Annotated in this window: 102 protein-coding genes (2 of these 102 running past the window's edge); 50 read left to right on the top strand and 52 right to left on the bottom strand. The window is 70.1% G+C overall.

All coding sequences use genetic code 11. The annotated features are described in order from the left end of the window. The 8 genes from V1457_RS30065 to V1457_RS30030 form a co-directional block, all read left to right on the top strand. Nucleotides 1-2220, top strand: partial view of an AAA family ATPase gene (locus tag V1457_RS30065; protein WP_338598635.1) — the 3' portion only. It extends 801 nt beyond the left edge of the window; the window shows 2220 of its 3021 coding nt (coding positions 802-3021); its start codon lies beyond the left edge, outside the window; it ends in the stop codon at nt 2218-2220. Nucleotides 2221-2681: 461 nt separating this feature from the next. Beyond that, nucleotides 2682-5147, top strand: coding sequence for an AAA family ATPase (locus tag V1457_RS30060; protein ID WP_338598633.1), 2466 nt, complete (start codon nt 2682-2684; stop codon nt 5145-5147). Nucleotides 5148-5151: 4 nt separating this feature from the next. Further along, a complete protein-coding gene (locus V1457_RS30055; protein WP_338598631.1) occupies nt 5152-7998 on the top strand; it encodes an AAA family ATPase in 2847 nt (948 codons plus the stop codon). A gap of 341 nt (nt 7999-8339) precedes the next feature. Continuing rightward, complete coding sequence (locus V1457_RS30050) at nt 8340-9134, top strand: PAS domain-containing protein (RefSeq protein WP_200071945.1); 795 nt, start codon at nt 8340-8342, stop codon at nt 9132-9134. Between the two features lie 510 nt (nt 9135-9644). After that, nucleotides 9645-10733, top strand: coding sequence for a PTS transporter subunit EIIC (locus V1457_RS30045; RefSeq protein ID WP_338598628.1), 1089 nt, complete (start codon nt 9645-9647; stop codon nt 10731-10733). Continuing rightward, entirely contained in the window at nt 10730-11185 is a 456-nt protein-coding gene (locus tag V1457_RS30040; protein WP_295146469.1) for a hypothetical protein, read from the top strand. The genes V1457_RS30045 and V1457_RS30040 overlap by 4 nt, the downstream gene beginning before the upstream one ends. Further along, on the top strand, nt 11182-11667 hold the full coding sequence (locus tag V1457_RS30035; RefSeq protein ID WP_338598626.1) for a PTS sugar transporter subunit IIA: 486 nt from the start codon (nt 11182-11184) through the stop codon (nt 11665-11667). The genes V1457_RS30040 and V1457_RS30035 overlap by 4 nt, the downstream gene beginning before the upstream one ends. Before the next feature lie 77 nt (nt 11668-11744). After that, nucleotides 11745-14285, top strand: coding sequence for a LuxR family transcriptional regulator (locus tag V1457_RS30030; RefSeq protein ID WP_338598624.1), 2541 nt, complete (start codon nt 11745-11747; stop codon nt 14283-14285). A 55-nt stretch (nt 14286-14340) separates the two neighbouring features. Here V1457_RS30030 and V1457_RS30025 read toward each other — a convergent pair whose 3' ends face one another. Both V1457_RS30025 and V1457_RS30020 read right to left on the bottom strand, forming a co-directional pair. After that, nucleotides 14341-15174 (bottom strand): SDR family NAD(P)-dependent oxidoreductase, encoded by an 834-nt coding sequence (locus V1457_RS30025; protein WP_338598622.1) that lies wholly within the window; start codon nt 15172-15174, stop codon nt 14341-14343. Between the two features lie 115 nt (nt 15175-15289). Further along, the gene (locus V1457_RS30020) at nt 15290-15436 is read right to left on the bottom strand and encodes a hypothetical protein (protein WP_200071950.1); all 147 of its coding nucleotides are present in this window, start codon (nt 15434-15436) and stop codon (nt 15290-15292) included. 4 nt (nt 15437-15440) lie between these two features. On the opposite strand from V1457_RS30020, the gene V1457_RS30015 reads away from it, so the two are divergent. Next, nucleotides 15441-15857, top strand: a complete 417-nt coding sequence (locus tag V1457_RS30015; protein ID WP_200071951.1) for a CBS domain-containing protein — start codon at nt 15441-15443, stop codon at nt 15855-15857. Nucleotides 15858-15980: 123 nt separating this feature from the next. Here V1457_RS30015 and V1457_RS30010 read toward each other — a convergent pair whose 3' ends face one another. Continuing rightward, nucleotides 15981-16307, bottom strand: coding sequence for a putative quinol monooxygenase (locus tag V1457_RS30010; protein WP_200071952.1), 327 nt, complete (start codon nt 16305-16307; stop codon nt 15981-15983). Nucleotides 16308-16529: 222 nt separating this feature from the next. Between V1457_RS30010 and add the strand changes: the two genes are divergently transcribed. Then, nucleotides 16530-17537, top strand: coding sequence for an adenosine deaminase (add, locus tag V1457_RS30005; protein ID WP_295139695.1), 1008 nt, complete (start codon nt 16530-16532; stop codon nt 17535-17537). A 114-nt stretch (nt 17538-17651) separates the two neighbouring features. On the opposite strand, the gene V1457_RS30000 is transcribed toward add, so the two are convergent. From V1457_RS30000 to V1457_RS29965, 8 genes are read right to left on the bottom strand one after another with little or no spacing between them, the layout of a single operon-like run. Then, on the bottom strand, nt 17652-19259 hold the full coding sequence (locus V1457_RS30000) for a class I adenylate-forming enzyme family protein (protein ID WP_338598615.1): 1608 nt from the start codon (nt 19257-19259) through the stop codon (nt 17652-17654). Further along, entirely contained in the window at nt 19256-20857 is a 1602-nt protein-coding gene (locus V1457_RS29995) for a CoA transferase (RefSeq protein WP_338598612.1), read from the bottom strand. The genes V1457_RS30000 and V1457_RS29995 overlap by 4 nt, the downstream gene beginning before the upstream one ends. After that, nucleotides 20854-21642 (bottom strand): methyltransferase, encoded by a 789-nt coding sequence (locus V1457_RS29990; protein WP_338598610.1) that lies wholly within the window; start codon nt 21640-21642, stop codon nt 20854-20856. The genes V1457_RS29995 and V1457_RS29990 overlap by 4 nt, the downstream gene beginning before the upstream one ends. A gap of 2 nt (nt 21643-21644) precedes the next feature. After that, nucleotides 21645-23237: an AMP-binding protein gene (locus tag V1457_RS29985; protein ID WP_338605168.1), complete on the bottom strand. Its 1593-nt coding sequence runs from the start codon at nt 23235-23237 to the stop codon at nt 21645-21647. Nucleotides 23238-23289: 52 nt separating this feature from the next. Beyond that, a complete protein-coding gene (locus V1457_RS29980; RefSeq protein ID WP_338598608.1) occupies nt 23290-24639 on the bottom strand; it encodes an FAD-dependent oxidoreductase in 1350 nt (449 codons plus the stop codon). Continuing rightward, complete coding sequence (locus V1457_RS29975; RefSeq protein ID WP_200071957.1) at nt 24636-25592, bottom strand: UbiA family prenyltransferase; 957 nt, start codon at nt 25590-25592, stop codon at nt 24636-24638. Before V1457_RS29975 ends, V1457_RS29980 begins: the two co-directional genes overlap by 4 nt. Further along, nucleotides 25589-26725: a DegT/DnrJ/EryC1/StrS family aminotransferase gene (locus V1457_RS29970; RefSeq protein WP_338598606.1), complete on the bottom strand. Its 1137-nt coding sequence runs from the start codon at nt 26723-26725 to the stop codon at nt 25589-25591. Before V1457_RS29970 ends, V1457_RS29975 begins: the two co-directional genes overlap by 4 nt. Beyond that, complete coding sequence (locus tag V1457_RS29965) at nt 26722-27948, bottom strand: DegT/DnrJ/EryC1/StrS family aminotransferase (protein WP_374220960.1); 1227 nt, start codon at nt 27946-27948, stop codon at nt 26722-26724. Before V1457_RS29965 ends, V1457_RS29970 begins: the two co-directional genes overlap by 4 nt. Nucleotides 27949-28418: 470 nt before the next feature. Between V1457_RS29965 and V1457_RS29960 the strand changes: the two genes are divergently transcribed. From V1457_RS29960 to V1457_RS29935, 6 genes are read left to right on the top strand one after another with little or no spacing between them, the layout of a single operon-like run. Then, on the top strand, nt 28419-29435 hold the full coding sequence (locus V1457_RS29960) for a Gfo/Idh/MocA family oxidoreductase (protein WP_200071959.1): 1017 nt from the start codon (nt 28419-28421) through the stop codon (nt 29433-29435). Then, nucleotides 29425-30303 carry a sugar phosphate isomerase/epimerase family protein gene (locus V1457_RS29955; RefSeq protein WP_338598604.1) on the top strand — a complete coding sequence of 293 codons (879 nt, stop codon included), beginning with the start codon at nt 29425-29427 and terminating at the stop codon, nt 30301-30303. Before V1457_RS29960 ends, V1457_RS29955 begins: the two co-directional genes overlap by 11 nt. After that, nucleotides 30300-31649: a M20/M25/M40 family metallo-hydrolase gene (locus V1457_RS29950; protein WP_200071961.1), complete on the top strand. Its 1350-nt coding sequence runs from the start codon at nt 30300-30302 to the stop codon at nt 31647-31649. Before V1457_RS29955 ends, V1457_RS29950 begins: the two co-directional genes overlap by 4 nt. Next, on the top strand, nt 31646-32749 hold the full coding sequence (locus V1457_RS29945) for an Ldh family oxidoreductase (RefSeq protein WP_200071962.1): 1104 nt from the start codon (nt 31646-31648) through the stop codon (nt 32747-32749). The genes V1457_RS29950 and V1457_RS29945 overlap by 4 nt, the downstream gene beginning before the upstream one ends. After that, on the top strand, nt 32743-33726 hold the full coding sequence (locus V1457_RS29940; RefSeq protein ID WP_200071963.1) for a Gfo/Idh/MocA family protein: 984 nt from the start codon (nt 32743-32745) through the stop codon (nt 33724-33726). The genes V1457_RS29945 and V1457_RS29940 overlap by 7 nt, the downstream gene beginning before the upstream one ends. Next, on the top strand, nt 33723-34172 hold the full coding sequence (locus tag V1457_RS29935) for a DUF6917 domain-containing protein (protein ID WP_338598600.1): 450 nt from the start codon (nt 33723-33725) through the stop codon (nt 34170-34172). The genes V1457_RS29940 and V1457_RS29935 overlap by 4 nt, the downstream gene beginning before the upstream one ends. A gap of 93 nt (nt 34173-34265) precedes the next feature. Here V1457_RS29935 and V1457_RS29930 read toward each other — a convergent pair whose 3' ends face one another. The 3 genes from V1457_RS29930 to V1457_RS29920 form a co-directional block, all read right to left on the bottom strand. Continuing rightward, complete coding sequence (locus V1457_RS29930) at nt 34266-34799, bottom strand: EF-hand domain-containing protein (RefSeq protein WP_338598598.1); 534 nt, start codon at nt 34797-34799, stop codon at nt 34266-34268. A gap of 119 nt (nt 34800-34918) precedes the next feature. Continuing rightward, nucleotides 34919-36217, bottom strand: coding sequence for a nucleotide sugar dehydrogenase (locus tag V1457_RS29925; RefSeq protein ID WP_200071966.1), 1299 nt, complete (start codon nt 36215-36217; stop codon nt 34919-34921). Further along, nucleotides 36214-36513, bottom strand: coding sequence for a hypothetical protein (locus tag V1457_RS29920; protein ID WP_200071967.1), 300 nt, complete (start codon nt 36511-36513; stop codon nt 36214-36216). The genes V1457_RS29925 and V1457_RS29920 overlap by 4 nt, the downstream gene beginning before the upstream one ends. Nucleotides 36514-37455: 942 nt before the next feature. Between V1457_RS29920 and V1457_RS29915 the strand changes: the two genes are divergently transcribed. Beyond that, complete coding sequence (locus V1457_RS29915; RefSeq protein ID WP_200071968.1) at nt 37456-38055, top strand: EF-hand domain-containing protein; 600 nt, start codon at nt 37456-37458, stop codon at nt 38053-38055. On the opposite strand, the gene V1457_RS29910 is transcribed toward V1457_RS29915, so the two are convergent. The 3 genes from V1457_RS29910 to paaI are packed head-to-tail and all read right to left on the bottom strand — an operon-like array spanning nt 38018 to nt 40382. After that, nucleotides 38018-38617 (bottom strand): TetR/AcrR family transcriptional regulator, encoded by a 600-nt coding sequence (locus V1457_RS29910; RefSeq protein WP_200071969.1) that lies wholly within the window; start codon nt 38615-38617, stop codon nt 38018-38020. The genes V1457_RS29915 and V1457_RS29910 overlap by 38 nt on opposite strands. Next, nucleotides 38617-39954 (bottom strand): phenylacetate--CoA ligase PaaK, encoded by a 1338-nt coding sequence (paaK, locus tag V1457_RS29905; RefSeq protein WP_200071970.1) that lies wholly within the window; start codon nt 39952-39954, stop codon nt 38617-38619. Before paaK ends, V1457_RS29910 begins: the two co-directional genes overlap by 1 nt. A gap of 47 nt (nt 39955-40001) precedes the next feature. Then, nucleotides 40002-40382 carry a hydroxyphenylacetyl-CoA thioesterase PaaI gene (paaI, locus tag V1457_RS29900; protein ID WP_200072138.1) on the bottom strand — a complete coding sequence of 127 codons (381 nt, stop codon included), beginning with the start codon at nt 40380-40382 and terminating at the stop codon, nt 40002-40004. A 293-nt stretch (nt 40383-40675) separates the two neighbouring features. Here paaI and V1457_RS29895 point away from each other — a divergent pair, with 293 nt between their 5' ends. From V1457_RS29895 to V1457_RS29850, 10 genes are all read left to right on the top strand, one after another. Further along, complete coding sequence (locus V1457_RS29895; protein ID WP_255520918.1) at nt 40676-41533, top strand: 3-hydroxyacyl-CoA dehydrogenase family protein; 858 nt, start codon at nt 40676-40678, stop codon at nt 41531-41533. A gap of 87 nt (nt 41534-41620) precedes the next feature. Beyond that, nucleotides 41621-43648, top strand: a complete 2028-nt coding sequence (gene paaZ / locus V1457_RS29890) for a phenylacetic acid degradation bifunctional protein PaaZ (protein WP_338598593.1) — start codon at nt 41621-41623, stop codon at nt 43646-43648. 128 nt (nt 43649-43776) lie between these two features. Beyond that, nucleotides 43777-44730, top strand: a complete 954-nt coding sequence (paaA, locus tag V1457_RS29885; RefSeq protein ID WP_200071972.1) for a 1,2-phenylacetyl-CoA epoxidase subunit PaaA — start codon at nt 43777-43779, stop codon at nt 44728-44730. After that, on the top strand, nt 44727-45026 hold the full coding sequence (gene paaB / locus V1457_RS29880) for a 1,2-phenylacetyl-CoA epoxidase subunit PaaB (protein WP_200071973.1): 300 nt from the start codon (nt 44727-44729) through the stop codon (nt 45024-45026). The genes paaA and paaB overlap by 4 nt, the downstream gene beginning before the upstream one ends. Before the next feature lie 8 nt (nt 45027-45034). Further along, nucleotides 45035-45943, top strand: coding sequence for a 1,2-phenylacetyl-CoA epoxidase subunit PaaC (gene paaC / locus V1457_RS29875; RefSeq protein WP_200071974.1), 909 nt, complete (start codon nt 45035-45037; stop codon nt 45941-45943). Continuing rightward, nucleotides 45937-46440: a 1,2-phenylacetyl-CoA epoxidase subunit PaaD gene (gene paaD, locus V1457_RS29870; RefSeq protein WP_200071975.1), complete on the top strand. Its 504-nt coding sequence runs from the start codon at nt 45937-45939 to the stop codon at nt 46438-46440. The genes paaC and paaD overlap by 7 nt, the downstream gene beginning before the upstream one ends. Nucleotides 46441-46463: 23 nt before the next feature. Beyond that, nucleotides 46464-47561: a 1,2-phenylacetyl-CoA epoxidase subunit PaaE gene (gene paaE, locus V1457_RS29865; RefSeq protein ID WP_307850207.1), complete on the top strand. Its 1098-nt coding sequence runs from the start codon at nt 46464-46466 to the stop codon at nt 47559-47561. A 447-nt stretch (nt 47562-48008) separates the two neighbouring features. Then, nucleotides 48009-48839: a metal-dependent hydrolase gene (locus V1457_RS29860; RefSeq protein ID WP_200071977.1), complete on the top strand. Its 831-nt coding sequence runs from the start codon at nt 48009-48011 to the stop codon at nt 48837-48839. A 205-nt stretch (nt 48840-49044) separates the two neighbouring features. After that, on the top strand, nt 49045-50352 hold the full coding sequence (locus tag V1457_RS29855; RefSeq protein WP_338598588.1) for an MFS transporter: 1308 nt from the start codon (nt 49045-49047) through the stop codon (nt 50350-50352). 171 nt (nt 50353-50523) lie between these two features. Then, complete coding sequence (locus V1457_RS29850; protein WP_338598586.1) at nt 50524-51987, top strand: amidase; 1464 nt, start codon at nt 50524-50526, stop codon at nt 51985-51987. A gap of 33 nt (nt 51988-52020) precedes the next feature. Here the strand turns inward: V1457_RS29850 and V1457_RS29845 are convergent, their stop codons facing one another. The 11 genes from V1457_RS29845 to V1457_RS29795 all read right to left on the bottom strand — a co-directional run bounded on the left by V1457_RS29845 (nt 52021) and on the right by V1457_RS29795 (nt 61991). Beyond that, complete coding sequence (locus V1457_RS29845) at nt 52021-52902, bottom strand: nuclear transport factor 2 family protein (protein WP_200071980.1); 882 nt, start codon at nt 52900-52902, stop codon at nt 52021-52023. Between the two features lie 166 nt (nt 52903-53068). Then, on the bottom strand, nt 53069-54133 hold the full coding sequence (locus V1457_RS29840; RefSeq protein ID WP_338598574.1) for a PDR/VanB family oxidoreductase: 1065 nt from the start codon (nt 54131-54133) through the stop codon (nt 53069-53071). An 8-nt stretch (nt 54134-54141) separates the two neighbouring features. Further along, the gene (locus tag V1457_RS29835) at nt 54142-55113 is read right to left on the bottom strand and encodes a metal-dependent hydrolase (RefSeq protein ID WP_338598572.1); all 972 of its coding nucleotides are present in this window, start codon (nt 55111-55113) and stop codon (nt 54142-54144) included. 184 nt (nt 55114-55297) lie between these two features. Further along, on the bottom strand, nt 55298-56302 hold the full coding sequence (locus V1457_RS29830; RefSeq protein WP_295150119.1) for a 1-aminocyclopropane-1-carboxylate deaminase: 1005 nt from the start codon (nt 56300-56302) through the stop codon (nt 55298-55300). A 147-nt stretch (nt 56303-56449) separates the two neighbouring features. Then, nucleotides 56450-57334: a sucrase ferredoxin gene (locus tag V1457_RS29825; RefSeq protein WP_338598569.1), complete on the bottom strand. Its 885-nt coding sequence runs from the start codon at nt 57332-57334 to the stop codon at nt 56450-56452. Continuing rightward, nucleotides 57331-58584, bottom strand: coding sequence for a JmjC domain-containing protein (locus V1457_RS29820; RefSeq protein ID WP_338598567.1), 1254 nt, complete (start codon nt 58582-58584; stop codon nt 57331-57333). Before V1457_RS29820 ends, V1457_RS29825 begins: the two co-directional genes overlap by 4 nt. Further along, complete coding sequence (locus tag V1457_RS29815) at nt 58574-58879, bottom strand: hypothetical protein (protein ID WP_338598565.1); 306 nt, start codon at nt 58877-58879, stop codon at nt 58574-58576. The genes V1457_RS29820 and V1457_RS29815 overlap by 11 nt, the downstream gene beginning before the upstream one ends. 132 nt (nt 58880-59011) lie before the next feature. Then, nucleotides 59012-59680: a glycosyltransferase gene (locus tag V1457_RS29810; protein ID WP_338598563.1), complete on the bottom strand. Its 669-nt coding sequence runs from the start codon at nt 59678-59680 to the stop codon at nt 59012-59014. After that, on the bottom strand, nt 59677-60279 hold the full coding sequence (locus V1457_RS29805; protein WP_338598561.1) for an SAM-dependent methyltransferase: 603 nt from the start codon (nt 60277-60279) through the stop codon (nt 59677-59679). The genes V1457_RS29810 and V1457_RS29805 overlap by 4 nt, the downstream gene beginning before the upstream one ends. Next, a complete protein-coding gene (locus V1457_RS29800; RefSeq protein WP_295149685.1) occupies nt 60276-61010 on the bottom strand; it encodes a PIG-L deacetylase family protein in 735 nt (244 codons plus the stop codon). The genes V1457_RS29805 and V1457_RS29800 overlap by 4 nt, the downstream gene beginning before the upstream one ends. 3 nt (nt 61011-61013) lie before the next feature. Next, nucleotides 61014-61991, bottom strand: coding sequence for an acyl-CoA dehydrogenase (locus V1457_RS29795; RefSeq protein WP_338598559.1), 978 nt, complete (start codon nt 61989-61991; stop codon nt 61014-61016). Nucleotides 61992-62055: 64 nt separating this feature from the next. Between V1457_RS29795 and V1457_RS29790 the strand changes: the two genes are divergently transcribed. Then, the gene (locus V1457_RS29790; protein ID WP_338598557.1) at nt 62056-63243 is read left to right on the top strand and encodes an FAD-dependent oxidoreductase; all 1188 of its coding nucleotides are present in this window, start codon (nt 62056-62058) and stop codon (nt 63241-63243) included. Between the two features lie 15 nt (nt 63244-63258). Here V1457_RS29790 and V1457_RS29785 read toward each other — a convergent pair whose 3' ends face one another. Beyond that, complete coding sequence (locus V1457_RS29785; protein ID WP_338598555.1) at nt 63259-64332, bottom strand: aldo/keto reductase; 1074 nt, start codon at nt 64330-64332, stop codon at nt 63259-63261. Between the two features lie 507 nt (nt 64333-64839). Between V1457_RS29785 and V1457_RS29780 the strand changes: the two genes are divergently transcribed. After that, nucleotides 64840-65913 (top strand): glycosyl hydrolase, encoded by a 1074-nt coding sequence (locus V1457_RS29780; RefSeq protein ID WP_338598553.1) that lies wholly within the window; start codon nt 64840-64842, stop codon nt 65911-65913. Nucleotides 65914-66031: 118 nt separating this feature from the next. On the opposite strand, the gene V1457_RS29775 is transcribed toward V1457_RS29780, so the two are convergent. Then, nucleotides 66032-66739, bottom strand: a complete 708-nt coding sequence (locus V1457_RS29775) for an SDR family NAD(P)-dependent oxidoreductase (protein WP_338598551.1) — start codon at nt 66737-66739, stop codon at nt 66032-66034. 104 nt (nt 66740-66843) lie between these two features. Here V1457_RS29775 and V1457_RS29770 point away from each other — a divergent pair, with 104 nt between their 5' ends. Next, nucleotides 66844-67683: a helix-turn-helix transcriptional regulator gene (locus V1457_RS29770; RefSeq protein ID WP_338598549.1), complete on the top strand. Its 840-nt coding sequence runs from the start codon at nt 66844-66846 to the stop codon at nt 67681-67683. Nucleotides 67684-67732: 49 nt separating this feature from the next. Here V1457_RS29770 and xylA read toward each other — a convergent pair whose 3' ends face one another. Both xylA and V1457_RS29760 read right to left on the bottom strand, forming a co-directional pair. Further along, nucleotides 67733-68887, bottom strand: a complete 1155-nt coding sequence (xylA, locus tag V1457_RS29765) for a xylose isomerase (protein WP_338598547.1) — start codon at nt 68885-68887, stop codon at nt 67733-67735. A 334-nt stretch (nt 68888-69221) separates the two neighbouring features. Next, a complete protein-coding gene (locus V1457_RS29760; protein WP_338598545.1) occupies nt 69222-71984 on the bottom strand; it encodes a glycoside hydrolase family 3 C-terminal domain-containing protein in 2763 nt (920 codons plus the stop codon). 121 nt (nt 71985-72105) lie between these two features. Here V1457_RS29760 and V1457_RS29755 point away from each other — a divergent pair, with 121 nt between their 5' ends. Next, complete coding sequence (locus V1457_RS29755) at nt 72106-73284, top strand: ROK family transcriptional regulator (RefSeq protein ID WP_338598543.1); 1179 nt, start codon at nt 72106-72108, stop codon at nt 73282-73284. Nucleotides 73285-73375: 91 nt separating this feature from the next. After that, nucleotides 73376-74635, top strand: a complete 1260-nt coding sequence (locus V1457_RS29750; protein ID WP_338598541.1) for an Ldh family oxidoreductase — start codon at nt 73376-73378, stop codon at nt 74633-74635. 32 nt (nt 74636-74667) lie between these two features. Here V1457_RS29750 and V1457_RS29745 read toward each other — a convergent pair whose 3' ends face one another. Beyond that, nucleotides 74668-75528 carry an IclR family transcriptional regulator gene (locus tag V1457_RS29745; protein WP_200072004.1) on the bottom strand — a complete coding sequence of 287 codons (861 nt, stop codon included), beginning with the start codon at nt 75526-75528 and terminating at the stop codon, nt 74668-74670. Between the two features lie 39 nt (nt 75529-75567). Here V1457_RS29745 and V1457_RS29740 point away from each other — a divergent pair, with 39 nt between their 5' ends. Genes V1457_RS29740 through V1457_RS29730 form a run of 3 tightly spaced genes read left to right on the top strand, consistent with a single transcriptional unit; the run spans nt 75568 to nt 78587 of the window. After that, complete coding sequence (locus tag V1457_RS29740; RefSeq protein ID WP_338598538.1) at nt 75568-76923, top strand: NAD(P)-binding domain-containing protein; 1356 nt, start codon at nt 75568-75570, stop codon at nt 76921-76923. Nucleotides 76924-76968: 45 nt separating this feature from the next. Beyond that, a complete protein-coding gene (locus V1457_RS29735) occupies nt 76969-78312 on the top strand; it encodes a TRAP transporter large permease subunit (RefSeq protein ID WP_295150338.1) in 1344 nt (447 codons plus the stop codon). A 26-nt stretch (nt 78313-78338) separates the two neighbouring features. Further along, nucleotides 78339-78587 carry a hypothetical protein gene (locus V1457_RS29730; RefSeq protein WP_200072007.1) on the top strand — a complete coding sequence of 83 codons (249 nt, stop codon included), beginning with the start codon at nt 78339-78341 and terminating at the stop codon, nt 78585-78587. 98 nt (nt 78588-78685) lie between these two features. On the opposite strand, the gene V1457_RS29725 is transcribed toward V1457_RS29730, so the two are convergent. The 9 genes from V1457_RS29725 to V1457_RS29685 form a co-directional block, all read right to left on the bottom strand. Then, nucleotides 78686-79465 carry a putative hydro-lyase gene (locus V1457_RS29725; protein WP_338598534.1) on the bottom strand — a complete coding sequence of 260 codons (780 nt, stop codon included), beginning with the start codon at nt 79463-79465 and terminating at the stop codon, nt 78686-78688. Continuing rightward, nucleotides 79462-80763: an MFS transporter gene (locus V1457_RS29720; protein ID WP_338598532.1), complete on the bottom strand. Its 1302-nt coding sequence runs from the start codon at nt 80761-80763 to the stop codon at nt 79462-79464. Before V1457_RS29720 ends, V1457_RS29725 begins: the two co-directional genes overlap by 4 nt. 84 nt (nt 80764-80847) lie before the next feature. Beyond that, nucleotides 80848-81753, bottom strand: coding sequence for a biotin-dependent carboxyltransferase family protein (locus V1457_RS29715; RefSeq protein ID WP_338598530.1), 906 nt, complete (start codon nt 81751-81753; stop codon nt 80848-80850). Beyond that, nucleotides 81747-82403, bottom strand: coding sequence for an allophanate hydrolase subunit 1 (locus tag V1457_RS29710; RefSeq protein ID WP_338598528.1), 657 nt, complete (start codon nt 82401-82403; stop codon nt 81747-81749). Before V1457_RS29710 ends, V1457_RS29715 begins: the two co-directional genes overlap by 7 nt. A gap of 149 nt (nt 82404-82552) precedes the next feature. Beyond that, the gene (locus V1457_RS29705) at nt 82553-83311 is read right to left on the bottom strand and encodes a 5-oxoprolinase subunit PxpA (RefSeq protein WP_338598526.1); all 759 of its coding nucleotides are present in this window, start codon (nt 83309-83311) and stop codon (nt 82553-82555) included. Beyond that, entirely contained in the window at nt 83308-83883 is a 576-nt protein-coding gene (locus tag V1457_RS29700) for a thiamine pyrophosphate-dependent enzyme (protein ID WP_295150357.1), read from the bottom strand. Before V1457_RS29700 ends, V1457_RS29705 begins: the two co-directional genes overlap by 4 nt. Beyond that, nucleotides 83880-84422 carry a thiamine pyrophosphate-binding protein gene (locus V1457_RS29695; protein ID WP_295150359.1) on the bottom strand — a complete coding sequence of 181 codons (543 nt, stop codon included), beginning with the start codon at nt 84420-84422 and terminating at the stop codon, nt 83880-83882. Before V1457_RS29695 ends, V1457_RS29700 begins: the two co-directional genes overlap by 4 nt. Nucleotides 84423-84453: 31 nt before the next feature. Then, nucleotides 84454-85638: a pyridoxal phosphate-dependent aminotransferase gene (locus V1457_RS29690; protein WP_338598522.1), complete on the bottom strand. Its 1185-nt coding sequence runs from the start codon at nt 85636-85638 to the stop codon at nt 84454-84456. Continuing rightward, the gene (locus tag V1457_RS29685; RefSeq protein ID WP_295150365.1) at nt 85635-86336 is read right to left on the bottom strand and encodes a GntR family transcriptional regulator; all 702 of its coding nucleotides are present in this window, start codon (nt 86334-86336) and stop codon (nt 85635-85637) included. The genes V1457_RS29690 and V1457_RS29685 overlap by 4 nt, the downstream gene beginning before the upstream one ends. Before the next feature lie 83 nt (nt 86337-86419). Between V1457_RS29685 and V1457_RS29680 the strand changes: the two genes are divergently transcribed. Beyond that, a complete protein-coding gene (locus V1457_RS29680) occupies nt 86420-87889 on the top strand; it encodes an NAD-dependent succinate-semialdehyde dehydrogenase (protein ID WP_338598519.1) in 1470 nt (489 codons plus the stop codon). Between the two features lie 89 nt (nt 87890-87978). Here V1457_RS29680 and V1457_RS29675 read toward each other — a convergent pair whose 3' ends face one another. Next, on the bottom strand, nt 87979-88875 hold the full coding sequence (locus tag V1457_RS29675) for a zinc-binding dehydrogenase (RefSeq protein WP_338598517.1): 897 nt from the start codon (nt 88873-88875) through the stop codon (nt 87979-87981). Between V1457_RS29675 and V1457_RS29670 the strand changes: the two genes are divergently transcribed. After that, on the top strand, nt 88835-89569 hold the full coding sequence (locus tag V1457_RS29670) for an amidohydrolase family protein (RefSeq protein WP_338598515.1): 735 nt from the start codon (nt 88835-88837) through the stop codon (nt 89567-89569). The genes V1457_RS29675 and V1457_RS29670 overlap by 41 nt on opposite strands. A 101-nt stretch (nt 89570-89670) precedes the next feature. Here V1457_RS29670 and V1457_RS29665 read toward each other — a convergent pair whose 3' ends face one another. From V1457_RS29665 to V1457_RS29655, 3 genes are all read right to left on the bottom strand, one after another. Continuing rightward, complete coding sequence (locus tag V1457_RS29665; RefSeq protein WP_338598513.1) at nt 89671-91059, bottom strand: serine hydrolase; 1389 nt, start codon at nt 91057-91059, stop codon at nt 89671-89673. Nucleotides 91060-91273: 214 nt separating this feature from the next. After that, nucleotides 91274-91402 (bottom strand): DUF397 domain-containing protein, encoded by a 129-nt coding sequence (locus V1457_RS29660; protein WP_338598511.1) that lies wholly within the window; start codon nt 91400-91402, stop codon nt 91274-91276. 181 nt (nt 91403-91583) lie between these two features. Further along, nucleotides 91584-91772 (bottom strand): DUF397 domain-containing protein, encoded by a 189-nt coding sequence (locus tag V1457_RS29655; RefSeq protein WP_338598509.1) that lies wholly within the window; start codon nt 91770-91772, stop codon nt 91584-91586. A 17-nt stretch (nt 91773-91789) separates the two neighbouring features. On the opposite strand from V1457_RS29655, the gene V1457_RS29650 reads away from it, so the two are divergent. The 5 genes from V1457_RS29650 (at nt 91790) to V1457_RS29630 (ending at nt 99492) form a co-directional block, all read left to right on the top strand. Next, on the top strand, nt 91790-92257 hold the full coding sequence (locus V1457_RS29650; protein ID WP_338598507.1) for a helix-turn-helix transcriptional regulator: 468 nt from the start codon (nt 91790-91792) through the stop codon (nt 92255-92257). Between the two features lie 73 nt (nt 92258-92330). Further along, a complete protein-coding gene (locus tag V1457_RS29645) occupies nt 92331-93446 on the top strand; it encodes an NUDIX domain-containing protein (protein ID WP_338598505.1) in 1116 nt (371 codons plus the stop codon). 215 nt (nt 93447-93661) lie between these two features. Then, nucleotides 93662-98194, top strand: a complete 4533-nt coding sequence (locus V1457_RS29640) for a DUF6531 domain-containing protein (RefSeq protein WP_338598503.1) — start codon at nt 93662-93664, stop codon at nt 98192-98194. Continuing rightward, nucleotides 98191-98787 (top strand): hypothetical protein, encoded by a 597-nt coding sequence (locus V1457_RS29635; protein ID WP_338598501.1) that lies wholly within the window; start codon nt 98191-98193, stop codon nt 98785-98787. The genes V1457_RS29640 and V1457_RS29635 overlap by 4 nt, the downstream gene beginning before the upstream one ends. Nucleotides 98788-98958: 171 nt before the next feature. Continuing rightward, nucleotides 98959-99492 carry an SMI1/KNR4 family protein gene (locus V1457_RS29630; protein ID WP_338605165.1) on the top strand — a complete coding sequence of 178 codons (534 nt, stop codon included), beginning with the start codon at nt 98959-98961 and terminating at the stop codon, nt 99490-99492. A gap of 104 nt (nt 99493-99596) precedes the next feature. Here the strand turns inward: V1457_RS29630 and V1457_RS29625 are convergent, their stop codons facing one another. The 3 genes from V1457_RS29625 to V1457_RS29615 are packed head-to-tail and all read right to left on the bottom strand — an operon-like array spanning nt 99597 to nt 102030. Further along, a complete protein-coding gene (locus V1457_RS29625) occupies nt 99597-100757 on the bottom strand; it encodes a hypothetical protein (RefSeq protein WP_338598499.1) in 1161 nt (386 codons plus the stop codon). Further along, nucleotides 100754-101629, bottom strand: a complete 876-nt coding sequence (locus V1457_RS29620; RefSeq protein ID WP_338598497.1) for a thiopeptide-type bacteriocin biosynthesis protein — start codon at nt 101627-101629, stop codon at nt 100754-100756. Before V1457_RS29620 ends, V1457_RS29625 begins: the two co-directional genes overlap by 4 nt. A 26-nt stretch (nt 101630-101655) precedes the next feature. After that, on the bottom strand, nt 101656-102030 hold the full coding sequence (locus V1457_RS29615) for a lanthionine synthetase LanC family protein (RefSeq protein ID WP_338598495.1): 375 nt from the start codon (nt 102028-102030) through the stop codon (nt 101656-101658). A gap of 113 nt (nt 102031-102143) precedes the next feature. Here V1457_RS29615 and V1457_RS29610 point away from each other — a divergent pair, with 113 nt between their 5' ends. The 8 genes from V1457_RS29610 to V1457_RS29575 all read left to right on the top strand — a co-directional run bounded on the left by V1457_RS29610 (nt 102144) and on the right by V1457_RS29575 (nt 110607). Further along, on the top strand, nt 102144-102704 hold the full coding sequence (locus V1457_RS29610; RefSeq protein WP_338598493.1) for a DUF6879 family protein: 561 nt from the start codon (nt 102144-102146) through the stop codon (nt 102702-102704). A 326-nt stretch (nt 102705-103030) separates the two neighbouring features. Continuing rightward, nucleotides 103031-103939, top strand: a complete 909-nt coding sequence (locus V1457_RS29605; protein ID WP_338598491.1) for a LysR family transcriptional regulator — start codon at nt 103031-103033, stop codon at nt 103937-103939. 79 nt (nt 103940-104018) lie between these two features. Continuing rightward, nucleotides 104019-105479: an aspartate ammonia-lyase gene (locus tag V1457_RS29600; RefSeq protein ID WP_338598489.1), complete on the top strand. Its 1461-nt coding sequence runs from the start codon at nt 104019-104021 to the stop codon at nt 105477-105479. A 64-nt stretch (nt 105480-105543) separates the two neighbouring features. Further along, a complete protein-coding gene (locus tag V1457_RS29595; protein WP_338598487.1) occupies nt 105544-106896 on the top strand; it encodes an MFS transporter in 1353 nt (450 codons plus the stop codon). Nucleotides 106897-107029: 133 nt separating this feature from the next. Next, nucleotides 107030-108301, top strand: coding sequence for an NAD(P)/FAD-dependent oxidoreductase (locus tag V1457_RS29590; protein WP_338598485.1), 1272 nt, complete (start codon nt 107030-107032; stop codon nt 108299-108301). 10 nt (nt 108302-108311) lie between these two features. Next, nucleotides 108312-108779 carry a RidA family protein gene (locus tag V1457_RS29585; protein ID WP_338598483.1) on the top strand — a complete coding sequence of 156 codons (468 nt, stop codon included), beginning with the start codon at nt 108312-108314 and terminating at the stop codon, nt 108777-108779. Then, nucleotides 108776-109444 (top strand): DUF1028 domain-containing protein, encoded by a 669-nt coding sequence (locus V1457_RS29580; protein ID WP_338598481.1) that lies wholly within the window; start codon nt 108776-108778, stop codon nt 109442-109444. The genes V1457_RS29585 and V1457_RS29580 overlap by 4 nt, the downstream gene beginning before the upstream one ends. Beyond that, nucleotides 109444-110607, top strand: coding sequence for a M20 family metallopeptidase (locus tag V1457_RS29575; RefSeq protein WP_338598479.1), 1164 nt, complete (start codon nt 109444-109446; stop codon nt 110605-110607). Before V1457_RS29580 ends, V1457_RS29575 begins: the two co-directional genes overlap by 1 nt. A gap of 174 nt (nt 110608-110781) precedes the next feature. On the opposite strand, the gene fmdA is transcribed toward V1457_RS29575, so the two are convergent. The 3 genes from fmdA to V1457_RS29560 all read right to left on the bottom strand — a co-directional run. After that, nucleotides 110782-112035: a formamidase gene (fmdA, locus tag V1457_RS29570; protein WP_338598477.1), complete on the bottom strand. Its 1254-nt coding sequence runs from the start codon at nt 112033-112035 to the stop codon at nt 110782-110784. 1163 nt (nt 112036-113198) lie between these two features. Next, complete coding sequence (locus V1457_RS29565; protein ID WP_338598475.1) at nt 113199-113324, bottom strand: hypothetical protein; 126 nt, start codon at nt 113322-113324, stop codon at nt 113199-113201. 258 nt (nt 113325-113582) lie between these two features. After that, nucleotides 113583-115343, bottom strand: partial view of an NB-ARC domain-containing protein gene (locus tag V1457_RS29560; protein ID WP_338598473.1) — the 3' portion only. Its footprint extends 66 nt past the window's final position; only the last 1761 of its 1827 coding nucleotides appear in the window; its start codon lies beyond the right edge, outside the window; its stop codon occupies nt 113583-113585.

The raw sequence follows: 115343 nt of genomic DNA, 5'->3' as shown, positions 1-115343 counted from the left end.
CTGCCCGCGCTCGGTGCGCGAGCCACGGGTGAGCTGCTCGCCGCCTCGGCGGGCAGCGCGCCGGACGAGCACTTCGCGGCCCGTTGCGCGCAGCTGACCGGCGGAAACCCGTTCCTGCTCGGCATGGTCGCGGCGCGGTTGCGCGAGCATCCCGGCGAAGGCTGGGACCCGGTGGTGCTCGAAGAGCTCGGGCGGACCGTGGTCGCGCCGTCCCTTGTGGAGGGACTGCCCGCGCGGGTCCTCGCGGTGGCGCGCGCGATCGCGGTGCTGCCGGGCGAGCAGCCCGAACTGATCGCGGCGCTGGCGCGGACCCACCAGCGCACGGTTTCCGCGGCGGTGCGCGAACTCGGCCGCCGCGACCTGGTCACCGAAGCGGCCGACGGCTGCGCGGAGTTCGTGCACGACTCGGTCCGCCAGGCGGTGCTGCGCGACAGTCCGGACGAGGTGCTGCGGCGGCTGCGGGAACGCGCGGCGACGCTGCTCAACGACGTGGGCCGCCCGGCCGAAGAGGTGGCGGTGCCGCTGTTGCTGCTGCCCGCGGCGCCGCGGCCGTGGATGACCGATGTGCTGCGGGAAGCCGCCGGTTGCGCGGAACACCGCGGCGCGCCGGGAATGGCGGCCCGCTACCTGCGGCGGGTCCTCGAGTTCGACGGCGACGACGTCGCGGTGCTGGTGCAGTGCGCGCGGATGCTCGGCCAGCTCGAACCGGAGACCGCGCTGCGCCAGCTGGAACGCGCGCTGGAACTGCTCGACGAGCCGCGCAGCCGGGTGCCGGTCGCGGCGCAGTACGCGCTGATCTCGCTGACCGCGCAGAACTCGGTGCGCGCCTACGAACTGACCTCCGGGGTGCTCGACGAGCTCGACGCGCTGGTCGGGCCGGAGCCCGCGGGCGCCGATCTGGCGTTGCGCACCGCGATCGAGGCGGTGGTGCTGCTGTCCGGGATGGACGAGAAGTCCACGGTGCGCAGCGCGGGTGAGCGGTTCCGCGGCAGGCCCGATCCCGCCGGGGTCACCGCCGAGGAGCGGCAGCTGCTGGCGTTGCTGTCCTCGCTGGGGACGCTGCGCACCTTCCGGCACGCCGAGGAACCCGCCGAGCAGGCCCGCCGGGTGCTGCGGATCAGCGACGTGGAAAGCGGCGGCTGGGCGCTGATGGGCTCGGCGCTGTCGCTGTACATGGCCGACGACAACGAGTCAGCGCTCGCCGCGCTGGGGCTGCTCATCGAGCACGCGCAGGCCACCGGGCAGGCGTGGACCTACTGCCTGGCCACCAGCACCCGCGCGATCGTGCGGCACTGGACCGGCGACCTCGCCGAAGCGCTCGCCGACGGGCAGTCCTGCTACGACGTGCTGGTCCAGGAGTCCTGGGTCGGGGCGATGACGATGCCGCAGACCTCGCTGGCGATGGCGCTGATCCGGCAGGGCGAGGCGGCGCGGGCCGACGAACTGCTGCGCGGGATCGACCGCGCCCGCTTCGGGGAGTTCACCTTCGAGTACCACCCGTACCTGATGGCCCGGGCGTGGGCGCGGGAAGCGCTCGGCGACACGGCCGGTGCGCTGGAAATCCTGCTGCACTGCGGGGAAAGCCTGAGCGAAGCGGGCATCACGAACCCGGTGTTCGCGGCGTGGTGGTACGACGCGGCGCGGATCCTCGCCGCGCTCGGGCGCCACGAAGAAGGTCAGCGGATCGCCGAGCACGGCGCGGAGTTGGCGGCGCGGTGGGGCACGGTGCGTGCGCGGGGCATGGCGTTGACCGCGCGCGGTGTCGTCACGCCCGGGGAGGAAGGGCTGCGGTTGCTGTCCTCGGCGGTGCGGACGCTGGCCGGCTCGCCCGGCAAGCTGGCGCACGCTGAAGCCGAATACCTGCTGGGGCGGCGGCTGCTGGCGGAAGGTGATGCGGAAGGAGCGCGCGGGCACCTGCGATCTTCGCTGGACATGTCGGTGCTGCGGCGGGACCGCAGGCAGGTGGCGCTGTCCTCGGCCGCGTTGCTGGCCGCGGGCGGGCGGTTGCGCCGCGGCACCGGCTCGCCCGCGGACGCGCTCAGCGGCAGCGAGCGCCGGGTCGCCGACCGGGCCGCGGAAGGGGCGACGAACCGGGAGATCGCGGAGTCGCTGTTCCTCACCGTGCGCACCGTGGAACTGCATTTGACCAGCGCTTATCGCAAGCTCGGGGTGCGCGGGCGGGCGGCATTGCCTGCGGCGCTCGTGGAGCAGGCGGGTTGAGCGGGTTTTTCGCCGGAGTCCGGAAGAATTCGCCGACCGCGGTATCAGCTTGACTGATCATTCCGGGTGGTCGTCCACGATCCAGGAATCCGTTGCCACGCCGCCGGAATCGGGCGATGGCGATGGTATGATCCGCTCGGCTGCGGCAGCCGGTGCGCTGCCCGGCCGGTGAGTTGTTGAAACGATGTGCTGCCCCGCCAATGTTCCGGCTCGTTCGGCGTTTCGGGCCATTCGGCGTTCCGGCGCATTCGGCATTGCGAGCCATGGGAGGTTTCGGTGGCCGAGCGGCTTCCGGCGAATGCGGACTCTCCCCGGCCGCTATCCGGTAATGCGGGTGAGTAAGCGCCGTTGAGCACGTTTCGTGAGGGAATGCGCGGTGCTGACTCCGCCGGGTTATTCCTGAGTGATTTTCATATTCGCTCGCTGATGATGCGGTTCTCCGGTCGGCGCAGGGGCCGCTGATGGCGAACGAGGTCCAGCGATTCTCCGGGTGCGGTCTCGCAGGGCGGGATGCGGAACTCGGCGTGCTCGCCCACTTGGTCGGCGAACTGCGCGCCGGTCGTTCCGCGCTGGTGACGGTGACCGGCCCGCCCGGCGCCGGGCGCAGCGCACTGCTGACCGCCGTCGTCGAGCAGGCGCGCGCGGCGGGGGTGCGGACCGCCGTGGCCCGCAGCTCGCCGATCGAGACCGAGTTGCCCTACAGCACCGTCGCGCAGCTCGCGGGCGTGCTGCTGCCGCCGGAGCAGCTCGCGCGGATCAGCTGGATGGGCGCGGGCGAAACCTGCGAACCCAAGATGTGCGGGCGTTTCCTGGCGCTGGCGCGGGAGGAACCGCTGCTGGTGGCGGTCGACGACGACCAGTGGACCGACCCGTGGTCGCGGCGTTGGTGGCGGGAAGTGGCCCAGCACTCCGACGGATCCGCGGTCCTGATGGTGCGCGCGGTGCGCGGTGGTTTCGCCGAGGTGCCCGACCGGTTCGACGGCGCGATTCCGGTGCCGGTGCGGGAAATCCACCTCGGACCGCTGTCCGCCGAGGAGGTCGAGGGGATGTTGCCGGAACGCGGGCCGCGCGAGTTCGCCGTGGCCGCTGCGGAAAGCACCGCGGGCAACCCGGCGGTGCTCAGCGCGGCGTTGCGCGAATACCGCGCGGAGGGGCTGAGCCCGCACCCGCGGAACCTGGCGCGGTTCCGGCAACTGGCCGCCGAGGCGGAAGGCGAGCTGGCCGAGCGGACCGTGCGCGGCCTGCCCGCCGAGCAGGCCCGGCTGTTGCAGGCGATCGCCGTGTGCGCGGGCCGGTTCGACTTCGAGCTGGTCGGCGCGATCGCCGGGATGCAGCCCGGCGCCGCGGCCGCGGCCGGCGATGCGTTGGCCGGGCACGGACTGCTCGAACCGGGCGCTGCCACGGCTTCGGCCGTGCTCGCCGAGATGGACCCGGCGCGGCGCGAGCAGCTGCACGCGCGGGCCGCCGAGATCGGCAACCGGGCCGCCGCGGTCGAACCGGACGTGCTCGCCGAACTGCTGGTGCACGCTCCGCCGCTGCACAGCCGGTGGGTGGTCGACACGCTGGTGCAGTCGGCCGCGCGGCACCGGATGGCGGGTCGCGACGAGCGGGCCGCGGTGTTGCTGCGCCGCGCGTTGCGCGAGCCGGTCGCGGACTCGTACCGGGCGCAGTTGCGGACGGTGCTCGCCGCTTCCCAGGTCGTGCACGATCCCGCGGCAGGTGACGGCGGGTTGCGGCAGGTGCTGGCGGATGCACCGGAAACCGCGGACCCGGCGGTGCTGGTGCGCGCCGCGGACCTGCTGCTGGCTCGTGGCGACGCGGAGCTCGCGTGGCGGGAACTTTCCCGGGTGTGCGGGCGGATATCCGAGCCCGCGCTGCAGGCTCTGGCGTTGCTGGCAGCGGACGGGTGCGGCCCTGAACCGGCATCGGCCGCGCCGGAAGTGCCCGCGCTGCCGGAGGAACCCGGCGACGCGGCCCAAGCCGGGGTGCTGGCCTGGCGGCTGGCCTGCGCCGGGAGACATCCGGATCTGGTGCGGACGCTGGCGCGGGCGGCGCTGGCTGACCGGAGGTCGCCGTTGACGCCGCGGATCGCGGCAGCGCGTGCGCTCGCCTGCCGCGCGGACCTGGCCGAAGCGGCCGCGGGGCTGACCGATGTGCTCTCCGACGCGCGCCGCGAAGGTTGCCTCGCGGCCGCCGCGAACGCACTGGTGCAGCGCGCGATCGTGGCCACAGCGGACGAACGCTGGACCGACGCGCAGGCCGATCTTGCCGCGGCCGCCGAGGAACTTCCGCTGCACGCCCGGCATCCGATGAGCCAGCCGCACCAGGTCGCCGCGGAGATCACCCTGGCGCTGCGGCGCGGCAACTTCGACGCGGCGGAGCGGGCCGCTGCGGTGGAGCTGCCGTTGGGCGCGGAGCGCGGCATGGCGTTCAGCTACCTGCTGCACGCTCGCGGCGAATTGCGGCTGGCAGCCGGGGACGCTGCGACCGCGTTGGGGTATTTCCAGGAGTGCGGCCGGATCATGCGCGCCAAGAGCAGGCTGAACCCGGCGGTGCTGCCGTGGCGGCGGTCGGCAGCGGCGGCCCAAGGCGTGCTCGGACGCACCGGTGCGGCCGCGGCGCTCGGCGTCGAGGAACGGGAAATCGCCGAAAACTGGACTGTGCCGGGTCTTCTGCCGCACGAGCACGCCCCGGCCGCAACGACGAGCGGGCCGAGCCGGGTTCCGGAAACCGCCACGCCGACCGCGTTGACGACGGCGGAACGCCGGACCGCCGCCCTCGCGGTGCGGGGACTGTCCAATGGCGACATCGCGGCGGAATTGGGCGTCACCGTGCGGGCGGTCGAGCTGCGGCTCACCAAGGTCTACCGCAAGCTCGGCGTGCAGCGGCGTGCCCAGCTGCCCGCCGAACTGGACGGGCGGAGCTGATCGGATGCTGGTCGAGCGCGAGGCCGAACTGGCCGCGTCGAGCCGGGCGGTGGACTCGGTCCTGGCGGGATCCGGTGCGCTGGTGCACATCGAGGGGACGCCCGGAAGCGGCCGGTCGGCGCTGCTGGAGCGGTTGCGCGGCTTGGCGGACGACAGCGGTGCGCTGGTGCTGAGCGCGAGCGGTGCCGCGAGCGAGCGGACCTTCCGGTTCGGGCTCGCGCGCCGCCTGCTGCGCGGGCTCTCGGAGGCCGCCCGCGTCGAAGCGGCAACTCGACCATCCACAATAGACACTGCTGGCGACTCCGCGACGGGCGACGCTCCGGACGTTCCGGTTGCTTCATCCACAGCGGACACCCCGCGCGACGCGCTGCCGCCCGCCGGCGAGGACGCGGACTCGCAGGCGGGCACCGTCCCGATCTCGGTGCTGCATTCGCTGCACGCACTGCTGGTGCGCACCAGCGCCGTCCGGCCGGTCGTGCTGGTGGTGGACGATCTGCACTTCGCCGACGACGCGTCGCTGCGTTGCCTCGTGCACCTGGTGGCGCGGTTGCGCGGGATGCGAGTGCTGATCGCGGCGGTGCTCGGCGCCGGACGGGAACCCGAGCGCGACCGCGCGGCGCTGATGCACGAGTTCACCGCGGCAGCCGGGCACCGGTTGCGCCCCGGTCCGCTGTCGGCGGCGGCGACCGGCGAGCTGGTGCGCGCGCGGCTCGACGTCGATGCGGAGTTCGCCGCCTGCTGCCACGAGCTCACCGGCGGCAATCCGCGCGACCTGGTGCGCCTGCTCGACCAAGCGGTGGCGCACGCGGTGCACACCGAGCCCGATCCGGTGGCGTGGCTGCACGAGCTCGCAGGCGACGATCGCAGGCGGCGGTTGGCGAAGGAGTTGACCGCACCGGCCGCGCTGGTGGCCCGCTCGGTGGTCGCGCTGGGCGAGCACGCGGATCCGGCGCTGGTCCAACAACTGTCCGAATTGGACCCGGTGCGCTACGACGACGCGCTGCGCGCGCTGGAACCGTGGTTCGAGGTGCGGGTGGACCGCATCGCCGCGATCAGTCCGGAAGTCGCCGACGACGTGCTCGCGGTCGTGGACGAGCAGGCCGATGCCGAGGACGACCTGCACCTGCGCGCCGCCGAGCTGCTGCACGGCCACGGCCGCCCACCGGAGGCGGTCGCGGACCAGCTGCTGCTGGTCAACTCCGCGCTGCCGGACCGGGGCGTGCTGCGGCTGCGGGAGGCCGCGGCCGCGGTGCGGCCGCGCGTTCCGGAGACGGCCGCTCGCTACCTGCGCCGAGCCCTGCTGGACCTGGACCCCGCTGGTGCGGATCGCGCGCGGTTGCTGGCCGAGCTCGGGTCGGTGGAGCTGGCGTTCGACGTCGGCTCCGCGGTCCGGCACATCACCCAAGCCGTTCCCAGGCTGCCCGGGGTGCGCGAACGGGCCGAAGTGGTCGCGCAGCTGCCGCTGACCGCCGCCGGGGCGCTGCCGCAGGTCGCGGAGCTGGTGCAGCGGGTCCAAGGGGAACTCGGCCCGCCCTCCGACGCCGATGGCCAGCTCGCGCTGCGCTTGGAGGCGCGGACGCGGTACGCGGCGCTGGAAGACGCCGCCACGCATCCGGCCGCCGCCGCCCGGCTCGGCGAACTCGGTGCCGGTGCGGGCAGTGCCGCGGAACGCGAATTGCGCGTGGTGCTGCTGTCCGCGGTGACGCTGTCCGGGCGGGCACGGGCGGCCGAAGTCGCAGGCATGGCGCGGGAACTGCTGGAACAGGAACCGGCGAACGCCTCGACCGCGGTGCACTCGATGCTGGCCTACCTGCCGCCGCTGCTGCTGGCGGCGGGCGCGCCGGAAGGACTGGAGTCGTGGCTGGGGCTGGCGGGCGAGAACGCGCGGCAACGCGGCGCCACCGGCACCGAGGCGGTAGTGGCGGCCGAGCGGAGCCTGCTGCTGATGAGCTCCGGGCAGCTCGCACCAGCCCGCAGCGTCGCGCTCACCGCGTTCGAGCTGGCCGATCCGGCGCGCAACGAGGCGATGGTGCTGCCGGTGTGCGCGCTGGGCACGGTCGCTCGGCGACTGCGCGACCCCGAGCTGGCCGATCGGGTGCTGCAGCTGCCCGGCGCTGCGCACGACCTGCGGTTGTTCGCGACCAGGCGGCTCCTACAGTCCGCGATGGCGCTGCAGAACGGGCAGCCGCAGTCGGCGCTGGCGCACGTGCTCGACTGCGGCAGGCGGCTGGAGCAATCCGGCTGGCACGGCACCGCGATGTACTCGTGGCGCCCGACCGCTGCGCTGCTGCACCACCGGCTCGGCGCGCGGCACGCCGCCGCGGGGCTGGCCGAGCAGGAACTCGAGCGGGCCCGGCAGTGGGGCGCGCCCGCCCAGCTCGGCCTGGCGCTGCGGGTGCTCGCGACGGTCACCGGCGGTTCTCGCGGCGTCCGGCTGCTGCGCGAATCCGTGCAGGTGCTGCGCACGGGCACCGACGAGCTGGTGCTGGCGCAGGCGCTGACCGCGCTGGGTTCCGCGCTGGCGGACCGGGCACCTGCCGAGTCCGAGGCGCTGATCGCCGAAGGCAGGCTGCTCGCCGCCCGCTGCAACGCCGCACCGGCCGAAGACGGGCCCGAGCCGCATTCCGCGCCGAACACCGCGGAATTGACCCGGGCCGAGGAAGTGGTGGCCGGATTGGCCGCGCTCGGGCACACCAATCAGGACATCGCCGACGAACTCCGGATCAGCCGCCGGGCGGTGGAGAAACGGCTCAGCGCGGTTTACCGCAAATTGGGGGTCGACGGCCGTGCCGGGCTCGCCGCGGCGGTGCGCCGGAGAATTCCCGCGGAGCGGCCCGTGCGCGGTGCGTGAACCGTACGACACAGTACGTCGCGGAGACGTTCCGGCGAATTCGGGTTGTGTTTGTTTCGATCCGGGCGTGTGGGGTTCGCGCGCCCGCTGAGCAGTCGCCGCCGAGCCCGCCCGCACGCCCTTCCCCGCGGTGAAACCGCAGTTCATCGCCCACCGAACCGTACCGGCCCGCACCGCACCGAACCCGCGGGCACGGCGACCGCAGCCTTAAGCTCCAGCCGCCTCCAGTGTTGACTTGGTTGGTTTTCGCTCCATAGCCTTCGCGACGGAAAAACTGGTGGTCCCATCGCTCGCAGCAGCGGACCGCGCAGTGATGCCGGAGAAGGAATGGATGATCCGTCATGGCAGCCGCCGCCACGATCCGAACCAGAAACGAGCCGGACGACGTGGAACACGGGTCCGCCGACGGCTACCGGAAATTGTTCCGCTCGCTGTTCGAGCAGTCCGGGATGTGCATGGCGAGCCTGGATCCGGGAATGCGCGTGCTGGAGGCGAACCGGCATTTCGCCAAGCAGTTCGGCCGCGGCACCGCCGACGTGCTCGGCCGCGAATTCCCGGACTTCCTGCACCCGGGCGTGCGCGGCCGGTTCCGCTACCAGTTCGCGCGGCTGGTCGAAGGCCGCGGACCGCGGTTCATCGAGCGCACGGTGGCCGTCGGCGGCAAGGGCGCGGAGCCGGCGGCGAACGAGACGGTGCTCGGGGCGCGGAACTCGGCGCTGCGGCCGAAGGACTCGGGTGCCCGCCCGGATCCGGACGCGGCGAGCGCCGGGTCGGACACCGTCTTCGCCGGTGAGCTGACCGGCATCGCGGTGCCCAGCAGGTCCGGCCGCGCCGAGGCCGTGCTGGTGCTGCTGCGGCCGGACGAACCGCCGCGGCAGGCGGTGACCGGCGGCGCGGACAAGATGCTCAGCGAACTCGACGCGCGAATCCTGGAGGGCGTCGCCGCGGGCGAGTCGACCGTGCAGCTGGCGACGAAGCTCTACCTCAGCCGCGGCGGCGTGGAGTACCACGTGGCGACGCTGCTGCGGAAGCTGAAGGTCGGCAACCGTCCCGCGCTCGTGTCCAAGGGGTACTCGCTGGGCATCCTCGGTCTCGGCCAATGGCCCCCGCGAGTCCTGCCGGAGTTCGTGAAGTAACGAACGAGAATCGCAGTCCGTCCGCGAAAATCCCGAGCCCGACCGCGTCGCCCGCTCGCTTGCCAACGCCGCGGCCCCCGTGCAAGATCGCTCACCCGAGACGACCCGGCCGGTCGTCGTCCACCACGGGAGGGCTGCGCACGTGCTCGCGACCGCCACCGCCGCGCCACCCCCGGCCGGGCGAGCACCGCGCGGTACCAGCGAATCGACGCTGATCAGCGGCCCCGCCACCGGCCGCGCTGCCGATGCGGCACCCGTCGGCTGCGCACCGCGCGAGCCGCGTCCCGCTCCTTGCGCGCACGTGGGCGCCGGAGCCGAAGACCCGGCCGGTTATCTTTCCCGAGGCTGCCGCGAGCCCACGACCGGCGAACTCGCCCGGCGGCGCCGCGCCGCAGCCGCACGACCCGCGCCAGGACCCGGCGCGCACCGCGTCCCACCGGGCAGCGGTCACCCGAGTCCGGCGCGGGCGGTGATCGACACAGGCGTCGGCGAGCACGGGAAGTGACAACCATGTCGGGTACGGCCACGCAAGACCCGGGCGCACCGGCCCGAAGAGCCCGCGCGGCGGTGCAGCGCTTCGGCGGGCGGCTGGCGGGCATGGTGCTGCCCAACATCGGCGCCTTCATCGCCTGGGGACTGTGCAGCGCGCTGTTCACGCCGGCCGGCTGGCTGCCGAACCCCTACCTCGCGCAGCTCAACGAGCCGATGATCAAGCTGCTGCTGCCGCTGCTGATCGGCTACACCGGCGGCAGCCAGGTGCACGGCAGGCGCGGCGCGGTGGTCGGCGCGGTGGCCACCGCGGGCATCGCCACCGGCGCGGACATCCCGATGTTCCTCGGCGCGATGATCGTCGGACCGCTGGCGGGCTGGGTGCTCAAGCAGTTCGACGAGCGGGTCGGCAAGCACGTCGCGCCCGGCTTCAAGATGCTGGTGGACAACTTCTCCGCCGGGATCATCGGTGGTGTGCTGGCGATCCTGGGGATGCTGGCGATCGGCCCGGTCATCGAAAGCGCCACGGTCACCCTCGGCCAGGGGGTGCGGCTGCTGATCGGGATGCACCTGCTGCCGCTGGTGTCGGTGTTCGTGGAGCCGGCCAAGGTGCTGTTCCTGAACAACGCCGTCAACCACGGGGTGCTCGGGCCGCTCGGCGTCTCGGAGTCGATGAGCACCGGCAAGGCCATCGAGTTCCTCGTCGAACCCAACCCGGGGCCCGGTTTGGGGCTGCTGCTGGCGGTCGCGCTGTTCGGGGCGCCAGCGATGCGTTCCAGCGCGCCGGGCGCGATGGTCATCCAGTTCCTCGGCGGCATCCACGAGATCTACTTCCCGTACGTGCTGGCAGCACCGCGGTTGCTGCTGGCCACCGTCGCCGGTTCCGCCGCCGGGGTGTTCGTGTTCAGCGTGACCGGTGCCGGCGTCGTCGCCACGCCGTCGCCGGGCAGCGTCGTGGCGGTGCTGGCGGTGACGCCGAAGGGCGGTTTCCCCGGCGTGATCGCCGGTATCGCGGCTTCCGCGGTGGTGTCGTTCGCGGTCGCCGCGCTGCTGCTCAAACTGCGCCGGGAGCCCGCGGCCGGGGTCGCGGAAGGAGGTGCGGTCTCGTGAGCCTGTGGCGGGCGATCGGATTCGCGCTGACCGGCAAGTCGCGGCCCGCCCGGATACCGGACGGGCAGGACCCGGAGTCCTCCCGCGTCGCGGAACCGGCCGGGTCCGCGCGGCGCGCTGCCGAGGAGCACTGGACGGGCACGATCGAAGGTGCCGAGGTGCGCAAGGTGATCGTCGCCTGCGACGCGGGGATGGGCAGCAGCGCCATGGTCGCCGCCCAGCTCGCGGGCAGGCTCAAGCCCTACGACGTGTCGGTGGCCGCGGCCTCGGTCACGCACATCCCGGACGACGCGGATCTGGTGCTGTGCCAGGAGACCATGCTGGAGCGGGCGCGCCGGGAGGACACCGGCTCGGCGGTGATCATGGGTTTTCGCAGCTTCCTCGGCGACCCGGTGTTCGACCGGGTGGAGCAGGCGGTGCGGGACGGCGGTCCCCTGGGCGGCTCCGGATGACGGCGCAGCACCACCCGCCGCGGCCCGCCGCGGTCCGGCTCGGGTTGTGCGCGGCCGACCACTTCGAGGCGGTGCAGCAGTGCGGCCGGTCGCTGGTGGAGGCGGGCGCGGTCGACGAACCGTACGTCGCCGCGATGCACGAGCGGGAGAAGTCGGTCTCCACGCACATCGGCGAAGGAGTGGCGATTCCGCACGGCACCGCGGGATCCGGTGAGCACGTGCACCGCACTGCGCTGGTGGTGCTGCAATTCCCCGGTGGCGTGCGCTGGAGCGACGGCGCGCTGGTGCGGTTGTGCGTGGCGATCGCGGCCGGTTCCGGGCAGTCGGACGGAGCCGCCGAGGAGCGCGGTGCCGGGTACCTGGACCTGCTGGCGGCGCTGGCGAAGGTGCTGATGGATCCGGCGCGCGCCGCGAGGCTCCGCGAGGCGCCGGACGCCGAGACGGTGGAGCGGTTGTTGCGGTCCGGGCGGGCTGATCGGTGAACCTCCCGATTCACGCCGTGAAATACGTTGCGGTGCAAGGAAAATCGTCATCGTGCGGGTTCGGGTGGTGATCGCGGTTGCGCATCGGGACGGCAGTGCTGCGCGAGCGCGACGCCGAGATCGACCTCGTGACGACGGCGCTCGCGGCGGCGCGGCGGGGTAGCGGCGGGACGCTGGTCTTCTCCGGGCCGGTAGGCATCGGCAGATCCGCGCTGTGCGGCGAGATCGCCCGGATCGCGCGGGAGCAGGGCGCACGGGTGTTGCGCGCGGTGGCCGGTTCCGTTGCCGTCCCGGCAGGGCTGTTGCATCGGCTTTTCCCGGACCTGGACGATTTCGCCGCGCTGCGGCGGGAATTGCTCGGATCCACCGGGCCGGTCGTGGTAATCGTCGACGATCTCCACCGCGCGGATGCGGATTCGTTGCGGTGGCTGGAATCGCTGGCGGAGTCAGCAGCGTCGCGGGTTCTGCTGGTCGCATCTCGAATGGACGGTGCGGACGGGCCGGCATCGCTGGGGAGTTCCACGTGCAGGCGGCTCGATCCGTTGACCGCGGACGGGATCTCGGCGGTCGTGGAAGATCTGTTCGGCGAGCGCGGCGATGACGAATTCGTGCGGGTGTGCCAGGACATTTCCGCCGGAATACCGTTGCTGCTGTACGCACTGCTGCAGGATCTTCGCGAAGCCGGCGGACGTCCGTGCGAGTCCGATGTGGAGTTGCTCCGCGCATTGCGCCCGCGGGCGGTCGGCGAGCGCGCGTTGGCGGTGTTGCGCGAGCAGCCCGAGCCGGTGCGGGCAGCCGCCCGCGACATCGCGCTGCTGGGGCCCGGTCTCGCCGCCCGGCAGCATTCGGCCGAGTGCGCGGCCGGTGCACTGGCCGAACTGGGCCTCGTGGTCGCAGCGGACGCCCCGCGTTTCGTGCACCCGGTGTTCGCCGAGGCGGTGGCATCGCAGTCCGACGCCGCGGAGGCCGCCGACGCGCACCGCGCGGCCGCGCGGTCGCTGCACGCCGACGACCAGCCGCCTGAAGTGGTGGCCGAACACCTCACCTGCGACGTCGTGCGCGACGAATGGGAAGTCGAGGTGTTGCGCGCGGCCGGGCGGTCCGCGCTGCGGCGCGGGGACGAGCCCGCCGCGATCCGCTGTCTGCGACGAGGATTGCTGGCCCGCCCCGATCGTGCGGACCTGCTGACCGATCTGGCGCGGGCGGAGCGCTCCGGCGACCCGGCCGCCGCCGTGCGGCACATCGCGCAGGCAGTGCCCGGTCTCGACTCGGCCGGGCAGCGGTCGGCGGCTCTCAACGAGATTCCGCTGGCGCTGCTGGACGCGGCGCCGCCTTCGGTGGTCGACGAATTGGGGCGGCTGCGCGGAAACGACGAGCTGCCGAGCGACGTTCGCGACGCGATGGACGCTCGGTACCGGTTCGCGCGGCTGCGCGAAGCCGGGTGGACGAGCGACACGGCCAGCCTTTTCCGCGACCTTCCGCAGGAGGACGCGGATCCGGAACGGGCGGCGGTCCTGCTGCACGCGGCCGCACTTGGCGGGACCGATGTGGACAGCGTGCAGGCTTGGGCGCGCAAGGTGCCCGCGGACGACGCGTTCGGTGCGGTTCCGCTGGCGGCGCACGCGCTGGCGATGGCCGACGAGTTCGGCGAAGCCGAGCGCAGGCTGCGTGCAGTGCGTGCGCTCGCGCCGGATTCGGCCGCCACCCTCATCATCGATGCGCAGTGGAGCTTCGTGCTGATGCGCTCCGGCCGCCCCAGCGAAGCCGCCGCGCTCGCGGAGCGGACCCTGCGCCGCTGCGACCCGGAATTGACCTCCGTGGTCGCGGACTGCCTCGTTACGCTGGTTTGGTCCATGTTGGACACCGGCGACCTGGTGCGCGCCGCACCGGTGCTCTCCCGGCATCGCAGCAGGAAATCCCCGGAGTGGGTGCGGTCGTTGTGCGCCGGTGCGCTCGCGGCGATCGGCGACGAAATCGAAACCGCGCTGGCGCACCTGCTGGAATGCGGCCGGGAACTGGATCGCGCGGGCTGGCGCAACCCTTGCCTGCTGCCGTGGCGCAGCTGGGTTTGCCTGCTGCAACACCGGCTCGGCCGCTCGGAAGCGGCCGTCGAGGTGATCGCCGAGGACCATCGCCTGGCGGTGCAGTGGGGCGTGCCGAGCGGAATCGGCCGCGCCCTGCGGGTTTGGGGCGCGGTCACCGACGGCGAAGCGAGCATCGACTTCTTCCGCCGCGCCCTCGACGTGCTGCGCGGCACGCCGTGCACGTTGGAATCGGCGAAAACGCACCTGCTGCTGGGGCAACGGCTTCGCGCGACAGCTCCCGCCGAAGCCGCCGAGGAAGCCGGTCGAGGCGAGCTGCTCGCCGCGGCCTGCGGCGTGCCCGGCCTGCGCTCCGCGGTGCACATCGCCGCCAACGGCGGGACGCACGCCGAGCCGACGCCCGCGGAACTGCGCATCGCCCGGCTCGTCGCCGCCGGGTTCGGCAACCAGCGCATCGCCACCGAGCTGGCGGTGAGCTCGCGGGCGGTGGAAAAGCACCTGACCCGGATCTACCGCAAGCTCGGGCTCGCCGGGCGCGCCGAACTCGCCCTGCTCGCGGCCTCCTGGGAATCGTGAGCACGGGACGGCGGCCAACCGGCCACCCGCGCAGAACGAGTTCGAGGACCGGCGCTCAGCTGCCGGGATGCCCGGTGAGTTCCAGGCTCCGCTCCCAAAGCGCCGCGCGAGCCCGCGGGTCGTAAGCCTGTTCGTGCGCCCGCGACTCGCTGGTCCGGTCGAAGTACCGGCCGGTGACCCCGGCGAGTTCGCCGTCCACCGCGAGCCTGCGGGTGGCCCGCACGCCGTCCTCGATGCTGTCGATCCGCTCCGCGGTCACGATCTTGGTCGGCATGTAGGTCGCCGGGTGCAGGCTGTTGACCACCACCTCGTCCGCGGGCAGCAGCTCGGCCAGGGTGAACCCGGACATGATCTGCGCGAGCTTGCTCTGGCAGTAGGCGCGGCCGCCGCGGTAGTCGTGCCGCAGCATCAGGTCGTCGAAGTCCAGCGCCTGCTGACCGGCCGAGGCGACGTTGACCACTCGCGACGGTCGCCCGCCTGCGCGGCCGGTTTCCCGCAGCAGCGGCAGCAGTTCCAGCGTCAGCAGGAACCCGGCCAGGTAGTTCACCGCGAACCGCAGCTCGTGGCCGTCGACGCTGGTGGTCCGTTCGCGCCCGCCCGGTCCGCTCGCGCCGATCCCGGCGTTGCTGATCAGCACGTCGAGCCGGTCGGTCGCGCCGCGCACCGTCTGGGCCAGTTCCCGGACCTGCGCGAGCTCGGCCATGTCGGCGACCGCGGTGTGCGGGCGCTCGCCGTGCTCGCGGTGGAGCTGCTCTGCGACGGACGCGAGTTTGTCCGGGTCGCGGCCGTGCAGCAGCAGCCGTGCGCCTTCGGCGGCGAGCCGTTGCGCCAGCGCGTGGCCGAGGCCGTCGGTGGCACCGGTCAGCAGGATCGTCGGGCGTTCGGTCATCGGCCGTCGCGCTCCTCGGTGTCTTCGGTCGATCTCGTCGCGGCACCCGCGCCGTGGTGATGGGGGACTGCGGAGATCGCTTGCCGTTCAAGGCTGGCACACCGAGCTTCCGCGGTCAGCCGGTGAACTCCGCGCCCAGCTGCGTCCGCGGCTGCGAGCCCACGGGTGTATCGGCCGCGGTGCCCGGGTAGACCCGGGATGAGGAGATCGCGGCCTCGGCCGACCGGGGCCGCACGCCGACGTGGCGACTCAGGAGGTTCACGACCATGACCACGGCACGCGAGATGATGACCGCAGGCGCGAAGTGCGTGAACACGGAACAGACGGCCGCGGACGCGGCGCGCATGATGGGCGATCTCGGGGTCGGGGGTCTGCCGATCTGCGGCAAGGACGACAAGATCAAGGGCGTGGTCACCGACCGCGACCTGGTGGTCAAGGTGCTGAGCCAGGGCCGCGACGCGGGCGCTTTCCCCGCGGGCGACCTGAACCAGGCCGAAGCCGCCACGGTGGGTGCCGACGACACCGCCGAGGACGTGCTGGCCACGATGCGGCACTACAAGGTGCGCAGGCTTCCGGTGATCGACCAGCAGCGCCTGGTCGGCATGGTCACGCTGTCCGACGTGGCCAAGGCACTGCCGCACCACGAGGTCGGGGATCTGGTGGAGACGCTGTCCACGGCGTGAGCCACCGGAAACCGCCGCTTCGGCCGGGCCGACCGGCCGTTGGAAAACCCGCCGGGTCGAGCACCCGGCGGGTTCCTCATGCGCAGGCCGTTCAGCCGACCCGGCGGTTCGCGGGGCGGATGCTCACCCGCGGGGCTCCAGCTCGCCCATCTTCGACCAGCCCTCGCCCGGCACCTCGGTGTTGATGATGTCCGGGGTCTTCGTGATCACGTCCGGGATCCAGGACATCGCGGTCTTGAAGTGCTCCGAATTGACGTGCTCCGAGCCCGCCTCCTGCGAGGCGAAACCTTCGGTGAGCACGAAGGTGTTCGGGTCGTCCACGCTGCGCGCCCAGTCGAAGAACAGGTTGCCCGGTTCGGCGCGGGTGGCCTGCGTGAACTCGTCGACCAGCGTGAGCCATTCCTCCGCGCGGTCGGGGCGGATGCTGAACTTGACGACGATGAAGATCACGCGGGCTCCTCGGTTTCGGCCGGTCACGACACCCAGATGATGGCCGCCGCGGGACAGCGGAGGGAACCGCCGTTGTCACATCCTGATAAGGCGCCGTCGCCGGAGGCAGCACGCCGCCCGGGCTGAATGATCCTCGCGCAGCCGCTGATCGGCGTAGTGGCCGCGAGTGACCGAGCCATTACCGTTCGGAGGTGACGGCGCACCCGGCAGGGAGGACCCAGCGTGCGTGAGATCGGCGAAATCGTCCGCACGATGCCGAAAGTCGAACTGCACGTGCACCTGGAAGGCACCCTGGAACCGGAGCTGAAGCTGCGGCTGGCCGAGCGCAACGGCATCCCGTTCCCGTTCGAAACCGTCGAGCAGGTGCGCGCCGGCTACCGGTTCCACGACCTGCCCTCGTTCCTGACCGGCTACTACGAGGGCATGGACGTGCTGCGCACCGAGGCGGACTTCTACGACCTGACCGCCGCGTACCTGCGGCGCGCGGCGGGCGAAGGGGTCCGGTACGCGGAGGTCTTCTTCGACCCGCAGGCGCACACCGCCCGCGGAATCCCGTTCGGCACCGTGCTGCGCGGCATCCGCCGCGCGCAGCTCGACGCCGCGCGCCGCCACGACCTGCACGCGCAGCTGGTGATGTGCTTCCTGCGCGATCACGAGCCCGGCTACGCGATGGCGACGCTGCTGGAATCGTTGCCGTACAAGGAATGGATCGTCGGCGTGGGGCTGGACTCCGACGAGCGCGGGAACCCGCCGCGCAAGTTCGCCGAGGTGTTCCGGCGGGCGCGGCAGGAGGGCTACCTGCTCACCGCGCACTGCGACATCGACCAGCAGGACTCGGTCGAGCACATCCGGCAGTGCCTGCACGAGATCGGAGTGGACCGCATCGACCACGGCAGCAACGTGCTGGAATCCCCGGAACTGGTCGCCGAGGCGCAGCGGCGCGGCACCGGGTTCACCACCTGCCCGGTGTCGAACAGCTGGGTGAACGGCGGCGGGACGAAGGCCGACGAGATCGGGCGGATGCTGGCCGCGGAGCTCGCGGTGACGGTGAACTCGGACGATCCGGCGTACTTCGGCGCCTACCTCACCGACAACCTGCTGGCGCTGCACGCCGAACTCGAACTCGCTCCCGCCGACCTGGTCCGGCTGCAGCTCAACGCCGTGCGGGCGAGCTGGGCGCCGCTGTCGATCAAGGACCGGCTCACCACCGCTCTGCGCGCCGAGTACTGACCCGCGCGAGCGTCGGAGTGAACGACTCCTCGGATATCCGTTGCGGCGAACGATCTCCGCGCGATCCCGGCTGATCGAGTGGCGTGCCCGCGGTTCCGAGGCGAGCGCGGCGAATCACGGAACCGGCACCGCCCGGTGCACCGCGATCGCGGTGACCGTGCGGCGGCAGACCTTGCCGGTGGGGGCCAGCGGCAACTCCGGGAGCACCACCAACGCTTCCGGCAGCTTCCGCCGCTCCAGCCCCCGGGCCTGCAGGAACGCGGTGAGCGCGGGCAGCTGCAGTTCGGCCGAGCCTGCGGCGAGGCTCACGCACGCGCACAACCGTTCACCCAGGTCGTCGTCCGGCACGGCGACGCAGGCGACGTCGACGATCGCCGGGTGCGCGCGGATCTCCAGCTCCACCTCGGCCGGGCTGATGTTGTGGCCGCCGCGGACCACGACCTGCTTGAGCCGGCCCAGCACGTGCAGCCTGCCCTGCCCGTCGAGGACGCCCCGGTCGCCGCTGCGCACCCACCCGTCGCGGGTGCGGTAGCGGGCGTCGAGGTCGGGTGCGGCGACGTAGCTCAGCGGGGTCATCGGCCCGCGCGCGCAGATCTCACCCGGCTCGCCCGGCGGCAGCGGGCGACCGTCCGGGGCGATGATCCGCAGCTGCGCGACCGCCGGATCGGGCAGGCCCGCGCTGCCGTCGAGGCCGGTGCGCGCGGTGTGGCAGTTGATGCCGTCCGAGGAGCCGTAGACGCTGATCACGCGGGCTCGCAGGCGTCGCGCGCACGCGTCGGCGGTGACTTCCGAAAGCGGCGCCGAGCTGGAAACGACGGTGCGCAGGCACGTGTTGTCCTCGTCCGGGCCCGGCGGGTGCTCGGCCAGGCGGCGCAGCATGGTCGGTACGCCGAACAAGTGCGTCGGACGGTGCTCGCGCACCAGCCGCAGCGCGGTCACCGGGTCGAAGCGGTCCATGAGCACCAGCGTCGAGCCGAGCGCTGCGATGCTCACGTGCGTCGCGCAGGAACCGTACGAGGAGGACAGCGGCATCATCATCAACGCGCGGACCGGGTCGGAGCCGTCGTGCAGCGCCCGGACGTAGTTGGCGCGGCCACCGGCCATCGCGTCGTGCGAGTACGCGATCATCTTCGGTTCGGCTTCGGACCCGGAGGTGACCAGGATCCGGACCGGTGCCTCGGAATCGATCGCGGGCGGTTGCCAGGCACCGGCGGGTGCGGTGTCCAGCGACCTCGGGCCGTCCTCGCCCGCGCCGAAGGTCCGCAGCACCCGCAGGTCCGGCAGGCAGGTGGTTCCGTCGGCGTCCGAAGTGGACCCGAACACGGCCGCTGCGGCGCGGGATTTCCCGAGCAGTGCCGCGGTGTCGCGGATTCCGCGGCCCGCGGGGTAGGGCAGCGCCACCGCGCCGATCGCGGCGACCGCGAGTTCGGTCACCACTGCGCGCCAGCCGTTGGGCAGCCGGATGCCGACGATGTCGCGGTCCCGCACGCCCGCGGCCGTCAGCGCCGAGGCGATGCGGCGCACTTCCCGGTCCAGCGCGGCGTAGTCGAGGGTGCGCTCGTCGTCGATGACCGCTTCGCGCCGCGGGTGTGCGTCGACCCGCGCGCGGAACAGCGTGTAGAGGTCGCGGCCGGGGCAGTGGCCATCGCGGACCCACCGGCGGCGTGCTTCGGGCGGTACGAGGTCGCGGATCTCCGTGCCGCTGCGCGATGTCCAGGTCACGAGAACTCCCAGGGGGTGCGGACGTAGGTGTGGCCGTCGTGGCCGAGCGCGTGGCGGAATCGTGGATCGGCCGCGAGTTCCGCGAGATCCGTGCACACCGGCGCCACGGGCGGACCTGCATCGGCGCAGCGGGAAACCAGTGCTTCCGTCGGCATCTCCCGCCGGTCCGCGAAGTCCGAGGTGGATCCTTCGGGGAGCACGGAGAAACCATCTCGGGTCCGATGCAGACGACGATCGGTGCGGTGCCGCGGCACGACTCCGGCCGCGGACAGCAGCGAAGTGTCCACTCTGGACCCTGAGCCGGTGCGCAGCCGCCGCAGCAGTGCGGCCAGCACTCCCTGCGCGCACACCAGGCCACCCAGCACGTCGGTCAGCGTCATCAACGACGGCGCCGCCGGTTTCGAGATCGCGGCGGCCAGGCCGCTGTGGGCTTGCACCAGGAAATCCGTGCCGAGCGGTGGATCCGTGCCCATCGCCGAGCCCCATCCGGAGGCCCACGCGTAGACGAGCCCGGGGCTGCTGCTCGCGAGGTCTTGCGCGTCGAGCCCGAGCTGCGCTGCTTTTCCGGGAGCCCAGTTGTGCAAGAACACGTCCGCCTCCGCGACGAGCTCGCGCAGCCCGCGGCATCCGCCCGGAGTCTTCAGGTCCAGTTCGACCACGCGCTTTCCGGCGTTCAACGCCAAGTACCGGGCGGATCGATCGCGCACCATCGGCGGAACCCCGCGCATCGGATCGCCGCCCGGTGGCTCGATGCGCACCACGTCCGCGCCCAGCATCCGCAGCACGTGCCCGGCGGCCGGTCCCTGCACCCGGCGGGTCGACTCGACCACCACGATCCCGTCGAGCGGCAAGGCACCGGGAGGTGGCAACCGATGAGGCTGCGATCCCGGCAGGTGGGTGAGCGTGCAGGCAGGCAGATCCATCGGGCCGGTGGGTTCGTCGCGGACCGGGAGCACGCTGATCCCCGTTTTCCCGGCAGCCGTGCGGATTTCGGCGTGCGTGGCGGCACCCACGGCATCGTGCAGTGCCGCGGGAAGGCCGCAGGTGGCGGTGGCGAAGCGTTGCTGGAACGGCCACCAGCCTCGGGCGATCGCGGAGTCCGCGGCGCCGAGTGCGCGCCAGAACCGCTGCCAGGCCTCGGCGTTGAGCGTCTCCACCTCGATTCGCACACCGTCCGCTGTCGTGAACGGAGGGCGCAGACCGGCCCGAACCTCCTCGGGCGGGTCGTCTGCCGTGGCGGCGGCCAGGTATTGCTGCACGCTCAGCAGCGCCGCTTGCGCGACGGAAGTGCGCACCGAGTTCACCCGAGCGCCGCGTGCCCGGGCGATCGCGGCGGCCAGAACTCCTTGTGCGGCAAGGACTCCGGCCACGGTCGAGGCGTAGTCGACCGCCAGCGGCACCGGGCGTCCCGCGGCACGGCCATGCACGTGCATGATCCCGCAGGCGGCTTGCACCGATGCTTCGTCGTGCAACGGCAGTTGAACCGGGCCGGACCAATCCACCACGCATTCCACGTCCGGATCGGACAGTCCGAGTGCGTCCAGCTGTCCCGCCGCCACGGCCGACGCGACGTCGGGAGCCGTCGGCGGCGCGCTCATGCGTGCACCTTCCGCCCGTGCACCGAGTACATCACGCTGGACGATGCCCGGAAGTCCGGCGCACGCACCAGATCCCGCAACTCGTCGAGCTCGTCCTCGGACATTCCTGCCGCGAGCAGCCCGTCGCGCAGCTGCCTGGTGTGGTTCGCCAGCAGCTCCAGGTCGGCGGAACCCGGTCGGCGGACCTGGACGTACGGCTGCGGGTCGATGCCGACCAAACCGGCTTCCCGCATCGCCGCCGCGATCCGCCGCCCGCACTTCGGGTCCACACCGGACGAACGCATCACGAATTCCTTGGCGGCGAGGAACTTCTCGTACAGCCGCGCGGCGGGCTCGTCCGGGGCCAGCAGCAGCGGCTCGTACGAGGTGTCGAACTCGTCGACCTGCAACCAGCCGCCCGGTTTCAACATGCGCACCAGCTTGTTCAGCACCTGCTGCCGCTTCGGCAGGTGGCGCAGCACCAAGCGGGCCACGATCAGATCGAAACCGGCCTCCGGCAACGGATCCACGGCCACGTCATGGGTCGCGACGCGCAGCCCCGGGCGCGATTCGAGCGGGCCAGGGCGGATGTCGGTGGCCAGCACCGTCCCGGTCGGAGCGACGCGCTCGGCCAGCCACAGCGCGATACTGCCGCCGCCGCAGCCCACGTCCAGGCAGTCCCAACCGTCGGTGACACCGGTCGAGGCGAGGCGGTCCGAGGTCATCGGGTCGTGCGCCCGCGCCAGCAGCCGATGCTGCTCGGTGCGGTGCTGTTCGCCGAAGACGTAGGACTCCGAGATCGTCATCGCTAGGTCCACCTGCCCGAACCGGCCGTGTCGGTGCTGCCGGTGAGCTGTTCGAGCAGTTCCAGCCTGCGCACCTTGCCGGTGCCGGTGCGCGGAACGCGGTCCCAGGTCAACGCGACCGGCTCCTGCATCGGCGGCAGGCCACGGGTCGCACGCCGCCACGCGGCGCCGGAAAGCCGTCCGTCCACGGTGACCACCACGGGAAGCGGCGGTGCGTCGGGCCTGCCGAGCACGACGCACTCCTGCGCGACCGGTAGCCGGTCCTCCAGCACGTCTTCGGTTTCCAGGCAGCTCAGCTCCGGAACCCGGTCGACCTCCCGATCCAGCAGCAGCACGGACCCGGTGCGGGTGCGCATCCCGATGTCGCCGGTGTTCCACCAGTCGCCGTGCCGCTTCGCGGCCCAGCGCCCGGATTCCCCCGCGTAGTCCTGGCAGCGGGCTGCGGTGCGCGCCAGCACGAGGCCGGGCCGCCCGCGCCGCACCGGCTCGAAGGTGTCCGGGTCGACAACACGCAGCCGCGTCTTGAACGGAACCGGCCTGCCCACGTCCCGGGTCTTGCCGCAGCCCGGGGAATCGTGCAGCGAACGGCGGGTGTGGAACCGGAACGTCAACGGTCCCGTCTCCGTCTGCCCCCACCCCTGCATCCACACCGGACCACGTCGCGCGGTCGCACCGAGGTAGGCGCGGATGGTCGGCGGGTGCACCGCGTCGTAAGTGCTGATGAACAACCGTGTCCTGCGGAACGGGTTGTCCAATCGGTCGGTCAGCGGGCGGAAGCGGACGTAGGTCGAGGGCAGCGCCTCGACGATGGTCGGCGGATGCGCGCGCAGCAGCGGGTCCGCGCGGTCCGGGTCCTGGTCGCCGAGCACCACGAGCTCGCGCGGCGCCATGCTCATCACCACCCCGGTCCAGCAGAACGTGCGCCCGTGGGCGAAGGAATTGGCGTTGAGCACCGTGTCGTCCCGGCCCACACCGATCTTCGGCAGCGGCATGGCCTCGAACCGCGCCAATTCACCGACGATCGTGCGAGTGGAATGCACCACCAGCTTCGGTACTCCGGTCGTCCCGGAGGTGTGGTTGATGACCAGCGGTGCGTCCCCGTCGCGGCGGCGCGGCGCGGGGGCGTCCTGGCCGTGCAGTTCGGACAAGCTCGCCGTTCCCGGAACCGCCGCGCCCGGATCGTCCCCGTCCAGCACGACGGTGCTGCGGGCGAACGCGACCAAGTCCGTGCCCTGCGCACCGGCGGCCCCGAGCACCGCGGAGGTGCTCACCAGCACCGCCGGTTCGAGCCGTTTGAGCAACAACTCCACCGAATCCGGCGGCAGCTGCGCGGAAAGCTGCGCGGGAACGGCACCCAGCCGGATCGCCGCGCAGGCCAGCAGGTCGTAGTCCCAGTGGTTCTCCTTGACGATCGCCACCCGATCGCCGCGGCCCGCCCCGGCGGCCGCCAGCCAGCCCGCGGCCTGCCGCACCAGGACGGCCAGGTCCGGGGCTTCGTAGCAGGTACCGCCCTGCGGTGCGATGTCGAACGGGCGGTCCAGGTGCACCCGCGGTGAGTCGCGCCGGTCCGCGCACTCGTCGAAGAGAACACCCATGTCGTGCGGTTTCAACGCCAGTTCCTTTCCGGGAGTGCGGGATGGATCGCGGTCAGGCTCGTTGCGGCGCAACGGTTTGCGGCCGGCCGCGCAGGCGGCTCAAGGTGCGGGAGGCGGCGAGCGCACCGGCGCGCACCGCCCCTTCGGACGCCGGACGTTGCATCACCCAGTCCCCGGCGTAATCGACGGAACGGAGCGGGCGTGCCATGAACCGCGGCCGCCGGTGCAGCGCCGCCGGAGCGGCCTCCGGCAGGCCGTGCCGGTACCGGTGCACGAAGTTGCGCCGGTTCGCGGCGGGCAGTTCGGGCAGGTAGCGCGCGGCCGCGTGCGTCAGCCGCGCCACGACGACGTCGTCGGGAGCGTCCACAAGGGAGTGCGTGAGGTCGGCGGCGGGCATCAGCGTCAGCAGGCCCTTGCCCGCCGGTGCCCGTCCCGGATGCTTCTGGTGGTCGAAGAGGATCGCGGACAGCACGTCCTCCTCGACCTCCGGAGTCAGCAGCGCGTACGCACGCGCGCCCGCGGGCGCCAGCGGCCGGTCCAGCAGGCAGCTCACCTTCAGCGCGGGCCGGAACGTGCAGGCCGAGAGGTAGGCAGACTCGTCCTCCGGCGGGTTCGCGTGCAGCATCGCCGCCACCGGCGCGGGTACGCACAGCAGCACCGAGCGCGCCGTCACGGTGTCCGATGTGGTCAGCAGGGTGGCCGATGCGCGCTCCGCGACGACCTCGTGCACCGCGCAGCCGGTCGCCACGTCCAGGTCGGCCGCCAGCAGGCGCGCCAAGGTGTCCATGCCGTCGCGGTACGTTCGCCAGCTCGACGCGTCGCCGACCGCGAGCAGGAGTCCGATCAGGACAGCCGCCGCGGAGCGCTCCGTGTTCCAGCCGAAGAACGTGCCCGCGACCGGTTGCAGCAGGTAGTCGTGCAGGTCCCGGTGGTAGCGGTGGGCGAACTCGGCGACGGTCGTGCCGCGCAGCGGGGAACGCTCCGGGTGGTCGGTGTCGAACCAAGCGCGGCGCCGCCGCGCCCACAGCTGGAACCGGGCCAGATCCAGCCGAGCCCGCGGCGTCAGACCGGCACCGGTGAGCATGCCGCGCGGTTCGGCGACTCCCGGCCGCGCCAGCCCATCGCGCCACACCGCAACCGGGCCGCCGAGGACCGGGACGTCGTCGAGCCGCACGCCCATCCGGTCCAGCAACCGCCACGTCGCGCGGTATCCGTGCGGCGATATCTGCTCCGCGCCGGTGTCCACCGTGTACCCATCCTGCCGGAACGAGGTGGTGCGACCGCCGACTTGCGGCTCCGATTCGAAGACCCGGACCGCGAGCCCGGCCCGGCGCAGCTCGGTGGCCGCGGCCAGCCCGGCCAATCCCGCGCCGACGACCGCGACGTCCAGATCCGTGCTCATACCGACCCAGCCAGCAGGTTCGCCAGCACCAGCAGCGCCACGCTGGTGCGGTGCACCGAGAATCCGAGCTTGCGGGCGCGCATCGTCTCGCCGCGCCGGAAACCCAGGTGGAACTGACGAGCCCGCAGCGCCGTGGCGGGCAGCATCAGCAGCACGAACCACCCCGGCGCGGCTCCGGTGGCCGAGGCGACCGCGCCGATCAGGAACTCGCCCAGCGAAAGCGCGCCGATGAACGCCACGTTGCCGCGCACCGAGGTCAGCGCGGCCACCGTCCACCGGCCCACGCCCCGGTCGCCATCGACGTCGTTGGTGTTGGAGTACACGCCGAACATCAGCACGCCCATGCCGAACAGCACGGCCTGCGCGCAGAGGAACCCGGAGAACCGGCCGGTCGCCAGCGCGTGCGGCGCCAGCACCAGCACCGCGCCCAGCGCCACCAGGAACGCCTCCTGGAAACCGCGGTAGCTGAGCTTGAGACCGTAGGAGTACTGCAGCGCGAACACCCAAGTCACCGCGATCATCGCGACCGTCCACATCGGAGTGTGCGGGGACACCGCGATCGCAGCGGTCCACAGCAGACCCCCGGCCACGGCGGTGAGCCAGCCGAACCGCAACGCCTCCGGCACCGTCAACGTGCCCGCGACCAGCGGCTTGCGCAGCTTCTTGCGCAGCGGATCGTCCGGCCCGTAGTTGACCAGGTCGCTGCCGTCGCGGAAGCCGGTCACGTCGTCGAACGCGACCAGCGCGACGACCGTGCCGACCTCGCCGAGCAGGAACAGCAGCAGCATCGGCAGCGTCCCCGGCGCCGCGGGCGCCATCAGCACGGCCGAAGCAGCCACCAGGATGCTCAGGTAGTAGTCGTAGATGTCCAGGTTGCCCAGCCGGGTGTAGCTGCGCGCCTTGCTCTCCGGCCGGGTGGCGCGCGTTCCGGCGGACACGGTGGGCAGCGTCATGATTCGGCGATCTCCTGGTGGGCGGCGAACTCGCGTACCGCGTCGGCGACGCGGGCCACGTCGGTGTCGGACAGGTGCGGGTGGATCGGCAGCGCCAGGATCCGGGCGCTGGCGCGTTCGGCGTTCGGCCAGCTCTGCTCCGCAGCGGCGTACGGAGCGAACGCGACCTGACGCGGCAGCGGCAGCGGGTAGTACACGTGCGAGCCGATGCCGCGCGCGGCCAAGTGCTCGCGCAGCCCGTCCCGGTCGTCGGCTTGCAGGCAGTACACGTAGTAGCAGCGGCCGTTGCGCCCGGGCGGCGGTGCCACGACGCCCCGGTCGGCCAGCGCGGCGAACCGCTCGGTGTAGTGCTCGGCGATCTCGGCGCGGCGGCGCAGGCGGTCGGCGAAACCGGCGTGCCGGTGCAGCTGGAACGCCGCCTGGATCTCGTCGAACCGGCTGTTGGTGCCGATCTCCGCGTAGACGAAGCGCTCCCGCTGCCCGTGGTTGCGCAGCAGCCGCACGCGCCTGCCCAGCTCGGCATCGCGGGTGACGACCGCACCGCCCTCACCCGGCATCCCGAACGATTTGACCTGCACGAACGAGAAAACTCCCGCGTCGCCCCAGAGTCCGGCGGGCACGCCGTCGAGCACCGCGCCCTGCGCCACCGCGGAATCCTCCAGCAGCCGCACGCCCCACTTGTCGGCCAGCTCGGCGAACCGGGGCATGTCCGCCATCACGGAGAACATGTGCGCGGGCATGATCGCCTTGGTGCGGTGGTTGATCAGCGGCTCCACGGCGTCCGGGTCGGCCACCATGGTCCGCGGGTCGACGTCCGCGAACACCGGCATCGCTCCCACCGAGACCACGGAGGACGCCAGCGGCGCGCAGCCGAACGCCGGCACGACCACCTCGTCGCCGGGGCCGACGTCCATCGCCCGCAGGACCAGCCCGAGCGCGGCGGTTCCGCTGCCGCAGGCGACCACATCGGACGCACCCAGCGATTCCCGCAGCAATTCCTCGAACGCGGCGGTGTGCTCGCCGAGGATGAACTTCTGCTCCGGCGCGCGCCCGATCTCGCGCAGCAGGTCGAGCAGCACCTTGCGGTCCGCTTCGAACAGATCGGGCGGGAAGAACGGCAGATCCCGGTTCATCGCGCGCTCCTCGCTGTGCAGAACTCGCTAACCGCAGCGCACACCCGGTCCAGTTCCCGGATGGACAGATCCGGGTAGAGCGGAAGGGCGAGCGCGCGTTCCGCCGCAGCTTCGGCGCGGGGAAAATCACCGGGCCGGTGGCCGAGTTCGCGGAAACAGGGCTGCAGGTGCAGCGGAACCGGGTAGTAGGTTTCGGTGCCGATTCCGCGTTCGGTCAGGTGCGCGATCAAATCGTCCCGGCCTTCCACTTCGATCAGGTAGACGTAGAAAACCGCGCCGGAACCCGGTCCGGAGTCGACGACCCGGGGCAGGGCGACGATTCCCGGCAGTCCGGAAAGCCTTTCCCGGTAAGCCGCCGCCAGCCGGGCGCGGCGCGCGATGTCGTCGTCCAGCCGGTTCAGCTTCGCCAGCAGCACCGCGGCCTGGATGTCGTCCATCTTGCTGTTGGTGCCGACCAGCGCGGTCTCGGTGGAGATGCCGGGGAAGTTGTCCACCGTGCGGCCGAACCGGCCGTGGTGGCGCAGCCCGGACACCAGCTCGGCCACCCGGGCGTCGTCGGTGAGCACCGCCCCCGCGTCGCCCAGCGCGCCCAGCGTCTTGGTGGGGAAGAACGACAGCACTCCGCCGAGCCCGTGCAGTCCGGCGTGCACGCCGACCTGGCGCATCCCGATCGCTTCGGCGCTGTCCTCCAGCACCGTGAGGCCGTGCCGCGCGGCGGCGCGGGACAGCGCGCTCATCTGCGCCATCTGGCAGAACAGGTGCGCGGGCAGCACGAATCGGGTGTGCGGACCGGCAACGCGGTCCACTTCGGACGGATCGAGCGCGTAGGTCACCGGGTCGATGTCGGCGAACACCGGGCGCCCCCCGGCCAGCACCACGGAGGTGGCGGTGGACACGAACGAATAGGCGGGCACCACGACCTCGTCACCGGGCTGGAGCCCGGCGGCGCGCAGCAGCAGCACGAGCGCGTCGGTGCCGCTGTTGACGGCGACGGCGAAGCGGGCGCCGGTGTAGTCGGCCAGCCGGCGCTCCAGCTCGGCCACCTGCCTGCCGTGCGAGAACTTGCCGTTGTCGAAGACCTCCTCGACCCGCGCGCTGATCTGCGGCCACAGCCGGTCGAAGGTACGGGCCTGGGTGAAGAAGGGAATCGGCGCGGGACCGGCCGGGGCCGGTAATTCCTCCCGCGCCCCTGCGGAATCCGCGCCGCGGGACACGATGACCACGCTCCTGTGGATTGGGCTCCTGTGGACTGGGCTGCTGCGGACTGGCGCGCTCGAACCGTGCGGTTTTCGAGCCCTTCGGTTTCGAGCTGCGCGTTTCGAGCTGGGGTTTTTCGAGCTGGGGTTTCCAGGGTTTCCGATCCCCGTCCGTTCCGGTGTCGGGTATAGGAGTCATTTGCGCCCGCGGGTCATTCCGGCGGCGGACTCAGGCGGAGATCTTCGGCCGGAGAACCTAGCCGAACGCGCCGATCGGCCGAAAGAACATCCGCCGTTTCCGAGCATCTTTCACTCTTTCCGGTGATCGTCTGCGTGAAGTGCTCCCACCCCGCCCATGGATCCGGAAACGGCAATCCGCTAGTGTCCCCCGCGGCCGCGCACCGAACGGTGCGCTCGCAGGGAAAAGCCATTCCGTGCGGCCATTCCTGCTTGCGTCCACAACGGACGAAAACGGTTCCGAAAAGGACGGAGCACCGATGCTGCACACACTCGTGGCCGGACTCGGCCGCGCGGGAGCCGGACTGCACCTGCGGGTGCTGGCCAAGGCCCGCGCGGCGGCAGGCGAGCTGTTCCAGCCCGGCCCGGTGCTGGCCTGCGACCCCATGGAGCACGCGTGCACCGAGCAGCGCGGGGTCACGGTGGTCGACTCGGTGCGCACCGCCGCCGGCCTCGCCGACCCGAGCCGGACCGCGGTGCACGTCTGCACCCCGCCGGTGCGCAGGCCGGAGCTGCTGCGCGAGCTGGCCGGACTCGGCTACCGGCGGATCATCGTCGAGAAGCCGCTGGCCGCCGACTCGGACGAGTACGCCCAGATCGCCTCGTTGCGCGAGCGGTACGGGCTGAACCTGGCCGTGGTGGCGCACTGGCTCGAGTCCGCGCTGACCACGCGGCTGGCCCGGCTGCTGGCCGGTAGCGGCCGCGGCCGGCTGCGCTCGATCCGATTCGCCCAGCACAAACCCAGGTTCCACCGGTCGCTGGTGACCTCCGGGCATCCGACCGCGTTCGACGTGGAACTGCCGCACTCGCTCGGGGTGGTGCTGCGGCTGGCCGGACCCGCCGGACTCGTTGCCGCCGAGTGCTCCGACATGCGGTGCGGGCACGTGGTCGCGCCGCGGATGGGCGCGGCGGCGATGACCCTGCGCCACGACAGCGGGGTGCTCAGCGAGCTGCGTTCGGACCTGACCGCGCCCGTGCGGGAACGCAGCATCACGCTGGAGTTCGAGCACGGCCGGGTCACCGGGCACTACCCGCTCAGCGATGACGACGACCACGCGCAGCTGGTCGTGGACGGGGCCGAGCCCGAGGTCTTCCCGGACGACGCGCTGACGGCGTTCATGCTCCGCGCCTACCGCGACTTCGCCGCCGGGCGCACCGCCGAGCACTTCGGACTGCACGGGGACGTCGTGCGGCTGATGACCGCGGCGAAGCGGTGCGGCCTGCCGACCGGAGCCGAGGGGACCGGAGCAGAGGGGAGTCGTGCACATGCCGGGTGACCACCTGCTGGCAGGCATCGGTGACGAAGCCGCGGTCGATCTTCCCGGTCAGCTGGCCGCGATCGAGCGCATCGGCTTCGGCGGCATCGAACTGCGCAATGTGGACGGTGCGGCGCTCGGAGACCTCGACGAGCAACGGTTCCGGCGGCTGCGCGCGGCGGTGCGCGATGCCGGGTTGGCGGTGCCGTGCCTGGCTTCCAGGATCGGGAACTGGGCGCGCCCGGTGACCGCGCCGTTCACCGACGACCTGCGCGAGCTGGAGGTGCTGGCGGCGCGGGCCGCCGAGCTGGGCACCCGCTACGTGCGGATCATGTCCTACCCGAACGACGGGCTGCCGGAAGCGGAGTGGCGAGAGCGCGTGCTGGACCGCGTGGCGCGCTTGGCGCAGCGGGCGGACGAGCTGAATGTGGTGCTGCTGCACGAGAATTGCGCGGGATGGGCCGGTCGCGATGCCGGTCGGATGCTGCGGATGCTGGCCGAGGCGGGTGCCTCGCTGCGGTTGTTGTTCGACACCGGCAACGGGATCGAGCACGGGTACGACGCCTGCGCACTGCTCGGGCAGGTCGTGGCGCACGTGGCGCACGTGCACGTCAAAGACGCTGTCGGCAGTGCGGGCAACGCCACCTACGTGCTGCCGGGGACCGGTTCGGCACGGGTCGCGGACTGCTTGCGCCTGCTGCGGGATTCCGGCTACAGCGGGGCGCTGTCGTTGGAACCGCATCTGTCCGCGCGCCCGCACGACGGAGTGGTCGCGGGGGAGTCCGCCGCGGATCGCTTCGTCGAGGCGGGACGGAGCCTGGAAGGTCTGCTGCGGGACTCGATGCCTTGCGCGGCAACACGAATCGCAGGAAGCAGCGGACGCGCATGACCGGCTTGATCTCGGCGCAGGACCGCGAACTGCTGCTGCGCTTGCTGCGCACGCCCACCGTCAATCCCCTGGAACGCAGCGGCGAACCCTCGGACATCGCCCGAGCCCAACGATTTTATGCCGAATCGGCACGGGAATCGGGTCTCCGGGTGGTGCACCACGCCGCTGCGCCATCGAGCGTGCTCGACGCGCCCGGAGTGCCCCGCACCGTCCGGGAAGCCGCCGCCGACGAGAACTTCCTCGCCGGGCAACCGAACCTCGTGCTGCGGCTCGGCCCGCAGCTTCCGCGGGAGTCCACGGTGATGTTCAACGTGCATCTGGACACGGTCGCCGGTCTTGAGCCGGTGTGCTTCGACGGCGAACGCTTTACCGGCCGCGGGTCCATCGACGCGAAAGGTCCCGCGGTCGCGCTGCTGGCGGGCATCCGCGAGGCAGCCCGCACCGAACCGGCGATCGGCCGCGACCTCGGCGTGCTGGTGCAGGCCGTCGCCGGTGAAGAAGGCGGCGCGATGGGAAGTTTCGGCACCAGGCCGCTGGTCGACGCCGGTTTCCTCGGGCGTCTCAACGTCTTCTGCGAACCGACCGGAATGCGCTACCTGACCCGATCCACCGCCTCGGCCACCGCGATGCTGAGCGTCGACGGTGCGGGCGCCATCGACGACCGTCCCGATGCCGGGCACAACGCGACCGTGCTGCTGGGTTTCCTGGCGCAGCACTTGGCGAAAGAGCTCGACCCGCAGGAGCGGCCCGGGAGGTTGTGCGTCGCGGGACTGCACACCGGCGAGCTGCACAACCGGGTTTACGGAAGCGGTGGGCTGCTGCTGAACCTCTCCTACGAGTCGTCGGACGAAGGCGCGGCGGCCGAACGGGACTTGGAGGACTCGCTGCACCGCGGGCTCTCCGAGTTCACCCGGACCTTCGGCGGTACCAGGGAATTCGCCCGCACCGCCGCCGAGGCCGCATCGATCACCGAGCTCCGATGGCTCAAGCGCGGCTTGCCCGCGCTCCGCGGCGGTCACTCGTGGACGGACGAACTGCTCGAACGCGCGGGCGTTCCCGGCTGGCCCGCCGAAGAGTCCGCGTTCACCTGCGACGCCATCTGGATGGCCGAGCGGCCGGGAACCGGCACCGTCGTGCTCGGACCCGGCTCGCTGGAGACCAACAACGCCCACGCCGAAGGCGAATACGCCGAGCTGGCGCAACTGCAGGACTTCGCAGCCGCCGTCGCGGCGCTGCTGAAAAGCGCCGCGGGAACCGCAGCCGAGCGTCCACTCAGGACCGAAGCACCGGCACAACGCACCGAGAGGCATCCCGCGACGGATGCCGGAAAGGGGACCGCCCGATGACAGCGCTCGCGGAGAACGCCGGGCACCAGGTCGCCGTGGACCACACCGCTCTGCTGGAGCTGGTCACCCGCCTGTTCACCGAACGCGGCGTGCCGCAGGCGCGTGCGGCCACCGCCGCTGCCGCGCTCTGCCACGGCGACCTGTGCGGCTACGAGTCGCACGGCATGTTCAACCTCACCAGGCTCTACCTGCCGCAGCTGGCGGCCGGGCGGATCGACCCGGGCGCCGAACCGCAGGTGCTGACCGACCTCGGCGCGTGCGCGGTGGTCGACTCCCGCCGCGCGCTCGGGCTGTGGGCCGCCGCGGACGCCATGGACTCGGCCGCCGACCGGGCGGACGAGCACGGGATCGGGCTGGTCTCGGTGCGCGGCGGCACGCACTTCGGCTGCGCCGGATTCCACGCGGTGCGCGCCGCCGAACGCGGCATGATCGGCATCGTGGCGAGCAACTGCGGCGAGCAGCGGATCGCGCGCCCGCCGCTGGGGGCGCTGAGCATGCTCGGCACCAACCCGCTCAGCGTCGCCGCGCCCGCACTGGAAGGCCACCCGTTCCTGCTGGACATGAGCACGACCGTGGTTCCGACGGGCAAAGTGCGGGTGGCCGCGGCCAACGCCGAGGAAGTACCGGAAGGTTGGCTGGCCGACGACTCCGGCGCAGCGGTGACCGACCCGGCCGCGTTCGACCGGCGCGAAGCGCACCTGCGCTGGCTCGGCGGCGAGCCGGAAACCGGCGCGCACAAAGGATTCGGGCTCGGACTGGTGGTGGAGCTGCTGTCCGCGGCGTTGTCCGGCGCGGGTCTCGGCCCGGCCCCGGAAGCGCTGGCGGGCGACGGTGGCGCGCACGGCCGCGACGACGACATCGGTTTCTTCGTGCTCGCCATCGCGCCGGGAGTGCTGCGCCCGCACGGGGATTTCGCAGGCGACGCCCGCGGACTGTTCAGCACGCTGGTGGAATGCCCGCCGCTGGGCGACGAACCGGTGCGGTACCCGGGCTGGCACGAAGCGGAACGGGCGCGGCAGCGCAAGATCGCGGGCGTGCCGATCCGCGCCGGGGTGTACCGCGAACTGGTCGAGCTGGGACTGGAAGCGGGGACATGTTGAGCGCGCCGCGGCGCGTCGGCGTGGTCGGACTCGGCACGATGGCGCACTACTACCTGGCCGCGGTGCAACGGTCGCCGCACTGGGAACTCGCCGGCGTCTGCGACGTGCACGCCGCCGTTCTGGGCCCGCACCTCTCGCGCGCGACCGGCTACCTCGACCACCGCGACATGTTCCACGCCGCCGACCTCGACGCCGTGATCGTGACCGCGCCCAACGACACGCACGCGCGCGTGTGCCGGGACGCGCTGCGCGCGGAGTTACCGGTGTGCGTGGAAAAACCGCTCGCGATCACCGTCGCGGAAGGCCGCGAGCTGGCCGGGCTCGCCGAGCGGACCACGCTGTTCACCGCGTTCCACCGCCGCTACAACGACAACGTGCTGCGGCTGCTGGCCGGGGCCGAAGGCCGGATCGAGTCGATGACGGTGCGCTACCTCGAACGCATCGAGGAACACCTCGGCGGCGACACCTGGTACCTGGACCCGGTCCGCTGCGGCGGTGGATGCGTCGCCGACAACGGTCCGAACGCGTTCGACCTGGTGCGGTTGTTCCTCGGTGAGGTATCGGTGCGCGACGCAGCCGTGACCCGCGACGAGCACGGCGTGGACCGGCAGGCCGTGGTGCGGCTGCGCTCGGCCACCGGCGTACCGGCCATCGTGGAACTCGACTGGTCGCACCCGGGGGAGACCAAGGACGTCGAGCTGCGGTTCGCGGACGGCAGCGTGCGGCGGGCGGACATGCTCGCCGGGCACGACGGGTTCAAAGCCTCGCTGTGGCACGAGTACGACGGGATCCTGGCCGACTTCGGCGCGGCCATCGACAACGGTCGCTGCGCAGGCGGAAGCAGCGGCGGCGGTAGCGGCCTCAGCAGGGACGGCCTCAGCAGGGACGGCGGGCTGGCCGCGCTGGAACTGGTCGCCGACACCTACCGGGTGCACGACCGGTCCGCCGGTGAGCATGGAAAGGAGTGCATTCGATGAACCTGGAAGAGGACGGCCCCAAGCGGACGCTGCACGCGACGCTGGTGAAGATCCTGCTGCACCGCCGCGAACAACGCGGCATGTCCCTGGAACCGCACGCCAGCCGGTGCGTGCGCCGCGGCGAACTGCACGAGCTGGTCAGCACCGACCACCGGGACGCCGAGCCGGGCGCCCGCATCGACCGGGTGGGGTTCCTCGGATTCGCCGAGTTCGGCTGCGCGGGCGTGCTGGACCGCGGTGACCGGTTCTGGATCGGCGGCGACCTGGTGGGCACCGTGCTCGGGTTCGACGCCTGCCACTTCCCGAACCACTACAACGTCCTCGTGCGCACGGAGCACGTGGTGACCGGGGCCGATTTGCGGTTGCAGCCGGAAACTCCGCTTTCGTTCACCCAGGGCGTGCCGGCGTGCGCCGGTGAATCACAGCTCGCGAGCCTGGTGTCGTAGCGCGCTGCGCGATAGCAGCGGCGATCCGAAGGAAAAGGCCGGTGACCCCGTGGCGAGGTAGGGGGCACCGGCCTTCTCGCGATCGTCGCCTGCTCAGCCCAACAGCTCGATCTCGGACCGTCCGAAGTGGAAGTCGCGGACCGCGGCGAGCAGCTCGTCCACCGAGAGCTCACCGTTGCCGTTCGCGTCGACCTGGGCGAACGTGCCCGATGCCTGCGACCGGTCCACGCCGACCGCGGTCAGCCAGGAGGCGAACTCCGCTCCGTTGATCTGGCCGTCGGCGTTCTTGTCGCACAGGCCCACGATGCCGCGCACCACCGGCCCGAGGACGCCGTCGAAGGCCGTCTCGCCGTCCTCGAACATCATCTTCTGCGCGACGCGCACGAAGTCGTCCTCGGTCAGCGCGCCGTCGGCGCCGACCCCGGCGTTGTCCGCGAGGTAGCCGAACATGGTGGTGAACGCCGAGCGCATGGCCTGCCCTTCCGGGCTGGTCGGCGACTTGCCGAACGCCTGGGCGATCTTCTCGCCCTCCTTCTCCAGGTCGGCGCGCTCCAAGCTGCCGCTGCCGTCGATGTCCCACTTGGCGAAGCGCTTGCGGAGCCGTTCGGTGGCCAGAGCGGTGCTCATAGCACTCTCCTCTCATTCGGGTACTGTCCACTTGCACCGGAGCCGCGGCTCCGGCCCTCACGCGGGATTTGGGGGGCAAATTCCGCGAAAGCCTCGTTCGTCCGCTGCGGCGCAGCGGTTCACAGCAACGTCACCGCGGCTCCGGCCGCCTTTCCGCGGGTGTCCAGCAGCACGCAGCCGGAAGCGGCGAGTTGCACCAGGTCGTAGCAGCGGTGGTCCTGCATCAGGATCGCCAGGTCGGCCGCCCGCAGCGCGGGATTCAGACCGTCCACTTTGGGCACTTCCGTCCCGTCCACGTGCAGCCGGGAGACGTTGGGGTCGTGGAAGGCCACCGACGTGCCGCGGGCCCGCAACCCGCGCGCGACCGGGTACGCCGGTGACTCGCGGGTGTCGGCCACATCCGGCTTGTAGGCCACGCCGAGCAGCAGCACCCGCGCCTCGGCCAATCGCTTGCCCTGGCCCGCCAGCAGCGCCGCGGCCCGGTCCACCACGTGCTCCGGCATCTGCTCGTTGACCGCCCGGGCCGAGGAGAGCGTGCTGAACGAGAAGCCCTCGTCGCGCGCTTTGCTCTCCAGGTACCTCGGGTCGACCGGGATGCAGTGCCCGCCCACCCCGGGGCCGGGCTGGAACGGCGCGAAGCCGAACGGTTTGGTGGACGCGCAGTGCAGCACGTCCCACACGTCGATGCCCACCCGGTCGCAGAACAGCGCCACCTCGTTGACCAGCGCGATGTTCACGTACCGATAGCTGTTCTCCAGCAGCTTGGCCATCTCCGCCTCGCGGGTGCCGCGGGAGACCACCAGGGAATCGACGAACCGCCCGTAGAACGCCACGCCGTGCTTGGCGCACAACGGGGTGCACCCGCTGACCACCTTGGGCGTGTTGATCATGCTGAAGCGCGCGTTGCCCGGGTCGATCCGCTCCGGCGAGTACACCAGGTGGAAGTCGTCCCCGGCGCGCAATCCGCTGCGGTGCTCCAGGATCGGGCGCACCACTTCCTCCGTGGTGCCCGGGTAGCTCGTCGACTCCAGCACCACCAGCGTCCCCGGCCGCAACCGCCCGGCCACCGTGCGCGCGGCCGCGCGCACCGCGGTCAGATCCGGTTCACCTGATGCGGACAGCCCCGTGGGCACGCACAGCACGATCGTGTCGGCGGCGGCGAGCACCGACGGAGCCGTGGTGGCCGTGAAGCCCGCCGCGACCATGTCGGCGACCACGGAATCGGGCACGTCGCCCACGTGCGAGCGTCCGGCGTTGAGACCGTCCGCCACCTCCGCGGAGACGTCCAGCCCGATGGTGCGCACACCCGCCTCGCAGGCTCGCGCGGCCAGCGGGAGTCCCACGTAGCCGAGTCCCACGACCACCAGATCGACCGGCGTCCCAGCGTCACGTCCGTCCGGAGCAGACGGAGGTGTCATGCGGAGAAGCTGCCGCTGCCGGGCGCGACGTGCGAACCGTGACCGGGTTGCACGGTCAGGCTCGGCGTCAGGCAGAACGGGTCGCCGTAGATCTGCACCGGCTCGTTCGTCTGGTTGGTCAGCACGTGCGCGGCCGGCGGCAGCTTGTGGCAGCCCGCCGGGTCGTCGTAGGTGCTCAGCTTCTGGACCTCGGTTTCGAAAACGGTGACTTGGCCGGTGGCTGCGCCGGCCGCTCCGGCGGGCAGCGCGGTCAGCGCGGCGGCGAGCAGGACCGGGGCGGATCGGGAAAGGCGCATGTGGAACTCCTCGTCTTCGGTTTCTTCGATCGAAACTGGTCGCGCGGCGTCCGGCGGCGTCAGTCGCGGAGCACCGGGGACGGCGCGCCTGCCCCGGCCGGGGGCGCAGGGACACCGGTGGCCGAGGTGGATTCGGCGACTCGCGCGGCGGGCCGGTGGCGGCAAGACCGCGCACCGGAGGACGGCGACCCGGCGGGCACCCGGTCGCCGGGCCGGGCCGCCGCCGCTGCGCGCCCCGCTGTCCGCGGGCACGCCCTCGTCCGCGCCGGGTGCAGCGGCCAAGCGCTGCGGCAGGCGCGGACGAAGCCATCGGACGGTCCGGTGATCCGCACCGCGCGGCCGTGTGAGTGCACCGGAATGTGCTTTCGCATCGCGATCCGCACGCTGATCTTCCCCCTCGACGCGCAAATTTTCGGCGAATGGCCGAAGACGTCCGTCGTGCTTTCGGCGTCCGGCGTTGCGCCGACCGTAGCAGCGGGGGAAAGTGCTCAAGAGTGGTTTTCTGGACCGTCTACTTTGGTCATTTGAGTATTCTGACCAGGCGTTCTCGGAACCGTATTACGCTTTCCGGGTAATGCGTCCGCCGAGCCGGTGCGGAACCGGCAGATGGCAAGATCACTCCATGTGGTGAATCTTGGTTCCGAGTTCGGGTGAACCCTCCTTCTCCGATCGCGGAGCGGGTACGGTCGCCGAGGGCCGGACCGGGGCTCGGCGGGCTCGGCGGGCGGCCCCTGCACGCGAAGTCGGAACGGAAATCCCCTTGATTCCCCAGCTTTCCGGCGACCGGAACGCTCGCGGCGTTCGTCGCCGGGCGCAACTTGCTGCGCGCTCGCCGGAAAGCGGCCGACGTGACCGTCCTGTCCTGGCGAAACGTTCGCAGTCGGGTGCGGCGGGGCCGCCGGTGCCGGTTCGCCCAGCGTTGAAGTGAGAAAGGCCAGTTCCATGATGAATGCCGTCATCAGCGACCGACTCAAGGCGCGCTTCGACCGGTGGGACGTCGCCGGCAAAGGGGTGTTGCGGCGCTCGGACTTCGAGCACGAGGCGGATCGGATCGTGCGCGCATTCGGCCGGGGCAGCACCTCGCCGGCCGCCCGGGATCTGCGCAACGCGTTGTGCTGGATGTTCGACGTGGTGGCCGGGGAATCGGGGGCCAGACCGGACGGATCCGTGAACGAGCAACAGTTTCGCAGGGTTTGCGAAGACCTCATCTTCGAGCAGGGCGAAGCCGCGTTCAACCGGATGCTCACGCCGGTGCTGACGGCGGTCATCGGATTGTGCGCGAAGAAGGACGAAGGCCGGATCGACCGCGCCGAATTCGCGAAGTGGTTGTCCGCGCACGGAATGAGCGTGGCCGACGGCGGCGTCGCCTTCGACAAGATCGACCACTACGGCCGCGGTGAGCTGTCGCTGAACCAGATGCTGCAAGCGGTGCGCGACTACCACTACGGCCGGCTGGACATCGAACTCATATCCGGCCGCCCGCGCAGTTTCCCGGCAGGCGGCGCTAGCCGTTCCGGAGTCCATCGAAAGCGATCTTCGTGACGGCCTCGGCGAGCTCCTCGGCGGACAGGCCGGTGCCCGGCCGGTACCACTCGATGACGGAGTTGACCATGCCGAACAGCAACCGGGTGGTCAGCGCCGGATCGAGGTCCGGGCGGATCGCGCCCTCCTGCTCGGCGGCCGCGACCAGGTCGCTGAGGAACCCGTCGATCTCGCGGCGCCGCGCCAGCGCCTGCCGCTCCACCTCGCTGTTGCCGCGCACCCGCAGCAGCACCGTCACGAACGGCTGCTCGTCCACCAGCACCCGCACGCTGCGCCGCAGCACGTGCCGCAGCCGGTCCAGCGCCGGACCGCGTTGCGCCGCGGGCTCGTCGGCCACCGCGAGCAGCGCGTCCAGCGCCCGGTCGACCGTCAGCCGCAGCAGTTCTTCCTTGCCGGAGACGTGGTGGTAGATCGCGGACTTGGTGATGCCGAGGCGGTTCGCCAGCAACTCCATGCTGGTGCCGTCGTAGCCGCGCTCGTGGAACACCGCGGCCGCGGTGCGCAGCACCGAGTCCAGGTCGTACCCGGGGCGGCCGCGGTTGCCGTTCGTGCGGGCCGGCATCACCCCTCCCGGTGATCGAGGACGCGCCGGAGCTTGCCGACCGAGCGTTCCAGCGTGTCCGGGGCGACCACGGCGATCTCGGCGCTGATGCCGACCGCGTCCTTGACCGCCTTGGTCAGCAGCTCCGGAGCCGCGGCCCGCTGCTGCGGGGTGATGTCCTCGTCGGCTTCGACGCGGATCGTCATGTGGTCCATCCGGCCCTTGCGGGTCAAGGTGATCTGGAAGTGCGGGGACAGGCCGTCCGCGCGCAGCACCAGTTCCTCGATCTGGGTGGGGAAGACGTTCACCCCGCGCAGGATGATCAGATCGTCGCTGCGGCCGGTGATCTTCTCCATCCGCCGCAGGTTCGGGCGGGCGGTGCCGGGCAGCAGCCTGGTGAGGTCGCGGGTGCGGTACCGGATGACCGGCAGCGCCTCCTTGGTCAGCGTGGTGAACAGCAGCTCACCGCGCTCGCCCGCGGGCAGCGGATCGCCGAGGACCGGGTCCACCACCTCCGGGTAGAAGTGGTCCTCCCAGATGTGCAGGCCGTCTTTGGTCTCGGCGCATTCGGCGGCGACGCCGGGCCCCATCACCTCGGACAGGCCGTAGATGTCGACCGCGTCGATGTCCACCGCCTGCTCGATCTCGCGGCGCATGTCCTCGGTCCACGGTTCGGCGCCGAAGATGCCGATCTTCAGCGAGGTCTCCCGCGGGTCGATGCCCTGGCGGTGGAATTCGTCGATCAGCGTGAGCATGTAGGAAGGGGTGACCATGATGATCTCGGGCTGGAAGTCCCGGATGATCTGGACCTGCCGGGCGGTCATGCCACCGGATGCGGGCACGACCGCGCAACCGAGCCGTTCCGCGCCGTAGTGCGCGCCGAGCCCGCCGGTGAACAACCCGTACCCGTAGGAAACGTGCACCAGGTGCCCGGGTCGTCCGCCCGCGGCCCGGATGGAGCGGGCCACCGCATCCGCCCACACGTCCAGGTCGCCGCCGGTGTAGCCGACGACGGTGGGCCGCCCGGTGGTACCGCTGGAGGCGTGCACCCGGCGCAGCTGCTCGCGCGGCACCGCGCACATGCCGAACGGGTAGTTCTCGCGCAGGTCGGCTTTGCTGGTGGTGGGGAACTTCGCGAGGTCGGCGAGGCTGCGGCAGTCGTCCGGGTGCACTCCGGCGGCGTCGAATTTGGCGCGGTAGAAGGGAACGTTGCGGTAGGCGTGCTGCAGCGTCCACTTGAGACGTTCGAGTTGCAGGGCGGCGAGCTCGTCGGCGCCGAGCCGCTCGGCGGGGTCGAGCTCACCGGGATCCGGCGCGGAGCCGAAACGTCCGGACGACACCGTTGTCGTGCGAGTCATGCCGTGTGTCCCTTCCCGCGAAGTCCCGTCATTGCTGCGGAACGCCGTCATTCCTTCAGAGTCCGGCTGTGGCCCCGGAACTCGGCGATCACCGGATCGCCGGGAGCGGGTCCGCGGCGCACCGTGATGTCGTAGATCCCGCTGCGCCCGAACCGGGTGCGCTCGGCCGCCTCGGCGTGCAGCACGTCGCCCTCGTAGGCGGCGGCGACGAAGGTGATCTCCGCGCTCGCGGCCACGGTCACCGGCCCGTGGCTGTTGCAGGCGCAGGCGAACGCGGTGTCGGCCAGCAGGAACACGTAGCCGCCGTGGGCCATGCCGTGCCCGTTGACCATGGCCGGGGTGACGGTCATGCGCACCGCGGCGTGCCCGTCGGCGGCCGTCAGCGCCTCGATGCCGAGGGTCTTGCTCGCGTTGTCGTCGTCCAGCATCGCGCGGGTCGCGCTAGCCACCTGCTCGGCCGGATCCACGTGGCCACCGCCTCCTAGTGCTCGGCCGAAGTGCTCGGCCCGAGTGCCGTTGTCCGATACCGCTGTCCGGTGCCCCTGTCCGGTACCGCTGCGCAGCACCGCTGTGCAGGGATTTCCGCGCCGCAGCCTTGCGTACTGACCGAACAGTCGGTTATTAATCTAGAGTGTTGGCCGCGCCGGTCGCGATGTCAACCCGCTGCGGCGGAGGCGTCCGGCGCCGCGCAGCGTCCGTCCGGGCAACGAAGGGGTTCGCGTTGAGCAGCACACCGGAACTGGTCGGGATCCTCGGCGGCGGGCGCATGGGCGCCGGGATAGCCCAGGTGTTCCTGATGCTCGGCACCGAGGTGCACGTGGCCGAAAACGACGACGCCGCGGCCGGGGCCGCGCGGCAGCGCGTCCGGGACGGGCTGGAAGGCGCCGTGCGGCGCGGAAAACTCGACGACGATCCGGAAGCGGTGCTGGCGCGGCTGCACGTCGTGACCGGCATCGGCGAGCTGCCCGCCGAGGCCGACCTCGTCGTGGAGGCGGTTCCGGAGCGACCGGAGCTCAAGCTCGACGTGCTGGCCGCGGCCGAACGCGCCGTTTCCGAGCGGACCGTGCTCGCCAGCAACACCAGCTCGCTGTCCATCGCGGAACTCGCCACCGCGCTGCGGAATCCGCGGCGGTTCCTCGGGATGCACTTCTTCAACCCGGTGCCTGCTTCCAAGCTCGTGGAAGTCGTGGTCGCACCGGAAACCGCCGACGACACGGTGCAGGCCGTCAGCGGGTGGGTGCGCGGGCTCGGCCGCACGGACGTGGTGGTGCGGGATTCGCCGGGTTTCGCCACCAGCAGGCTGGGCGTGGCGCTCGGGCTGGAGGCGATCCGGATGCTGCAGGAGGGCGTGGCCGACGCCGAGTCGATCGACACCGCCGTGGAGCTCGGCTACCGGCACCCGATGGGCCCGCTGCGCTCGACCGACCTGGTGGGGCTGGACGTGCGGCTGGCGGTCGCCGACTACCTGCACGGCACGCTCGGCGAGCGGTTCGCGCCGCCGCAGTTGTTGCGGGACAAGGTCGAGCGCGGCGAGCTGGGCCGCAAATCCGGCCGCGGGTTCCACGAGTGGCCGGATTGACGTTCGTGCGGCGGCGAAAGCGGCTTTAACAACACTTCCATCGGCCGATGAATGCAGTGCCGACCTCGAAGCGTGCGGAGGAAGTTCATGAGTGCGTTGCCCAGTTACGTGCAAGGCCGGTGGCAGGTCCCCGATGATGACGGGGTCGCGGTGCCGGACGCGGTGACCGGCGAGGAGGTCGCCCGCGTCTCGTCAGCAGGCATCGACATGGCCGCGGCGCTGGAGCACGCCCGCGGCACCGGGGGCCCGGCGCTGCGGGCGCTGACGTTCCACCAGCGCGCCGCGCTGCTCAAATCCTTGGCCTCGTACCTGCGCGAACACCGCGAGGAGCTCTACGAGCTGTCCGCGCGGACCGGTGCCACGCTCGGCGACGCGAAGTTCGACGTGGACGGCGGCATCGGAGTGCTGTTCACCTACTCCAGCAAGGGCCGCCGGGAGCTGCCGAACGACACCGTGCACGTCGAAGACCCGCTGGAACCGCTCGGCAAGGGCGGCACGTTCCTCGGCAGGCACGTGCACACGCCGCTGCGGGGCGTCGCGGTGCAGATCAACGCGTTCAACTTCCCGGTGTGGGGGCCGTTGGAGAAGCTGGCCCCGGCGTTCCTGGCGGGCGTGCCGAGCTTGATCAAACCGGCGAGCCAGACCGCCTACCTGACCCACCGGCTGGTCGAGCTGATCATCGAATCCGGGCTGCTGCCGGAAGGTTCGGTGTCGCTGGTGTGCGGCGGGGCCGGGGACCTGCTGGAGCACTTGGGTGATCAGGACCTGCTGTCGTTCACCGGCTCGGCCTCGACCGCGCAGCGGCTGCGCGCGCACCCGGCGGTGGTCTCCCGCGCGGTGCGGTTCAACGCGGAAGCGGACTCGCTGAACTGCTCGATCCTGGGGCCGGACGCGACCCCGGAGACCGCCGAGTTCGACCTCTACGTCAAGCAGCTGGTCACCGAGATGACGGTGAAGGCGGGCCAGAAGTGCACCGCGATCCGCCGCGCGCTGGTGCCGTCGAACCTGGTGGACGACGTGGTGGCGGCCGCGGGCGAGAAGCTGGCGAAGGTCACCGTCGGCGCCCCGGACGCCGAGGGCGTGCGGATGGGCGCGCTGGCGAGCCTGGAGCAGCGCGAGGAGGTGCGGCGCTCGCTGAAGTCCCTGCTGGCCGCTGGTCGGCTGGTCTACGGCGGCCCGGACGAGTCCCAGCCCGTCGGCGCGGACGCCGCGAACGGCGCGTTCATCTCGCCGATGCTGCTGCGCTGCGACGACCCGGAACGCCCCGAACCGCACGAGGTCGAGGCGTTCGGCCCGGTGAGCACGATCCTGCCTTACGACGGCGTCGAGCAGGCCGTTGACCTGGCGCGGCGCGGGCAGGGCAGCCTGGTGGGCTCGGTGGTCACCGCCGACGCCGAGTTCGCCCGTGAAGTGGTGCTCGGCGCGGCTTCCCGGCACGGGCGGCTGCTGGTGCTGAACCGGTACGACGCCAAGGAATCCACCGGACACGGCTCCCCGCTGCCGCAGCTCGTGCACGGCGGCCCGGGCCGCGCGGGCGGGGGCGAGGAGCTCGGGGGCATCCGCGGCGTGCTGCACCACATGCAACGCACGGCGGTGCAGGCCGATCCGGACACCATGACGGCCGTGACCGGCCAGTGGACGCCGGGCAGTGCGCGCAGCGAGACCGAGGTGCACCCGTTCCGCAAACACCTGGCGGAGCTGCGCATCGGCGACACCGTGGTGTCCGGGCCGCGCGCGGTGACGCTGCAGGACGTCGAGCACTTCGCGGAGTTCACCGGCGACACCTTCTACGCGCACACCGACGACGAAGCGGCCCGCGCGAACCCGTTCTTCGACGGGCGGGTGGCGCACGGCTACTTGGTGGTGTCGTTCGCGGCGGGGTTGTTCGTCTCGCCCGAGCCAGGGCCGGTGCTGGCCAACTACGGGCTGGAGAACCTGCGGTTCCTCACGCCGACTTACCCGGGCGACGAGATCACGGTGACGCTGACGGCCAAGCGGATCACTCCGCGCCATGGCGGCGACTACGGCGAGGTGTGCTGGGACGCGGACGTGACCAACCAGGACGGCGAGTCCGTCGCCAAGTACGACGTGCTGACCCTGGTCGCCAAGGGTTGATCCGGCGGGTGCGGCGCTCGGGGCTTGCGCCCGGGTGCCGCACCGCGGGAAACTAATTACTGACCGATTGGTCGGTTTCAGCAGCGGTCGGCCGCGCAGGCCGGTCGCACAGCGGGAGGTGAGCGCCGGTGACCAGCGGGACGGCCGAAGGCGAGCTGCAGCGGCACTTCGACGGCACGATCGAGCGCGACCAGCGCGTCGAGCCGCGGGACTGGATGCCCGACGGCTATCGCAAGACGCTGGTCCGCCAAGTCGCCCAGCACGCGCACTCGGAGATCATCGGGATGCAGCCGGAGGGTGCGTGGATCTCGCGCGCGCCCTCGCTGCGGCGCAAGGCGATCCTGCTGGCGAAGGTGCAGGACGAAGCCGGGCACGGGCTGTACCTGTACTCGGCGGCGGAGACGCTCGGCGCGGACCGGGCGGAGCTGACCGGAAAGCTGATCTCCGGGCGGCAGAAGTACTCGTCGATCTTCAACTACCCGACGCTGAACTTCGCCGACATCGGCGTGATCGGCTGGCTGGTGGACGGCGCGGCGATCTGCAACCAGGTGCCGCTGTGCCGCAGCTCGTACGGCCCGTACGCGCGGGCGATGGTGCGGATCTGCAAGGAGGAGTCGTTCCACCAGCGGCAGGGCTACGAACTGCTGCTGCAGATGATGCGCGGCACCGCGGCCCAGCGGGAGATGGTGCAGGACGCGGTCGACCGGTGGTGGTGGCCGTCGCTGATGATGTTCGGCCCGCCGGACGGCGATTCGCCGAACACGCAGCAGTCGATGGCCTGGAAGATCAAGCGGCACACCAACGACGAACTGCGGCAGAAGTTCGTGGACATGACCGTGCCGCAGGCCGACGCGCTCGGGGTGTCGCTGCCCGATCCCGAGCTGCGCTTCGACGCCGAGTCGGGCGGGTACGAGTTCGGCGAGCCGGACTGGGCCGAGCTCAAGGAAGTGATCTCCGGCGGCGGGCCGTGCAACGACGAGCGGATGTCCCGGCGCAGGAGCGCGCACGAGGACGGCGCGTGGGTGCGGGAAGCGGCCGCCGCGCACGCGGCGAAGCGGGCCGCGCGGAAGGAGCCGGCATGAGCGAGGAATCTCCCCGATCGTCCTGGCCGCTGTTCGAGGTCTTCGTGCGCGGCAAGCGCGGTCTCAACCACGTGCACGTGGGTTCGCTGCACGCGCCGGATGAGCAGATGGCGTTGCACAACGCGAGGAACCTCTACACCCGGCGCAACGAGGGCGTGAGCATCTGGGTGGTGCGCGCGGACGCGATCACCGCGTCCAGTCCGGACGAGAAGGACCCGATGTTCGCGCCGAGCGGCGACAAGGTCTACCGGCACCCGACGTTCTACGCCATTCCCGACGACGTTCCGCACATGTGAGGTCCACTGTGTCCTTCGACAACGCTTACGAGGCGCTGACCGAGCAGAACGACTCGCGGTGGGCGTTCGGGACCGGGTTCGACGATCCGCTGTCCGGTGTGGACGGTTCGGTGCCGGACGGGGTGGACGGGGCGGTGCTGGCGCACTACTGCCTGGCGCTGGGCGACGACGCGCTGATCGCCGCGCAACGGCTGAGCGAGTGGGTGACGCGGGCGCCCGAGCTGGAGGACGAGGTCGCGCTGGCGAACATCGCGCTGGACCTGCTCGGGCAGGCCAGGCTGCTGCTGGCGCGAGCCGGGCAGGCCGACGGGTCCGGCCGCGGCGAGGACTCGCTGGCGTACTTCCGCGACGCCGCCGAGTTCCGCAACGTGCGGCTCGCCGAGTTGCCGCGCGGCGACTTCGCCGAGCAGATGGCCCGGCTGCTGGTGCTGTCGAGCTGGCGGCTGGCGTTGTGCGCGCGGCTGGTCGACTCGCGTGATCCGGTGCTGGCGGCGGTCGCGGCCAAGAGCGTCAAGGAACTCACCTACCACCGCGACTACGCGGCGCAGTGGGTCGTTCGCCTCGGCGACGGGACCGCGGAGTCGCATCGGCGGATGTGCGAGGGGATCGCCGCGGTTCGGCCGCACCTCGCGGAACTGTTCCACACGCACGAAATCGAGCGGCGCGCGGTCGCCGACGGCGTAGGGGTGGATCCGGCCGAGGTGCGTGGTGAGGTGGACGAAGTGCTGGCGCGAGCGTTCGCCGCGGCGACCTTGCCGCACCCGGGAACGCCGCCCGCCGGTGACGAACTCGGGCGTGCCGGCGAATTCGGGCGTGGCGGCGAATTCGGCCGCGCGGGCGAGCACACCGAACATCTCGTGCCGCTGCTGGCGGAGATGCAGGGCTTGGCGCGGGCGCACCCGGAGGCGACGTGGTGACGATCGTGAACCGCGCGCGGGAGGTCGCCGAGACGGTGACCGACCCCGAGCTGCCGATGTTGACCCTGGCGGATCTGGGAGTGCTGCGCGGAGTCGAGGTCGGTGCGGACGGCACCGTGGTCGTGACGCTGACCCCGACGTACTCGGGATGCCCCGCCATGGCGGAGATGCGCAGCGACGTGCACCGCAAGCTCACCGGTGCCGGTTACCCGGACGTCGAGGTGCGCACGGCGCTGCATCCGCCGTGGAGCAGCGACTGGATCACCGAGCACGGGCGGCGCAAGCTCGCCGAGCACGGCATCTCGCCGCCGGGTGAGGCACCCGCGGCCGCCGGGCCCGTCCCGCTCACGCTTGCGCCGCCGCCGCGCCGCATCGCCTGCCCGCATTGCGGTTCGGCCGAGACCGAAGAGCTCTCCCGGTTCAGCGCCACCGCGTGCAAGGCGCTGCGCCGATGCACGGCCTGCGCGGAGCCGTTCGAGCACATCAAGGAGATCTGATCGTGACCGAGACACTGTCTAATGTGGATCAACGGGCCACTGCGGACGATCGGGCCGGTTCCCGCCGCGGCGCGTTCCACACCTTGCGCGTCGAGTCGGTGGACCGGCTGTGCGACGACGCGGTCGCGGTGACCTTGGACGTGCCCGCCGCGCTCGCCGACGAATTCGCGTTCCGGCCCGGCCAGTCCTTGACGCTGCGGCGTTCCGAGGCGGGTGGTGAACATCGCCGCTCGTACTCGATTTGCGCGCCACTGGGCGCGAAACCCCGCATCGGGGTGCGGCTGGTACCGGGCGGGATGTTCTCGAGCTGGCTTTGCGACGAGATCGCGGCCGGTGACGAGATCGAGGTGGCGCCGCCCTCCGGTTCCTTCACCCCGGATCTCGCGAGCGGCGGACGGCATGTGCTGGTCGCGGCGGGTTCCGGGGTCACGCCGGTGCTCTCGATCGCGGCGAGCCTGCTGCGCGAGACGGATTCGCAGGTGACCCTGGTGTACGGCAACCGGCGCAGCGACACGGTGATGTTCGCCGACGAGCTCGCGGATCTGAAGGACGCGCATCCGTCCAGATTGGACCTCGTGCACGTGCTTTCGCGGGAACCGCGGGAATCCGAGCTGATGTCCGGAAGGCTCGACGCGGACAAGCTGCGGGCGCTGGCCGGTGCGTTGATCCCGGTGGACGGCACCGAGCACTGGTGGCTTTGCGGACCGTTCGGAATGGTCACCGCAGCGCGGGAAGTGCTCGCGGAACTGGGGGTCGCACCGGGCCGGGTGCACCAGGAACTGTTCTACGTGGACGATGTGCCGCCGGATCCGGTGCGCCACGAGGAATCGGCGCCGCCCGGCGAGTGCAGCGAGGTGACGATCGTGCTGGACGGGCGCACCAGCACGCTGAGCCTGCCGAAGGACGAGCCGGTGCTGGACGCCGCCCAGCGCTCGCGCCCGGACCTGCCGTTCGCCTGCAAAGGCGGCGTGTGCGGCACCTGCCGGGCGAAGATCACCGGGGGAGAGGTCGCGATGCGCCGCAACTTCGCCCTCGAACAATCCGAAGTGGACGAAGGCTTCGCGCTGACCTGCCAATCGTTGCCGGTCTCCGACGCGGTGACAGTGGACTACGACAGCTGAGCCACCGGGACCGCTGCACAGCGTCGTACCGCTCCGGCGGCCCGGTCACTGCCGCGGACCGCTCGGCACGAGGTAGCCGCACGGGTAGCGCGCTTTCCGCTCGCGCCTGGTGACGTTGTCGGTCAGCGGGCCGGTGTAGACGCCCGGTGCAGTTAGCCGTTGGCGAGCACGTCCAGCCGATCAGTTCGCAAGCGAACTGCTCGTCATCGCCGGTGCCGCGTGCACGTCCGAACGGCCGCCCCGGGATGCGGCCCGCCGGTGACGATCAATGCACCCGTCCGGCGGTGCCGGCGCGGGACGAACCCCGACATGTTGATCAGAGCAGCGGCGGGCGCCCACAGCGGTCGACCGCGGTTCCGCCGCGTGGGCGGGGAGCCGTTTCGCGGTGCGGGACCGGGAGCGACGCCGCTTCGCACACCAGCTGGAAAACGTCCTGGGGGATCCACGATGCAAGCGGGCGGGCACGCCTGCACCGGTGCGCTCGCCGGTGCCTTCTCCGGCAACGCGGTCGCGGCCCTGACCGGCGCGCAACTCGGCGCCACGGCCACGGCGGTCGGCGCGCTGCTCGGCGCGGGCGCGGCACTCCTGCCCGACCTGGACGCGGACGGCACGACGGCGTACCGCTCCGGCGGCCCGGTCACCGCCGCGGTCGGCAAGTCCTTCCAGCGCCTGGCCCGTGCCGCGTACGCCCGCACTCGGCTGCCGCACGACCCGAAAGGCGACGGCGAGCACCGCGGATTGGTGCACACACCGGTCTTCGCGGTCGCCACCGGACTGCTCGTCGGGCTCGGCGCGCTGGTCACGCCGTGGGTGACGATGGCGACGCTGATCGTCGTGCTCGCGCCCGGCATCGCGGCGCTGTCCCGCTCCGGTCCCGGATGGGTGCGCCGCCGGTTGCGCACGCATCGGGACGGGATGGCGCTGCTGGCCGCCGCGGTGATCACGCTCGCGCTGCTCGTCGGCGGGGAAGGGGACGAACTCGGCTGGTACGCCGGGGTTTCCATCGCGGTCGGCATGATCGTGCACTCCGCGGGCGATTCCGCCACCCGCAGCGGAATCCCGTGGACGTGGCCGATGCGCCGCCGATGCTCGCAGTGCTCGGGACCGGCGGAGTGCGCGGGCAGCCGCTGGCGGCGCGGGCACGTGCTGCCGAAGAACCTGCGGTGGCGGGTGGGTTCCCGGTCCGGCCAGCGCATCGAGCAGGTCATCGAGGTGATCTGCCTGGTGCTGGTGGCGGCGCTGGTGCTCCCGGACCTGAGCACCCTGCTGACCGGTTGAGCGATCTGCTCCGCCGCGACCGGAGCGAACTCGACCGGCCCGGTGGCTGCAGCGGATCACGGCTTTGAACTGCTCGTAGCCGGTGTGCACCGAGCGCGGAAGCAGCGCCGCGCGCTCCTCGCGTCCTGAACCGGGGATTTCGTACGTTGACAAAGCAACCGGGCGGAGCAATCCTCAGTGGCCATTCCGGGCAGGGAGGCCGCACATGGACGCAACGCCGGCCATCGACGAGACACCGCGCACCCAACGCCGCCGAGCCGTCGTCGCCAGCGTCGTCGGCACGACCATCGAGTGGTATGACTTCTTCCTCTACAGCACCACCGCAGCGCTGATCTTCCCCAGCGTGTTCTTCCCGCACTCGGACGAGAGCACGGCCATCCTCGAATCGTTCGCCACGCTGTTCGTCGGCTTCGCCGCCCGGCCGGTCGGTGCGGCGGTGTTCGGGCACTTCGGCGACCGCATCGGCCGCAAGGCCACGCTGATCAGCACGCTGCTGCTGATGGGCGTGGCGACCGTGTTGATGGGTCTGATCCCGAGCCACGCGACCATCGGGTTCGCCGCTCCGATCCTGCTGGTCGTGCTCCGCATGTTGCAGGGCATCGGGGTCGGCGGCGAGTGGGGCGGTTCGGTGCTGCTGTCCATGGAATGGGGCACGCAGAACCGCCGCGGACTGATGGCGAGCTGGCCGCAGATGGGCGTGCCGATCGGGCTGCTGCTGTCCACCGGCACCGTCGCCGCGGTCAGCGCGGCCACCGGGGACGCATTCGAGGTCTGGGGCTGGCGGATTCCGTTCCTGGCCAGCGTGGTGCTCATCGCGGTCGGCCTCTACATCCGGCTGCGCGTGCTGGAGAGCCCGGACTTCCGCGAGGTCAAGCAGCAGCGCGCGGTGGTGAAGATGCCGGTGTGGCGGGCGCTGCGGGACCACCCGCTGGAGGTGCTCACGGCCGCATTCGTCCGGCTGTCCGAGCAGGCGCCGTTCTACCTGTTCATCACGTTCGTGCTGACCTACGGCACGACCGAGCTGGACATGCCGCGCAGCCAGATCCTCAACTACACGCTGATCGCGGCGGCCATCGGCCTGATCACCATCCCGCTGTTCGGGCACTTGTCCGACCGGTTCGGGCGCAGGCGCATCTACGCTCTGGGGATCGTGCTCACGGCTGCGTACGCGTTCCCGTACTTCGGGCTGCTGAACACCGGCAGCGGCGGGCTGGTGCTGATCGGCATCGTCGTGTCGCTGATCGTGCACGACATCCAGTACGGGCCGCAGGCGGCGTTGATCGCGGAAAGCTTCGGCACCAACGTGCGCTACAGCGGAGCGGGCCTGGGTTACCAGCTCTCGTCGGTCATCGCGGGCGGTCCGGCGCCGCTGATCGCCGCGGCGCTGTTGACCAGCACCGGAGGCAGCACGAGCATCAGCTGGTACATCGTCGGGTGCTGCGTGCTGTCGCTGGGCGCGCTGGCGCTGATGCCCGCGGCCGGTCGAAGCGGGACGGGCCGAGCGGACGGCTGAGCGCCGCCCGGCGCGCTGACCGCCCGCGAGCGGCTGCGGGGCCGGTGATCGGCAGGGCAGGTGGGTCCATCCGTTGCCCTGGCAGGGTTTCCGCGCCGATTCGTGAGCCGGTGCAGGCAACTGTGCGAAGGTGATCGCGACCGGCATCGGATCTCGGGGGCAAGGATGGACATGGCTGGTGACTCGGTGCGCGACGACGAGCTGGCGTGGCTGGACGCGACGGAGCAAGCCGAGCTGGTGCGCGGGGGCGAGCTAACACCCTCGGAACTCGCCGAGGCGGCCATCGAACGCATCGAGCGAACCAACGGCGCGCTGAACGCGGTCGTCACGCCGCTGTTCGAGAAAGCGGTGGCACAGGCCGCATCGGCGCAGTTGCCCGCAGGCCCGTTCCGCGGGGTGCCGATGCTGTTGAAGGACATGGTGTGCCACTCCGCTGGCGACCCGTTGCACGGTGGGATGCGGGTGCTGCGCGACCACGGCTGGACCGAGCCGGAGGATTCGCACCTGGCGGCGCGATTCCGCGCGGCAGGGTTCGTGTTCTGCGGCAAGACCAACATGCCCGAGCTGGCCACCAGCGTCACCACCGAACCGCTCGCGCACGGCGCGACGCGCAACCCGTGGGACCCGTCGCGTTCGCCCGGTGGCTCCAGCGGCGGCTCGGCCGCCGCGGTCGCCGCCGGGATGACGCCGGTCGCGCACGGCAACGACATGGCGGGTTCGATCCGGGTTCCCGCGAGCTGCTGCGGGTTGGTGGGGCTCAAGCCCACGCGGGCGCGCACCTCGCTAGGTCCGGGCCACGGTGAATATTGGGGACCGGTGGCCCACGAGCACGTGCTGACCCGTTCGGTGCGGGACAGCGCCGCGGTGCTCGACACGATCCGCGGCATGGCGCCCGGCGATCCGTACACCGCGCCGCCGCCTTCCCGGCCATACCGGGAAGAAATCGGCCTCGACCCAGGGGCGCTGCGTGTCGGGCTGCGCACCGCGGTGCCGGGAGCGGCCGGTCAGCCGCACCAGGATTGCGTCGCAGCGGTGGATGAAGCCGCGCGACTGCTGGAGTCGCTCGGGCACCACGTCGAGCCGTCCGCGGCAGCGGTGCTGGACTCGCCCGCGATACTCGAGGGTTTTTCCGCCGTGTTCGGGACCATCGTCGCTTGGGAGGTCGACCGCTGGTCGCAGCGCATCGGCAGGCGGATCGACCTCGGTGAGCTGGAACCGATGAACGCGCGGACTGCCGAAGTGGGCCGCTCGGCGCCCGCCACGCAGTGGCTCTCCGGTTTGCACACCTGGCAGCAATGGGCGCGAGAGGCGGCCGCGCTGTGGGAGCAGGAGCTGGACGTGCTGGTCACGCCGACGCTGGCGACGCCGCCGTGGCAGCTCGGTGAACTCGCGCCGACCGCGCTGGCACCGGCCGAGCTCGCTGCCGCGGTAGGCGAGAAGATCGCGTTCACCGTGCCGTTCAACATCACCGGACAACCGGCGATTTCGCTGCCGCTGCACCGGAATCCCGATGGCTTGCCGATCGGGGTGCAGTTCGTCGCCGCGTACGGGCGCGAGGACGTGCTGATCCGGCTCGCCGCCCAGCTGGAGCAGGCCGCGCCGTGGTCGATGGCGCGGCCGCCGGTGTCGGCGTGAGCGGGGTACCGGCGGATTGCGCTTGGGCGTGCGCTACCGAACCTCGTCCGGGCCGGGAGCGGCTTCCTGCGCCGAGTCGTCCTCCGGCTCCGAGCGCAGCGCGCTGATCCCGGCAACGGCGTAACCGCCCGTCAGCAGGCCGAGCACCCGGGCCCTGATCGACATTCCGCGGGAGAAGGCCGCGGCGGTGTCGGAAAGATCCACCAGCAGCCCGAGCAGCTGCCACTGGCGTTGCCGGCGCCCGCGGCTGGTGAGCGTGCCAAGCCCGAGGGCCGCGGCGCGTCCGGCGAACACCCGCATCAGGTAGTTCTCCCGCGGGCCGTCTGCTGCCAGGCCGACCAGCCGGGCGGAGCGCTGCGGCGCCACCCAGGCCGAAACCGCCAACAGCAGCCGCCCGAACGCGAGCGCGCGCACGAGCGGCGGGGTGGGCACGTGTTCGAGGTCGTGCGGCAAGAACTTCCGCCGCACCAGCAACGGCCCGACCCCGGAGTTCCACCAGCGCCGCCACGCCGCGGGCTGCCGGGCGAGCAGCGCCACCGCGGGCAGCGGATCGAGCCGGGCCTGCCTGCGCAGGATGCGGCCGTCCTCGTCGAGGGTGAGCTGATCGGTGACCGCCAGCCGCAGCGGCAACCGGCCGAGCGTTCCGGTCAGCCGCAGCTCGATCCGCACGGTGCGGCCTTCGGCCGCCCAGCGCAGCACCTCACCTCTCAGATCCGGGATGAGCTCGAGCAGCCGCCCGTACTCCTCGGCCAGCGCGTGCCTGCCCACCCGGTGCCGCAGCAGCGGCTGGACCAGCTCCGCTTCTTCGGCTAGCAGGTCGTCCCAGGCGTGCGGGTGCGGAGCTCGCCACCCGGCGGCGAACGCCGCCACGGCAGCCTCGGCGATCGATCGGTTCGCGGAGTTGTCGTGGTCCACGTCGTCTCCTCGCGGGTGGCGCGGACTCAGGTCGTGGGTGAGCCCGGGCGGTGATGAAGCCCTTCGGCGGTGTAGTAGAGCATGTCGGCGGCCGATTGCGGAACGTCGTGCGCGCAGTCCGGCAGCGAGTCTGCGCCGGTTCCAACAGGTCGTTGCGGAGGCTCCGTCAGAGGTCGAGCACCAGCGGGCCCTGTTCGGCGCGGGAAACGCAGATCGTCATGGAATCGGCCCGCTCATCGTCGGTGAGCACGTGGTCGCGGTGCTCGGCGGTGCCGCTGAGCAGGCCCACCTTGCAGGTGCCGCAGAAGCCTTGCCTGCAGGAGTAGGCGACATCGGGGAGCGCTTCTCGCACCACCTCCAGCGCCGTCCGGTCTTCGGGGACGTGCAGCGTGCGGCCGGTGCGCTCGAGATGCAGGTCGAACGGTTTCCCGTCGACGATCGGCGGCGCCGAGAACCGTTCGGAGTGCAGCTCGGCAGCCCGGCTGATGGCCAGGTCCATCCGCACACCGGTGATCATCGGTACCGGGCCGCAGCAGTACACCGTTGCGTCCTCCGGTGCGTGCTCCAGCAATTCACCGCTGGAGACCGGGACTCCGTACTCGGTGTCCGGGCGGACCCAAACCCGTTCCGGGGCCAGCCGGGCGATCTCGTCCAAGAACGGCATCGACTCCCGTGACCGTCCACAATAGACGAAGCGCCAATCGGTGCCCGCGGCAGCTGCGGCACGCACCATCGGCAGGATCGGGGTGATGCCGATGCCGCCGGCCACGAACAGGTAGCGCTGCGCCCGGATGAACGGGAAGGCGTTGCGCGGTCCCCGCGCGGTGATGCGGCTCCCGACGTCCAGCTCGGCATGCACTTCGCGCGAGCCCCCGCCGCCGTCGGCGATCCGGCGAACCGCGATCCGGTAGCAGCCGCGATCCGCCGGATCGCCGCACAGCGAGTACTGGCGCTGACGCCCGGACGGCAGGACCACGTCGATGTGCGCTCCCGGCGACCACGCGGGCAGCGCGGCTCCGTCCGCGGGCACCAACCGCAGGCTGCGCACGTCGTCCGCTTCGGCGCGCGCGTCGTCGACGACCAACCGCAGGTCGCGGTTCACCGCCCGCACCGGCGGTCGCGGCCGGTCGAAGGCGATCAGCTTGCTGTAGACCGACATCAGCGCGGCGAGGCCGCGCATGAACCGGTCCGGCCGGTCCCGCCCGTGCACGTCCGGTGGTGGCGTGAACATCGCGGCGCTCAGTGGTCGGAGGCCGGTGCGGCGGGGTGGTCGGAGGCCGGTGCGGCCGGGCGCTCGGAGGCCGGTGCGGCCGGGTTCTCCGCGGCCTGCGCGGCCGGTGACCTGGCCAGGTAGGACACCGCCCTGGTCGTCGAGCCGTGCTGCGACGGGTGGAACGAAGGCCGGAAGTACGGCGCCATCAACCGGGCGGTCTCGCGCGGCCCGGGCAGCAGGCCCAGCCGGGCGCTGCGGAAGTAGTCCCGCCACCGCGGCTTCGACCGCCCGCGCAGCTTCGGATCGTTCGCGATCAGGAACTTCGCCCCGCGCGCCCACAGCGTGAAGAACAGCGGCAGGGCGAGCAGGAAGAACCGCACCCGCTTGGAATACCGGCCGTCCAGGTGCATGAACAGGTCGAACGCGACCGAGCGGTGCTCGACCTCCTCCGCGCCGTGCCAGCGCAGCAGGTCCAGCATGGTCGGGTCGGCCTGCGCGCGGTCGAGCGCTTCCGCGTCGAGCACCCATTGGCCGAGGAACGCGGTGATGTGCTCGATGCCCGCGATGAGGCCGACCCGTTCCACCACCCAATCCTCGGCGCGCGCGCCGGTGTGGCCGCGGTCGCCGAGGAGTTTGCGGAACATCCAGGCGATCTGGCGCACGTATGGCTCGGTGTCCAGGTCGTGGGCGTTGAAGTGGTCCAGCACGCCTTGGTGCGACATGGCGTGCACGGCCTCCTGGCCGACGAACCCCTGCACGTCCTCGCGCAGCCGGTCGTCCTTGATCATCGGCAGCGCCTGCTTGAAGACCTCGACGAACCAGTCCTCGCCCTCGGGTAGCAGCAGGTGCAGCACGTTGATCACGTGGGTGGCGAACGGCTCGTCCGGGATCCAGTGCATCGGCAGCTCGGACCAGTCGAACCGCACGTTCCGCGCCTGCAGCGCAACGCGCTCCGGATCGTCCACACCGGACTCCGGTGGGTGCTCGTCGTGCGTCATCGCAAGACCTCCTCGCGGTGCGGCTCGGCGGGGCGTTGCTCGTTCGGCCGGTTCGGCGGTGCGACGGGTGACCGGCTCCGCGTGTTACTGGAAGTAACGGGTACTGGAGGTGGCACTATGCAGCGCTGCGCGCGCCGCTGTCAACGCCGGGCGAGGTGCCCGGCGCCGGTGAAGTCCAGCAACCTCAGAAGGCGCCGGCGTAGGCGTTCAAGGCAGGCTGACCGCCGAGATGGGCGTAGAGGACGTTGGAATCGGCTCCGATCTCGCCCGAGCGCACGAGGTCGATCAGACCGGCCATCGACTTCCCCTCGTAGACCGGATCGATGATCATGCCTTCCAGTTCGGCGGACGTTCGGATCGCGTCGAGGGTGGATCGCACCGGGATGCCGTAGCGATCGCCCGCCCAGCCTTCGAGCACGGTGATCTCGTCGTCCCGGAGTTCGCGCTCGAGCCCGCTGAGCTCGGCGGTGTTGCGGGCGATCCGGTCGACCTGGTCCCGTGCGCTGGCCGGCGTGGCCGATGCGTCGATCCCGATGACGCGACGCGGCCCGTCCTGCTCGGCGAACCCGGCGATCATGCCCGCGTGCGTGGACCCGGTCACGGTGCACACGACGATCGTGTCGAAGTGGACGCCGAGTTCGGCCTCCTGGCTGGCGACCTCGCGCGCCCAGTTCGCGAACCCGAGCCCGCCCAGCGGGTGCTCCGAGGCGCCGGCCGGAATTCCGTAGGGGATTCCGCCCGCAGCGCGGACTTCTTCCATCGCGCGCTCCCAGGAATCGCGGATGCCGATGTCGAACCCCGCCGGGTCCAGTCGCACGTCGGCTCCCATGAGCCGCGACAGGAGGATGTTGCCGACTTTGTCGTTGACCGCGTCGGGCCAGTCGACCCAGTTCTCCTGCACGAGGCGCGCTTTGAGGCCGAGCTTCGCCGCGACCGCGGCGACCTGCCGGGTGTGGTTCGACTGGTACCCGCCGATCGAGACGAGCGTGTCGGCGCCGGAGGCCAGCACGTCCGGGACGATGTACTCGAGCTTGCGGGTCTTGTTGCCGCCGTAGGCCAGACCGGAGTTGCAGTCCTCGCGCTTGGCCCAGATCTTCGCCCCGCCCAGGTGCGCGGTCAGCCGTTCCAGCGGATGCACCGGGCTGGGGCCGAAAAGCAGCGGATAGCGGGGGAAGTCGTCGACGGGCACGCGAATCTCCTAGTCGGGTCGAGGGGTGAGCCGGCTCGATGATGCGGGCTTGCCGGGCGAACGAGAAGCCCGGTGAGCGAGGCGGTTCGCCGCTGGCAGGTGTCGGAGTCTCGATCCGAGTGCTGCGTCGCCCCGACCGGCGGTCGGTCAGCGGAGCAGTCGGACGAGGTCGAACACGCGCACCCGGCCCGGAGCGGTCGCCGCGCAGGTCAGCGGCCGTCCGGTGTCGAGCCAGCGCTCGTGCAGCAGCACCGTGCAGTCGGGTTCGGCGAGGCGCACCCGCCAGCCGGTTTCCCCGTCGGGTTCGGCGCTGACCAGGCGCAGGGTGTCGACGCCGGTGGTTCCGGTGGCCGCCCGCGCGTGGTGCTGCGCGGCCTGAGCCGCAGGGGACAGCGAGGAGCGGCCGCGTACCCAGCGCGGGTCGAGCGTCCCGGCGCCGTAGTCCTGCACGGCCGCGAGCGCGTCCGGAACCGGAACGCTGCCGAGGAGGTAGCCGTGCGGTAGCAGGACCGTTGCGGGCGCGAACCGGCAGCCGCCGACGTGGCTGCACTCCCAGGTGCTCTCCGGCTCGGCCGCGGCGAGCGCGGCCGCCACCGGACGCCCGCGCACCGCGCAGCACGTGTCGTGCCTGCCGTGGGTGCAGACCAGCGTCAGCGGGCCGTCCAGGGGCTCACCGGGTGATCCGACGGCGGCGGGCAGCTCCGCGTCCGCGGTGAATTCGCCGGTGCGGATCGACTCGTGGCCCGGGCGGGAGTCCACTCGGAACCAGCGGCGCCTGGGCCTGTTCCGTTCTTCGCGTCCCGGTTTGCGCACGAGGACCAGCCGCGCGTTCCAGGTGGCCGCCCACTCGGAAAGAGCGGTCACGGCACCGGGATGGATGCCGGACCCGGTCAGCGCGTCGCGTCCCCACGGGCCGGGATGCTCGACCAGGAACCATCGCTGCGCGGGCGGCGCGGATCCCTCCAGCGGGTCGCCCGCCGCCTCGGCCACGAAGGAGCAGCGCGGCCACGTCGGTGCTAGCGACTCCGTCACGTCATGGTCGCCGGTACGAGCACGCCTTCCCGCAGCAGTCGGCGCACCAGTACCAACTGGTCGGCTTCGTCGGCTTCGGGCAGGTCTCCCACGCGCAACGTGCCGCCGGTCAGCAGCGCGCGCAGCGGCGCGGCGGTGGCCGCGGGCAGCGAGATCTGCCGGTCCGGCAGCTCCAGCACGACGTGGTCGTGGCCTTCGAGCAGCCGGTGGTGCAGCCCGGTGCGCCGTCGGACGGCGTCACCGACCGCCAAGCCGTCGGCGAAAGCGGCACCGGCCACCGGCCGGATCGGTTCCGGGCGGCCACCCGACCAGACCTTGCCGCGCACGTGGCGCGCGGCGTCCTCGGCGGACACGTCCTGCAGCGCAGCGGCCAACGCCGTGCGCACGGCGTCGAGATGCGGGGCGAGTTGTTCCGGGTCCGCCACGTCGATGCCCAGCGGCAGCGACGCGCGCAGCTCCGGGTCCTGCGCGCAACGCGCGGTCAGCGCCTCCACCAGCGCGAACCTGGTGATCACGTGCACGCCCACCGTCAGGTGCGCCGAGACGTCGTTGAGCGCGGTCGCGGCGTGCAGCCAGCCCCGCGGCAGGTACATCGCGTCGCCCGGCTGAAGCACGGTGTCGATCTCGGCGTCCTCGCGAGCGCGATCGGCCACGGCACTGGCGTGGTCGTTCCAGGGCTGATCGCGCAACGGGTCGCCGTGCACGGGAGCGTGCACTGTCCAGTGCTTGCTCCCGGCGAGCTGGAGCACGAACACGTCGTGCACGTCGTAGTGGGCGGAGAACCCGTGCGAGGTCGGCGGTGTCACGTAGGCGTTGGCCTGCACAGGATGGCCGAGCTCTTCGGCGAGCGTCGTGGTGAAGTCGATGACGCCGGACCAGCAGCGGTGCAGCGCCTGCAGCACCACCGTGGTCCCCTCGCCGAAGAGCGCGGCGACCTTGTCGTCGTGCACCTGGTCGCCGATCTCCGCGCCGACCCCGCCGGGGCCGGTGAACCAGCTCGAGTCGACGACCGCGCCTTCCCGCGCGAGCCGCAGGAACGGCGTGCGCAGCCCGCGGCGGGAGAGCAGCTCATCGACACCGTCGAGGTCGAGCACATCGCGGAAGGCGTCCGGATCGGCGCCGCGCACGAGCAGCGGTGCGCGACCCCAGTGCCGATGGCTGAACTCGGCCACGTCCGGTCCGACGACTCGGGACAGCGCGTCCGGGGGAGCGGCGGCGCCTTGCGCTGGTTCGCTGAGCTCAGCGGGCACCGCTGTCGGCTCCGCCGTCGGCGCCGCCGTCGTGCTGTCCCGGTGTGCCGGGTCCCGCACCGGAGTCGGCGGGTCCTTCGGCCCCGGAGTCGGCTCCGCCGTCGGCGCCGCCGTCGTGCTGTCCCGGTGTGCCGCGTCCCGCACCGGAGTCGGCGGGTCCTTCGGCCCCGGAGTCGGCTCCGCCGTCGGCGCCGCCGTCGTGCTGTCCCGGTGTGCCGCGACCCGCTCCGGAATCGGCCGGACCCTCAGTGCCGCCGCTGCCCGTGGTCCGCATGTCATCGTCGTCGAGTGCCACTGACAACCTCCTCGCGTCGTGTGCACCGAAGTGGTGCCCTTTTCGAATACCCGGGGCGCGCGTTGGCTATGCCGCAGCACGGCGGACAAGCGCCTCCGGCACGTCGACTCAACGGTCGAGCGCCGCTCAGAACTAGGGCGCCAGTGAACGGAGGTTCTCGGCGAATCCCGCAGGGGCCCGTCCGTGCAAGCGCGCGCTGGTACGCACAGGTTCTTCGACGGTCGCCAGTATCCGGAAGTTCCGCCTGTGCAAGCGGGTGAGCAGGCCCGCGTCCTCTCCCGTCGCCAAGGGTGGGAAACCCCCCACTCGCAGGTATGCGTCCGCGCGCACGCCCAGGTTCGCTCCGTGCGCGTGTGAATGCCCGGCTACGGGGCGGTAGTGGCGCTCGAAGGCGTCGTGCAGGTTTTCGTCGGCGATCCGGACCGTCCCCGCGACCGCGTCCCAGCCGCTCGCCGCAGCCTCGAGCTGAGCGACCAGCCAGTTGAGCGGTACGACGGAATCGGCGTCGGTGCAGGCGATCCACACCCCGTTGCTGCCCCACCGGCGCAGCATCGCCTCCGTGCCCACGGCCCGCGCGCGACCGACGTTGGATCCGTTGATCGGCAACGTGAACGCGCCGCCGTGTGCTGCGCGGCGCGCGGTGCTGTCCGTGCATGCATCCGCGACGACGAGCACTGCGAACGACACGTCGGTGGGCAACTGGCTCGCCGCAGCCCTGACCGACCGGACGCACTCGGCGATGGTGTCCTGCTCGTTGCGCGCTGGAATGATGACGGCGATGGCGCGTGGTGTCCGGTTCATCTGCCGCCTTGCTCGTTGGTCGTGACGAGGTCGATGACGAAATCCCGTTCGCTGTAGCAGCCGAGCGGCACGAACCGCCGGTCAGCACGTAGTTCGTCGTGCACCGTGTCGCCGTTGCAACAATGTTCTGCGCATGCCGGGCGCCAGTGCACGGCGACGAGGGTGCCGCCGCGCTGCAAGCCTGCCGCGGCCGCCGTCCACAGTGCACGGCGGTCGTTCGCGCACAGGTAGTAGGCGAGTTCGCTGACGACGATCAGGTCGAACGTCGATTTCGGCCAGTTGCCGGGAACCGCGCCTTCTTCCACGGTGACTCCGGGCTTGGGAGCCAGCCGCCGACGCGTGGTCTCGACGGCACGATCATCGATGTCCCAGCACAACAACCGGCCACAACGGCGAGAAAGCACTTCGGACAGTATCCCGATCGAGCAGCCCGGTTCGAACGCGTTGTTGTAGTGCTCCCGCGGGAGCAGCGCTGTCGTGCAAGCGTACTTTCGCCGCTCGTACCAGCTGTCGGAGAGCTGCCACGGGTCGGTGCTGGCCTGATATTTCGCCGCGAAGTAGGCGGCGCCGAGCGATTCCTCCGCTTGTCCGGTGCTCATACGAAGAACACCTCGAACTCGCGCAGCAGCCGGTCCAGCGCGTAATCGGGTAGCACCGGCCGGTCCTCGGGGCATGCCGACAACGGCTGCGTCTGCGAAACGAATTCTCCTGCCGCGAAACGCTTGGCCGCTGCGAACTCGGTCTCCAGCGCGACCGATCGGGCGCGATGCCAGGGAACCCGCGGGTCGGCGGGCGCAGCCCAATGCCACATCCAAACCGGGTAGCAGGCGTACCCGCATCCGGCGATGCCGGCCGCGCGGCGTGCTGCCCTGCCGACCGCTTCATGGTCGGGATGACCGTCGCCCGGCCATGTCGCCAGCAATAATGTGTCTGGTGTGGACAGTCGGGCCAGCGCGGAGGTGAGTGCTGACTCGCTGCCGGCTACTTCGCCGTCGCCGACGATCAGCCGTACGACCCGCCGGAAATCCAGCCCGAGCCGCGCCCATGCCGCTTCGCTTTCGGCGCGGCGTTGGTGCGCCATCGCGTCGACCGACCACGTTGGACTGTCCGGGTGGGACCGTTCACCGTCGGTCACGGCGACGAGCGTGATCGCGGAAGCGGCGCGCGCCCATCGAGCCAATGTTCCGCCTGCGCCGAGCACCTCGTCGTCCGGGTGCGGCGCGACGACGATCACTTCTTCCGGCATCGTGTCGAGACGCCGGGAAGGGCACAGCTGCGGCCAGCGGCGCCAGCGTTCTTCCGCGGTGCCCGTTCCGGAAAGATCGCGCATGGCTCACCGGTCCCCGTCGGATTCGTCGAGCAACTCGGCGAGCGCGGCAAGGTCCCGCTCGGCGTGGCTCTGCCGCACGTAAGTCGTCAGATCCGCGATGCGGCGCGAGTGCTCGCCGTCGGTCGCCAGCGGGCCCGGGCCGAGCGCCCTGCCGACGCGGTCGATCACCACTCGCGTCGTGTCTTCGACGATGGCCCGCACCCGCAGGGCCGTCACGTGTCCGGTGTTCGCGTCGTCCCAAAGTTCTTCCGCCGCCGAGGAAAGCGCCCAGCGGCTCCCGGCGAGGGAGGCGTCGACAGCGCCGAGGTGCGCTCGTCCGTGCTCGTCGAGCCGCCCGCGTGCGCCCGCCCGGTACAACGGCCCGGCGATGCCGACCGCGCCACCGAGCCAGCACGCGGCTACGGAGACCGCGCCGTACCAGAAACCGGGCCGATCGAGGTAAGCGCTTGGTCCGCCGACGGGGACGGCCGGAACCGCGTGCAGTGTCACGTGCCTGGTGTCGCTACCGGCCATGCCGACGCCTTGCCAACTGGGTTCTCCCGGGACGACACCGTCACCGCAGTCGACGGCGAAGAGACGAGGCCCGTCCCGGCAATGCGCGGTGATCAACGCGTGCGTGCACACGGTGGCTCCGGAACACCACTGCTTGGTACCTGAAAGCTGCCATGCGCCACGGTTGTCGACGAGTCCCTCGACGCGAGATGACGGCGACTCCGCCGCCCAGACTCCCCAGTACTGCCCCGGCTGCACCGGCGGACCGCCGAGTTCGAAGTTGATCGTGGCGGCATCCACGTGCGCTTCGACCAACCTGGCGAGGTCCAGGTCGTCAGCGCCGATCGAGCAGAGGTACCGCCACCGCCGCCGGTGGTCGTCGGGTCGCCGCGAACCCTGGCGCAGGCATTGCGAGACGGCCTCGTTGGCGACCGCTTCGAATGCCGAGACGGCTGTGCGGCCGGTGGCAGCTTCTTCTACGGCAACCATGCTGCCGCCATGCCCTGTGAGCGCCAGGCATAAACGCCGACGTCTCGGGGTACGACCGCCTACGATGCCGGATGAACACGCGACAGTTGTGGTGATCGGTGGCGGTCCCGCGGGCGCATCCGCTGCTCGTGGTTACCGCGCAGCCGGTGGTACCGGTCGGGTAGTGGTGCTCTCCGCGGACACCGCGGCGCCCTATTTCCGGCCTGCCCTTTCCAAGGAGTTCCTGCGCGAAGAGTTCGACGAATCCGATCTCCCCATCGAGCAGCAGGAGTTCTACGACCGCTGCGACGTCGAGTTGTGTTTGGACGAGCCGGTCGAAGCTCTGCGGCCCGGTGAGCATGTGGTCCGCACCCGAAGCGGCCGGACGTTCGGCTATCAGCGCTGCATCCTGGCAACCGGCGCACGCCCGTCGTCGCCGCTCCCGGGTGCCGATCGCGAATCCGTCCGGACGCTGCGGTCGTTGGACAGCGCACGCACGCTTCGCGCGATGACGGAACGCGCGAGCAAGGTGGCCGTCGTCGGCGCGGGATTCATCGGGTGCGAAGCGGCGGTTTCGCTGGCGCGGCGCGGCAAAACCGTGACGCTGACGGCACCGGATGTTCTGCCGCAGCAACGGAGGCTCGGAGCCGTGGCCGGCGGGCGCATACTCGGTTGGCTGCACGAGGAGAACATCCGGACCGAGCTGTCGGCGAAGGTCGACCAGATCGCAGACGGACCCGAGTTGCAGCTCGCCGACGGCAGAACGATCGACAGCGAGATCGTGTTGCTGGCGACAGGCATCCGACCACGCGTGGAACTCGCCGCGGACGCAGGGCTCGCCACTGCCGAGGGCCGCGTTCTCACCGACGCCCGGATGCGCAGCACCGCACCGGACGTGTACGCAGCCGGGGACGTGGCGCTCGCCCACAACGCGACGGCGGGCAGGCCGCTGCTCGTCGAACATTGGGGTGAGGCGCTCACCATGGGCGACCTCGCCGCGCGCAACGCGGCCGGCGACGACCGGGTTTGGGACAACCCGCCCGGCTTCTGGACCGACCTCGGTGGACGAGCCCTGAAGTACGCCGCGTGGGGAGACGGATACGACGACGCCCGGGTTCACGAGCACAGCGACGGAGCATTCACGATCTGGTACGCCAGCTCGGGTAGCTGCGTGGGTGTGCTGACCTACGGCGCCGACGAGGACTACGAACGCGGTATCGAGCTCATCTCCCAAGGGGCCGCATTGCCGAGCGAGGCCGCGTTGCAGAAGTAGCCTCGGCGAAGCGAGCTACTTCTGCTCCCCGAAGACGTTCGCCGCTTGTTCCCGGTAGTACTCGGCCTCGGCCGGTTCGGGCCGGTCCTGGGCGGTCATCATCCGGTGCCACAGCGGATAGTAGGCAGGCAGCTGCGAGGCCGCGGTGATGCGGTCGCGGTCCTGCAGCGGCAGCTCGAGCTCCGCGGCTTCGAGGTCCGCCTTCAAGTGCTGGGGGTCGCGTGCGGCGATCACGGTGCCGTTGACGCCGGGACGGCCCAGGATCCAGGAGATCACCACCTGCGGGATCGTCCACCCCAGTCCTGCGGCGATCTCGTCGAACAGCTCGATCAGGTCGTAGGCCCGGTCCCAGTCCACCACGTGCGGTTCGGGCCAGCCCGCGCCTTGCCGGGTGTCGGACGGCGTCTCGCGCCCCCGCCGCACCTTGCCGCCCAGCAGCCCCTCTCCGAGCGGGCTCCACCCGAAGGTTCCCACCCCGAGGTCGCGGGCCGCGGGGATGATCTCGTACTCGATCTCGCGGGCTTCCGGGGTGTAGTACACCTGCTGCGCGACCGGGCCTTCCAGGCCGGCCAGCCGCGCCTCGTACACCGTCTTGGCCAGTTGCCACGCGTTGAAGTTGGACACGCCCCAGTACCGAACCTTGCCGGCCTTGATCAGCTCGTTGACCGTGGTGATGGTCTCGGTGATGGGAGTCTGCCCGTCCCACTGGTGGACGTAGAGCAGATCGAGGTGATCCGTCCGCAAGCGCGCGAGGCTGTCCTCCACGGCACGGGTCAGGTGGTACCGCGTGGCGCCGGAGTCGTTGGGACCGCTGCCCACCGGCATTCGCGCCTTCGAAGTGAGGATGACGTCGTCGCGGGTGTTGCCGAGGACCTCGCCCAGCACCCGTTCCGCATCTCCGGCCGAGTACATGTCGGCGGTGTCGATGAAGTTCACGCCGCGGTCCAGCGCCTCGCGGATCTGGTATTCGGCGTCGCTTCCGCGCACACCCGCGATCTTCTCGAACCCACCGCCGGAACCGAACGGAATGGTGCCCAGCGCCAGCCGGGACACGTAGAGCCCGGAACTTCCGAGCCGTGTGCGCTCCATGTGGCAACTCCTCGCTCGTGCCGGGTTCGTCGGACCACCGCAGGCCGGTGCCGGATGGTCGCCCGCAACCGGTCCTCGCGAGCCGGGCTCGTTTCGCCACCTCGCGGGGGAGGCCGGTAGCAAGGGTGTTTCCCAAAAGGCGCGGGAAAACACTTCACCGGTCGCAGCAGGTTCCGGAACCGAGTCCGTCCACTGTGGTGTTTCCGGTGGCGGTGCTGCAGCAGGCGGTCGTCGCTGGCTGCCGCCTCAAGTGAAACGTTCGAGAGCACCCCGAGTGGTCGGCAACCGCTACGCATGCGGCGCGAGCCGCCGGAGATGCCGCGCTGAGCGCGGGGCGGCTCGCGCCGGTCCGGGAGACGCAGCGTGCTTTCCCCGAATCCTGCGACTCCGTGAGTGGAATCCCCGCAAAGCGCTTTCCGGGCCCGTCGTCGCGATCTGCCGGGCTGGTGCCGGTGATGAGCTGTGACGGCGCGGCGGTGCGGCCGACCTGTCCGATTTGGAGGAAAAATGCGTTCGTCCTGGAAACTCGGCACGCTGGTGGGCGTGCTGGGCTTAGCGGGGCTCGTGACCCTGCTGGCGGTGTCGCCACCCGGCACGGGGGCGATGACGTCGTCGGCAGCAGCCCGCGCCGCGGAGCCGCCGCCGTTGGACGCCCGGTGGTACGGGGCGGCGCCGTATGTGACGCCGATGTACGGCGATCCGCCGGACCTGGCTCGAGTGCTGCACGACACCGGGCAGAAGACGTTCCAGCTGGCGTTCGTGCTCGCCCCGGAGGGCGGCGGGTGCCGGCCCACTTGGGACGGCACGGCCCCGGTTTCCGCGGACGACGCAGCGGCGAACACGATCGACGGTGTTCGCGCGGCGGGTGGTGACGTCTCCGTGTCCGTCGGCGGCTACGGCGGGACGAACCTCGGCCAGACCTGCGGCACGCCGGAAGCCACGGCCGCGGCCTACCAGCAGGTCATCGACGCGCACCGGCTCCGGGCGATCGACTTCAACCTGGAAGAGCCGGAGATCGGGCAGCCCGGCGCGATCCGCAACGAGCTCGCGGCGGCCCAGATCCTGCAGCGGAACAATCCCGGCCTGTACGTCTCGGTGACGACCGTCGCGTCCGCGACCGGCACGACCCCTGCCGGGCAGGGCCTGCTGGACGCGGCCAAGGCGCTGAACTTCGTGCCGAACAACTACGCGATCATGCCGTTCAACGGGTTCCCGGACGCCGACAGCCAGATCGCCTCGCTCGAAGCGTTCCACGGCGCCTTGATGACCACGTTCGGCTGGGACGACGCCACCGCGTACGCGCACGAGGGCGCTTCGCTGATGAACGGGCGATCGGACGCGGGCGAGTACTACCGCCAGCAGGACATGCAGGCGGTGCTGGACTACGCGCTCGGCCGCGGGTTCTCCCGGTACACGTTCTGGTCGCTCAACCGGGACCGCCAGTGCGACCAGCCCGACAGCGGCCAGACCTCGGGCACGTGCAGCAGCGTGCCGCAGCAGCCGTGGGACTTCACCAAGTTGACCGCGCGGTTCGCCACCGCAGCACCGCCCGCACCGGCGCAGCCGGTCGCCGGCGGCTGACGGGAAGCAGGAGTGGTCGCGGGGCTGCTAGCGACCACCCGCTCTCACCGTGCGCTGCCGCGAGCGCAGGCACCCGGGTGGCTCACGACCTGCACGGTTCGTGAGCCACCCGATTGCATCACCAGGGCAGCGCCCCGTGGGCGTCGTAATAGCCGCCGGTGGAGCCGTCGGGGCTGGTTCGTGCCATGCGGACGATGATCTCGGCGCCTTCCGCGACGGTCTGCGTGCCGGTGTTCCCGTTGAGGTCGGTGGCGGTGTAGCCGGGTTCCACCGCGTTGATCCGAATGTCCGGGAACGCCTTCGCGTACTGCACCGTGATCATGTTGACCGCGGTTTTCGATGCCGGGTAGGCCATGCCCGGGTAGTCGTGGGTCAGCGTGTCCGGTTCGGTGATCCGGGTCAGCGAGGCGAGGCCGCTGCTGACATTCACGATGACCGGGGCCGCGGAACGCCGCAGCAGCGGCAGGAACGCGTGGGTGACGCGCACCAGGCCGAACACGTTCGTCTCAAACAGCGTGCTCATCACCTCCGCCGTGGTATTCGCCGTGTCGACCACGGCGTTGCCGTCGTCACGGCTTTCGACCCCGGCGTTGTTGACCAACACGTCCAGCCCGCCGTCGGCGGCGATCGTTTCGGCCGCGGCGGTGACGGACGTGTCGTCGGTGACATCGAGCACGACCAGCCGCGCGCCGAGCTGCTCGGCGGCGCGGTGGCCGCGCTCCGCATCGCGGCTTCCGATGTAGACGGTGTGGCCTGCTGCGATGAGCCTGCGGGCGGTTTCGAAGCCGAGCCCCTTGTTCGCTCCGGTGATCAGCGTTGTGGTCATGCCGCGATTCTCGTGCTCGGCCGCGCACCGCAACCAGCCGTCCGGCCTTCCTGGGATTGCCGATACCAGGCCGCTCGGCGGCCGGCCGGGGCACACTGGCGGATGTGGCAGCAGGAGAGTTCGGACGGGCGGTGCGCCGCTGGCGCGACCGGGTCTCGCCGGAGGCCGCGGGTCTGCCCGTCGGCGGACAGCGGCGTGCTCCGGGACTGCGCCGCGAAGAATTGGCCGGGCTGGCCGGGATCTCGGTGGACTACATCACCCGTCTGGAACAGGGTCGAGCGTCCCACCCCTCAACGCAGGTCGTCGAAGCCCTCTCCAGGGCACTGCGGCTCTCGCCCGACGAGCGGGCGCATCTGTTCCGCCTGGCCGGGCTGGTAGCCCCGGGCTCGGACACCGCTGCCGGATACATCACCCCGAGTGTGCAGCGACTGTTGGACCGGCTGACCGGGACTCCCGTGGCGGTCTACGACGCGCATTGGACGCTGCTGGTGACCAATCCGCCGTACACGGCGCTGATGGGCGACTCCTCCGGATGGCGCGGCAACGAGCGCAACGCCGTGTGGCGGAACTTCCTGGGTCCTGCCGGCAGAGTCCGGCACACGCCGGAATCCCGGCGAGCACTCGAAGCCGCGCTGGTCGCCGACCTGCGCGCGGCCGCCGCCCGCTACCCGGCCGACCAGCGACTCCGGCGCCTGATCGCCGAGCTGCACGCGCAGAGCAGCCGATTCGCCGAGCTCTGGGAGTCCGGCGCCGTCGGCCGCCACGAGGCCGCGCGCAAGACCATCGATCACCCGCACATCGGGCCGCTGACGCTGGATTGCGACGTGCTCACGGTGGCGGGCAGCGACCTGCACATCATGATCTACACAGCCGAGCCCGACACCGAGGACGCCGAACGTCTCGCCCTGGCCACCGTGCTCGGCACCCAAACACTGGTCGAGTAGGCAACACCGGAACCGGGTCGCGAATCGATACCCGCGACCAGGGAGCTGGTCAGCGCACTCCTACCAGGTGTTCGACGGCCAGTTGCTGCAGCCGGGCGTTCGCGCCGCCCCGCTCGGCCGCCGCTTCCACGTCGAGTTCCTCGGACAGGACGCTGGTGACGGTCTCGTCCCCGTCCAGAGTGGGCACCGACAGCTGGTCGAGGCGGGCGGCCTTCCGGGCTCGGGCGACCTCCGGGTCCTGGCGGAATTGCCGCGCCCGTTCGCGCAGCGCCAGGTAGGTGCGCATGTTGGAGCGCGCGCTTTCCCACACGCCGGCCCTGTCCTCGGTGCGCAGCGGCTTGTAGTCGAAGTGGCGGGGGCCGTCGTAGCCGCCGTTCTCGAGCAGGTCCACGAGGAAGAACGCGTTGATGAGATCGCCGTGCCCGAAAACGAGGTCTTGGTCGTAGCGCGGGCCGTGCTGGCCGTTGAGGTCGATGTGGAACAGCTTGCCCTGCCACATCGCCTGGGCGTAGCCGTGCACCGCGTTGAGTCCGGCCATCTGCTCGTGGCCGACCTCGGGATTGACGCCGACCATCTCCGGGTGCTCCAGGGTCTGGATGAAAGCCAGGGCGTGGCCGATGGTCGGCAGCAGGATGTCGCCGCGCGGCTCGTTCGGCTTGGGTTCCACGGCGAACCGCAGCTGGTAGCCCTTCTCCTTGACGTAGTGCGTCAGCGCGTTGAGGCCCTCCCGGTAGCGCTCGAGGGCGGCGGTCGGGTCGTAGGCGGCTTCGGCCTCCGAACCCTCGCGGCCGCCCCAGAACACGTAGGTCTGCGCCCCCAGTTCGGCGGCCAAGTCGATGTTGCGAGCCGCTTTGCGCAGAGCGAACCGCCGGACGTCCCGGTCCTTGGCGGTGAGTGCGCCGTCCTTGAACACCGGATGTCCGAACAGGTTCGTGGTCGCGGTCGGCACCGCCAGGCCCGTTTCGGCCAGCGCCTTGCCGAACCGCTCGATGATCGCCGTGCGTTCCGCGGCGGGCGTACCGAACGGGATCAGGTCGTCGTCGTGGAACGTGATGCCGTACGCGCCGATCCCCGCGAGCCCGTGCACCGCCTCGACCGGGTCGAGGCGCTCGCGGGTCGGGGCGCCGAACGGATCGTCGGCGCGCCAGCCGATGGTCCACAGGCCGAAGGCGAAACGGTCCTGGGGGGTCGGTGTGAGGTCCATGCGCTCTCCTCGCGTGATGTCGACGGGGTGCGGACGACGCGGCCGGGATCAGCCCGGCCACGCCAGCGCGGTGCGGTCCACGTCCTCGAGAGGCCCTTGGTCGGGAACCCGCTCGAGGACGAACCGCACCGACACCGCTGCGAAAGCGGTGCAGCCGAGACAGGTCATCGGCAGGCTGATCTCTGAAAGCGGTGGGAACGTCGCGGCAATGAGGAAGTTCGCCACGCACTGGGCCGTTGCGGGCACTGCCAGGGCGGGAGGCGGAAGAGCTCAGCAGCAGCGAGCTGGACTCGTCGATCCCCGCATTCGTGGAGGCGTCGGCTCGGCTGCCCGATCACGAGCCGTCCCCGACGCGGACGGTGAACGATGCCTGCTGCGTCCGGCCGCGGTACTCGACGGTCGCGGTCACCGTGGCGACACCGGCCGAGCCTGCGTGCACACCGGCTCGGTCGACCCGCACCACCTCGGGCCGGTTGGACTCGTAGCTGATGCGCATCCCCGGAGGCAACTGCGCAGCGGTGCCTTCGGCGTCGTAACCACGTCGGGTCCCGTCCGACATCGCCACCGTCAGGCGGGGATCGATGTCGGTTCCCGGCTCGTACATCACCCGGGAGGCGTTGCTGTCCTCCGGATCACCGGTGGCCTGCGGCGTCACCGCGACGGACTGCGGCTTCGGCACGAGCTCGCCGGTGACGTTCAGACGCCGCTCGTCGGCGACGTCAGTGCTGGAGCCGGCGAGCTGTAGGCGGTAAGCGTCATCGACGGCGTAGCGGTCGTGCTGCTCGTCGAAGAAGGCCAGATCGCGCGCGGGAACCCGGAAGGTGACCTCCCTGCTCTCGCCCGGTTCGAGCCGTACCTTCTGGAAGGCCGCCAAGCGCTTGTCCGGGCGCGGGTCGTCCCCGCTCCGTTGCTGGGAACCGCCGGCACGCTGCAGCGAGCTCGAGTACAGCTGCACGACATCGGACCCGGCCGTGTCCGAGCGATTGGTGATCGTGGCTCGCGCGATCACGGTTCCGTCGGCGTCGATGTGGTCCCGGTCGAGGCGCAGCTCGCCGTAGTCGAAGTCGCTGTAGCTGAGCCCGTGGCCGAAGGGGTAGGACGGCTCGCCCCGGAAGTACTGGTAGGTGCTGCCGGGATGGCCTTGGTGCGGCCGGATGTCGTAGTCGCCGAGCCTGCCCAGCTGCGCGTCACCGCGATACCACGTGAACGGCAGGTGCCCGCTCGGGTTGTGCTCGCCGGTGAGCACGTCGGCGAGGGCTTGGCCCTTGCGCTGCCCGTTGTAAGAGCTCCAAAGGAGCGCAGGCACGTCGTCGGCGAAGCGCGTGACGTCGACCGCGCCAACGGTTTCCAGGTACACCGCCGTATTCGGGTTGCGGTGCGCCACGCCTTCGATCAGCTCCGTCTGCGGCTCGGGCAGTCGCAGGGTCGCGCGGTCCTTCTCCTCCTCGGCGTGGTCGTCGTCGGTGCCCGCGTAGACCACGGCGGTGTCGTAGTCCGCGGCCTTGCGGATCGACTCGGCGTTGGCCCGCGCGGGATCCTTCGGATCAGCACCGGGCAGGAAGTCCACGGTCGCCTGCGGGTTGATCCGCTCGATCGCCTGCTTGACGCCTTCTAGCCCGTTGACGCTGTTGGCCCGGCCGGACGGCCCCTGCTCGCTCGAATAGCCGCCCAGGTACATCTGCTCCGGGTCGGCGTAGTCACCGATGACGGCGACTCGGAACGGCCCGCTGCGCGGCACATCGAGCGGTAATAGCTGCTTTCCACCGCTGGTCGAGCCGTTCTTCAGCAGCACGAGAGCTTCGCTGCCCGCGCGCCGGGCGAGGTCGAGTCGCTCGCCGGTCTGCGTGACGGCGTTGTTGGCCTCGGAGTTCTCCCAGCTGCCGCGGGGGACACGTTCCCGGGCCTGCTGCACCCAGGGGTTGTTCGCATCGTCGTCGAACTCGCCCAGCCGGATGCGGTTGGTGAACAGCCGCACCAGCGAGGAGTCCAGGAAATCCTCGGTGTAGGTGCCGTTCGCGGTGGGTGTGCCGAGCTCGACGGCGGTGGGCAGCGTGTTGCCGTAGTGGTGCTCGTCGTGCAGGCCCTGGTTGCAGTTCAGATCAACACCGGCCGCGTTGGCGTAGGCGTTGCGTTCCACGGGGCCGACGGGCTCGTCGTGTCCTGGCGGCTGCCAGTGGTGCCCGTGCTGCATCTCCCGCGCCGAGTCGCAGTCGGTCGTCAGGAAGCCGCGGAATCCGAACGTCTTGCGCGCCAGCGTGTCGATCAGGTGCGTGCTGGCCGTGGCGGGCACGTTGTTGACGCGGTTGTAGGCGGTCATGATCGACGCTGGCCGGGTTTGTTCGAGCACCTGCTCGAAGGGTTTCGCGTAGTACTCCCGCAGCGTGCTCTCGTCCATGTCGGACGATCCGGTGGTGCGGTTGTACTCGCTGTTGTTCGCCGCGAAGTGCTTGATCGTGGTGCTGGTCTTGAGGTAGCCGCCGCTGTCCGGCCGCGGCTCGCCGTCGCGGCCCCTGCCCTCCATGCCGTTGATGTACTGGGTGGCCAGTGCGGCGGTGAGTTTCGGGTCCTCGCCGTAGGTCTCGTCGTTTCTGCCCCATCGCGGGTCGCGGCCGAGGTTGATCGTCGGCGAGTAGAAGTTGAGGTCGTAGCGGTTGTCCCGCACCACCTCCCTTGCTTCGTCGGACACCTGGTCGGCGACCTCGTGCACGAGTTCCGGATCCCAGGTGGATCCCATCGACAGGCTCACCGGGTAGGACGTGGTGTTGACCAGGTCGGCAGGAGCGGCGCCGTCCTCGGTCTGCTCGCGCGAGACGCCGTGGATGGCCTCGTTCCACCAGCCGTAGGCCTTGACGCCCAAGCGCGGGATCGCGGGCGCTCGGCTGGAGGTGAGCTGCTGGGCCTTCTCCTGGACGGTCATGCGGGAGACGAGGTCGGCAGCGCGTTCGGCGGGTGCGTACGACGGGTCGCGATACACCGGCGCCGCAGCGGTAGCCGAGGCGTTCGCCCCAGCGCACGCGATGCACAGGCCCAGGGCCGTGGCGAGCAGGAGTGGTCGTCTTCTTCGGGTGCGCACGATGACCTCCAGGTGGTCCGTCACGTCGGTGGGACGGGCTGATCGGTCGATTATTATTTTACCGAGGAAAAAACAAAATGCCCCGGCCGTCAACCCCCGGCCGATCAGCAATACTGACCTGGGATCCCGCCGAAACGAGGAACGAGTGACTGCTTCGACCACCTCGGGCCGTGCCCCGGCCGGCCTGCGACGCCACAACCTCCGCACGATTCTGGAGCAGCTGCACTTGCACGGACCCACCAGCCGCGCGGATCTTTGCGAGGTCACCGGGCTGACCCGCAGCGCCGTGGCCGACCTCGTCGCCGACCTCGCCAACCGCGGTCTGGCCGCCGAAGGCGAAGCCGCAGGCTCGCAGAGCGGGCGCGGACGCCCGCCCCGGATCGTCTCCCCGAGCACCGACCGCGCCCAGGTGCTGGCCGTGGCGATCGAAGTGGACACGATCCGCATCAGCCGCGTCGGCTTCGGCGGCACATTGCTCGACGAGGAGCACGTGCCGCACGAGTCGGAACCCGGTGCGCCGGGGCGCAGCCTCGCCCAGATCACCGAGCTGATCGTTGACCGCGCGCGCCGAGGCGACGGCGAGCCGCTCGCGCTCGGCATCGCCGTGGCCGGCCTCGTACGCGGTGCCGACGGCCAGGTCACGCACGCGCCGAACCTGGCATGGCGCGACCTGGACCTCAGCGCGGAATTGCGTCGATCCACGGAGCTGCGGCTGCCGATCATCGTCGGCAACGAAGCCCGGCTAGCTGCGTTGGCCGAGCAGCGCCGCGGCGCCGGCCGCTACTGCGGCGAACTCGTCTACGTCTCCGCCGAAGTCGGTGTCGGCGGCGGCATCATCACCAGCGACCGGGTGCTCACCGGGCACACCGGCTACGCGGGCGAGATTGGGCACATGATCACCGACCCCGGTGGGCGGCGGTGCCGCTGCGGCGGGCGCGGCTGCTGGGAGACCGAAATCGGCGCCGATGCACTGCTGCGCCACGCCGGCGTGCACGCCCCGGCGAATCGGCACGCGGCGCTGAACGACTTGCTCGCCCGCGCCGCCACCGACACCGACGCCAGCGAGGCGTTGCGCGCGCTGTGCACCCCGGTCGCCAAGGGGCTGGCCAGCCTGGCCAACATCTTCAACCCGGAGCGCATCATCCTCGGTGGTCTGCTCTCCCCGCTGTTGCAGCACGCCCGCGTGGACCTCGACACCGCGCTGGCCGAATTCCGCGGCCCGGGCGTACCGCTGCAGCTGTGCCCGGCAGAGCTGGGTGAGCGCGGCGGCCTGCTCGGCGCGGCCGAAGCGGCCGTCGACCAGTACCTGACCCGCTTCGACTGATCCTCCGGACAACCGAGCACCAGGTCGTCGCCCCGGGCTGAAGTCGGTTCTCGGTCACGTGGCACGTCGATCTCGTCGATGCGGTTCACTCATGCGCGGAACCAACCCACCGACCGTCACCCGCAGCCACCTCGAGCCTGCAAATCGGGATCCCACCTGGCGGCCGACGTCTTCGAGCGTTCGGGCGAAGACGATCTCGCACGTACTGCTCGCGCGGCAACCGCAGCCGGACAGCGTCGACACCGCCGGGGGCATCTCAAGGAGACATCCAATGCGCATTTCTGCTGATCGGATTCATCGGCTCATCACCGACGTGCTCACCGCGTGGGGTATGGACGCCGATTTGGCCGAGACCACGGCCAACGTCATGACAGCCACTGATCTGGCCGGAACCGATTCCCATGGCGTGTCCATGTTGATGACGTACGAGAAGCTCCGGGAATCCGGGCGCCTCGACCTCCGTGCGCGGCCCACGGTGACGCGGGAGAACGCGTCGGTGGCGCTGGTCGACGCAGGGGGCGGGATCGGACACCCCGCGAGCGTGTTCGCGATGCGCAAGGCCATCGAGAGAGCTCGCACCAACGCGGTCGGTGTGGCGTCGGTCGTGAACTCCCATCATTTCGGTGCTGCCGGCCACTATGCCGAGATGGCAGCCGCCGAAGGCTTAATCGGACTGGTCACCAGCTCGGCGAGCCTTCCGTCCGTGGCGCCGACCGGCTCGGCCGCACCCAGGCTTGCGACCAACCCGCTCGCTTTCGCCGCTCCTGCGCGCCGGAATCCCAACTTCATGCTGGATATCGCCACGAGCACGGCCGCGGTGAACAAGGTCAAGGTCTACGACTACCACCGGGCGCCGTTGCCGACCGGCTGGGTCACGGACGCTGACGGCACGCCGGTCGACGACGCGGGGACGGCGTTGCGCATCCTTCGGGAGGACGATCTCGGCGGGCTCACACCGCTGGGCGGAACACCGGAGATGTCGAGCCACAAGGGCTACGGCCTCGCCATGATGGCGCACATTCTCGGAGCGACCCTCTGCGGTGGAGCTTTTCCTGCTCTGCGCGAACCCGAGGACCCCCACAACATCGGGCACTTCTTCCTCGCGCTCGATCCTGAGTTCTTCCGCCCGCAAGGCATGTTCGAGGACGACCTGGACGACGCGATCGATCTGTTGCACGAGACTCCGCCACTCGACCCGTCCGCTCCCGTGCTTGTCGCGGGTGATGCGGAGGCCGCCACCCGCGACGAACGCAACGGATCCGGAATTCCGATCCCGGACACGTTGGCCGAGCAGTTGCGCGCCGTGGCCGAGCGGGCGGGGGTGGCGTCCGATGTGGACGACTGGACCTGAGCGCCGGACCTGACGGAGCCGCAGCGGCGTCGTCAGCCGATGGCAGGCACACGAGTGCCGATGGCTTGCGCGGCGCGGCGGACATCGGCGGGCAGCGTGCTCGACTCCACGTCGCGGAGTTCACTGCTTGCGCCGCTGATGCCGATCGCGCCGAGCAGCTGGCCGGTGGAGTCGGTGATGAGCGCGGCGACCGAAGTGGTGTCGAATTGCCGTTCGTCGACCGAGATCGCGAAGCCGCGGGCGCGGATGTGCTCGAGGTCGGCGCGGATCGTGGCTTCGTCGAGGACGGTGCCATCAGCCAGTGTGACCGATGGCAGTTCGGCCGCTACGTGCTCGAGTTCGGCGTCGTGCTCGCAGGCGAGGAACACTTTGCCCGCCGCTCCCGGGTAGAGCGCAAGTCGTTCCCCGATGGGCAGCGAGTAGAGCGGCCGTCGTCCGCCTTCAACGCGGTCAATGAGCACGCGGCTGTCCTGAACCCGGACGTAGAGCGAAGCGGTGAGCCCGGTCGCGGTAGCGAGTTCTTCCAGCACGGGGCGTGCCACCAGCCGCAACGGGCTCGTCGTGGCGAACGCGTGCGCGGTGGACAGCGCGGCAGGCCCTGCGGTGTAGCCGTTGGCATGCCTGCTGGCGTAGCCGTGCTCAGCGAGGACGCTGACGAGGCGTTGTGTGGTAGCGACATGGAGTCCGGCGCGTTGTGCGATGTCGGTCAGCCGCAGCGGCTGCTGGGCGAGCTCGAGGACTGACAGCACCTCGAACGCACGATGTACCGAGCGCATGGGGCTCTGTTTCGGGGCAGTCATCGCCACCGAGCCTATCACTGTATGAGAACTTTCCTCGCTTCGTGCCGCGATGTATTGACTGCCGTTCATCTCATGACCAACAATCTCACTCATTGAATATAAATATCATTCTATGATAAAGAGGTTGGATCGATGAGGATCGCAGTGCTGGGCCTCGGCGAAGCCGGAACCATCTACGCGACGGCGTTCGCCGCCATCGGCGCCAGCGTCAACGGGTACGACCCCAGTGACGTGCCGACGCCTGACGGCGTCTCCCGGATGCCCAGCGGCGCGGATGCCGTGCGCCACGCGGACGTGGTGCTGAGCCTGGTCACTGCCGCGCACGCGGTCACGGTTGCCGGCGACGTCGCCGGGCATCTGGAGCCCAGCGCGGTCTACGCCGACCTCAACGCGGCGGCTCCGGAATGCAAGCAGGACGTTGCCGCGGCGCTCGGGGACGCAGGCGACCGCTTCGCCGACGTCGCGGTGATCGGGTCCGTGCCGCAGTTCGGTGCCGGGACGGCGCTCGTGGTGTCGGGTCCCGCTGCCGAAAGAGCCGCCGCATCATTTCGGGCACTCGGCGCCGACGTCGAGGTGGTCGGAGTGCGGCCCGGCGCTGCGTCCCGGCGCAAAATCCTCCGGACCGTGTTCATGAAGGGCCTGGGCGCGGTGATCACCGAGGCGATGGACGCCGGCGTGGCAGCGGACGAGACCGAGTGGGTCCGGGCGCAGATCTCGGCCGCGCTCACCGGCGGCGAGCAGGCACTCGACCGGCTCGACCAAGGGACCCGCAAACACGCCCTGCGACGCGCCCACGAATCCGAGGCCGCCGTCGACCTACTGGCTTCGTTGGGGGTCTCGCCCTTCGTCACGACCGGAGTGGCCAGCCGGCACAGCGCGTTGAGCAGGGGGCCTGCGCAGGACCTCGAGGCATTGATCACCGCTTTCGCCGAGCTTCCGACGGCGGCGATCGGCGACGCCCGCGACCGCCTGGGCATGGTCGATCCCCGGGTCCGGTCGGTCTGGCCCGGCCCGCGCCTCGCCGGTCGAGTCGTGACGGTGCTCTGCCGTCCGGGTGACAACAAGGGCATCCATGAAGCGCTCACCCGCGCCCGTCGCGGCGACATCCTCGTCGTCGACGGGGGCGGCCACTCCTCCCGTGCACTGATCGGTGAACTGATCGCGCACCGAGCGATCAACCGCGGCATCCGGGGCATGATCATCGATGGCGCCGTGCGGGACGCCGCCGCGTTGCAGGAGGCCGGGTTCCCCGTGTGGGCCGTGGGTGTTTCGCCCGCCGGCCCCTACAAGTCCGGTCCATACCGGATCGGAACCGACATCTCGCTCGGCGGAGTCGTCGTCCACCACGGCGACATCGTGGTGGCGGACGACGATGGCGTCGCCGTCGTCCCGCTCGCCGACGCCGAACGCGTACTCGCCGACTCCCGTGCCGTCGTCGCCGACGAATCCGCTCGATACCAGCGGATCCTCGCCGACCGCGCTTCCTGACCGTCGCCCGCCGACCCCACTTCACCGTCGCAGAGGGGACTTCCCGTGCCCGCCGGACTCATCGCGCTCGGCGCATTCATCGTCGTCATCATCGTCTGGAACGTCGTCTTCAAACGGAACATGGGCGAGGCCATGCTGTTCGGCCTGCTCACCACCGCAGCGTTCGCCGGAACCGGCGCCCCCGAGGCGCTGCTCGGCGGCCTGCGCGACGCGCTCAACGAGGAAGTGCTCTACGCAGCGTTGGCGTTCGTGTTCATGGCCTACGTCGTCGACCGCACCGGTCTCATCCACAAGCTGCTGGCCATCCTGAACTCGCTCATCGGCAGGGTGCGCGGAGGCCCGGCGCTCGTCGACACCGCAGGCTCGGCCGTCATGGGCGCACTGTCCGGGTCGAACTCCGGCAACACCGCTGCGACCGGAGCTTTCACCGGACCTTGGATGGTGCGCACCGGGTGGAGTCCGGAGCGCAGCGCCACCGTCATGGCCGGCAACGGTGGCCTCGGGGCCGCGCTTCCGCCGAGCGCCTCCATGGTCATCATGATCGGCTTCGCCGGCTCGATGGTCACCACCGGCCAGATCTACCTCGCCCTGCTGTGCGCGGGCCTCTATCAGCTCGTATGGCGTTTTCTGCTCGTCGCCTACTTCGTGCGCCGGGACGGCATCCAGCGCGCACCCGACGAAGACCTCCAGCCGCTCCGCCGCGCGCTCAGGGACGGTGGAACCGCGCTGATCATCGTGCTCGGCGCACTCGTTCCCATCTTGGTCACCGTCGGTCCGCTGGCGAATCTGCTGACCAACTCGACGCCGCTCGGAGAGTCCATCGAGGACATCTCCATCCTCACCTGGATTCCCCTCCTGGTCACCGCGCTTGCGCTGATCGTCGGCCGGCGCACCCTTCCGCGCGGCGCGCGGAACTGGGCGACGTGGATCACCGACGCCATGCCGCGGTTCGCCAGCATCGGGGCGCTGCTGTACTTCGCCGTCGCCGCCAGTGAGGTGCTCAGTGGACTCGGGCTGGCCGCGGACATCGACGCCCTCCTGACCGACTTCCAGTTGAACAAGTACGTGATGGCGGTGCTGGTCGGTGTCCTGGTGGCGGTCGTCGCGGGTCCGCTGTCGTCGACGGCGACCCTCACCGCGGTCGGTCAGGTCTCGCTGCTCGCGCTCGTCTCCGTCGGCGTCGACCCCGTGCTGGCCGTCACGGCGATCCTCGTGTTCGCCTCGACCGAGGGTGCGTCCCCGCCCGCCTCCGGCTCGATCTTCGTCGCCGCAGGCCTCACCGGAGCGAAACCGGAGAAGACCTTTCTGCCGCTGGTCACCTACTACATGGTGCCGATCACGCTCATCGGCTGCCTGATCGCCTGGGGCGTTCTGCCCGTCCTGTCCTGAGCCACCCCCGACCGGAAAGGAACCCCATGACCGCCGCTCTGCAACGCTCGCAGGTCATCTGCCGTGCCGCGTTCATCGTTACCCTGCTGGTTTTCCTCACCATGGCCGCGGTCCTGGTCGGCACCCAGCTCGCCGGTGTCGTGTTCATGCAGCCCGACTGGGTCACGTGGGCCGCCGATCACCTGCTCACACCGAGCATCACCGCCGGCGTCGCTTTTGGACTCGTGGGATTCATCAGCGGCTACGTCATGCCAACCAAGGACGGTGGCGAGTAGCAATGGAGACCGTTGAGATCAGCCACTCGCGGATGACCGTGATCGGCATCGTCCGACCCAGCACTTCGATCGAGCCTGCGTCGAAAGCGCCGTACCGGTCACGGGGGCGCATCGACGTGGTGATCGAAGACGAACATGTGCCCGGCCCGGTGCGTGATCACGTATTCGGCCCCGGCGTCCGGCAACACCAGTTGCGGGGTGACGCCGCAGGCCCAGAACACCGGCACCGAGCCGGGGTCGACCACCGGGGCTGGGCCGAAGTCCGGTTCGTCGAGGCTGGCGATGCCCAGCCCTGCTGGGTCGCCGATGTGCACCGGGGCGCCGTGGCCGGTCGGGTATCGGGAAGTGATCTCCACGACCCGGGCGACGTGGTGTCCGGGAACCGCTCGCATGCTCACCACCAGCGGACCGGCCAACCGGCCGGCCGGTTCGGTCGGGCGATCGGTGCGGTAGACCGGGGGAGCAGCCGATTCAGCGGCGCGCGGCACCGGGATGCCCGCCTGGCGCAGTGGACCTTCCCAGGTGTGACTGCATCCCAGCAGGAAGCCGACCGAGTCCGCGCGCCAGAACTCGCCGATCTCGGTGGGTTCGGCCACCAGGCGTCCGTCCCGCCAAACCCGGTAGCGCGGCAGCGAGTTCCGCAGATCCGCCCGGGTGCTGCCGATCCGGACGATCGGGTCGCCCGGGTCGGTCACCGCGAGCACCGGGCAGGGTTTCGGGTTCCGGGTGCAGAACAGCAGGAATTCGTAGGCCAGGTCGCGCGGTACCACGGCCAGGTTCGCCTGCTGGTAGCCGTCGAGCACGCCCGCGGTCGGGCCGGTCCAGCTGCCTTCGGCGATCATCCGGCGCAGTTGTGCGGGATTCGCGGGGGCGCTCATCGGGCCAGCTCCGATCGCGAGGTCTCCCGGACGGCGAGCAGGGACAGCAAGGCGATCACGCAGGCACCGATGAGCAGCCAGCCGGGCGCGAGCAGGCTGCCGCTGGCCGAGATCAACCAGGTCGCCGCGTACGGCATGATGCCGCCGCCGAGGATGGTGCCGATGTTGAAGCTCAACGACAGCCCGGTGTAGCGCACCCGCGTGGGGAACTGCTCCGCGTAGGTCGGGTAGCCCACCGACTGCACGATCGGGAACGGAATCGTCGCGATGACCATCGCGAGCAGCGCCAACCAGATGTCGTCGTTGTTCATCAGCAACATCATCGGCAGCACCAGCACCATGTATCCGATGAATCCCGTGGTGAGCACGAACTTGCGCCCCTTGCGGTCGGACAGGCCGCCCCACAGCGGCATCAGCACGCCCATCACGAGGTTGACCACCATGATGATCCAGAACACCGCGGTCTGGTCGTAGCCGAGGTTCTTGGTCAGGTAGATGTTCATGAACACCAAGCCGACCCAGTACCCGGCGTTCTGCCCGAACGACAGGCCGACGACCTTGGCCACTGCGCCGAAGTGCCGGGTCAGCACCTCGCCGAGCGGCGCCTTGACCAGTTCGCGTCGCTGCCTGGCCGTTTCGAATTCGTGGGTGTCCTCCAGCTTCTTCCGCATCACGAGCGAAACCACGATCAGCGGAATCGAGCACAGGAACGGGATTCGCCAGCCCCAGGCCGACATCTGCTCGGCGGTCAGCACCGTGGAAACCACGCCCGCGACCGTGGCGGCCAGCGCGCCGCCGAGCGCGACGCCCATCGGCGTGAACCCGCCGTAGAAGCCGCGCCTGCCGGTCGGCGCCGATTCCGCGACGTACGCGGCGGCGCCGGTGACTTCGCCACCGGCGAAGAACCCCTGCAACAGCCGGACGATCAGCAGGGCCAGCGGGGCCAGCAGACCGATCGAGCCGTGCGTGGGCAGCAGGCCGGTCAACGCCGTTGCGCTGCCCATCCCGATCACGGTGAGCAGCAGCACGGCCTTGCGGCCGATGCGGTCGCCGAGCCAGCCGAGCAGCACCCCGCCCAGCGGGCGCACCAGGAACGAGCTGCCGAACACCGCCAGGGTGGACAGCAGTCCCGCGGTGGGTTCGTTGCTCGGGAAGAACAGCGGGCTGATGGTGACCGCGAGATAGCCGTAGACGCCGAATTCGTAGTATTCGATCGTGGTTCCGGTCAGGGCCGCGATCGCCGCTTTCCGAGTGGACCGCTCGGTCGCTGGTCCGCGCACTTCGGTGGAGCTGGACATGGTGCACTCCAACGCTTTTCGGGTGTGCTGGTGCTGATCGCCGACTGCGGCGATCGGTTTTTTCGGTTTTCGTCCGCCTTTCGGTCACCGGTGCGGGGTGGGTGCCGGTGCGTCCGTTCCGGGAATTGATCGGAACCGGATCGCGGTTCCCGGTGGTGCTTGGGCGAGTAGTCCGATGTCGGGTTCGGTGAGCACGCCGATCACCGGGTATCCGCCGGTCACCGGGTGGTCGGCGAGGAACGCGATCGGCTCCCCGGAAGGTGGCACCTGGATCGCGCCGGGCACCATTCCCTCGCTGGCCAATCGGACCTCGCCGATTCGCAGCGGTTCGCCGAGAAGCCGAACGCCGATCCGGTTGGATTCGGTGGAGATCCGCCACCGGGTGGTGGTGAACCGTTCCCGATCGGCCGCGTCGAACAGTTCGTGCCGCGGGCCCCAACCGAATCTGAGGGTCGCGAGTCCGCTCGGGCAGCGGCTGTTGGCGAGTTCGATCGGCGCGGCCGGTTGTGGCCGGTCCGGACCGATCGCCAATTCGTCGCCCGGCCGCAGCGGTGCGGGGCCGTGCCCGGCGAGCACGTCGTGTCCGGCGCCGCCGAGCACCCGCCGCACCAGGAACCCGCCGCCGACGGCGAGGTAGCTGCGCAGCCCGATGCTCGGACGGCCCAGGTGCAGCACCCGCCCGGCCGGAACTCGGAACCGCCGCGGGTCGACCACCGGGCGCCCGTCCACCAGTGCCGATGCGGGTGCGCCGGCGAGCGCGACCCAGCGGGCGGCGGTGAACCGCAAGCTCAGCCCGCCGAGGGTGCATTCCAACGCCGGGGTTCCGGCCGGGTTGCCGACGAGCCTGTTGGCCAGCCGGAGGCTTTCCGGATCGGCCGCCCCGGACGGGCTGACCCCGAGGTGCGCGTAACCGGTCCGGCCGAGGTCCTGCACCGTGCTCAGCGGTCCGGGGTCCACCACCTCCAAAGTGGACGGCGTAGCGGTCAACATGGCGAAACCGCCTGGAAAACAACGTGATCGCCGACTTCCAACCGGTTCGGCGGATCGCCCTGCGGGTCCCACATCCGCTGTTCGGTCCGGCCGATCAGGTGCCAGCCGCCGGGGGTGCCGCCCGGGTAGACGACGCTCTGGTTTCCCGCGATCGCCACGCATCCGGCCTCGATCCGGGTTCGCGGGCTGCTCCGCCGGGGCAGCGCCAGTACCTCGGGCAACCCGTCGATGTAGGCGAAACCCGGCGCGAAGCCGAAGAATCCGACCACGTGCCGCACCGAGCAGTGCCGCTCGGCGACTTCGTCCGGCCGCAAACCCACCGCCTCGGCCACGTCTTCGAGATCCGGGCCGTCGTAGCGCACCGGGATCCGGATGGTGCGCGGCTGCCAGGTCGGCGTCGGGTGTTGGGCGGAATCCCGCAGCATTCCGGCCAATGCGGTGCCCAGCGCGTTGGTCATGTTCGGGTGCATGGCGGTGACCAGCACTGTTCGGGAAGCGGGAACCACTTCGGCGACCTGCCCGGCCCATGGCTGCTGTCGAACAGACGCGGCCAATGCCGCCGACCGCCCCGGGGGCAGTTCGACCAGCCAACCGCGGTCACCGGCCCGCAGCAGGCGCGGGCCGTTGGACTCGGGAGGGCACTGGCGCATGCGAACCTCACAAGTGGTCGGGCATCGGCCGGTCGTAACGGTCTTTCCGGTCTGTAACGGGAATCCGCGTCTCGCGGCGAACAGCGCTGAGCTGGACGGGCTGCGCGACCACCGCCGGAGGGACGCGCGAAATGGCGCGTCCGAAGTCCTCAGCGGATCGGAATCATCGGAATGTCGTTGGCGCGCAACGCATTTGCGACGGCCGAGGCGAGTTCGACGGCTCCCGCGGTGTCGCTGTGCACGCAGAGCGCGGTGGGGGAGAGTTCGACGTCTTCGCCGGTCACGGCCGTGACCTTGCCCGCGATGGCCATTCGCACCGCGCGTTGCGCGGCTTCGGCGGGGTCAGTGATCAGCGCGCCCGGTTGATCGCGCGGCACCAGTAGGCCCTCAGCCGTGTAGCCGCGGTCGATGAACCCCTCGGCCAGCGTGCGTAGCCCGGCTGCGCCGGCCTGCCGCCAGGTTCCGGTTCCCGGCTGGCACAGCAGTGGCAGCGAGTCGTCGAAGGACGCGACGGCTCGCACGATCGCCGCCGCGTGCGGCTCGTGCCGGGCGGCGGCGTTGTAGAGCGCGCCGTGCGCCTTGACGTAGCCGATCCGGCCACCGGCGAGCCGGGCGAACGCCTGCAACGCCCCCATCTGGTAGATCAGGTCGTTGACCAGGCTGTCCGTCGGCACGTCCAGGAAGCGGCGGCCGAATCCGGCCAGGTCGCGGTAGGAGACCTGGGCGCCGATGGCCACCCCGCGCCGCACCGCGTGCTCGCAGGTGCGGCGCAGGATGTCCGGGTCGCCGGCGTGGAAGCCGCAGGCCACGTTGGCCGCGGTGACCAGGTCCAGCAGCGCCTCGTCGTCGGCGATGCGCCAGGCGCCGAAACCTTCCCCCACGTCGGTGTTGATGGCGATTCCGGTCATGCCGCGATCCGTTCGGTCAGCCAGCGGCGGAACCGGTCGGCGTGCACCACCGGGTCGAGCAGCAGCAGCGGGGTGCCCGGCTCGTTGCCTGCTTCGATGCGCGCGTGCACGAACCACGGGCCGGGTTCGGTCAACGTCCGACCCAGCGTGGCATCGAGCTCCTCGGCGTCGGTGGCGCGCAGCGTGCGCAGGCCGACCGATTCGGCGATCGCGCCGAGGTCCAACTCCGTTGCCTGGGTGGGGATTCCGGCGGTGGACGCGTAAACCCCGTTGTCCAGCAGTACGATCACCAGGTTGGGCTGCTGCAGGTAACCGGCGGTGGCTGCCGAACCGAGGTTCATCAGCAGCGAGCCGTCCCCGTCGACGACCACGCTGCGCACCCCGGCATCCGAGGCGGCCAGCGCGACTCCGGTGCCCACGGAGACGGTGAGCCCCATCGCGTCCAGCAGGTACAGGTGGTTGTCCCGGTCGGCGACCGCGGCGAGTTCCCTGCTGGTGGCCGCGCAGGTGGCGGTCACCGGGAGGTCGGGGGTGCGCTCGGTGATCACCCGGAGGGCTTCGATGCGTTTCATGCGCGGCTCTCCTCGTCGTCGAAGTCGAAGAACTCCATCAGCACCACGACCGGCCGGTAGGTCATCCGAGCGTGCTTCCCGGCCTCGGTGACCGTGGCTCGCCAGTCCCGTGGGGGATTGCGCCGGTCCAGTTGGAAGACCGGGATGTTGGCGGACTTGAGCATGTCCGGCACCGGCGCGGAGATCGAGTGGATCATCGAGTTGTACTCACCGAGACCACCCCGGGTGTTGGCCAGGATCAGCAGCGGCAGGTGGTAGGAGCCGGCGAAGGTGGTGAGCGCGGTGAGCGCGTTGCCGAAACCGTTGTCCTGCATGACGATCGCGCCGAACTTCCCGGCCAGCGGGAGTGCCCCGATGATGCCGACGGCTTCCTCTTCCCGGGATACCGGGAAGATCCGGGTGCCGGACGCTGCGTGTTCGGTGAGGCCGTTGATGATCCCGGCGATGCTGTTGCTCGGCACGTAGGCCACGGCGTCCGGGGCCATCCCGAGCACGGCGTCGACCACGTCGGCGTGCCGCTGTTGGGTCGTCGTACTCATGAACCTGCCTTCTGTGTTGATCGCGTGAATGTCACCGGCCCAGTGCGGTGCGGATCCGGCGCAGTCCTTCGGTGAGGTCGGGCAACGGGCAGGCGTAGGAGATCCGCAGCGAATGCGTGCCGCCCGCCGGGTCGAACGCGGTTCCGGGCACCACCGCGACCCCGTGTTCTTCCAGCAGCCGCAGCGCGAGTTCCTCGGCCGGTTCCGCGGTCGCCGGGTCGTAGCTGAGGTAGAGGTAGAACGCGCCGTCCGGGGACGCCACCCGAACCCGCTCGGTGCCGCGCAGGATGTCCAGCGCCGCGTTGCGCCGCTGCTCGAAGGACCGGCGCATCGACTCGGAATCCTCCCGCGCCGAGCGCAGCGCCGCGGCCCCGCCGTCCTGGGTGAAGGTGGTGGAGCAGACCGTGGTGTACTGCCGCACCCGAAGCGCCGGTGCGATGAGTTCTGCGGGTCCGGCCAGCCAGCCGAGTCGCCAACCGTCCATCGCGAATGCCTTGGCGAACCCGCCGACGGACAGCGTCCGCGGGTGCAGCTCGTCCAGCGCTGCCGGGGACACGTGGTCGGTGTCGTAGGTGAGGTCGGCGTAGATCTCGTCGGACAGCAGCAACGCGTCGGTGCCGCGCAGTAGCTCGGCCACCGCGTCCACATCGGACTTGCTGGCCACCGTCCCGGTCGGATTGTTCGGCGTGCACAGCACGACCATCCGGGTGCGTTCGGTGATCGCAGCCGCCAGCGCCGCGTGGTCGAGCCGGTGCCCGTCGGCGGCGTTCAGCGGGACCTCGACCGGTTCGGCACCGGCCAGCCGGACGCAGGATTGGTAGTGCGCCCAGGCGGGCACCGGGATCACCACCTCGTCGCCCGGGCCGCAGAACGCCATCATGGCGAGGAAAACCGCCTCGTTGGCGCCCACCGTGGCGATGATCTCCCCGTCCGGGCAGTAGCGGACGGCGCGCTTGTCCGCCAGGTACTCGGAGATCGCGGCCCGGAGATCGGCCGTGCCCGCGTTCGGCGCGTAGTGCACCTTCCCGGCTTCGAGCGCGGCGATCGTCGCCTGCTTGGCAACCGCCGGGCTGTCGAAGTCCGGTCGGCCGATCTCGAAGTGGTAGATCTTGCGGCCCTCCGCCTCCAGCCGCGCGGCGCGATCGAAGATCGCCCTGATCGGCGAGGGTTTGATCGCGGCGAGCCGGTCGGCGGGGCGGGCGAAGGCATTGCTCATCGGCGTTGCTCCAGAACGGTTTCGGGGTGTTCGGCCCGGCGCTGCCACGCACTGCGCAGGCCCTGCTGACCACCGTCGATGTGGTCGTGGATCTGCCGCTCGAGTTCCGCGGTGTCGCCGTCGGCGAGCGCGGTGACCATCGCCTTGTGCTCGGCCTGCACCCGCTCCAACGCGTGCGTGCTGTGCACGTAGAAGCGGGAGTACGGCTCCAACTGGTGGTACAGCCGGGAAATCACCTCGTAGCGCATCGGCAGCCCGGCCAGTCGGTACATGTCCAGGTGGAAGGCGAAGTTCACCCGGGACCAGCCCTCGCTGCCAAGCCGGTCGACGTGGTCCAGCTGCTCGGTCATCTCGCGCAGCCGGGTGATGTCCGCGCGGGAGCAGCGCTGCACGACGTGCTCGGCGAAGCTGGGTTCCACCAGCTTGCGGAGGTCGTAGATCTCGTCGATCTCGGCCAGGTCGAGTTCGGTGACGAAGGTGCCGCGTCCCGGCCGGCTCTGCACCAGCCCTTCGCCGACCAGTGTCCGGACCGCCTCGCGCAGCGGGATCCGGCTCACCCCGAACCGGTCGGCGAGTTCTTCGTGCACCAGCCGGTGCCCCGGCGGGAAGACCCCGTCGACGATCGCGGTGCGCAGTTCCGCGGCGATGTCGTTCGGGTTCCGCCGGGAGCCGGAACGCAGGGTGTGGTCAGCAGCCATGGCAACTGTATACAGTGGATACAAGATCCGGGGCAAGAGTGCGGGACCGGCTTGCTGGGGTTGCCGATGCGTGAGGAGCGAGGATGGCCGAGATCGATCGCGCGGCGGCGCTGGCCGCGGCGCCGGCGGAACTGTTCATCGGTGGCCGGTGGCGGCCTGCGCGCGGCCGGGCGGCCTTCGAGGTGGTCGACCCCGCCGACGAATCGGTGCTTCGCCGGGTCGCCGACGCGGGACCGTCCGACGCGTCCGACGCGCTGGATCACGCCGTCGACGCCGCCGCCGACTGGGCGGGCACGGTACCGCAGCGGCGGGCCGACATCCTGCGCGCCGCTCATGACGGGCTGCTCCGGCGACGCGAAGAAATCGCCACGCTGATCACCCTGGAGATGGGCAAACCGCTGGCCGAGGCGCGCGGCGAAGTGGACTACGGGGCCGGGTTCTTCCGGTGGTTCTCGGAAAGCGCGAGCCGGCTGCACCTCGACGGCGACTACGGCGTCGAACCCGGCGGCCAGTACCGGATCATCACCACGAAGCGCCCGGTTGGGCCGACGCTGCTGATCACGCCGTGGAACTTCCCGCTCGCGATGGGCACTCGCAAGATCGGCGCGGCGCTGGCCGCCGGATGTCCCGTGGTGATCAAGCCCGCCGAGCAGACTCCGCTGACCATGCTGCTGCTGGCCGAGGTGTTGCGCGAAGCGGGCCTGCCGGACGGCGTGCTGGGCGTGCTCACCACGACCGACGCCGCCGGGTTGGTGCAGCCGATGATCGCCGACCCGAGGCTGCGCAAGATCTCCTTCACCGGATCGACCCGGGTCGGCAAACTGCTGCTCGGGCAGGCGGCCGAAGGCGTGCTGCGCAGTTCGATGGAACTCGGCGGGAACGCGCCGCTGCTGGTGTTCGACGACGCCGACATCGACGCGGCGGTGGACGGTGCGACCGTGGCGAAACTCCGCAACGGCGGGGAGTCCTGCGTCGCGGCGAACCGGATATACGTGCAGTCCGGGGTGCTGGAGGAGTTCACCGGCAAGCTCACCGAGCGGCTCGCGGCGGTGCGCACCGGATCCGGCTTGGACCCGGACACCGGGCTCGGCCCGATGATCGATGCGCGGCAGCGGGACAAGGTCGCCGAACTGGTCGACGACGCCGTCGAGCGCGGCGCCGAACTGCTGCTCGGAGGCAAGGTTCCGGGTGGACCGGGCTACTTCTACCCACCGACAGTGCTGCGCGCGATCCCGGCGGACGCGGAGCTGCGCACCGAGGAGATCTTCGGGCCGGTAGCGGCGATCTACCCGTTCGACACCGAGGAGCAGGCGATCGGCGCGGCCAACGACACCCGGTTCGGCCTGGCCTCGTACGTGTTCACCAAGGACCTCAGCCGGGCGATGCGAGTTGCCGAGGCGTTAGACAGCGGCATGACCGGCGTCAACCGCGGCGTGGTCAGCAACCCGGCCGCAGCGTTCGGCGGCATCAAGGAATCCGGCCTCGGCAGGGAAGGCAGCAGCGAAGGCATCGAGGAATATCTCGAGACCAAGTACATCGGCCTGCAACTCTGACGCGAACGCCGTGGCAGAGACAGGGTTCCGCAGCGCGCGCACCGGTCCGGTGCCGGTGTGCCCGCGCTGTACACCGCAAGCCTGTCTCTTCAGGCGGGGCCGGGCGAGGACTCGTGGTAGTGGACGAGTGCCCAGCGGTTGTGGCGTCGTCGCGCGATGGCCGTGATCCGGATGTCCACTTCGAAACGCTCGTCGCTCGCTGCTTCTCGTCCCGCGAAGCGGAACCGGAAGAAGGCGCGTCCGCGATCTCCTGCGGCCTCGACCGACAGATCGGTGACTTCCGCACTGTCCACGCTCCCGACGGGGCCGAGCGCCTCCCGGTAGTACCGCTCGATCTCGCCGTAGGTACGCAGCGGGCGGGTTCGCTCCCCGGCGACGTAGACGAGGTCGTCCTCATCGCCTGCCCACAACGCGGTGAGGAGTTCGGCGTCCGCAGCGGCGAACCCCCGGCCGAACCGCTCCACCAGGCCGATCAGCTCGCCGTGGTCGTCCATGGCGTCGACCTCGGCCACCGTGATCAGCGTCCGACCCACCAGGCCACCGCCCTCGAAAGCCGTATGGGCCCCGGCCACACCCTCGAGCGGGAAGATCGGACCGACGACGGGTCGGATCCGGCCAGCGGCGGCCTCGCCGAGGACTCGTTCGGTCAGCCTGGGAGTCGCTCCGCTACTTCCGAGGTGGACGACCTCGGTGCCGAACGGGGTCACGCCACGTCGACGGGCCTCGTCGGGTTCCGGGCCGGGCTCACCGCTGTAGCTGAGGTAGCGACCACCGCTTGCGACGAGCTCGAACGCGGCGCGGCCGAGAGCGTCGCCGACCCCGTCGAGAACCACGTTCACGGGTTCACCGAGCTGGACCGTCCAGTCGCTGCTCGCGGCGTCGACGACCCGTGCGGCCCCGGCAACGGTCGCCGCCGCGAGCTGCTCGGTGCCCCGTGCTGCGGCGATGACGGTGCCACCGGCTAGGCGGGCGAGCTGCACCAGCATCAGGCCCAGGCCGCTACCAGACGGCACGACCAGCGGGGCGGACCGCGGTGGCCGCGGTGAGCCCGAGGCCGTCGGGCACCGTGACGAGGTCTTCGGCGGGGACGGCGACTTGTTCGGCACAAGCGCCTTGTGCGCCCGCGGACAACAGTTCGCGCCAGGCGCGCTCCTCATCGAGAACGACACCATCGCCGCCGCCGTCGAGGCCGACTTCGACACCATCGAACACTGCACGTTCCTCGGTCGGAACAGTGTCCCGGACCTCCGCGACATCGTCGCCAAACGCATGGTCGCCTCCGGCATCGCCGCCTCGCCCGCATTGCCCACCGGATGGCGCCAGATGTGGGAAAAGCTCGGGCCACAACGCGCCGAATCCATCGCCCACCGACTCCGATGGCTCACCAGCAACGGCGTGCCCCTGATCTTCGGAAGCGACGCCGGAGTCCCCATCTCCCAACACGGCGACCCGGTCAGCACCCTCGAACTCTACGAACACATCGGCTTCTCCAACGCCGACATCCTCGAACTCGCCACCACCACCAGCGCCCACCACATCGGTCTCCAAGGCATCACCGGAGCGCTCCGGCCCGGACACGCCGCAGACATCCTTGCCGTTCACGGAAACCCTGTTCACGACCTACAAGCCCTACGAAACCCTGTTCATGTCCTCCAGGCAGGCAAAGAGGTTCTGCTCTGAACATGGATTCCGCCGTCGCACCGACGGGGAGTGTCGGTCGAACGGTGTTTCCGGCCTGCGCCGTTTCCTTAACAGCCCCGAAAATCGAATGGGACTACACTCTACTGCCCTGCGGAGAGGGTGCTGAGGAGGTTGCGGCTGATCGCTTGGCCGTTTTGAGCGAGCCCTTGGAGGGGGATGGTGTCGTTGCAGACCAGGAGGTTGCACTCGGGGTTGGGCGCGAGGTCATGCAGCAGCACGCGCGGGTCGGCGTAGTTGAGAGGGTTGACGTCGAGATCAAGAGGTGGCGGAGTGTAGGGCCCGGGGTCGGGGATGTGGTGATCCTTGACGCCGCGCATGAGGATGCGGAAGAAGTTGTAGTACAGGTCCGCGGGTTGTGCACTGGCGATGCCTTGCAGGTTGGGGGCGGTGTCGCCGAGCATTCCGGTCCAAGTCACCGTCATGTTCAGACTCGGGATGACGAAGTTGTTCTGGTGGAAGGCGCCCACCATGGCGTAAGCGTCGCGTGGTGCGCTGGGGATCGCCCTGCGGTCGACGGTTTGCGCGTTGGGAATGTTGGCGCCGGTGCAGGGCTTGCCGGCGTTGGTCCAAAACAGCTGCCCATAGCACCCGTTGGTGGTGGTGGGTTGCGCGACCTGGTGCATGTAACCAGGCGAGATCACCTGGTGGTCGTTCCAGGCGCCGTTGTTCTGCATGAGCAGACCGAGCTTGGCGAACTGGTCCGGCGGGATGAACAGGTGGGCGTAGCCGTAGGAGTTGCCGGAGCGGTCCCGCAGCCAGAAATAGCTGGAGTGCGGGATACCGATGGGGTCGAACAGCGCGTGTTGCGCGAAGGCTTGTAGATCAGTGTCGACCGCGCGCTGCACCACGTAGGCCAGCAGGTCAGGGGTGCGTTGGCTGTATTCGAAATGCGTTCCCGGCCGGTGGGTCAGCGGTTGCGCGAGCGCCTCCTGGGCCACGTTCGGGTCGGTGCCGGTCGTGGCGGCTTCGGACAAGATCGCTTCCTGCAGTCCTGATGTCTCAGTGAGCAGTTGCCGGATGGTGATCGCACGGTGCGCGGCATCGCCCCACTCCGGCCCCCTGGGCAGGTACTTACCGATCGGATCGTCAAGTTCAAGCTGGTGCCGGTCTGCGGCGATCCCGGTCAGCATCGAGACCACGCTCTTGGTGGAACTCCAGACATTCCATGGAGCCTGCTCGGTCACCGGGTCCAGCGGGCCCGCGCCGACGCGGCAGTTGTTCCGGAAAATCTGCACCGACGTGCGCAAGTGTGTGCTTGCATAGTCGATCGCTTGCCGCACCGCCGCTGGGTCCAGGTGCTCGTGTTCCGGTGCGGCCGAAGCAGCCCCGTCTGCGCCCGGCAACGCACACTGCTTCGCCGCCGATCCGTCCGCCCTGGTGGCCGCACCGCCCACCGCCGCGTTCGCGGCGGCCGGTGAGCTCCCGATCATCGGTATGGCCGCGACTACCGCGGCAGTGACAGCTACCAATGCTCGTGCTCGTTCCCGAGGCATCGGCATTCTCCATTTTCCACGCAACCAGCACGGTGACCTGCACCATCCATTACCAGACGGTAAAGATGTAGCATGGCTTTACCGCACAGTAAAGTGACAATGTGACCAGTGGTAGCTCCTCAGACGAGGTTGTCAGCCCACGAGTCGGCACCCGTGCGCGCCGTAGCCCGGCCGCTCGGCCCGCAGACGATCAGCCGAGCTTGCTGTCCCGGACGCCGGTGGCCGCTGGGATGGTCGCGACCTCGACGCAGGCCCCGCCGTCGCCGCCGCTTCGGCTGGACTTGCGCCAGGTCGCCTGGGTGAAGTCCGAGGTGTTCATGTTTGCTCCCTACCGTGCTCGCAAGTTCCCGGCGAGCGCCGTCGCGTAGCTGACTTCCACACAGCTCCCGTTCGGCTCGCTAGCCGTGGTCTTCGCTCACCGGAAAACTCAGTTGGGATCGTGCACCTCTTTGAGAGGACCCGTACTGCTCGGATGTCCAGATAAGAGACCTTTTGATCCGTCAGGAGTGGTTTCGCTTTACGGCGCTAATAAAAGCCCTGTACTGCTTTTTGTTTACAACTAAAATAGGGCTTTCCTCTCCAGTCTTGCTGTCTCGGAAGGCGCGCTGATCAAAGGATTTCCCTACTTCGAGACAGTTGCCACCGCTAGTTCCGCTGCGGCTCGATTTCTTCCAGTTGTCGAAGATCACTGTGTTTCCTTTCGTGCGTGATCGTCGGCGTGTTGCTCGATGATGGAGGCGGAGTCGGACACGTTCAAGGCTTTGTGTCCGATGTGCCCGACGGTACCTCCGAGAGGACACCGCCCGCGCTGAACCTCGACGCCGAACTGACCCTCGCCGAGCTGCCCGTCGTGCACTGGCTGGCCCACGGGCTGACCAACAAACAGATCGCCGAGCGCGCCTTCCTGACCGAAGCCACGGTCAAAACACACCTGCATCACATCGGCGTGCTCGCCGGCGCGAGATCGCGCGCCCACCTGATCGTCTGGGCCTACGAAAAGGGCTACTTCGTGCCCGGCGCCACAGGCAGCTGCAGCGACACCGCCGAGCTGTTCCCGCACCAGCCGGACTCGCCAACCCCGCACGAGTCCGTGTCCTTGGCGGAATGGTGCGAGCGACTCCGGACAGCGCGGGCTGACCTCGATGCCCTCCTGACCCGGCTCGGCCAGCGATGAACCCTGATCCCGGTATTCGCACCGACAGCTGCCCGCCGCGTGCAGCACGCTGGCCTGATCGGAAGGCACGGCCATGACCGCTGGTATCGGCCTGGTGTCCCTGGACGTCGACGGGCTGCTCGGGCGCACGGCCGGTCCGAGCCTCGGTGCCGCGTTGACCGCGGCTTGCCCGAAAGACCCGGCCACGGTCGCGGCCGTCGTCCGCCGCCGACTGCACCCGGCTGCGGACCTCACCGAGGAACTGCTCCAGGAGGTCGCCGACGACCTCGACGTGCCGATCAGGCAGGTTCGCGACCTCGTGTGCGCCCCGCGTCCGCTCCGGATCGACCCGACCGCGCGGGCCTTGCTGGCCGGACTCCGTGACGCCTGCCCGAACGTGCGGATGGTGGTGTGCTCGAACCTTTCCGCCGCCGACCGCGCGCACATCACCGCGGTGCTCGCCGAACTCGGGCACCTGCTCGACGGCGCCTATTTCTCCTGCGACACCGGCCTGGTGCAAGGAAACGGCCCGGCCGCCTTCGAGCACATCGCCGCGGGCCACGGCATTGACGTCGCCGAGATCGTCCACGTCGGCGACACGCTCCACGACGACATCCACGCGCCCCTGCTCGCCGGAGCACGCGCCCTATGGGCCCACCGCGACCACGCTCGCTTGCCCCGGATCGCCGCAGCCGATCGGTTCCGCACCGCGGCCGATCTCGCCGGCGCCGTGACGGTGCTGCGCGACTGGATTCCCGCGAGCCAACCGCGCCCTACACTCGCCGTCCGCGCCGCCGCGCTCATCCGCGGCCACAACCAGCGCATCCTGCTCGTCCGTGGACCCGACGACGAAGCGTTCTCGCTACCGGGCGGGCGCTGCGAGAGCTTCGGCCCCGACTCGCCACCCGCGGCGATGGTCCGCGAAATCCACGAAGAACTCGCGATCACCGTCCGGCCCGGCAACCTCGCCTGGGCCGGCTGGTCCGAAGCCGAAGCAACAAGCGGCCACAACAAGATCCATTTCATCTTCAACGCCGACATCGTCGGCGCCACCGTCCCGATCCCGGACCCCACCGAGATCGCCGAGATCCACTGGGCCACCCACCACGAGGCGCTGTGCCTGCTGCACTCCGCCGAAGCCGACCGGCTCCACCGCATCACCTGCGACCGCACCCACGGCTGGCAACACCACACCACCCGACCGCTATGACGGTGGCCATCGCATGGTGGCTTTTCTCCGGCGGTGACCGAGTTTTCTGTTCGCCTTCGGCATGTTTGGCCGGTGCAGTACAGTCGTCTCGACCTGTCGTGATCACGGGTTACTGGCGCGCGTGAGTCTGTGCCACCGCGCTGCCGCTGGTGCAGAGATGTCGGTGCGCATCACCGCGGGTGCGGGCTCGCGTGGTGCGGTGGGGGTGGGTCCCGATGGCGGATTTTCCGGAGCATTTGTTCTCGCTGGGCGGGTCGCCGGAGGCGATCGCGGGTTCGGCCCGCCGGTATGACCGTTTCGGCGAGTCCGCGGCGCATGCGGCCGAGCGGATCACCAGCATGGATACCGGCCAGTTCCAGGGTCCGGAGGGTGAGCAGTTCCGGGAGAAGGTGGATTCGGAGTTGCCGCCGGACCTGCGGGCGACTGGCACGGCCTTCAGCCAGGTCGGCACGGCGTTGAACACCTTCTCGTCGCGGTTGTCGGAGCTGCAGGGCAAGATGCGACCGCTGGCGCATCAGGCGCCTGGGTTGTGGGAGCAGCTCAAGGCCAGCGAGGGTCGTGTGGAGCGCGCGCAATCCGCCGACCGCGCCCACACCCAGGCCGAACAAGATCGCGTCGCGCACGCTCCGGCCGGGCAGGCTCCGCCGCGGGGCCCTGCGTATGAGTCGGATACCGGGGACGCCTCGGCGGCGTTGTCGTCGGCGCGGGCGGCGTGGCAGGACTGCGTGGACAAGGCCAACGGTCTGCGCACCGAGATGACCGCCGCGGCCCGTGAGTGCACGAATCGCATCAACGAGGCCAAGGGGATGCGGTTCAAAGAGCCCCCGGCCAGCTACGACCTGATCGGGCAGGGCCAGGACTTCATCCGTGAGAACAAGGATGTGCTCAAGGAGATCTCCTCGGCACTGAAAGTCGTCTCCGGCGCCCTGGCCGTGGTCGGTCTGGTGTTGCAGGCGATTCCGGTGGTCGGCAACGCCGTCGGTGGCGCGTTCCTGATCGCCGCCGGGATCACCGGTGGCGCCGCCCTGGCGATCGACGCCGGTATCTACGCCGCCACCGGAGAAGGCAGTCTGACCTCGATCTTGGTCGATACGGCGTTGACCATTGTCCCGGTGGGGCGTGTCCTCAAAGTCGGCGGCACGTTATTGCGTGCCGCGGGGCGCACCGGTTTGGCGAAGGCGGCGAAAGCCGGGATCGGTCGAGTCGGCCGCCAGTTGGGAGACGCAGCCGCGCACGTCACGCAACGCTTTCAAATGCAGCTTCGGTCGGATCCGATCGACGTCGCAAGCGGCCGGATGGTCGCCGACGAGACGGATGTCGAACTGGGCGGTGCCCTCCCACTCACATTTCAGCGGACCCACCTGTCCTCCTACCGAAGCGGACTGTTCTTCGGGCCGAGCTGGGCGTCCACACTGGACCAACGCTTGGAAATCGACGAGGACGGCGTGTACTTCGCGTCCGAAGACGGCCTGACGCTGGCCTACCCACGTGCTGAACCGGGCGAGACGGTCCACCCGACCAATGGGCCCCAATGGCCGCTCGCCCGCAGCCATGACGGGAATTTCACGATCACTGACGTGGAGCAAGGACGTACCCTGCACTTCACGCGATTCGACGGGTACTGGCCGCTTACGGCGATCACTGACCGCAACGGGGACCGGATTCAGTTCACGTACGACGACACCGGACTTCCTCTGGAAGTTCATCACAGCGGTGGTTATCGCGTACGGGTGGAGACCACAAACCGTCTCGTCACCGCCCTCTACCTTTGCGGTGCCGACGATGGCCGGGACCTGGCGCTCATGCGCTACCGCTACCAGCAAGAACGGCTGACCGAGGTCATCAACCCGTCCGGACAGCCGATGCGCGTCGAATACGACGGACCGGGTCGCATCACCGCATGGACCGACCGCAACGACTGCTGGTATCGCTACCTCTACGACGACGAAGGACGATGTGTTCGAACCGAGGGCGCGGGCGGTTTCCTGAACAGCACGTTTACCTATGACCGTGAAAACGCGGTCACGTACGTGTCCGATTCACTCGGCAATGAGACCGCGTTCCACCTCGGCGAATCCGGTCAGATCCTCCGCGAGATCGATCCCCGCGGCGGGCAAACCCTGTCCGAATGGGACGAGCGTCACCGGCTGCTCGCCCGCACGGACGCTCTGGGACGCACTACGGAGTACGAGTACGACGAAGACGGCAACCTCGCCGTCGTCACCCGCCCGGACGGCCAGCAGGCACGATTCGCGTACAACGATTTGCGGCTACCGATCACGATCGTCGCTCCGGACGGCACGATCTCCCACCGCGAATACGACGATAATGGCAACCTCACCCGCATCGTTGACCCCACCGGAGCCGCGACCTCCTACGGCTATGACGCAGCAGGCCACCTGGCTCGCGTGACCGACGCGCTGGGCAACACCCGCACCGTGGAGAGCAACGCCGCAGGCTTACCCACCACCGTCACCGATGCGCTCGGGGCCCACACATCCTATGAGCGGGATGCGTTCGGCCGCGTCGTCGCGATCACCGATGCGCTCGGAGGCGTGACCCGATTTGGTTGGACCATCGACGGCAAACCCGCGTGGCACACGCTGCCGGACGGCGCGACGGAGCGCTGGTTCTACGACGCGGAAGGCAACGTCCGTACGCATGTCGGTGTCCTGGGCGAGACCACCCACACCAAGGCCACCTACTTCGACTTGCCCTCGGCAGAGGTGCGCCCGGACGGGACGCGACTTGAGTTCGGTTACGACACCGAACTTCGCCTGACCAGCGTCACGAACCAACAGGGACTGGTGTGGCGCTATGCCTACGACCACGCGGGCCATCTCACCAGCGAAACGGACTTCAACGGGCGCACCATCACCTACCGCCATGACGCCGCTGGTCAGCTTGTCGAACGCACCAATGGCGCCGGGGAGAGCACGGTGTTCGTCCGCAACACGCTGGGCGAAGTCGCCGAACGCCGCAGCGGGGACTCGGTCGCGGCGTTCCACTACGACGAGGCCGGTCGGCTCCGTGCGGCCACGAACGCCGACGCCCACGTCACCTTCGAACGCGATCCGCTCGGACGGGTCGTCACCGAAACGATCAACGGCCGCACCGTCAACTCCACCTACGACCCCCTCGGACGACGGACCAGGCGGGTCACCCCGTCCGGGGTGGAAAGCCGATGGGAATACGACGCAAACGGCGATCCGATGACGCTGCACACAGCTGGGCACATGATGCGCTTCACCTTCGACGCGGCGGGGCGGGAGACCGAGCGCGTTCTGGGGGCTGGCGCGGTGCTCACGCAAAACTGGGACGCCAAACACCAACTCGTCTCGCAGACCCTGACTGGTGCGAAAGGGCGCCAGACTCAACATCGCGCCTTCACCTACCGCACCGACGGAGTCCCGGCGGTGATCGACGATCAACTCAATGGACGCCGGGACTTCGCTCTGGACACCGCAGGACGTGTGACCGGCGTTCAAGGATCGGGCTGGACCGAACGCTACGCCTACGACGCAGCCGGCAACATCACGAGCGCCTCCTGGCCGGCGTCGGAGGACTCGATCGAGGCCGACGCACTAGGTGAACGCGAATACAGCGGCACCCTGATCCGTCGCGCGGGGAAGGTCCGCTATGAACACGATGGTCAGGGTCGTCTTGTGCTTCGCCAGCGGAAACGGCTATCGCAGAAACCGGCTACGTGGCACTACTCCTGGGACGCCGATGATCGCTTGGTCGGAGTCAGCACGCCGGAGGGAGCGCGGTGGTGGTACCGGTACGACCCGCTCGGACGCCGTGTCGCCAAACAGCGCCTCGACCAGGACGGGTCCGTAGCTGAGAAGATCGATTTCCACTGGGACGGATTCGCACTCGTCGAACAAATCCACACCGGCGGAACGCCCGATGTCCTACAGCCCAGCGGGAAGCGGATCACCGCATGGGACTACGAACCAGGCTCCTTCCGGCCGCTGACCCAGCTCGAACGCTCGTCGCCCGGTGGTCCGTCCCAAGGATGGTTCGACGAGCAGTTCCACTCGATCATCAGCGACGTCGCCGGGTTCCCGATGGAACTGATCGACGAACACGGCGAGATCGACCGCCATCGACGCACCACCGTCTGGGGCAGCGTTGACGCGGGCACAGGTGACGGCGCTACCACACCGCTGCGCTTTCCAGGACAATACTTCGACCCGGAATCGCAACTCAGTTACAATTTCCAACGCCACTACGACCCTGCGACCGGCAGGTATGGCAGCAGCGACCCATTGGGTCTGCTGGCCGGGTTAAACCCCCATATGTACGTCGCCAACCCCTTGGTTCTGACCGACCCTCTGGGGCTGTATTCATGCTCCCAATTACTCGGCCAGAACATGGCGCGCGAGGGACGCCCGGTCGGGCCGGGACAAGCCGCAGCGCACATCGTTCCGTCAGGCTTCAACCGCGGCGGCGGACCTCAAATGCGTGCGCTGCTGCAACGGTACGGTGTCGATATCAATGACGCGGCCAACGGTATCCCGCTGGGCCACCACCGACCGCACAACTACACTCATAGCAACGCCTTCTTAGGACGTCTGCAAGTGCACCTGGAGGGACTGGTGGAACAGCGAACGGCCGACGGCTACGGTGCGCGCGCCATTCGCACCGCGCTTCGAGGTGAGCTGCGCAGCATCGGTCGGCAGGTCGAAGCGGAGCTGGCCGGCGGTTCGCCCGGCCCCGGCGCGTACTGGACACCGAACCCATGAGCGAGAAGCCGCACGACTCGGTCTCCGTCTACCGGTTGCTGCCCAGCCTGAACGACCTACGCACCCTGGGCCTCGACATGGGCTCAGGGGTCAAGCTGGCCAAATGGGCCCGCAGCGGGTCCGAGACGGATCGACCTACCTCGGTCAGCGCGCACTGGGTCGGTGAACCCGAAATGCGCGCAGCCGACTTCCCTTCGATCAAGCCCTATGGTCCGATGCTGAGCCGCCGGATCACCGACCTCGTGGCGGATGAGCTTGCTACCGCAGGGAGCTTCGTCCCAGTCCAAATCGACGGTGATGAGTCGGACTACCTCCTCTACCTCGTGGAGGCAGTGGTCGACTGCTTGGACACTCGCCGCTCATCGAAACCACGGAAGTCGGGAGATCCGCTCACGAAAGCGTCCTTCCGGACAGAGGCAGTCCCCACGCATCTGCCAGCATTCCGGGTCCCGGATAGCCCGAGGGCGGTGTACTGGAACTGCTGGGCGGTCGAACAGCTGACGAAGCACTTGGGAGAGGACCTCGAAGCACGCCTAATCTGGTCAAACGACTCCACGAGAACCCCACACCCCAACCCGTGGGGTATTGTCTGACAGCTACCCATTCAATGTTCAACTAAGACTTGTGGGTGGTGGCAGTACATGGAACCGCCGGCTTCGGGTATCTGCTTAGACGTCGTCCTCTGGCACCATTTGTGTGTCTGGATGATAGTGGACTTGACGAGGTGTGGGTCGTCAGCATCATAAGCAGGGGGCGTGGACATCATGACAGCGCTTGATCAGATCAAGAGTATCGTTCCTCCGCCGGCGGAGCCGAGCGTTGCGGTATCCGACTGGGATCAGGTCGAAGGTGAGTTGGGCCTCCGGCTTCCCAGCGACTACAAGGGGCTTGTCGCGGATTACGGAGCGGGTTCATTCGATGAGTTCTTGTTGGTCCTTCAACCGTACGAAGAGAACTCCAACATCGACCTCCTGACGCAGCGATCGGTTCGGTTGGATGCGCTCCGCTCGCTGAGCGAGCAAGGAGAAAGCGTACCGTTCGACCTCGAACCTGGAAACGAGGAGCTCCTTCCCTGGGGGATCACCGACAACGGTGACGTTTGCTACTGGATGACCGAGCCCGACAAGGACCCGGACGAGTGGACGGTCGCTGTGAATGAGGAACGCGGACCGCACTGGGAGCAGTTCGACGGGTCGGTAACCGAGTTCCTGGTAGCGGTATTTTCGCGAACGCTGGCCGTGCCGATATTTCCATCGGACTTTCCCTCAGAAGAGTCAGAGTTCGAGGCGTTGACCTGAACTTGTACCGTCTGTGCCGGTGAGCGAGCGTTAGGCGAGGTCTCCGTCCCAGAAAAAACGCCGTCCGCTCAGCTTGCCAAGCCCCATCGCGCACTTCCTCGGCATCATCGGTTCGCCCGAGAATTCGTGATCAAGTCCGGGCGGCCTGGGCCAAGGCATCGGGCTAGGCGTTCCTCACCAGCCTTCACTGAGGTGACGAGTGCGTCGAGCAGGTGAGATGGCATCGTCCCACTGCTCAGCCCGGAGGAGTCCACGGTCTCGACCAACGTGTCGAAGTCGTGCTCGGAGAGAGCAGGTCTGCACCGCTCGTGTGCGAGCACGTCCGATGCGATGTGCGCGTCGGTGGCAGCGACGGCTTCCTGGTTCACCCGCTCCAGCACCGCCGTCATGGCCGCACGGTTGAGGTCCGCGGCTAGGTCGATCACACAGAGGCCGAGGCGGGTTCGGAATTCCTGCTGTTCCGGCGAAGGCCGAAGGTGGAAGTAGGCGTTGACCATCGCGTCGGTGTCGGCGCGGTGGTTGCCGAGCTGGAGGCACAGCGTGTGGAGGCAGTGCGAGACCGCGTGTTCCCACGGTTCGGGTGTGGAGCTGGTCTTGATCATGTTGACGGCGCTGTCGTAGTCGCCCTCGGCGGCGTGAGCAAGGATCGTGGTCTGCCTGCCGTCCAGAAGGCGTTTTCCGAGTCCGCGGTAGCGCCGAAGGTGCTGGACGGCGTCGGTCCAGCGACCGGCTTGGGTGAGTGCGCGGGTGCCCTCGGCCAGTAGGACGGTCCAGGCGAACCTCCGCAGTTCGTGATGATGTTGCTGGGCGTCGGCGACGAAGTTGCCGAAGTCGATGTCCCTGCCGTCGATGTTCTGCGTCGTCTGGTTGGTCACGGCGTCGAAGATGCTGGTGAAGATGGCGTAGGCGCGGTCGCTGTCGCGAGTGGCCAGTCGGCCGAGGTTGACCAGTGGCTGGAGGGCCATCTTCGCGGCTTCGCCGGCGAGGGGCACGGCGGTGTGGAAGATCTCGAACTGTCGCCAGCACAGAGCACGGGCGAGGTCGGCAAGTCCGCAGTCGCTCGCGATCAGTGCCGCCTTGTTGAGTGCTTCGGACGCCCGGGTTGCCGAGCGTTCCCTGGGTTCCTGCGTTGCGGATTCCACGAGTTCGGCGAGTTCGTGGACGCGACGGAGGAGGTGTTGGCCGGGTGGTCTGCTCCGGGGCAGCAGGGGAAACCGGGCGGCGACCGTGACGAAAAGCGGGTCCTGTCCCGCGGTGTTGGTCATCTGCTCGGAGACCTCTCCTCGCGTCCCAGTACGGCTGTTTTTGCTGTGCTGGCGAGGGCGCATTGCGTCGCGAGCGGCACGCCGATGCGGTTCCAGTGGAAGATGACGTGGTGGGCGAGGACGGCCCGCAGGCCGCGGCTGAGCGTGCCGCCGTGGGCGAGCGCTCGCAGAGTTCGGCCAGCGTGCGCGAAGGCAGCGAACCACGGAGACAGCGGTGCGAGCGATCCGCCTTCGCGCATGAGCGAGCTGGTCGGGCTCGTGTCGGCGGTGATCAGGCGGCGCAGGCCGGATTCCCGATTGTTCAGCCGCGCCGGCGACGTGTCGTGTGGTGCTGAGCGGATGTCGGCGACGCGCGCCCAGACGTCGCCTTGTTCGTACCAGTCTTGCCCGGCGGCGCGTATCAGGTTCGTGCACAGCAAGAGGGTGAGTTCGCGCCGTCGGTCGCTGCGGGCGTCAGGGGTGTCGGAGCCGGTGTTGGCGAGGTAGGCGAGTATGTGGTGGCTGTCGGCATGGAACAGGTGGTGGGCAGCGTGCATCCCTGCTGTGCCGCCGAAGGCGTACGTTTCCGGTTCGTAGATGGTTTCGGTCCAGCAGGCGATGTGCCCGGCGCTTCGGAGTTTTTCGAGCCGTTCGTGGATGAGGGCCGCAGTGGCCTGGCCGATGTCGTGGTGTGCGGGTTGGAAGCGCAGACGCCAGCTCGGGCTTTTGCGGATGAAGAACCATGCTGCGATTAGCCCTTCGGATTCGGCACGTGCCATCTCCGGTCCAATGTGGATCGTTCCTGTTTCCTTGGCAGCTGCGTAGTCGTGGAAGTGCACGAGCACTTGGTGCCATGGTGGCTCCGCAGCGAGCGGGTCGATGCCGTGGTTCATCCGTCGCGTTCTTTCGTCGTGCTCGGTCAGGTCAGCAGAAGGCAGGAGTCCCAGCGCGTGACGGGGGCTGTGCCGGTTCCGGCGGTGTGCAAGGCGAGAGCCACACCGGCATCGCCATCGAGAAGTTCGGGATCATCGGGAGATCGGAGTTGGCTCAGCAGTCGCGAGACCAGTTTTGGTAGCTCGTGGGCGAGGTCGGGGGTGCGGGAGTCTGCGGCCATGCGCCACGCGGTCTGGAGAAGGCCGGCGGTGCCGTGGCACAGGCCGCGGTGGGCGAGGCGGTCGAGTTGGTTCGAGTCGCGCAGGCAGCCGAGCATGGCGGCTTCGGCGGTGTGGCGGCGCTGCGTGTTGCCGGTAGCCAGGCCGGCGAGTTGGTGGGCTCGCGTCTGGTCAGAGATCACCTCGGCAGTGAGCGATCTAAGCAGCCCCACTTGACGCCCTCCGTGTGGACCCAGTGCTGCGCCCGCTGCGCGACGATGCAGGTTGAACTGACCGGCGAGGGGCGGTAGCCACGATGAAATCGGAGGCCATTTTGGACCAGTCCGTGCCGGATCTGCGCCAGGGCATCGACCAGCTCCGCGAGGAGCTCGCCGGGTTCCGCTATTCGTTGTTTCGCCTGGAGACGTTGCAAAACTACTCCGGTAGCAGCGGGGACGAGGCATTTGCGGAGTGGCGGCGCACCGGCCGTGTCCCGGTCACGGCGGAACTCGAGCAGTGGTGCGTACGCACCCGTCAGGCCGTTGCTGTGGGTTGCCGGGTTCAGCGCGTGCATGTGGTGACCGAGCCGCTGAGCGACTACGTACGGTTCGAACTCGCCTCGTATGCCCCCAACGTCCAATCGAGCGAGGAGGTCCGGATCATCCCCGTCCGCGGAGGTCGGTGGCCGGCTGACGTGTCGGCTGGCGACTTCTGGCTCATCGACGCACGCAGGCTGTGGACGATGCGCTACGCCGCGGACGGTGCATGGCTCGGCGCCGAGCCGACAACCGATCCGCAGTGCCTCGCCGCTGCCTGCGCCCAACGCGACGCCGCGCTTGCGCAGTCAATCTCGTGGAGCGAGTACAACTCGCGTTAAAAGAAGGCAAACCAGCGTCCGAATACGCCGCAGCGGGCACTGCTCGCCTGACGTATTCGCGAGCAGGGGCTGTCGGGTTCGTCGAGTTCGTGGTGCGCGTCGCGAAGACGGCGCGGTCTCGATCGTTGCCTGGGCACACGCACTCGTCGTGATCTCGATCAGGGACTGAATGTGGGTTGACCCAGCAGAGATGCCGGACGTGCACGGCCGCCCCTGAATCCCCCGCGGCGACGCTCCGCACCGGCTGACCTCAGCTGAGCGGATCTACGATGGCGAAGCGCTTCACACTCCACCCCTAGAGTTCAGATGCAAAGGCCGGTTCGACCATGTCCGTGGGCTTCACCCTCGTCCAGCTGCGCTACTTCGTCATCGCCGCCGAGTGCGGTTCGATGACCGCGGCCGCGGACAAACTGCGCATCGCCCAGTCAGCGGTCTCCTCGGCCGTCACCAACCTCGAGCACGAACTGCGCGTCCAGCTGTTCATCCGGCATCGCGCCCGTGGTTTGACCGTCACTTCGGCCGGTGAGCGCCTGCTGCACCAGGCTCGCGATCTGCTCGCCCGCGCCCGCGAAGTCGAATCAGAAGCCCGCGGTAGCGGGGGCTCGCTGACGGGGCCGGTGACGATCGGCTGCTTCGTGACGCTCGCGCCGTACTACCTGCCCGCGCTGTTCGCGGCGTGCAACAGCCGCTACCCGGGAGTCGAGCTGAACGTGGTGGAAGCCGAGACCGAACACCTGCACCGATCGTTGCGCGCGGGTGGCATCGACTTCGCGCTCACCTACGACCTGAGCACCCCGGCCGAGACCGACCTGCGCCGCGAGACCATCGACCAAGCACCGGCGCACGTGATCGTCCCTGCCGGTCATCGTCTGGCCGATCGCGCCGCGGTCGATCTCGCCGAACTGGCGCCGGATCCGATGGTGCTGCTCGACCTGCCCTACAGCCGGGACTATTTCCGCGCGCTCGTGGCCGCTTCGGGTGCCGAACCCGACGTGCGCTACCGGAGCCAGAGCTACGAGACCGTGCGTTCCCTGGTCGCCCAGGGGCTCGGGTACTCGATCCTCAACCAGCGGCCGCGGACCAGCGAGACCTACGGCGGCGGGGAAGTCGTTGCGCTCGACCTGCACGGACAGCGCCCTCCGCTGGAAGTCACGATCACGGTCGTGGACGGGGTGCGCCAGACCGCGCGCGCCCAGGCCGTCATGGAGCTGCTGCGCGCGACCTGCCGAGGCTGAGCCTCATCTGCTTTTCAGATGGAGTTCAACGAAAACATCTGTTGGACGTATTCACGGGCGTCGGTTCAGTCTGACGTGCATGAATCCCGAGGACCCGGCGTCGGCGACCTACCGCAACCGGCGCACCGCCGCGGGGAACGCCGCGCACCGCACCGAGCACGACATGCTCGGCGAAATCGACGTTCCTGCGGACGCCTACTACGGGGCGCACACCGCTCGCGCGGTGGCCAACTTCCCCCTCACCGGGGAGACGCTCGCCGCGCGGCCCCACCTCATCGCAGCCCTGGCCGCGGTCAAGCACGCCGCGGCCCGCGCAAATTCCGAGGTCGGCGCCTTGGACGGCACGCTCGCCTCGGCGATCGGGGACGCCTGCGCGGAAATCCGGTCCGGGGCGCTGCACGACCAGTTCGTCGTCGACCTCATCCAGGGCGGCGCGGGCACCTCGACGAACATGAACGGCAACGAGGTGATCGCCAACCGGGCGCTGGAGCTGCTCGGGAGGTCCCGCGGGGAGTGCTCGGCCCTGCACCCCCTCGACCACGTCAACGCGGGCCAGAGCACCAACGACGTCTACCCGACCGCGGTGAAGCTGGCGCTGGACGCGCACATCGCCGAACTCCTCGCCGCGCTGGGCGGGTTGCGCGCCGGCTTCGAGGACAAGGCCGCCGAATTCGCCGACGTGCTCAAGATCGGCCGCACCCAGCTCCAGGACGCCGTGCCCATGACGCTGGGGCAGGAGTTCGGGGCGTTCGCCGCCACCGCGGCCGAGGAGGAGCAGCGGCTGGCCGAGGCCCGGCTGCTGCTGCACGAGCTCAACCTCGGCGGCACGGCCATCGGCACCGGCCTCAACGCCGGTGCGGGCTACCGGGAACGCGCGGTGGAGCACCTGCGCCGCCTGACGGGTATCCCGACGCTGGTCTCGGCGCCCGACCTCATCGAGGCCACCCAGGACGCCGGGGTGTTCGTGCAACTGTCCGGAGCGCTCAAGCGGCTCGCCATGAAGCTGTCCAAGATCTGCAACGACCTGCGCCTGCTGTCCTCCGGTCCGCGGGCCGGGCTGGGGGAGATCAACCTGCCCGCGCGGCAGGCCGGATCGTCCATCATGCCCGGCAAGGTCAACCCGGTGATCCCCGAAGCGGTCAACCAGATCGCCTTCGAGGTCATCGGCGGCGACGTGACCGTCACGCTCGCCGCCGAGGGCGGCCAGCTCCAGCTCAACGCCTTCGAACCGATCATCTACCGGACCCTGGGCGCCGGTTTTTCCCATCTCACCGCGGGAATCGGCATCCTCACCGAGCACTGCGTGCGCGGCATCACCGCCGAGCGGGACCGGCTCGCGGAGACCGTGGCCGCCTCCACCGGGCTGGTCACGGCGCTCGGCCCCGCGCTCGGGCACGAGACCGCTTGCGCCATCGCGCTGGAGGCGCACCACACCGGCAGGCGCGCGCTCGACCTGATCCGCGAGCGCGAGCTGCTGACCGAGGCGGACCTGCGCGCGCTCACCGATCCCGCCGCGGTGACCGGCCGCCCCGGGCTCTGACGGCGCAGAACTCCGACGGCGCGAAGCCACCGGCTCCGCCACCCGTCCGCACAAGGAGGTGCGAATGCTCACCAGCAACAACGGCGTCGCGACGACGGGGATCGAGATGCCCGCCGACGTCGCCGCCTTGCGCCGAAGCGTCGTGGCGGGAGCCGTCGGCGTGTTCGTCCACTGGTTCGACTGGGCCGCGTACGCCTATCTCGCCGATACCGTCGCGACGGTGTTCTTCCCGGCCGGGAACAGCACGACCGGGCTGCTGGCCGTGTTCGGCGTGTTCGCCGTGTCGTTCGGCATCCGGCCGATCGGTGCGCTGGTGTTCGGTCCGCTCGGCGACCGGATCGGCCGCAAGCGGACCCTTTCCCTGGTCATCTTCTTGATGTCCGGGGCGACCCTGACGATCGGGCTGCTGCCCGGCTACGCCTCGATCGGGATCACCGCCCCGATCCTGCTGGTGGTCCTGCGGTTGTTCCAAGGCTTCGCGGCGGGCGGCGAGTTCGGCAGCGCGGCGAGCTTCCTCGCCGAGACCGCCCCGCGGCGCCGCCGCGGATTCGGCGTCAGCTGGCTGGAGGTCGGCTCCCTGCTGGGATTCCTCGCCGGTTCCTTCGTGTTCTTCCTGCTGTCCGCGGGCCTCGACGACGGCCAGCTCACATCCTGGGGCTGGCGCATCCCGTTCCTGGTCTCCGCGCCGCTGGGCGTGATCGGGTTCCTGATCCGCAACAAGATCGAGGACACCCCCGAGTACCGGGCGCTGGAAGCCAACGACACCGTCCCGCGCAGTCCGGTCCGGGACCTGCTGCGCTCGAACAAGCGGCAGTTGTTCCAGGCTTCCGGCCTGATGCTGGCCATGCACGTGCCCTTCTACATGGTGCTGACGTACCTGGTCACCTACCAGACCGACTACCTGGGGCACGCGGCCGACAGAGCCGCGCTGCTGTCCACTGTGATCTCGTTGGTGGGGCTGGTGCTGGTGCCCGCGTTCGGGCTGCTTTCCGACCGCGTGGGGCGCAAACCCGTCTTCGTCGGGGCCAACGCGGGCCTGCTCGTCCTGGCCACGCCGGCATTCCTGCTCATGCGGACCGGGCCGCTCGGGACCTGGGTCTCCAGCCTGCTGCTCGGCGTGATCCTCGCGGCGATCCTCGGCACCCACGCGGTTTGGTCTGCCGAGACCTTCCCGACCCGCACCCGCCAGAGCGGCCTGTCGATCGGCTACAACATCACCGCCGCGTTGTTCGCGGGCACCGTGCCGTACGTGATGACCGTGCTGATCTCGGCGACCGGCAGCACGTTGGTGCCCGGCCCGTACGTGATGGTCTTCGCCGTCGTCGGCCTCGTCGCCGCGTTGTCGCTGCGGGAGACCGCCGGATGCGCGTTGCTGCGCCCCGAAGACGTTTCCGCCTCGGACTCGGCGCACGGCTGAACGTTGCATCGAAAAAATCGAACCAGAAGAGCAAAAACATCTGTTGGACGGAATTAGTGCCGTGCTCGAGGATTTCTTCGCGGCAGCGCGGCAACTCGACGTCGAGATGGCTACCGCCGGAATGGAGGTTTGAATGCCGAGTGAGCAGACCGAAGTGGTCGTCGTAGGGGCGGGCCAGGCCGGAGTGGCGATGAGCGAACACCTGGGCGCCGCCGGTGTGGCGCATGTGGTCCTGGAACGGGACCGCATCGCCGAGCGGTGGCGTTCGCAGCGCTGGGACTCCCTGGTCGCGAACGGGCCCGCGTGGCACGACCGCTTCCCGGGGCTGGAGTTCTCCGGCGTCGCACCCGACGCCTTCGCGTCCAAGGACCAGATCGCGGACTACTTCGCCGCGTACGCGGAGAAGATCGACGCGCCGATCCGGTGCGGTGTCGAGGTCACCTCGGTGCGCAAGAACGCCGGGCGGCCCGGCTTCCGGGTGGGGACCTCGGAAGGCGTCATCGACGCGCGCTTCGTCGTGGCGGCCACCGGGCCGTTCCAGCGGCCGGTGATCCCGCCGATCGTCCCGGACTCCGCCGTCACCGAGCAGATCCACTCCAGCGGGTACCGCAACCCGGAGCAGCTGCCGCAGGGCGCGGTCCTCGTCGTCGGCGCCGGATCCTCGGGGGTCCAGATCGCCGACGAGCTGCGCCGGTCCGGCCGCCGCGTGTTCCTCTCGGTCGGTCCGCACGACCGCCCGCCGCGCGAGTACCGGGGGCGCGACTTCTGCTGGTGGCTCGGCGTGCTCGGGCGCTGGGACGCGGAGACGCCTCCGGAGGGCGCCGCGCACGTGACCATCGCGGTCAGCGGTGCCCGCGGCGGGCACACCGTGGATTTCCGCGCGCTGGTCGGTACCGGCGTCGAACTCGTCGGCATGACGGCGTCCTACGAGCGCGGCGCGCTGCGCTTCGAGCCGGACCTCGCCGCGAACATCGAGCTCGGCGACCAGAAGTACCTCGAACTGCTGCGGGCGGCCGACGAGTACGTCGAACGCAACGGGCTCGACCTGCCCGCGGAACCGGAAGCGCACGAACTCGGGCCGCTCCCGGCGTGCGCCACCGACCCGCTGCGCGAACTCGACCTGGCCGAGGCCGGCGTGACCTCGATCGTCTGGGCCACCGGTTTCGCCGCCGACTACAGCTGGCTGCAGGTCGACGCCTTCGACGAAGGCGGCAGGCCGCAGCACCGCCGCGGCGTGTCCGCCGAGCCCGGCGTGTACTTCCTGGGGCTGCCCTGGCTGTCCCGGCGCGGGTCGAGCTTCATCTGGGGCGTGTGGCACGACGCGAGGTACGTGGCCGACCACATCGCGACCCGGCGCGCGTACCTCGCCTACGACAAGGCCGAAGCCGGATCGGCCGGGAACTGAGGAGCAGCCGATGACCTCCACGAGCGAACCCCGCCGGGCGAAGGCGCCGATCGTCGCCGGTGGCCACAAGCGGATCAGGCCGTTCAACACCAGCGACACCTACCCGGAGCAGAACCTCGACAACGACCTGTGCCAGGCCGTCGTAGCGGGCGGCACCGTCTACGTGCGGGGCCAGATCGGGCAGGACCTCGACACCAGCGAGTCGGTCGGCATCGGCGACCCGGCCGCGCAGACGGAACAGGCGATGGCCAACATCGACCTGCTGCTGAACGAAGCGGGTGCCCGGATGGAGCACCTGGTCAAGCTCACGATCTACATCGTCGACCCGCGCTACCGCGAGACCGTCTACCGCACCATCGGGCGCTGGACCCGGGGAGTGCACCCGATCTCCACCGGGCTCGTGGTCTCCGCGCTGGCCCGGCCCGAGTGGCTGGTCGAGGTCGATGCCATCGCCGTCATCCCGGAGGGTGATCAGTGACTTTCTCCGTGCTGGCCAACGACTCCCGCGGCGCCGTGGGAATGGCCGTGACCTCGTCGAGCCCCGCCGTGGCCGCCCGTTGCATCCACCTGCGCGCCGGCGTCGGCGGCGCCGCGTCGCAGAACGTCACCGACCCGCGGCTCGGCACGGCGCTGCTGGACGCGCTGGAGGACAGCGGCGATGCGCGCGGGGCGCTGGAAGCGGTGGTGCGCGACCGCGAGCTGATCGAGCACCGCCAGCTCACCGTCCTCGGGCTGAACGGCAGCGGCGCCGCCCACTCCGGATCCGAGTCGCTCGGCGTGCACCACCACCGCGTCGGCACGCGCGTCGTCGCGGCCGGGAACATGCTGTCTTCACCGCAGGTCGTCGACGCGATCGTCGACTCCTTCGAGGGGTCGACGGGCGAGCTGGAGGAACGGTTGCTGCACGCCCTCTCCGCCGGGCTGTCCGCCGGGGGAGAGGCGGGACCGGTGCACTCCGCCGGACTCGCCGTGGTCCGCGAGGTGCCGTGGTGCGAGACCGATCTGCGGGTCGACTGGAGCGAAACGCCCGTCTCCGACCTGCGGGCGCTGCTCGACGTGTGGCTCCCGCAGCGCGACGACTACGTGACCCGCGGGCTCAACCCCGCGTCCGCGCCGTCGTACGGCGTGCCCGGGGACGAGTGATGGGCGGCGACATGGCGGGGTCGGGCGCCGAGGCGGCGAAGGAGCGCGCGGCCCGCTGCGTGACCGCGGACGCCGAACGACTCGTCCGGCTGTCCGAAACGCTCCACGCCCATCCGGAAACGGCGTGGCAGGAGCACCGCTCGGCGCGCTGGGTGGCGGAAACCTTGGAAGAAGCCGGATTCGCCGTCACGCCCGCCTACCTCGGCCTCGAAACCGCGTTCCTCGCGACCTACGGCAGCGGACCGTTCCGGCTGGGGCTCTGCGCGGAGTACGACGCGCTGCCCGGCCTGGGGCACGCCTGCGGGCACAACCTGATCGCGGCGATCACCGCGGGAGCCGCGCGGGCGCTGGCTCCGCTCGCGGAAGCCGCGGGGCTCACGATCGAGGTCTACGGCACGCCCGCCGAGGAGGGCGGTGGCGGCAAGATCGAGCTGCTGGAGCGCGGCGCGTTCGCCGGACTGGACCTGGCGATGATGGCGCATCCGGCCCCGGTCGACGTCGCGGAGGCCGAGCCGTTCGCGGTGTCGCACTCCCACGTGTCGTTCCAGGGCAAGGCGGCCCACGCCGCGGCCTATCCGGAGCACGGCGTGAACGCCGCGGACGCCTTCACCGTCGCGCAGGTCGCGATCGGGCTGCTGCGGCAGCAATTGCCGTCCACGGTCCGGGTGCACGGTGTGCTGACCAACGGCGGCGAGGCGCCGAACGCCATCCCGGCCCGCACCGAGGGCCGGTGGTACGTCCGGGCGGAGAACTCGGAGCAGCTGGCCGAGACCGAGCAGCGGGTCCGGCGCTGCTTCGAGGCGGGGGCGCTGGCGACGGGGAGTTCCTTCGAATCCACGCCGGAGAGCAAGCCCTACGCCGAGTTCCGCACCTTCCGCCCGGCACTGGAGGCCTACATCCGCAACGCGGAGCGGCTCGGCCGCACCTCCGACCCGGACTCACCGGGACGGCGGATGAACCGCGCGTCCACCGACATGGGCAACGTCTCGCAGGTGGTTCCCGCGATCCACCCCTACGTCGGGATCGGCTCGCTGCCCGCGTTGAACCACCAACCCGAGTTCGCCGCCCACTGCATCGGAGGTGCCGCCGAGAAGGCCCTGCTGGACGCCGCCACCGCACTCGCGTGGACCGCCCTCGACGTGTCAGCAGGCCGAATCCCCTGACGCCGCGCGGTCCGTCGGCGGCCGACAGAGGATCTCCAACGACTGCGGAGGCGGATCCGGTGTCTGTCCCGAGCCATTCACTCGCCGCTCAAGTGGGAAGCGCGGTCGTTGAGCTGCATGTTCAGCGCCGCTTGGAGCGAGGTCGTGCCGGCCCGCCCGGCTTCCGCGCCTGGGTCAGGATGCCGAGCGGGGTGCGCCGATGCCGGGATCTATGCGGTGCGGGCCGTTCGCCGAGGGGCGCACGTCGAAGTCGAAGATGGCGGTCGGCAGGTAGATCGTCGCGCACGAGTTGGGGATGTCGACGACACCGGAGAGCCTGCCCTCGACCGGCGCGGCACCGAGCAGCAGGTACGCTTGTTCGGGGCTGTAGCCGAACTTGCTGAGGTAGTCGATCGCGTGCAGGCACGCGCGTTGGTAGGCCAGCTGGGAGTCCAGGTATCGCTGCTCGCCGTCGAGCGTCACGGACGTGCCGGAGAACGCGAGCCACTCGCTGTACTGCGGGTCGGTGTTGCCGGGCAGGAAGATCGCGTTCTCAGCGACTCCGTAAGTCTGCATTCCGCCTTTGATCAGGTCGACGTGCAGGTCCAGGTAGCCGCCCATCTCGATTCCGCCGCAGAAGGTGATTTCCCCGTCGCCTTGGGAGAAGTGCAGGTCGCCGACCGAGAAGTTCGCTCCCGGCACGAAGACCGGGTAGAAGACCCGGGTGCCGCGGGTCAGGTTCTTGATGTCCTGGTTGCCGCCGTTCTCCCGCGGCGGTGCGGTGCGGGCGGCTTCGGCGGCGACCCGGTCGTGGTCGGCTCCCGTCAGTGACCCGAGGATCGCGTCGTCGGGCTCGGGCGGCAGAGCCAGCGGCGGTACGCGGTCCGGGTCGGTCGCGATCAGGGCGGCTTCGCGGGAGTTCCACTTCGCGAGCAGATCCGCCGACGGCGCGGTGGCCATCAGACCGGGGTGGGTGATGCCGGTGAACGAAACCTCCGGGATGTGCCGTGATGTGGCTGTCTGGCCGGTGAAGTCCCACACCGCCTTGTACGCGTCCGGGAACTGCTCGACCAGGAACGATCCGCCGTTGCGTTTGGCGAAGATGCCGGTGTAGCCCCAGCCCTGACCGGCCAGCGGCCCGGAGTCCTCTTGCGGCAGTGGTCCGACGTCGAGGATGTCGACGACCAGCAGGTCGCCCGGCGCGGCACCCTCGATCGCGACCGGTCCGGAAAGGGCGTGCACCTTCGATATCGGTGCTTCGCGGATGTCGTCGGCGGAGTCGTCGTTGCGGATGGCACCGTCGAACCATTCCCGGCAGTGCATCCGGAACTGCTCGCCGGGTCGGACGTGGACCGCGGCGGGGATGTCCGGGTGGTAGCGGTTGTGGCCGACGAGCTGCTGGTCCGGGAAGCTCCGGGTGGAATCGAGTGGGAAGACGACCTCGGGCATGGCGGGCTGCCTTTCTCATTCGGGACTGGAGCGGCATTCGTGCGACCGCGCGGGAAGCCGGACGACTCTGGGTGCCCGGTCCTCGAACGGGAAACTGCGACTTGATCGCTGCGCGGCAATCGCGCCCGAACGTCCGATGTGGACGGTATTTGGGGCGAGCGGCAGCGCGCGCTGATCCGGGACGGAAGCGTGCAGCCCCGCCGCCCGTCCATGTTCGCCGACCACCTCCGTCACGGCCGCGGCAAGAGCCGATGCTTCGGATCAGTGGTGACGTTGCGACCGCGACACCGCGCTGGAGGGGGATCGGAGACCACCTCGGGCCGTTCACCGGTCCGCTCGGTGTGCTCGATCAGCGCCATCCGCGCCGGCGACGACGCGAGGTGCGGTGCGGACCAGACCCGAGCCGCGGCCGCCCGGCACGTGGGGCACGGTCTGCTCGGTGGCGCGGTGCCGATCGGGTGCGAGGTGTCGAAGACGCCGTGCGCCTCGCATCGGAATTGGTATACCGCCACGCGCGCCCCTTTCCTGGCTCCTGGCCACATTGCAGCACCGCTGCGGTCTCGGTGCCGGGTCGAAGGCCCTGGCGCGCAGGTGCGGTCGCTGGATCGGGGATCAGCGGTCCGAGGATCGCTCCGACATCGGCGGCCATCTGGAACGCGGCCGGTACCGGTCCGCCCTTGTTCTGCGCGCCGATCAGGTCAGCCACGGCCGCGTTCGTGCCGGGTTGAGCAGGCCCGCGCCCACCCCGGCGACCAGCGAGATCGCCAGGAACACCGGCACCGAGCCGTTGAAACCCAGTGCCGCGGTGCCTGATCGTGGTGACGGAGAGCCCGGCCAGCACCAGCGGCTTGCGTCCGCGGGCGTCGGAGAACGTCGAACGCTCACACCGCATCGACGCGGAGGAGTTCTACCGCCTGCTCGGCGGCGTCTTCATCGACGACGCCGCCGTGTTTAACGACGAGCTCAAGAATGGCAAGACTACTACAACTACGACCGACCCCACGGCAGCTTCGGAGGATAAACCCCCTATGAAAGGCTGCTACAGAAGTCGAAGGTCCAGCCGGTCAACGGCCAACGTCAGTAGCACATCTAGATCTGCGGTGATGGGCGGGAAGTGAAACGGCCGACGTTCCGAAACGTCGGCCCTTTCTTGTTGTGGCGTTTTAGAATTGGTCCAGCCACAGGAGCGTAAAGGCATGGCTGGCCTCGAGGATGGTGGGCTGCAGCAGTGCCAGGCCAATGATGCCGAGGGCGGCCAGTGCGCTTACGAGGCGCAGGGTACGCGTCATCGTGGTCGTACTCTCCGTGATCTTTCTCGCCCGCGCGCGGCGCGGTTTGTTCGTGCCCCTGGCGGGGACCGGCGTCGCCGGGTAAGCAAGATCATTACATGGCGTGGATCACGACATGGTGCCGGGTCCACCTAGGACGGTGTCGAGTCCATGAAGGACCGGAGAGGGTTTTAGAAGCCGGTGACTCCGAGGGTGCGAAGGCGCTCGCTGATGGTGATCCAGTGGGGATCCTGCAGCCTACGGTGGAGCTTGTCGGCCTCACTGCAGTAGACGCAGCCGGGCTGCCGTCTGGTTCTCGGTCGTCTGTGCGGTCTTTACGGTGTCGGTGGCGAATTCGTGCAGAAGGTCGTGCAACGCGTAACGGCCGTGTTCTTGGTCGAGAAGGTTGGCCTGGATCAGTTCGTCGAGCAGGGTGCGGGTGGTCGCGCGGGTTTCGTCGGTGAGCGCGGTGGCAGCTCCGAGCGTGATTTGTGCTGTGGGGTGTAGTCCGAGGAGATGAAACAGCTGCTGTGTCGGTCCGCGCAGGTTTCGGTAAGACAGTTGGAAACTGGCGTGCAGGCTGGTGTGCTCGGGATCGCTGGCATCGCCCATGGACAGCAGTCGGTGTTCGGTGCGCAGGATGTCGACGATCTCGGTGAGCGGGGTTCGGGGCCGATCATGGGCGTACTTGCCGATGATGCGCAGTGCCAACGGGATGCCGGCGCTCAAGGACACTAGGGACTCGAATGCCTCGCGTTCGGTTCCGACCCGGGTACCGATGGTGTCGTGCAGCCATGCTGTGGCGTCTGCGTTGGTGAGGGTGGGGACGTGGATTTCCTCGGCGCCCCAGTCGTTCGCGAGGTGATTGTGGTGGTGGCGGCTGGTCACCAACACCAGGGCGTCGGGGACGAGATCGAGTAGCGGGCTGATCTGCGATGGGTCCGCGAGGTTGTCGAGGACGAGCAGGGTATGTCGTCCGGCCAGTAGTCGAGACAGCCGCGTTCGCTGCTGTTCGCTGTCGCCCAGTGTGTCGGCGGGTGATTGGAAGTCGTTGAGCAGTCGCCTGGTCAGGGTGTTGGAGTCGAGGCTGGGTTCGCGGGAGAAGCCGTGCAGGTCGACATACAGCCGACCGCCGGGGTAGCGATCGCGGTCGAGGTGCGCCCAACGCAAGGCGAGGGCGGTCTTACCGATCCCCGCGGTACCGGTGAGCACGATGAGTTTCGAGGCACGGCCCTGGTCGGTTTTTTCGTCCAAAGTGGACAAGAGGTGCTGTCGGCCGACCAGGTCGGTCCGGTCGTGCGGGAGACGCTGCGGGGTGCAGCGGTAGTGGGGGAGATCCTCGACCGGAGGGCGTGGCGCGGGCACTGCGGGAGAGGTGGGCTGGCCGTAGGCGCGCAGATCGGCGGCTTCCTCCTCCAATCCCTGCTTACGCAGCGTCCGGTAGGTGTCGAGGAAGTGACCGGTCGCCTCGTCGTGACGGTGCAGGGCCCAGAGCGCGTCCAGGCGGCGTTTGAGCAGCGTGACGTTCAGGCCGAACTCAGCTGGCAGCTCATCCAGCAGTGCCAGCACCGCGTCCGGCTCGTCGAGGCCGAGGTGGCTTTCGGCCAGGGTGTTGAGAACCGGAAGCACGAGGTTGTTCTGGGTAGAGCGCCGGAACTCGACAGCACGCGGTGTGTCGAGCTCCAGTAGCGGCGGCTGCTCAGCGAGCTCAAGGGACTCCAGCAACAGGTGGCGGGCGTGGACGTAATCGTGCTCGCGCAAAGCGGAGCGACCGTGGGACAACAGCCGCCGGGCACGGTGGTAGTCGACGCGGTCACGGTCGACGTCGATGCGGTAACCGTGCTCGACGAACTCGACCTCGTACGGCGGCTTCATCACCCGCAAGACGGCACGAAGCCGGCTGACGTAGTTGTGCAAGCTCTTGGGAGGATGCTGCGGGTCCTCATCGGGGCCCCACAACCAATCCACGAGTGTGCCGGTCAGCACGGTCTTGCCCGCGCTGGTCAGCAGCGCGCCGAGCAGGCCCCGCACTCTGGCCGA

Source organism: Saccharopolyspora sp. SCSIO 74807, assembly GCF_037023755.1.
Lineage (GTDB): Bacteria > Actinomycetota > Actinomycetes > Mycobacteriales > Pseudonocardiaceae > Saccharopolyspora_C > Saccharopolyspora_C galaxeae.
Note: the sequence above shows the minus strand (reverse complement) of the source record. Positions and strands in the feature narration are given on the sequence as shown.

Excerpts from the sequence above, each read along its gene's own strand:
- V1457_RS30060 (WP_338598633.1), top strand. The coding sequence starts at position 2,682 with ATGGCGAACGAGGTCCAGCGATTCTCCGGGTGCGGTCTCGCAGGGCGG.
- V1457_RS30055 (WP_338598631.1), top strand. The coding sequence starts at position 5,152 with ATGCTGGTCGAGCGCGAGGCCGAACTGGCCGCGTCGAGCCGGGCGGTG.
- V1457_RS30050 (WP_200071945.1), top strand. The coding sequence starts at position 8,340 with ATGGCAGCCGCCGCCACGATCCGAACCAGAAACGAGCCGGACGACGTG.
- V1457_RS30045 (WP_338598628.1), top strand. The coding sequence starts at position 9,645 with ATGTCGGGTACGGCCACGCAAGACCCGGGCGCACCGGCCCGAAGAGCC.
- V1457_RS30035 (WP_338598626.1), top strand. The coding sequence starts at position 11,182 with ATGACGGCGCAGCACCACCCGCCGCGGCCCGCCGCGGTCCGGCTCGGG.
- V1457_RS30025 (WP_338598622.1), bottom strand. The coding sequence starts at position 15,174 with ATGACCGAACGCCCGACGATCCTGCTGACCGGTGCCACCGACGGCCTC.
- V1457_RS30015 (WP_200071951.1), top strand. The coding sequence starts at position 15,441 with ATGACCACGGCACGCGAGATGATGACCGCAGGCGCGAAGTGCGTGAAC.
- V1457_RS29995 (WP_338598612.1), bottom strand. The coding sequence starts at position 20,857 with ATGAGCGCGCCGCCGACGGCTCCCGACGTCGCGTCGGCCGTGGCGGCG.
- V1457_RS29990 (WP_338598610.1), bottom strand. The coding sequence starts at position 21,642 with ATGACGATCTCGGAGTCCTACGTCTTCGGCGAACAGCACCGCACCGAG.
- V1457_RS29985 (WP_338605168.1), bottom strand. The coding sequence starts at position 23,237 with ATGGGTGTTCTCTTCGACGAGTGCGCGGACCGGCGCGACTCACCGCGG.
- V1457_RS29980 (WP_338598608.1), bottom strand. The coding sequence starts at position 24,639 with ATGAGCACGGATCTGGACGTCGCGGTCGTCGGCGCGGGATTGGCCGGG.
- V1457_RS29975 (WP_200071957.1), bottom strand. The coding sequence starts at position 25,592 with ATGACGCTGCCCACCGTGTCCGCCGGAACGCGCGCCACCCGGCCGGAG.
- V1457_RS29970 (WP_338598606.1), bottom strand. The coding sequence starts at position 26,725 with ATGAACCGGGATCTGCCGTTCTTCCCGCCCGATCTGTTCGAAGCGGAC.
- V1457_RS29960 (WP_200071959.1), top strand. The coding sequence starts at position 28,419 with ATGCTGCACACACTCGTGGCCGGACTCGGCCGCGCGGGAGCCGGACTG.
- V1457_RS29955 (WP_338598604.1), top strand. The coding sequence starts at position 29,425 with ATGCCGGGTGACCACCTGCTGGCAGGCATCGGTGACGAAGCCGCGGTC.
- V1457_RS29950 (WP_200071961.1), top strand. The coding sequence starts at position 30,300 with ATGACCGGCTTGATCTCGGCGCAGGACCGCGAACTGCTGCTGCGCTTG.
- V1457_RS29945 (WP_200071962.1), top strand. The coding sequence starts at position 31,646 with ATGACAGCGCTCGCGGAGAACGCCGGGCACCAGGTCGCCGTGGACCAC.
- V1457_RS29940 (WP_200071963.1), top strand. The coding sequence starts at position 32,743 with ATGTTGAGCGCGCCGCGGCGCGTCGGCGTGGTCGGACTCGGCACGATG.
- V1457_RS29935 (WP_338598600.1), top strand. The coding sequence starts at position 33,723 with ATGAACCTGGAAGAGGACGGCCCCAAGCGGACGCTGCACGCGACGCTG.
- V1457_RS29930 (WP_338598598.1), bottom strand. The coding sequence starts at position 34,799 with ATGAGCACCGCTCTGGCCACCGAACGGCTCCGCAAGCGCTTCGCCAAG.
- V1457_RS29925 (WP_200071966.1), bottom strand. The coding sequence starts at position 36,217 with ATGACACCTCCGTCTGCTCCGGACGGACGTGACGCTGGGACGCCGGTC.
- V1457_RS29920 (WP_200071967.1), bottom strand. The coding sequence starts at position 36,513 with ATGCGCCTTTCCCGATCCGCCCCGGTCCTGCTCGCCGCCGCGCTGACC.
- V1457_RS29915 (WP_200071968.1), top strand. The coding sequence starts at position 37,456 with ATGATGAATGCCGTCATCAGCGACCGACTCAAGGCGCGCTTCGACCGG.
- V1457_RS29910 (WP_200071969.1), bottom strand. The coding sequence starts at position 38,617 with ATGCCGGCCCGCACGAACGGCAACCGCGGCCGCCCCGGGTACGACCTG.
- paaK (WP_200071970.1), bottom strand. The coding sequence starts at position 39,954 with ATGACTCGCACGACAACGGTGTCGTCCGGACGTTTCGGCTCCGCGCCG.
- paaI (WP_200072138.1), bottom strand. The coding sequence starts at position 40,382 with ATGCTGGACGACGACAACGCGAGCAAGACCCTCGGCATCGAGGCGCTG.
- paaZ (WP_338598593.1), top strand. The coding sequence starts at position 41,621 with ATGAGTGCGTTGCCCAGTTACGTGCAAGGCCGGTGGCAGGTCCCCGAT.
- paaB (WP_200071973.1), top strand. The coding sequence starts at position 44,727 with ATGAGCGAGGAATCTCCCCGATCGTCCTGGCCGCTGTTCGAGGTCTTC.
- V1457_RS29860 (WP_200071977.1), top strand. The coding sequence starts at position 48,009 with ATGCAAGCGGGCGGGCACGCCTGCACCGGTGCGCTCGCCGGTGCCTTC.
- V1457_RS29855 (WP_338598588.1), top strand. The coding sequence starts at position 49,045 with ATGGACGCAACGCCGGCCATCGACGAGACACCGCGCACCCAACGCCGC.
- V1457_RS29850 (WP_338598586.1), top strand. The coding sequence starts at position 50,524 with ATGGCTGGTGACTCGGTGCGCGACGACGAGCTGGCGTGGCTGGACGCG.
- V1457_RS29840 (WP_338598574.1), bottom strand. The coding sequence starts at position 54,133 with ATGTTCACGCCACCACCGGACGTGCACGGGCGGGACCGGCCGGACCGG.
- V1457_RS29835 (WP_338598572.1), bottom strand. The coding sequence starts at position 55,113 with ATGACGCACGACGAGCACCCACCGGAGTCCGGTGTGGACGATCCGGAG.
- V1457_RS29810 (WP_338598563.1), bottom strand. The coding sequence starts at position 59,680 with ATGAACCGGACACCACGCGCCATCGCCGTCATCATTCCAGCGCGCAAC.
- V1457_RS29805 (WP_338598561.1), bottom strand. The coding sequence starts at position 60,279 with ATGAGCACCGGACAAGCGGAGGAATCGCTCGGCGCCGCCTACTTCGCG.
- V1457_RS29800 (WP_295149685.1), bottom strand. The coding sequence starts at position 61,010 with ATGCGCGATCTTTCCGGAACGGGCACCGCGGAAGAACGCTGGCGCCGC.
- V1457_RS29795 (WP_338598559.1), bottom strand. The coding sequence starts at position 61,991 with ATGGTTGCCGTAGAAGAAGCTGCCACCGGCCGCACAGCCGTCTCGGCA.
- V1457_RS29790 (WP_338598557.1), top strand. The coding sequence starts at position 62,056 with ATGCCGGATGAACACGCGACAGTTGTGGTGATCGGTGGCGGTCCCGCG.
- V1457_RS29785 (WP_338598555.1), bottom strand. The coding sequence starts at position 64,332 with ATGGAGCGCACACGGCTCGGAAGTTCCGGGCTCTACGTGTCCCGGCTG.
- V1457_RS29780 (WP_338598553.1), top strand. The coding sequence starts at position 64,840 with ATGCGTTCGTCCTGGAAACTCGGCACGCTGGTGGGCGTGCTGGGCTTA.
- V1457_RS29775 (WP_338598551.1), bottom strand. The coding sequence starts at position 66,739 with ATGACCACAACGCTGATCACCGGAGCGAACAAGGGGCTCGGCTTCGAA.
- xylA (WP_338598547.1), bottom strand. The coding sequence starts at position 68,887 with ATGGACCTCACACCGACCCCCCAGGACCGTTTCGCCTTCGGCCTGTGG.
- V1457_RS29750 (WP_338598541.1), top strand. The coding sequence starts at position 73,376 with ATGCGCGGAACCAACCCACCGACCGTCACCCGCAGCCACCTCGAGCCT.
- V1457_RS29745 (WP_200072004.1), bottom strand. The coding sequence starts at position 75,528 with ATGAGTGAGATTGTTGGTCATGAGATGAACGGCAGTCAATACATCGCG.
- V1457_RS29740 (WP_338598538.1), top strand. The coding sequence starts at position 75,568 with ATGAGGATCGCAGTGCTGGGCCTCGGCGAAGCCGGAACCATCTACGCG.
- V1457_RS29730 (WP_200072007.1), top strand. The coding sequence starts at position 78,339 with ATGACCGCCGCTCTGCAACGCTCGCAGGTCATCTGCCGTGCCGCGTTC.
- V1457_RS29725 (WP_338598534.1), bottom strand. The coding sequence starts at position 79,465 with ATGAGCGCCCCCGCGAATCCCGCACAACTGCGCCGGATGATCGCCGAA.
- V1457_RS29720 (WP_338598532.1), bottom strand. The coding sequence starts at position 80,763 with ATGTCCAGCTCCACCGAAGTGCGCGGACCAGCGACCGAGCGGTCCACT.
- V1457_RS29715 (WP_338598530.1), bottom strand. The coding sequence starts at position 81,753 with ATGTTGACCGCTACGCCGTCCACTTTGGAGGTGGTGGACCCCGGACCG.
- V1457_RS29710 (WP_338598528.1), bottom strand. The coding sequence starts at position 82,403 with ATGCGCCAGTGCCCTCCCGAGTCCAACGGCCCGCGCCTGCTGCGGGCC.
- V1457_RS29705 (WP_338598526.1), bottom strand. The coding sequence starts at position 83,311 with ATGACCGGAATCGCCATCAACACCGACGTGGGGGAAGGTTTCGGCGCC.
- V1457_RS29700 (WP_295150357.1), bottom strand. The coding sequence starts at position 83,883 with ATGAAACGCATCGAAGCCCTCCGGGTGATCACCGAGCGCACCCCCGAC.
- V1457_RS29695 (WP_295150359.1), bottom strand. The coding sequence starts at position 84,422 with ATGAGTACGACGACCCAACAGCGGCACGCCGACGTGGTCGACGCCGTG.
- V1457_RS29690 (WP_338598522.1), bottom strand. The coding sequence starts at position 85,638 with ATGAGCAATGCCTTCGCCCGCCCCGCCGACCGGCTCGCCGCGATCAAA.
- V1457_RS29685 (WP_295150365.1), bottom strand. The coding sequence starts at position 86,336 with ATGGCTGCTGACCACACCCTGCGTTCCGGCTCCCGGCGGAACCCGAAC.
- V1457_RS29680 (WP_338598519.1), top strand. The coding sequence starts at position 86,420 with ATGGCCGAGATCGATCGCGCGGCGGCGCTGGCCGCGGCGCCGGCGGAA.
- V1457_RS29670 (WP_338598515.1), top strand. The coding sequence starts at position 88,835 with ATGACGGTGCCACCGGCTAGGCGGGCGAGCTGCACCAGCATCAGGCCC.
- V1457_RS29675 (WP_338598517.1), bottom strand. The coding sequence starts at position 88,875 with ATGCTGGTGCAGCTCGCCCGCCTAGCCGGTGGCACCGTCATCGCCGCA.
- V1457_RS29660 (WP_338598511.1), bottom strand. The coding sequence starts at position 91,402 with ATGAACACCTCGGACTTCACCCAGGCGACCTGGCGCAAGTCCAGCCGA.
- V1457_RS29645 (WP_338598505.1), top strand. The coding sequence starts at position 92,331 with ATGACCGCTGGTATCGGCCTGGTGTCCCTGGACGTCGACGGGCTGCTC.
- V1457_RS29640 (WP_338598503.1), top strand. The coding sequence starts at position 93,662 with ATGGCGGATTTTCCGGAGCATTTGTTCTCGCTGGGCGGGTCGCCGGAG.
- V1457_RS29635 (WP_338598501.1), top strand. The coding sequence starts at position 98,191 with ATGAGCGAGAAGCCGCACGACTCGGTCTCCGTCTACCGGTTGCTGCCC.
- V1457_RS29630 (WP_338605165.1), top strand. The coding sequence starts at position 98,959 with ATGACAGCGCTTGATCAGATCAAGAGTATCGTTCCTCCGCCGGCGGAG.
- V1457_RS29625 (WP_338598499.1), bottom strand. The coding sequence starts at position 100,757 with ATGACCAACACCGCGGGACAGGACCCGCTTTTCGTCACGGTCGCCGCC.
- V1457_RS29620 (WP_338598497.1), bottom strand. The coding sequence starts at position 101,629 with ATGAACCACGGCATCGACCCGCTCGCTGCGGAGCCACCATGGCACCAA.
- V1457_RS29610 (WP_338598493.1), top strand. The coding sequence starts at position 102,144 with ATGAAATCGGAGGCCATTTTGGACCAGTCCGTGCCGGATCTGCGCCAG.
- V1457_RS29605 (WP_338598491.1), top strand. The coding sequence starts at position 103,031 with ATGTCCGTGGGCTTCACCCTCGTCCAGCTGCGCTACTTCGTCATCGCC.
- V1457_RS29600 (WP_338598489.1), top strand. The coding sequence starts at position 104,019 with ATGAATCCCGAGGACCCGGCGTCGGCGACCTACCGCAACCGGCGCACC.
- V1457_RS29595 (WP_338598487.1), top strand. The coding sequence starts at position 105,544 with ATGCTCACCAGCAACAACGGCGTCGCGACGACGGGGATCGAGATGCCC.
- V1457_RS29590 (WP_338598485.1), top strand. The coding sequence starts at position 107,030 with ATGCCGAGTGAGCAGACCGAAGTGGTCGTCGTAGGGGCGGGCCAGGCC.
- V1457_RS29585 (WP_338598483.1), top strand. The coding sequence starts at position 108,312 with ATGACCTCCACGAGCGAACCCCGCCGGGCGAAGGCGCCGATCGTCGCC.
- V1457_RS29575 (WP_338598479.1), top strand. The coding sequence starts at position 109,444 with ATGGGCGGCGACATGGCGGGGTCGGGCGCCGAGGCGGCGAAGGAGCGC.
- fmdA (WP_338598477.1), bottom strand. The coding sequence starts at position 112,035 with ATGCCCGAGGTCGTCTTCCCACTCGATTCCACCCGGAGCTTCCCGGAC.
- V1457_RS29565 (WP_338598475.1), bottom strand. The coding sequence starts at position 113,324 with ATGACGCGTACCCTGCGCCTCGTAAGCGCACTGGCCGCCCTCGGCATC.